A 112,043-nucleotide genomic window follows, 5' to 3' on the forward strand; every position below is an offset into this window, starting at 1 on the left:
GAATAGGTGTCTTCATGCAGGCCCAGGCGTTTGCTCAGTTCCAGGTTCACCGGAATATTCGCCGCCGAGCTGCGTGTGAAAAACGCCGTAATACCACTCTCGCGCAGGCAGGTGAATACCAGCGGGTAGGGGTTGCGACGCAGTTTCCAGAACACGATGAGCGGGTTGACCACCAACGCCACGAACAGCATGCAGCCGATCAGTACGGTGAGCAGGTGCAGGTAGCCGAGCAGGGCGCCGAAACCCGAGGTTGCCAGGGTCGAGGCCACCAGGCCGAAGATCCCCAGCGGGGCGAAGCGGATCACCAGGCGCACGATCACGGTGACGCCGTTGGACAGGTCTTCGAGCACGGTACGGGTGGTCTGGCCAGCATGACGAATGGCGACGCCCATGCCGATGGCCCAGGCCAGGATGCCGATGAAGTTACCGTCCATCAGCGCCCGGACCGGGTTATCCACCACGCTCAGCAGCAGGCTTTGCAGAACCTCGCTGATGCCACCGGGCGCCGTGACTGCGACGTCTTGGGTCGACAGCACGAGGCTGGAGGGAAACAGCGTACTGGCAATCACCGCGACCACCGCGGCGGCAAAGGTGCCCAGCAGGTAGAGGAACAGAATCGGCCGGATATGGGTTTCCTGACCATGCTTGTGGTTGGCGATCGAGGCCATGACCAGCACGAACACCAGGATCGGCGCCACGGCCTTGAGCGCGGAGACGAAGACCTTGCCGATGAATGCGGTGGACTTGGCCACGTCGGGCGCCAGCCATGCCAGGACAATACCGGCGATCAGGCCGATGATGATTTGCGTCACCAGGCTGGTGCGTTTGAGGCGTTGCATAGGGGTAACGGACGAAGCTGTCATAACGGCATCTCTGATTTTATTGTGTGCAACGGTCGACGAGTCAGGGCAACAAGCGGGCAGGCCACATGAGCGGACCGTGAGAAAGTACGGCGTTTGCAGGCCGCGGACTTTATCACAGCCCGATGAAAAATCTGACGGACCTGTGACGATCCGTCACTCGGGTGTTCAAGCGTGTTTTGTCTGGTGGACGCATTCTGTTAGGCTTTGCCTTCATCACCTTTCTATATCCGCCAGCGAGCCCCTCGGGCTGACGCTGGTGTCGTCGTTTCGCTGGAGTTCTGCATGTTGTTACCCATTTTTCTGTTGTCGGCCGCCGGTTTTACCGTGCTGACCACGGAATTCGTCATCGTTGGCCTGTTGCCCTCCATCGCCCGCGACTTGCAGGTCAGCATCCCCCAGGCCGGGCTGCTGGTGACGTTGTTCGCGTTTACGGTGGCGGCGTTCGGGCCATTCCTGACGGCCTGGTTCGCCCGCTTTGAGCGGCGCAAGTTGTTTATCAGCGTGCTGGTGATGTTCGGTCTGGCCAACATGCTCGCCGCAGTCGCCCCCAACATCTGGGTGATGGCCGTTGCCCGGTTGATCCCGGCCCTGGGCCTGCCGGTGTTCTGGGCGCTGGCCAGTGAAACGGCGGTGGACATTGTCGGGCCACAGTTGGCCGGGCGGGCCATCGCCCGAATCGGCTTTGGCATCGTCTGTGCCACGGTGTTCGGCATTCCCGTGGGCACGTTGATTTCCGATGCGTTTGGCTGGCGCAGCGCGTTCGCGATCCTGGCGGTCATCGCCTTCGCCAAGGCCTTGCTGCTGTTTATCTACTTGCCGAAAACCAATCTGCACCAGCATCAGGTGAGCTTTCGTTCGCAATTCAAGATCCTGCGCAGCCCGTTGATGCAAGGGCATGTGCTGTTGTCGATCCTGGTGTTCAGCGGCATGTTCACCGCCTACACCTATCTGGCGGATATCCTCGAACGCCTCGCTGGGTTCGATGGCACCCTGGTGGGCTGGTGCCTGATGGGCTTCGGCGCCGTCGGGCTGCTGGGCAATTCCCTGGGCGGCCGGGCGGTGGACCGGCATCCGTTGATCGCATCAATGGTCTTCTGCCTGTTCCTGATTGGCGGCATGGTGGCGTTGGTACCGAGCATTCATTCGCCCCTCGCGCTGGCGGCGGCGATGGGCATCTGGGGCGTGACCCAGGCGGCCTTGTTCCTGGTCAGCCATGTGCGGCTGATGAAGGCGGCCCCGCAGGCCCCGGCCTTTGCCGCATCGTTGAACATCGCCGGGGCCAACCTGGGGATTGGCTTGGGGGCGATGGTTGGTGGCCGGGTCATCGATACCCTGGGCCTGGGCAGTGTCGGGTTTGCGGCGGCAGGGTTCATCTTCGTATCGATCCTGCTGGCGTTGCTCCTGATGACTTTCAAACCTCGCGTCACCTGCTAAGCGCTGAACAACTCGCGACGCGCGCCTTCGGCAATCGCGACGATGCCGGGGTGGCTGACCTTGCGCTCCACGGAAATGGCGTAGAAGGATTCGCTCACCGCGTCGGTCTGGCCGATCACTTCTACGCCGTACTGGCGCTTGACCTCTTCGGCGATCACGCTCGGGCCGATGAAAATCCCGCTGCCTGATTGGCCGAAGGCCTGCATCAATGCGCTGTCGTCGAACTCGCCGACGATGCGCGGCTGGATCTGTTGCTCGGCGAACCAGCGTTGCAAGCGGCTGCGCACCACGGTTTCCGGCCCGGGAATCAGCAGCGGAGCGTCATGCAGGCCGTGGGGGAAATCCTGCCCGTAGCGTTCGGCCAGCGCGGCGGTGGCGAAAAAGCTGATCCCGCATTCCCCCAGTTTCTGGCTGTAGCCCTTGATGTCCAGGTGGGTTGGCATTGGGCTGTCGGAAATCACCAGGTCCAGACGCTGGATCGCCAGGTCTGCCAGCAGCCGCTCGAGCTTGTCCTCGCGACAGGTAATGCGCAGCGGCTCACTCAACTCCATGGTCGGCGCCAGCAGCCGGTAGACGATGGATTTGGGTACCACATCCGCCACCCCGACCCGAAACAGGGTTTGCTGCTCGTTGGGCTGGGCTCGCAGCATCAATTCCAGCTCACCGCCCAACTGGAACATGTGTTCGGCGTAGGGCAAGGTCTGGCGGCCGGCCTCGGTCAGTTCCAGCTGCCGTCCGACGCGGCGAAACAGCTTGATGTTATAGGTCTGTTCGAACAGGGAAATCTGCCCGCTGATGGTCTGTGGGGTCAGGTTCAACTGCTCGCAGGCGCGCACGATGCTGCCGGTTTTCGCCACCACCCAGAAGTAATGCAATTGTCGGTAATTGAGCATGGGTTCACACGGATTCGTAAAAACCGAAGTATAACCGCTGAAAATACGAATTTTCCTGAAGTGTTCGCGTCTCTAGAATGCCTGGCCATTGGCGGGCCATTTTCGTGCGTCTTCTATTCTCTCAAGAGGCATTTATTTCATGACATACAAACCCCTGGGACTTGCAGCCTTGTTGACGATGTCTGCAATGACATTGGCGGGCTGTGAGCAGGCTGAAAAAAGTGCCCAGCAACTGATGGGACAGGCAGCGCAAACCGCCAAGCAGGCCATTGATGACACCCACAAGGCCGCCGAACAGGCGATCAGCGAAGCCACCGGCGGGTTGATCAGCCCGAAGAAAAAACCGGCGGACGAAGTTGACGAAACACAAACCCCGACCAAAACCATCTAACACGTCACATCAGTCAGGACTGACCCATGGATTATCTTTTACAGCTCGCCGCCAGTCCCACCGCGTGGATCGCCCTGGCAACTCTGGTGGTCATGGAAATCGTGCTCGGCATTGATAACCTGATCTTCATTTCGATTCTGACCAACAAGCTGCCCGCCCAGCACCGTGCCAAGGCACGGCGGATCGGTATCGGCATGGCGCTGATCCTGCGCCTGGGCTTGTTGAGCACCATTGCCTTCATTGTGCAGTTGACCGAACCGGTCATCGAAATCCTGGGTCAGGCGTTCTCCTGGAAAGACATGATCCTGATCGCCGGTGGCCTGTTCCTGTTGTGGAAAGCGACCACTGAAATCCATCACAGCATGGACCCCGCACCGAATGACCCCAAGTCGGCCACGTCCGGCGTGACCCTGGGCTTTGCTGCTGCAATCGGTCAGATCCTGATGCTGGACCTGGTGTTCTCCATCGACAGCATCATCACGGCTGTGGGCATGACCGAGCATTTGCCGATCATGATCATCGCGGTCGTTGTGTCGGTGTTGGTGATGCTGCTGGCGGCCGAACCGCTCGCCAAGTTCATCAATGACAACCCGACGGTGGTGATGCTGGCCCTGGGCTTCCTGATCATGATCGGCATGACGCTGATCGCCGAAGGCTTCGGCGCCCATGTACCGAAGGGCTATATCTATGCGGCCATGGCGTTCTCGGCGGCGATCGAAGTGTTGAACATGTTGTCCCGTCGGGCCAGGGAAAGGGCGTTGGCCGACAACGCCTGATGCCAGGCAGACAGAAGCCACCCGGGTCCAGGCCCGGGTGGTTTTTTTTGGATTTGAGAAGTATGGGTTTGAACGTGAGCAGTCAGTGTGCGGCGGCGTGGTGCCGGGCCGGTTTGGCGGCTTTTCCCGATGGCGCAGGTGGCACGTGATGATGGCGCCGAGCAATTCGAAGCACCCCCCACAGCATGGCCGTGGCTACGCTCAGCCAGCCGAATATCAGCATCAGGATTGTCGTCGTCAGGCTCATTTGTGCCTCCTTCTATCCCCGGTCCGGGATATCGCACCCAGTACAATGGACAGTCTAGTCGCTCAAGTGTTGCAGCTAATCGATCTATGGCGCTGGGGTTCGGATCGGTTCGTTCTATCACCCTCGTAAAACGAAGGTTATGGCTATACCCAGGGCTGTGCGCGCCTTATGATCGTCGACCCAAGCCTGGCCCGGATGCCGGGTGTCTGAACAAGAGAGTCATCATGTCACCGGTTATTTCATCTTTTCGATCACTGGTCCTGACGCTGTCCTGCCTCGTTGCCCTGGTGGGGTGTGCGGGCAGTGTGTCGCCGCAGATCCAGCGCCTGCCCGAGCGGGTGGAACTTAACAGCGTGCCGTTCTTTCGCGGCGAAATGTACCAGGGCGCTCCGCAGTCCCTGGCCGCCTTGCTGACGTTGCAAGGCACTGTCATCACGCCGGGGCTGCTGGAAAAACCGTTGCACCTGCCCGGTGGCGAAGCTGGTTTGCAGGAGAATATACCCACCCTGGCGCGGGAGTACGGGTTGCTGGTGTATCCCCTCCGCCCCAGGCTGCCGGTATTGTTGGAGCAGGTCGCGGCGGGTTATCCGGTGCTGGTGCGCTATATCGACGGTTCGGCGTTCTGGGCCGAGCCTCGGTATGGGATTCTCGCCGGCTACAACCGTCAGAAGCAGACGGTATTGCTGCGCTCAGGCATGAACCGGCGGCAGTTGATGAGCTTCAGTGCCTTCGAATCGGACTTCCAGAGCGCGGGCGGCTGGGCGGTGCTGGTCCAGCGACCTACGCAGCTTCCGGCCAATGTCGACTCGCAGCGGTGGCTCAAAGCGGCGGCCGAATTGGCCGGGGCAGGGCAGGAGCAAGCGGCGGCGCGGGCCACCAAGACCTTGGAAACGGCGCATTGATCGCTCCCCCCGTTCGTCACTTGCCGGGCACAACCTGGCAGGCCTGAGGCTCTTATTGTCAGGGTTGGGCATTTTCCGACCGTGATTGGAGGAGGCGCGCATGGCACAGTCGAAAACACCTACGGGGCCACATTCGTCAGAGCATTCCAGTGGTGATGACCTGGGGTTTGATCCGGATTCGCCGGACCTTGAGGATCCTCAGGTTGATCCGGTAGGGCCGGCCAAGGCGCCTCTGGACAAGAAGGATGAGGGCAAGCCCAAGCCTTATGATCCGCTGGGTGATCTGAAGGTCTAGAGATTGCCGTGGGTTGGTGTGTATATCCGTTTCTGCGGTAACGGCGGCTTATGGTTCCGCTCTTACAGCGGGTCACTTTTGGAAGAGCGCCAAAAGTAACCAAAAGCGCTTTGCCCCACCACTCGGTGCCTCGCTTAGGCTCGGCATGCCCTCACTCCGGCATTGCTCCGTGTGCCGCCGCGAAGGGCCATCCATGGCCCAGCGCGGCTATCCCGGCATCCATGCCGGGATGCCCACTGCGCAATGCCTGCGTTCGGCCAGCGTGGTTTAACGGGGCGTCCAGATCAAGATCCAAAGCAACAGCAACAGCAACAGCAACAGCAACAGCAACAGCAACAGCAACAGCAAGAGCGGGGCTCATGCCGGCATCTATGTGGCTGAGCCACTGCTATCGCGAGCAAGCTCGCTCCCACATTGGATCTTCCGTAGACACAATATTTGTGTACATCCAGAGCCCCCTGTGGGAGCGAGCCTGCTCGCGAAGAGGCCGGCACATCCAACATCTTCATTGACTGGGACACCGTCATCGCGAGCAAGCTTTGCTCCCACAGATCTGATGGGTGTACGACCGCAAGAACCAGGTCGGCTGTTAGGCCGCCTCGCGGTGGACGTTGATCTGGGGCGCCCCATTAACCACGCTGGCTGAACGAAGGTATTGCGCAGTGGGCACCTCGGCATGGATGCCGAGGTAGCCGCGCTGGGCCATGGATGGCCCTTCGCGGCGGCCCACGGAGCAATGCCTTCGTTCGGGCACACCGAGCCTAGGCGAGGTGCCGAGTGGTGGGGCAAAGCGTTTTTGGTTACTTTTGGCGCTCTTCCAAAAGTGACCCGCCGTAAGGGCGGAACCGCCAGTGGCCGTTACCGCAGCAACGGATATACACACCAAAACAAGTACCGCAAAAAACAAAAAAACGGCGCTTCCCATTTCTGAAAGAAGCGCCGCTTTTTCTAAGTGAACAGCATTACGACGAGTCAGGGCTTTTAGGGGTCGCGGATTACTTGGAAGCTTCCACCACACCACTCTGGCGGCTCTTGAGATTCTTGGCAGCCTTGTATTGCAGGGCCACTGACGGCACGTCGGCGCTTTTTCCGGTCTCGACCCAGCTACGAATCCGGCTGGCATCGGCGAAGTGCGTGTACTTGCCGAATGCGTCGAGGATCACCAGTGCCATCGGGCGATTGCCCATCTTCGTCACCAGCACCAGGCAGTGGCCGGCCTCGTTGGTGAAGCCGGTCTTGGTCAACTGGATATCCCAGTTGGCCTTGTGGACCAAGTGGTCAGTGTTGCGAAAGCCCAGGCTGTACACAGGCTTGCGGAAGGTAACGGTCTTTTCCTTGGTGGTGCTCAGTTCGCTCAGCAGTGGATACTTGCGCGCGGCGATCAGCAGCTTGGTCAGGTCCCTGGCAGTCGAGACGTTGTGGATCGACAGGCCCGTCGGTTCGACGTAATGGGTGCTGGTCATGCCCAGCGCCTTCGCCTTGGCGTTCATGGCGGCAATGAACGCCGCGTAGCCACCCGGATAGTGGTGGGCGAGGCTGGCGGCGGCGCGGTTTTCCGAAGACATCAGGGCGATCAGCAGCACGTCCCGGCGCGACAGCTCGCTGTTGAGCTTGACCCGGGAAAACACGCCCTTCATCTCAGGGGTGTTGGCGATGGTGATGGAGATGTACTCATCCAGGTTCTGTTTGGCATCCAGCACGATCAGGCCGGTCATCAACTTGGTCACCGACGCGATGGGCACCACCACGTCCGGGTTGCTCGAATAAACGACTTTATCCGTCTGCAGGTCCAGCAACATCGCGCTGCCCGAGGCGACTTGCAGCTTGGCCGTATCCCGTGGGGCTGCGATGGTTTCCTGTGCAGCGACATTCTGCGTGATAAAGCTGCCTGTGAAAGCGATGAACAGGCTGATGATCGAAAGACGGATTTTCACGCGAGTAGGCTCGATAGAGTTGAAGGTGCCGTTGAGCAACGACTTTTAAAAAAAACGTCGCATTTTAGGAGTATGGGCGACAGCAGCGCTATATGCCTGTATCGCCAAGGCTTGTGAATAAATAAAGTTTCATGGAGGGGGATTTTGGCGAAACGAATCTGAAAAATTTGTAATCTGGCGACTAAAGTCCGGTCGCCAGAAACATCTGTGGGAGCGAGCGTGCTCGCGATAGCGGTGTGTCAGTCAACTGGATGTTGGCTGGTCCATCGCTATCGCGAGCAAGCTCGCTCCCACAGGTTTTTTGTTGACGCGTATCAGCTGTGCAGCGTTTCAGCCGCGTACAACGTGTTTTCCAGCAGGCAGGCGCGGGTCATCGGGCCTACGCCGCCGGGTACCGGCGTGATCCAGCCGGCGCGGGGCAGGGCGGTCTCGTAGACCACGTCGCCCACCAGCTTGCCATCTTCCTGGCGATTGATGCCCACGTCGATGACGATGGCGCCTTCCTTGATCCACTCGCCCCGTACCAGGCCGGGTTTGCCCGCGGCCACCACCACCAGGTCCGCGCGGCCGACATGGCCAGCCAGATCCTTGGTGAAACGATGGGTCACGGTCACGGTGCAGCCGGCCAGCAGCAGCTCCATGGCCATTGGACGACCAACGATGTTGGACGCACCCACCACTACGGCGTCGAGGCCATACAGGTCCACGCCAGTGCTTTCCAGCAGCGTCATGATGCCTTTAGGGGTGCAGGGACGAAGCAACGGGATGCGCTGGGCCAGGCGACCGACGTTATAAGGATGGAAGCCATCGACGTCTTTGTCCGGGCGGATACGCTCCAACAGTTTGGAGGCGTCGAGGTGTTCAGGCAGCGGCAGCTGGAGCAGAACGCCATCGATGTTCGGGTCATCGTTCAGGCGATCGATCAGATCGGCCAACGCTTGCTGGGTGGTTTCGGAAGGCAGGTCGTAGGCCTGGGAAAGGAAGCCGACCTCTTCACAGTCTTTACGCTTGTGCGAGACATAAACCTGAGAGGCAGGATCGCTGCCGACCAGGATCACCGCAAGGCCGGGCGTGCGCAGGCCTTGCTCGCGGCGCTCGGTGACTCGTTGGGCGATCTGCTGGCGCAGGCTGGCGGCGATCGATTTGCCGTCGATAAGTTGTGCAGTCATTGCGCGTGGTTAACCATCGAGAGGGGAAAAAAAGAGAACGCATTCTCGCATGCCGGGGCGTGAGGGCAAAGGCGCTTGGTCTGCAAATTCCCCTAACCCCTTTAATTAAATGAATTTTTTTTAAAAAAGAGTTGACGACCTATCAGGCCGTCTATAACATTCGTCGCACTTGTCGGGCACAGCCTAGCACTGGTTAAGAAGGTGGAGCAGAGTTGGTTGTTTCAACTCGGCAAAACTGAAAGCACTTAGTTTGTAATCGTCCAAGAATACAGATTAAAAAGGCGCCCGTAGCTCAGCTGGATAGAGCATCCGCCTTCTAAGCGGATGGTCGCAGGTTCGAGTCCTGCCGGGTGCGCCAATTAGGCAGCTTTGGCACAAGTAAGGCAACAAGGCAATATGGTGGGCGTAGCTCAGTTGGTAGAGCACGGGATTGTGACTCCCGTTGTCGTGGGTTCGATCCCCATCGTCCACCCCATATTCTAGAAAGGCGCCAGATCTAACAATCTGGCGCCTTTGCTTTAAAAGCTTGATACGCGGATGTGGTGGAATTGGTAGACACACTGGATTTAGGTTCCAGCGCCGCAAGGTGTGAGAGTTCGAGTCTCTCCGTCCGCACCATACAAGTCGCTATTTAAATAGCAGAAAACGGCGCAGTACCTGAAAAGGGCTGCGCCGTTTTTGTTTTCCATGGTTCTGTGTTTGGCGTCGGTACGGTTTTTTGGCGCTGCGCGTAGCGGTCAGTTCTTCGCGAATGTGTTTCGTGATGATGCGTGACATGTCCGTCGGTCCCTTTGTAGGGGCGGGCGTCGCGCGATCGGGCAAGCTGCTTCTATATATAGAAGCGTTGGCGCAGAGCCCTGGGCTGAATCGACTGTATTTGCAATCCGGGTGGGGCATGACCGTTTGCCCCGTCCTAAATCCGGCGCCTGTTTCCAGCGCGTTTTCAGTAGGGTGACTTCTTGAGTTTGACCTACTAGAATGCATGCCCTTGATTCTGGGGTCGGAAACGCCCGGCCAACGTCTGTGCAACGAGGAATATCCATGCAAGTTTCTGTTGAAAATACTTCTGCTCTTGAGCGCCGCATGAGCATCACCGTGCCGGCTGAGCGCATCGAGACTCAGGTCAACAAGCGTCTGCAGCAGACTGCCCAAAAGGCCAAAATCCCAGGTTTCCGCCCAGGCAAAGTGCCAATGAGCGTGATCCGTCAGCGTTACGAAGCTGATGCGCGTCAGGAAGCCGTGGGCGACGTGATCCAGTCTTCGTTCTACGAAGCGGTCGTCGAGCAGAAGCTGAACCCGGCCGGCGCTCCGTCCGTCGAGCCTAAAGTGCTGGAAAAAGGCAAGGACCTGGAATTCGTCGCCACGTTCGAAGTGTTCCCTGAGTTCACGGTTGCCGGTTTCGAATCCATCGCCGTCGAGCGCCTGAGCGCTGACGTGTCGGATGCCGACCTGGACAAGATGCTGGACATCCTGCGCAAGCAGAACACCCGTTTCGAAGTGACTGAGCGTGCTGCCCAGAACGAAGATCAACTGAACATCGATTTCGTCGGCAAGGTCGACGGTGAAGTGTTCGCGGGCGGTTCCGCCAAGGCTACCCAGCTGGTGCTGGGCTCCGGTCGCATGATCCCTGGCTTCGAAGACGGCCTGGTTGGCGCCAAGGCCGGTGAAGAGCGCGTTCTGAACGTGACCTTCCCTGAGGATTACCAGAACCTGGACCTGGCTGGCAAAGCCGCCGAGTTCACCGTGACCGTCAACACTGTTTCCGAGCCGAAACTGCCTGAGCTGAACGAAGAGTTCTTCGCCCAGTTCGGCATCAAGGAAACCGGTCTGGAAGGTTTCCGCACCGAAGTTCGCAAGAACATGGAGCGTGAGCTGCGCCAGGCCATCAAGTCCAAGGTCAAGAACCAGGTCATGGACGGTCTGCTGGCCTCCAACCCGATCGAAGTGCCAAAGGCTTTGCTGGACAACGAAGTGAACCGTCTGCGCGTGCAGGCTGTTCAGCAGTTCGGTGGCAACATCAAGCCGGACCAGCTGCCTGCCGAATTGTTCGAAGAACAAGCCAAGCGCCGCGTCGTACTGGGCCTGATCGTCGCCGAAGTGGTCAAGCAGTTCGAGCTCAAGCCTGACGAAGCCCGCGTTCGCGAGCTGATCCAGGAAATGGCCTCGGCCTATCAAGAGCCTGAGCAAGTCGTGTCCTGGTACTACAAGAACGACCAGCAACTGAACGAAGTCCGTTCGGTTGTGCTGGAAGAACAAGTTGTGGATACTGTTCTGCAGAAAGCTAGCGTGACCGATAAAGCGGTCTCTTACGAAGAAGCGGTCAAGCCGGTGGAAGCTCCACAAGCCGATTGATGGTTCTGCGGTAAGAACAAACACCCATAAGCCAGCCTTCGCGCTGGCTTATGCGTATTCAAGACATAACTATTTGGGAGTGACTGCGAGACATGTCCCGCAATTCTTTTTATCAGCAGAGCTCTGACATCCAGGCCGCAGGCGGCCTGGTCCCGATGGTTATCGAGCAGTCCGCCCGCGGCGAACGTGCCTATGACATCTACTCGCGTCTGCTCAAGGAACGCGTCATCTTTCTGGTGGGCCCGGTAGAGGACTACATGGCCAACCTGATCTGTGCGCAACTTTTGTTCCTTGAAGCCGAAAACCCGGACAAGGATATCCATCTCTATATCAACTCCCCTGGCGGTTCGGTGACGGCGGGCATGTCGATCTACGACACCATGCAGTTCATCAAGCCTAACGTTTCGACGACCTGTATCGGTCAGGCGTGCAGCATGGGTGCGTTTTTGCTGACTGCTGGTGCCCATGGCAAGCGTTACTGCCTGCCGAACTCGCGCGTGATGATTCACCAGCCACTGGGCGGTTTCCAGGGCCAGGCATCGGATATCGAAATCCATGCCAAGGAAATCCTCTTCATTCGCGAGCGCCTCAATACCTTGATGGCCAAGCACAGCGGGCGCACGCTGGAAGAAATCGAGCGCGATACCAACCGCGACAATTTCATGAGCGCTGAAGCTGCACGTGAATATGGCCTGATCGATGAAGTGATCAACCAGCGCCCCGCTTAAAATAAGCCGCTCAAAATGAGGTTGATCGGCAGGTCCGATCACCTGCGGGCTTGAAAAAGCCCGCAATTGCCTTCATCTTGTGTTGCAAGCCTATCGGATTTGGATCGATCGAATGACTGACACCCGCAACGGCGAGGACAACGGCAAACTGCTTTATTGCTCCTTCTGTGGCAAAAGCCAGCATGAAGTGCGCAAATTGATTGCCGGCCCCTCGGTCTTCATTTGCGACGAGTGCGTCGACCTGTGCAATGACATCATCCGCGAGGAGGTGCAGGAAGCCCAGGCCGAGAGCAGCGCGCATAAATTGCCTTCGCCTAAAGAAATCAGCGGCATCCTTGATCAGTATGTGATTGGTCAGGAACGTGCGAAAAAGGTACTGGCCGTAGCGGTGTACAACCACTACAAGCGCCTGAACCAGCGTGACAAGAAGAATGACGACGTCGAACTCGGCAAGAGCAACATCCTGCTGATCGGCCCGACAGGCTCGGGTAAGACCCTGCTTGCCGAAACCCTGGCCCGCTTGCTGAACGTTCCGTTCACCATCGCCGACGCAACCACCCTCACCGAGGCGGGTTATGTAGGTGAAGACGTCGAGAACATCATTCAGAAGTTGTTGCAGAAGTGCGACTACGATGTGGAAAAGGCCCAGATGGGCATTGTCTACATCGACGAAATCGACAAGATTTCCCGCAAGTCCGACAACCCGTCCATCACCCGGGATGTTTCCGGTGAGGGCGTGCAGCAGGCCTTGCTCAAGTTGATCGAAGGTACGGTCGCTTCCGTTCCACCCCAAGGTGGTCGCAAGCATCCGCAGCAGGAATTCCTGCAAGTCGACACCCGTAACATCCTGTTCATCTGCGGTGGTGCGTTCTCCGGCCTGGAAAAGGTTATTCAAAACCGTTCCACCCGTGGTGGCATTGGTTTCAACGCCGAAGTGCGCAGCAAGGAAGAAGGCAAGAAAGTCGGTGAATCCCTGCGTGAAGTCGAGCCTGACGATTTGGTCAAGTTCGGTCTGATCCCGGAATTCGTCGGTCGCCTGCCGGTCCTGGCGACGCTGGACGAGTTGGATGAAGCAGCGTTGATGCAGATCCTGACCGAGCCGAAAAACGCCCTGACCAAGCAGTATGCCAAGCTGTTCGAAATGGAAGGTGTAGACCTGGAGTTCCGTTCCGACGCGCTGAAATCGGTCGCAAAACGTGCCCTGGAACGTAAGACCGGTGCCCGTGGATTGCGCTCGATCCTCGAAGGTGTATTGCTCGACACGATGTACGAGATCCCCTCGCAGTCCGAGGTGAGTAAAGTCGTGATCGATGAAAGCGTCATAGAAGGCAAGTCCAAGCCATTGTATATCTATGAAAACAATGAGCCGGCTGCCAAGGCCGCACCGGACGCTTAAGCGTCCCGCTGCCGGAACAAAGAAGGGGCCTTCGGGCCCCTTTGCTTTTTGCGCGTTTTAGACGTGTCTTAGCGCTTGTTTTTTTTCGAGGCTGCCCCCATCTTGGTTTCAAGCTTACTTCCATCTGTTTCCGGCCCTAGGGCCGCCGTAGAGGCGAAATCATGAAGACAACCATCGAATTGCCTCTCCTGCCATTGCGCGATGTCGTGGTGTATCCGCACATGGTTATCCCGCTGTTCGTGGGGCGCGAAAAGTCCATCGAAGCCCTTGAGGCTGCGATGACGGGTGACAAGCAGATTCTTCTGCTGGCTCAGAGAAACCCAGCCGACGATGATCCCGGCGAAGACGCACTGTATCGCGTAGGTACGATTGCAACGGTTCTGCAATTGCTCAAGCTGCCCGACGGCACCGTCAAGGTCCTGGTCGAAGGCGAGCAGCGTGGTGCTATCGAACGTTTCAGCGAAGTGGACGGCCATTGCCGGGCCGAGGTGTCGCTGATCGAAGAGGTCGATGCGCCCGAGCGTGAGTCAGAGGTATTTGTCCGCAGCCTGCTGTCGCAGTTCGAACAATACGTGCAACTGGGCAAGAAGGTGCCTGCAGAGGTCCTGTCGTCGCTTAACAGCATCGATGAGCCTGGGCGGCTGGTCGATACGATGGCGGCCCACATGGCCCTCAAGATCGAGCAGAAGCAGGAAATTCTCGAAATCATTGATTTGTCGGCCCGTGTCGAACACGTGCTGGCACTGCTCGACGGCGAAATCGATCTGTTGCAGGTCGAGAAACGCATTCGCGGTCGCGTCAAGAAGCAGATGGAGCGCAGCCAGCGCGAGTACTACCTGAATGAGCAGATGAAGGCCATTCAGAAAGAGCTGGGCGATGGTGACGAAGGTCACAACGAAATCGAAGAGCTGAAAAAACGCATCGATGCCGCCGGCTTGCCCAAGGATGCACTGACCAAGGCCCAGGCTGAGCTGAACAAGCTCAAGCAAATGTCGCCTATGTCTGCCGAGGCCACCGTGGTGCGCTCCTACATCGACTGGTTGGTCCAGGTGCCTTGGAAAGCCCAGAGCAAGGTGCGTCTGGATCTGGCGCGTGCCGAAGACATCCTCGACGCCGACCATTACGGCCTGGAAGAGGTCAAGGAACGCATCCTTGAATACCTCGCCGTGCAGAAGCGCGTGAAGAAGATTCGTGGTCCGGTCCTGTGCCTGGTTGGTCCTCCAGGGGTCGGTAAAACCTCCCTTGCGGAGTCGATTGCCCACGCCACCAACCGCAAATTCGTACGCATGGCCCTTGGCGGCGTGCGCGATGAGGCGGAAATTCGGGGGCATCGCCGTACCTACATCGGTTCGATGCCAGGAAGATTGATTCAAAAGATGACAAAGGTCGGCGTGCGCAATCCGCTGTTCCTTTTGGACGAAATCGACAAGATGGGTAGCGACATGCGCGGCGATCCAGCCTCTGCGTTGCTCGAAGTCCTCGATCCTGAGCAGAATCATAACTTCAACGATCACTACCTGGAGGTCGATTACGACCTGTCGGACGTGATGTTCCTTTGCACCTCCAACTCCATGAATATTCCGCCAGCGTTGCTGGACCGGATGGAGGTGATTCGTCTGCCGGGTTACACCGAGGACGAGAAGATCAACATCGCCGTGAAATACCTTTCGCCCAAGCAGATCCAGGCCAACGGCCTGAAAAAAGGCGAGCTGGAGTTCGACGAGGAAGCGATTCGCGACATCATCCGCTACTACACCCGCGAAGCCGGTGTGCGTGGCCTGGAACGGCAGATTGCCAAGGTCTGCCGCAAGGCGGTCAAGGAACATGCGCTGGAAAAACGCTTCGCGGTCAAGGTCACTGCAGACCTGCTGGAGCACTTCCTGGGCGTACGCAAGTTCCGCTACGGCCTCGCCGAGCAACAGGACCAGATCGGCCAGGTGACTGGCCTGGCCTGGACCCAGGTCGGTGGTGAGTTGTTGACCATCGAAGCGGCCGTGGTGCCGGGCAAGGGTCAACTGATCAAGACCGGTTCCCTGGGCGACGTGATGGTCGAATCGATCACCGCTGCGCTGACGGTGGTTCGCAGTCGCGCCCGGAGCCTGGGCATTCCCCTGGACTTTCATGAGAAGCGCGACACGCATATCCACATGCCTGAAGGGGCTACGCCCAAGGACGGCCCAAGCGCTGGTGTAGGCATGTGCACGGCCCTGGTTTCGGCATTGACCGGTATTCCGGTGCGCGCCGACGTCGCCATGACGGGTGAAATCACGCTGCGTGGCCAGGTCCTGGCGATTGGCGGCCTGAAGGAAAAACTGCTGGCGGCACACCGTGGCGGGATCAAGATCGTGATCATTCCCGAAGAGAATGTCCGCGACCTGAAGGAAATTCCTGACAACATCAAGCAAGATCTTCAGATCAAACCCGTTAAATGGATTGACGAGGTCCTGCAAATTGCGCTGCAATACGCGCCGGAGCCCTTGCCGGATGTGGCTCCGGAGATTGTCGCGAAGGAAGAAAAGCGAGAGTCTGACTCTAAGGAAAGAATTAGCACGCATTAATACGCATTTGCCTGGGGGGCTTCCTTGACAGTTTTTTAGAGCCCTTGTTATAAAGCGGCTCTTAAGTGTCTGCAGGCCATTCAGCACTCGTTTTTGCTTTCACCAAAAAAACTTAGAATCATCTCAAATAGATATAAGGGGACTTAGAGTGAACAAGTCGGAACTGATTGATGCTATCGCTGCATCCGCTGATATCCCGAAAGCTGCTGCTGGCCGTGCGCTGGACGCTGTAATCGAATCCGTCACTGGCGCTCTGAAGGCTGGCGACTCCGTTGTTCTGGTTGGTTTCGGTACCTTCTCCGTGACCGATCGTCCTGCTCGTATCGGTCGCAACCCGCAGACCGGTAAGACGCTGGAAATCGCTGCTGCCAAAAAGCCAGGCTTCAAAGCTGGTAAAGCACTGAAAGAAGCCGTTAACTAAGGTTTCGTTGAGTTTATCCGGGTCGGGGTCATGCCTGGCTTGGCAGCGGAGCGGTAATACGGCCGGTTGCAACCGGTCTGGCACACCAGGGCTTGCAGGTTAGAGCCCGGTCCGCTCCGCCAGTTACGAGAAGGCGCATCCTCGGATGCGCCTTTCTTCTATCCGGATTCTACCCACGCTCCACGGTTGCCTAAATTTGAAGTTCAACCGTTTCTGGGGGACGCATGCTGCAGAATATCAGGGACAATTCACAAGGCTGGATTGCCAAGACCATCATCGGAGTCATCGTCGCATTGATGGCGTTGACCGGTTTCGATGCCATTTTCAAAGCCACTACCAACAGCAACGAAGCGGCCAAGGTCAACGGCGAAAACATCAGCCAGAACGAGCTGAGCCAGGCGGTCGACATGCAACGCCGTCAGCTCATGCAACAGCTGGGCAAGGATTTCGACGCCTCCTTGCTGGACGAAAAAATGCTGCGTGATTCGGCGCTCAAGGGCCTGATCGACCGCAAGTTGTTGCTGCAAGGCGCACACGATGCGAAATTCGCTTTCTCCGAAGCTGCGCTTGATCAAGTGATCCTGCAGACGCCTGAGTTCCAGGTCGATGGCAAATTCAGCCCAGAGCGTTTCGATCAGGTGATCCGCCAGCTGGGTTATGGCCGTATGCAGTTCCGCCAGATGCTGGCTCAGGAAATGCTGATCGGTCAGTTGCGCGCTGGCCTGGCAGGCAGCGGTTTCGTCACCGATGCCCAAGTGCTGGCATTTGCACGCCTGGAAAAACAGACGCGTGATTTCGCCACCTTGAACATCAAGGCTGACCCTGCCTCCGTCAAGCTGACCGATGATGAGGTCAAGGCTTACTACGACCAGCACGCCAAGGAATTCATGACGCCTGACCAGGTGGTCATCGATTACCTCGAACTGAAGAAGGCCTCTTTCTTCGATCAGGTCAGCGTCAAGGACGAAGACTTGCAGGCGGCCTATCAAAAAGAAATCGCCAACCTGTCCGAACAACGTCGGGCTGCGCACATCCTGATCGAAGTGAACGACAAGGTGACCGAAGCCCAGGCCAGGACGAAGATCGAAGAGATCCAGGCTCGCTTGGCCAAAGGCGAGTCGTTTGAAGCGTTGGCGAAGGAGTTTTCCCAGGACCCGGGTTCGGCTAACAACGGCGGCGATCTGGGTTACGCAGGCCCTGGCGTCTACGATCCGGAATTCGAAAAGGCCTTGTACGCCCTGAACAAGGACCAGGTCTCGGCACCGGTACGCACCGATTTCGGTCTGCACCTGATCAAGCTGCTGGGTGTCGAAGCGCCTGAAGTGCCTACATTTGCCAGCCTCAAGGACAAACTGACCCGCGAGCTGAAGACTCAGCAGGTGGAGCAGCGTTTCGTTGAGGCGACCAAGCAACTGGAAGATGCCTCGTTCGAGGCGTCCGACCTGGCGCAACCCGCCCAGGACCTGAAGCTGACCGTCCACACATCGGCCCCTTTCGGTCGTGAAGGCGGCGAAGGGATTGCGGCCAATCGTGCGGTCGTTACTGCTGCGTTCAGTCCGGAAGTGCTGGATGAGGGTGCCAACAGCACCGCCATCGAGCTGGACCCGGAAACCGTCGTGGTGCTGCGTGCCAAGGAGCACCGCAAGCCTGAGCAACTGCCGCTGGAAAGCGTGGCAGGGCCGATTCGTGCTCAATTGACCAAGGAACATGCCAGCGCGGCAGCCAAGACCCGGGCCGACGAGCTGATTGCCGGCCTGCGCGATGGCAAGGCTGCACTGGACAAGCCGGTCGGTGGCCAAGGCTGGAAAGCCACCCAGGCGGCAACCCGCAACCAGGAAGGCATCGATCCGGCGGTGCTGCAAGCACTGTTCCGCATGCCTAAGCCTGAGTCCAAGGACAAGCCGACGTTCACCAGCGTGACCTTGCCTGATGGCAGCCTGATGGTCGTGCGTTTGAATGGCGTGAACGAAGCAGCGGCACCGACTGACGAAGAGAAGGCGGAGTATCGCCGCTACCTCGCGTCCCGTGTTGGTCAGCAGGACTTTGCGGCGTATCGCAAGCAGTTGGAGAGCCAGGCGGAGATCAAGCGTTTCTAATTGCTTGATGCTTTTTCAAACCTGGTTGTGATGCTGTTCAGTTAGAAAAAACGGCGCTTCTTTCAGAAATGGAGAAGCGTCGTTTTTTTTGGCTTGGGTTTTGGGTTTTGGGTGTATATCCGTTTCTTCGGTGATGGTCACTGGCGGTTCCGTTCTTACAGCGGCTCACTTTTGAGAAGCCCGGGAGCCGGCCCAGTCAAAAGTAAGCAAAACGCTCATGCCCCACCACTCGGTGCCTCGCCTAGGCTCGGCATCCATGCCGGGTTGCCCACTGCGCAACACCTTCGTTCAGCCAGCGTGGTTAACGGGGCGCCCGAGATCAACCTCCACCGCGAGGCGGCCTAACAGCCGACCTGGCTCTCCCGGTCGTACACCCATTAGATCTGTGGGAGCAAAGCTTGCTCGCGAATGCGGTGTTCCAGTCAACGATGATGTTGGATTTTCCGACGTCATCGCGAGCAAGCTCGCTCCCACAGGTTTTTGTGTTGTGTGCAGATGTTGTGAACACCGCAAGCTCACTGTGGGGAGCTTGCTCGCGATAGCGGTGGTTTAGTTGCAATGATGTTGGATGTGCCGACGTCATCGCGAGCAGGCTCGCCCCCACAGGGGAAACGCGGTCCCACCAAGAACCAGGTCGGCTGTCAGGCCGCCTCGCTTCGGCTTTTGATCTGGGGCACACCGAGCCTAAGCGAGGTGCCGAGTGGTGGGGCAAAGCGTTTTTGGTTACTTTTGGCTGGTCCGGCTCCCGGCTTTTCCAAAAGTGACCCGCTGTAAGAGCGGAACCATAAGCCGCCGTTACCGCAGCAATGGATATACCCCCCTAACCACGCCTCCAGAAACGGAATAAAAAAATCTTCATTAACCGCTCAAGTGAACCGCATTAGGCCAAAACACCGGGGTTTTTGTATCTGCTTGTTGCCTGGAAAGCGGGTGTTCGTCGATCTATCCGGTTGGCGTCTTTTTCCTGCAAACAACCCCCAGTAAACTTGTAACCCCCTTGAAACAAGATTAGCCACGCTGCCAGGTCGCGTTCTGTTGCACAATACGCCCCGGACCGTTTTTCTCAGGATGTTCAATGTTCAAATCATTTCCCATGCGCACCGTCGGGCTTGCACTGGTGCTGGCCGCCGCAGCCGGTTGCTCGTCGAAGAAAGCCGCCATTTACGAGCACGAGAACTTCGACGACTCCGGCACGTTTTCGCGCACTTATCCAGTGAGCGACGCGGCGACCTGCGAGGCCGGGCGTCGGGCGTTGCTCAGCCAGGGCTACATCATCACCAGCAGCGATCCGAAGCTGGTCAGCGGTCACAAGAGTTTCCAGCAGACCGGCGACACCCACATGGAGATCAGCTTCAACCTGGTCTGTGCCGAAGACGGCGGTACTGGCCACCGTGCGACGATGTTCGCCAACGCCTTGCAGGACCGTTATGCCCTTAAGAAGACCAACAACTCCGCCAGCCTGGGCGTGGGCGTGTTGGGTTCGGTATCGATGCCGATCGGCTCCTCGGATGACTCGATGGTCAAGGTCGCCAGCGAAACCGTGTCGGCGGCCAAGTTCTATGAGCGCTTCTTTGCCCTGGTGGAGCTGTTCCTGCCTCCCGAGGCGAAGAAAGCGGCCGACAACGCCGAGAAACCGAAAACTGAACTGGGCATTCCGGAATCCAAGGTCGAACCGGCCACCCTGATGCCTGCTCCAGCGCCTGCGCCGGAGCCCGTTGCCCCTGCGCCAGCCACCCCGGTGGAAGAGGTCGCGCCGGCCCCCGTCGAAACCACTCCCACGGTCTCGGAGCCCGTCGCACCGCCGAGCGAACCCGCGCCGATTGCGCCCGAGTCGTTCGAGTCTGCGCCGACGACGGAAACCGTTACACCACCACCGTCCAGCTCGTTACCGGCCCCGACCGAGCCGATCCAGCCGCTTCCGGCATCCTGAGGTCCAGTGGCAGGGAGTAACGCCCTGTCACACTTCACACGGTAATTTCCCGGCCCTGTGCTACGTTTAATTCATGAAGCCTTTGCTTCATGTTTTGTTCATAAAGCAGCTTTATGCTGATGCCAGCGCCATAAGGCATTGGTCTCAATGACAGGGGAAGGACACGTAATGGATGATTATCAGGAAGAGCTGCTGGAATACCAGGCGTATGAACTGGACCCGTTGGAACCCGCCGAAGATGCGACGGAGTTGTGAGGATCGCGACACGCTGCAAGTGGTAAGCGCCAAGCCAGGTTCTTGAAGCTCAAACCCCTCGGTGACTACGACGAAACTCTCCGGGCGTCTGGTTGTTCCAGCGCTTGAAGGCTCGTTGAAATGCCTCGGCTGAGGCGAATCCCAATAGATAAGCGATTTCGCCGAACGCCAGTTCGGTATCGCGTATGTAGGTCATGGCCAGGTCGCGGCGGGTGTCGTTGAGGATGGCGCGAAACTGCGTGCCTTCCTCGGCCAGCTTGCGACGCAGGGTCCAGGTCGGCAGCTTCAGGCGAGCCGCCACTTCTTCCAGGTCGGGTTCCCGGCCGCCGTTGAGCAACGGTCCCAGCAATTGGATGATGCGCTCGCGCAGGCTGCGGGTGCGGGTCAGTTGTTCCAGTTCCCATTCACACAACTGAAGCAGATGGTGCCAGGTGCTGGGGCAATGCTGTGGGTTGCGCTGGGCGAGGCTGTCCAGGCCCAGGCGCAGTTGATTCTGTTCGGCGCCAAATTGGATCGGGCAGTCACCGAGCGTGCGGTAGGCCTCCAGGTAGGCCGGCGCCTCGAATTCGATTTCGATGCGTTCTGGCCGCAGCGCGATGCCGCTGACGCTGGACAGTTGCGCAAGCCAGCCGGCAATGATCGAGTCCACGACAAAGCGGTTGTAGGCGTTATACGGGCTGATGGAATAGAACCGTAGCCAAGCGCCTCGGGCATCTTCATGGAAACTCGATTGGCCGCGATAGTTGGAGCCATACAGCGGCTCGAAGCGGATCATGCAGCGGGCGGCCTCGCGCACGGTTGGCGCCTGGGCCGCGGTAACGCCCGCCAACCCGGCCTGGCTCAAGCGGCCGAGTTGGCCCATGCGCAGGCCCAAGGCCGGGTCCTGGGTTTGTTGAATCGCGGCGTGGCCCAGACGCATGTAGCGCGGGATCGACAATCGTGCCCCGGGCTCGGCCAGGCGCGCGGCATCGAGACCGTACTGTTCAAGCAGAGGTTGAGGGTCTTGCCCATGGCTGGCGACGGCGTCAGCCAGGCTATGGACGAAGCCCACAGACAGGTCGCCCAGGCGCATCGGCTGCGGTTTCATGTTCACAGCCAGAGGTTCAGCAGGCGGGCGCCACGGGCGTTGCCATCGGGGAAGTGTTGGCCGTTGTGGCTGATGAAACTCTGGCCGGCGCTGCCGCTGTCCCAGAACTGGCCCCGCAGGAACACGCTGACGCCGCCCCGGGCCTGGCTGATGGGCAATTGGCCGGTCAGTGTCAGGCGATGCCAGGCTTGGCCCTCGCTCACTTCACCCGGCTTGAGGCTCACCTCGCTCGGCGTGGACAGGCCTTTATAACCGCTCCAGGGTTTGTCCCACGTATCGCGACCGATGATGAAGGCGGGCACCGCAATCAGTTGCGCGCCCTGGTCGTTGAGTTGCCGGTAATGGAGCGGGTACCAACTGTCGCTGCCGATCAGCACGCCCAGGCGCCCGGCGGGGGTGTTGATGACTTGGACAGCGGTCGGGCGGTCGGCCCCAAGCACGTCGCGCTGTTCAAACACCGGATGTCGTTGGCGTTGTGGCTGGCCGATCGGCCGGCCATCGCTGCCGAACACCAGGCTGCTGTTGTACAACGCACCGCGACCGATCTTCAGTTCACCGTCACTGACACTGGGCTCGGGAAGCACAATGGAGCCGGCCACCAGGGTGATACCGAACTCCTTGGCCAACCCACCGAACAGCGCTTGATAGTCATGGGCCATGCGCTCGGCTTTCATGCGCAGGTAGGCATCCTCCAGTCGGCTATCGCCTTGAGCGCTGACCAATGCCTGGATAAACGCCAGCGGATTACTGACCGCCAGCCAGTTCATGGCTTCCTTCAGGCTGGTGGCCTGGTACAACTCGTCTTTTTCGCCACCGACCATCAACCAGGTGCCGATGCTTTCGGGCAGGACCACCACGGTCTTGGCATTGAGAAAGCCCTGGTCGCGAGCCGTCTGCAGATAGGCCGCCAGTTTGCGATGCAGGCGCTCGGGGCTCTGGTAGTCGGTGGGGAACAGTTCGGGTTGGATGCCCAGCAAGTTGCCGCGGTCGGCGGGTTTGCCCTGGTCGACCGCCAGGCTGATGCGCAGGTCTGACAGGTAATGACCCGCCGGACGATCCGTCGTCCACAGTGCGTAGGTGATCAGGGCGGCAATCAAGGCCAAGGAAAACAGCAGGTACAAAAATTTGCGCATGGGAGAACAGTCAGCGGCCGTGTGCAGGTTCATGATTTTTCATCAAGAGCTACGGGGCAGGGTACGGTAAAACAAGGGATTAGCGAAGGGCGGGCGCTGATTTGTACGCACGGTAAGCACACACAGAGGGTGTCCAGGAAGCTTGGGACACCCTCTGTGCTGGCAAGGCGCGCTAGTGACTTTTGGCTTTCCGGATCCGGATCAGAATCAGCAGCATGATCAACAGCACCGGCGGCGTCATGCCCAGCAGCGCTTCGCGGGCCGAGAGGTTCGCGCCCAAGGTGTGCAGCCCGCTATAGACCAGTTTGAACAGGTTGATCAGGTAGTAGGTGATGGCAATGATCGACAGGCCTTCCACCGCGCGCTGGATCTTGATCTGTGCATCGGCACGCGCATTGAGGCTGCGCAGGATCTCGGCGTTCTGGTCCTCCATTTCGACCTGTACGCGGGCTTGCAGCAGGTCACCCAGGTTGGCGACGCTCATGGCCAGTTGCTCGAGGCGTTGTTCGGTGGCTGCGCAATAACGCACCGTGGGTTTGAAACGCCGTTCGATGAACACGCCCAGCCGCTGGCAATCGCCCAGGTGGCTTTCACGCAGCTCCCCCAGGCGCTCGAACACCAGTTGGGCGTAGGCGCGGGTGGCGCTGAAACGGTGGCGATTCTTGACGGTGCTGCTGACGACCTGGCGAGACAACAGGGCGATGTCCTCCAGCAGGGCCTTGGCATGCACGCCGCTGGCATTGGCGTTGCGTTCGGACAGGCTCACTAGGGTGCGATCGAATTCGTTCAGTTGCGGGTCCAGTGCCTTGGCGGTATTGAGCGACAAGGAGGCCATCATGCGATAGGTCTCGATTTCCAGCAGGCGTCGGATCATGCGGCCTTGACGATAAGCGTTGAGCCGTCGATTGATGAACAGCAGGCGGTTGGTGCCGTCCTCGGTCAGGCGAAAATCGCTCCAGACCACCGCATCGCCACCGCCCACGCAAGAGCCGCATGGGTCCTTGAAACCGTAGCTGGGCAGGTCGAGACCGGCTTCGGCGCGCACCACCACCTGAACGGCATTGATCAGGTGCTGGGCATGGCCTTCGATACCCTGGGCAAGGCATTCGGGCAGCGTTGTCCAGTGCAGTTCGTTGGTGTTGGCGGGAACGACCAGGGTCAGGGTGAAGAACTCGGCGTGGCGCTCCCACTTGAGCGGGTGTCCTTCGAGGCGGGTGATGCCTTGTGCGGCTTCTGCTGCGACGGTTTCAGGGCACAGGCGCTCGAGCAGCGCGTTGCACTGGGCGTTGTCGCCCAGAAACGCCAGGTGGAAGACGTGGGCCGGTTCGTCAAAATATAACGACGGGCGGGCGTGTAACTCGTTGTGCAGCATTTTTCGTTGGGGATGCATGCAATGACGACCGTGTTATTAGGGTTGTTTTTTGGTTCGAGCACCTGGTCCAGCGTTGATAGGACTGGTTCATCCCGCTGAGAGTCACGCACAGCTGATCGGCGCCCTGCACATTTGGATCATTAAGTTGTCAGTTACGGTCATTGAGCGCCCGCATCCGGACTCTTACGCTGGGGGCCATGACAGACGCAAGCCGCAGAGCTTGCGCTTTTTCCGTGATTGCCCGTTGTGGAGTTACCGATGACCGCCTCTCATTACCCGCATCTGCTGGCCCCGCTGGACCTGGGTTTCACCACCTTGCGCAACCGTACCCTGATGGGCTCGATGCACACCGGCCTGGAAGAGAAACCCGGCGGCTTCGAACGCATGGCGGCGTATTTTGCCGAGCGCGCCCGGGGCGGCGTGGGCCTGATGGTCACCGGTGGGATCGGGCCGAACGACGAGGGCGGTGTCTACTCCGGGGCGGCCAAGCTGACCACCGAAGAAGAAGCGCTCAAGCACCAGATCGTTACCCGCGCCGTACACGAGGCCGGTGGCAAGATCTGCATGCAGATTCTCCATGCCGGGCGCTACGCCTACAGCCCCAAGCAGGTGGCACCGAGCGCGATCCAGGCGCCGATCAACCCGTTCAAGCCCAAGGAACTGGACGAGGAGGGTATCGAGAAACAGATCAGCGATTTCGTCACCTGTTCGGTACTGGCCCAGAAGGCCGAATACGACGGCGTCGAAATCATGGGGTCGGAAGGTTATTTCATTAACCAGTTCCTGGCGGCCCATACCAACCACCGTACCGACCGTTGGGGCGGCAGCTATGAAAACCGCATGCGCCTGCCGGTGGAAATCGTCCGTCGGGTGCGTGAGGCGGTAGGCCCGAATTTCATCATCATCTTTCGCCTGTCGATGCTCGATCTGGTGGAAGGCGGCAGTGCCTGGGACGAAATCGTCCAGTTGGCCAAGGCCATCGAGCAGGCCGGCGCGACGATTATCAACACCGGTATCGGTTGGCACGAAGCGCGGATTCCTACCATCGCCACCAAGGTTCCGCGCGCCGCGTTCAGCAAGGTCACGGCCAAGCTGCGTGGCTCGGTGAACATCCCGCTGATCACCACCAACCGCATCAACACCCCGGAAGTGGCCGAGCAGATCCTCGCTGAAGGCGATGCCGACATGGTCTCCATGGCCCGGCCATTCCTGGCCGATCCGGAGTTCGTCAACAAGGCCGCTGCCGGTCGCGGCGATGAAATCAACACCTGCATCGGCTGCAACCAGGCGTGCCTGGACCACACCTTTGGCGGCAAGCTCACCAGTTGCCTGGTCAACCCGCGGGCCTGCCACGAAACCGAGCTGAACTACCTGCCGGTGACCCAGGTGAAGAAGATAGCCGTGGTCGGTGCCGGCCCGGCCGGCTTGTCCGCTGCCACGGTGGCGGCCGAGCGTGGACACCAGGTGACGCTGTTCGATTCGGCCAGCGAAATCGGTGGCCAGTTCAACGTCGCCAAGCGCGTGCCAGGCAAGGAGGAGTTCTTCGAAACCCTGCGCTACTTCAAGCGCAAATTGCAGACCAGCCATGTCGAGCTGTGCCTCGACACCCGGGTGGATGTGGCGCAATTGGTGGCCGGCGGTTACGACGAGATCATCCTCGCCACGGGCATCGCGCCGCGCGTGCCGGCGATTCCCGGGGTGGAGCATGCCAAGGTGTTGAGCTACCTGGACGTGATCCTCGAGCGCAAGCCGGTGGGCCGCAGTGTCGCGGTGATTGGTGCCGGCGGTATCGGCTTCGACGTGTCGGAGTTCCTGGTGCATCAGGGCGTTGCCACCAGCCAGGACCGCGAGGCGTTCTGGAAGGAGTGGGGTATCGACACCCACCTCGAGGCTCGCGGCGGTGTGGCCGGGATCAAGGCTGAACCTCATGCGCCGGCGCGCCAGGTGTTCCTGCTGCAACGCAAGGCGTCCAAGGTCGGTGACGGCCTGGGCAAGACCACTGGCTGGATTCACCGCACGGGCCTGAAGAACAAGCAGGTGCAGATGCTCAACAGCGTCGAGTACCTGAAGATCGACGACGATGGCCTGCACATTCGCATCGGCGAAACCGGTGAGCCGCAAGTGCTGGCCGTGGACAACATCGTGATCTGCGCCGGCCAGGATCCGCTGCGTGAATTGCAGGAAGGCCTGGAGGCGGCGGGGCAGAAGGTTCATCTGATCGGCGGTGCCGACGTGGCGGCGGAACTGGACGCCAAGCGGGCGATCAACCAGGGTTCGCGGTTGGCGGCGCAGCTTTAAGGCAGCGCCTCAGGAAACCCCTTGTGGGAGCGAGCTTGCTCGCGATAGCGGCAGGTCAGTCAACATTCATGCTGCTGACTAACCGCTATCGCGAGCAAGCTCGCTCCCACAGGGGGAAGTGGTGAACCTGAAGTCACCCGCTGCCAAGCTGTTAAGATGCCGGCCTATTTCCCCCTGGCCTGCTGCCATGCTGCTTCCCGCCCTCGACTGGCATCCCCAACCCCGACTCGAACCCCTTCATCTGGACTGGCTCGCCCGAGCCGGTGTTGAAGTGGCGGTGTTGCGCCTGGACCGGATCGATCCACTGATCAGCGGCAACAAGTGGTTCAAGTTGGTCCATCATTTGCGCGCCGCCCATGAGGCCGGTGCCGAGGGGGTCATGAGCCTGGGCGGGGCTTATTCCAACCATTTGCATGCGTTGGCGGCGGCGGGCAAGCGCTTCGGGTTTCCCACGGCGGGGCTGTTGCGTGGTCATCCCCAGGACACGCCGACGGTGCGCGACCTGAAAACGTTTGGCATGGACCTGCACTGGTTGGGTTATGGCGGATACCGAGAGCGGCACGCGCCGGGTTTCTGGGCGCCGTGGCAGATCCGCTACCCACATTTGCATCCGGTGCCCGAGGGTGGTTCAGGATTGCCCGGCGCACAAGGCTGCCAGGTGTGGGCGGCGAGTGTCCGTGAACAACTGGCGACGTTGGGATGGGCGGATTTTCACGGTTGGTGGTTGGCTTGCGGCACCGGTACGTCGCTGGCCGGGCTGGTGCTGGCCGAAGCGGGACAGCGCCCGGTCTATGGCGTGCTGGCGGTGCCCCAGGACCATGGCGTGGTGCAGCAAGTCGAACGCATCGTGGGGGAGGCGGGCCTGTGCAGTCCGCTTTATGAATTGTTCGACGGCAGCCGTGGCGGTTTCGCCCGGGTCGATGCCGAGCTCACCGAGTTCATCGAAACCACGGCGGCCATCGAACTGGAGCCGTTGTACACCGGCAAAGCCTTGCTGTTGCTTAAAGCGCGGGTCGAGGCCGGACGGTTTGCCCCCGGCACCCGTTTGATTTTCGTCCACACCGGCGGTTTGCAAGGCCGCCGAGGGTTCGAGTAACGGCGATCAGCCGCGTTTGGGCATCATCCGCAGCAGTGTGTTGTCCCGTACTACATAGTGGTGGTACAGCCCCGCCAAGGCATGCAGGCCAATCAACCAGTAGCCGATGGTACCGCCCAGCACGTGCCAGCCTTCCAGTTGCTTGGCAAACTCCTTGTCTTGATTGATGAGCAAGGGCAGATCGAAACCGTAGAACATTACCTGATGCCCTTCGGCGCTGGTGATCAGCCAGCCCAGCAGCGGCATGGCGATCATGAACAGGTACAGCGCCCAGTGCATCAGGCGAGCGAGAACGGTTTGCCATGCAGGCGACGCCGGGAAAATCGCCGGAGCCTTACCCATGCTGCGGGCGAACAGGCGTAGCCAGACCAGCAGGAACACCGTCAGGCCGAGCATGAAGTGCGCTTCCTTGATCAGGGTCCGGCCGCCACTGCCCTTGGGGAAAATCCCACGGAACTCGATGCAGGCATAAACCACGGCCAGCAGGACCAGCATCAGCCAATGCAAGGTTACCGTGACGGTACTGTAGCGGCTTTCTGAGTTTTTCCAGGGCATTGCAGGTATCTCCAACAATCAGGGTAGAGCGCCGTCTAGAGCGGCGTTATCCGCTTACTGTAAGCCCGTTTCGCTGGGTTTGCATGAGCCAGATCAGTTTTGCCGGCAGGAAGCCACAGGGTTGAGTCAGGGCGTCAAGTCCGGCGGATTCAGCAGCCAGTCCAATAGCAGCCCCGCATCATGGTTGCCACGGGGCGATTTCGGGGGCGTGGCGGTATGGCCTGCGCCGGTATCGACAGCCCCTGGGCACAGCACCGGTCGATCAGGGTCGCCGTCGAGAAAACTCACCAGCACTTCGCTGCCGGCCATCAGGCTGGGGCTGCCATCCAGCGTCAGCCGCGACACGGGCAGGGTGATGCCGTCCTGGTCCGGCGCCCATAGGCTGACACTCACCTGGCCACGTTCATCGCGGCTGGCCGGCTGGCCGGTGCGGCCGAGTACATGGGCCAGGTGGTTCCCGGGGATGCAGGGCTTGGGATGCTTGAGGGCTGGCCTGAACGTGGTGGACCAGGGAATGGCGGTGAACCGGTTGCGGTAGTCACGGGCCGACGGTGCGGCGGGCAGGTCCGGCTCCAGGATCGAAAACTGCCGTCCGCGATGCTGGACCTCGGTGATCAACCATTGATCGTTGAAGGTGGAAACCGGGTGTTCGCAGACCTGCACGATGTCGCCGACGTGCAGGGCCGGTTGGGTGCTGTGGCCATGGATTTCCCGTTGCCGGCAGCGCAACCGTTCAAGGTGGCGGCGACCGGCCTGGTAACGGTGAGCCAAGGCCGGGTTGCCGCGCATGGCTTCGTGATCGATCTGCTCTAGGGGTTGATTCGCCGCCGAGGCCTCGGCTTCGGGCGGGGCCCGGTCACTGAACCCGACGGGCAGGCCAGGCATCATCGGATGGTGACGCAAATACAAGCGTTTGATGGCCGGCAGCAGGCTGTCGTTCGGGCGCAGGGGTAGCTCGATGGGGCGCGCGGGAAAGCTCTTCGGGTCTTCGGCGAACACCAGCACATGGCCCTGGGGAGCGTGTTCGAAGTGGTAATGAATGCCTTCTTCCTCGCACAGGCGTTGCAGGAGGGTCAGGTCGCTTTCGTCGTACTGGATGCAGAATGGGCGACACGGATACTGCCCATGGGGCAGTTCGAAACGGTAACTGTCGACGGGTAGCGCGTGTTCTTCCAGCAGGCGTTGCAGCACCTGCACCACGCTGAGCCGATGGAAAACCCGGCGCTGCGGGCCTTGCTCCAGTTGCTGGAGGTAGGGAACCAACGTCAAACGATAGCCGATGCGCCGCGGCGCCAGGGCACTCAGGCTAACGCTGTGGACAATCCCATGGACGCCCGATTCGCCGTCCAGGCGCAGGAAGGCCGGATGCCCCAAGAGCAGCTCGGGATCTATCGGCGGGGCGAGGCCGATCAGTTCGAGGTCAAAGCGGTATGGCTGGTTGAGGGCTTCGCGGCCATTGAACCGCAAGACTTGCAGTTGCAAGTCGCTTTGCGTGAGCGTCAGGCTGAAGGGACTTTCCGTGTCGTTGCGCATCGCAGCTCCTACTGGCGGGGAGAGAGGCGCAGAGGGTACGAAACCGCGGGGGGAAACGGTGCTTGTGAGTCGCTATTTCAGAAACGCCCTACAACACGCTGTGAAAATGTCGATCCGGCAGGGTGAATTTTTTGGTCGATCAGCCGGTTTAGGCCGTATAAACTTGCGCCACAGCGCCGGCCGGCAGATGTCTCGGCGCGTCAGACAAGAGAGTGAGTAATGGGCGCACAGTGGAAGGTTAAACACAAAGAAGCGGCTGCCAACGCCAAGGGCAAGATCTTCGGCAAACTGGTGAAGGAAATCACCATTGCCGCGCGCAACGGCGCTGATACCGCTACCAACGCGCACTTGCGACTGGTGGTCGAACAGGCGAAGAAGGCCTCGATGCCCCGCGAGACCCTGGAACGTGCGATCAAGAAAGGTTCTGGCCAGCTCGGTGAAACCGTGCAATACCACCGCGTCACCTACGAAGGGTTCGCGCCGCACCAGGTGCCGCTGATCGTTGAATGCGTGACCGATAACATCAACCGTACCGTTGCCGAAATTCGCGTCGCGTTCCGCAAGGGCCAACTCGGCGCCTCGGGTTCGGTGGCGTGGGACTTCAACCATGTCGGCATGATCGAAGCCGCGCCGGACAGCCCGGACGCCGATCCGGAAATGGCCGCCATCGAGGCCGGTGCCCAGGATTTCGAGCCGGGCGAAGAAGGCGCGACGTTGTTCCTCACTGATCCTGCCGACCTCGATGCCGTACAGAAGGCCTTGCCGGAGCAGGGTTTCACCGTGTTGTCGGCCAAGCTGGGCTATCAGCCGAAAAACCCGGTCAGTGGCCTGACCGACGAGCAGATGGCTGAAGTCGAAGCCTTCCTCGAAGGCCTCGACAACCATGATGACGTGCAGGACATGTTTGTCGGGTTGGCGGGTTAACAATCCCCCCTGTGGCGAGGGAGCTTGCTCCCGCTCGGCGGCGCGTAGAAGCTGTGTAGGAGCTGTCGAGTGCAACGAGGCTGCGATCTTTCCCCTGACACTTGAATCCCAAGTGAAAGATCAAAAGATCGCAGGCTTCGCCAGCTCCTACAGAGCCCAGCGGGAGCAAGCTCCCTCGCCACGGTTGCGCAATAAGCCTTCAATTTCATCAAACCCCGGCCGCGCCAATACATCAGGCTGACAGCAGCGCACTTGCAGATCCAGCAACGCTTCCAGTTCCTCAACACCGAGCGCCGGTTCGATCCGCGCCAGCAATTCCCCCAGCAGAATCCCGAAGGCCCGCACTTCGATGCGTTGCAGGGCGCGGGTTTGCAGGTTGTCCGTGGTGGCGTGGAACGACGCCGCGCCAAAATCCCCCAGCAGGCAATCGCCCTGGTCATCGCACAGAATATTGTGCCCGTAGAGATCCCCGTGGGTGATGCCCTGGCGGTGCAGGTGCGCCGCCACCGAGGCAATGCCATGGGCGATGCGCAGGGCCGCCGGAGCGCTCAGGCGCAGTTCATCGGCATAGACGTCGCGGCTGCACGACGCCAGGCTCGGCAGCCCGGCGAGGTTACGGTAGCTGGGCTCGATCAGCGCCATCACCAGCCCGGCCTGTTGCTCGGGGTGCCCGGCAACCTGGCCCAGCACCTCAATCAGGTTAGGGTGTCGACCGGCAGTGATGCAGGCATGCATCTCATGCAGCGGCGAGCCGTCGCTGGTCATCTGGCCTTTGTACAGCTTCACCGCGACCTTTCGTGCCACCTGGCCGGGCGCCTGCCAGAGCGCCTGATGAATCACCCCCGACGCACCTTCGCCCAGTTGTTGCTGCAGTTCCAGGTGCGACCAGTCAATAGGCGTCGTGGTATTCAGGGCCGCCGCTTCTGCCTGGGTTTCCAGTGGGTTGCCGGCGTAGGCCAGCCAACTGAGGCTCGGCAAGGTGAGCAGCCATTGCGGCAGTTCGCTCAGTTGGTTGGCGGCGATGCGTAGCAGTTCGAGGCGATGACACTGGCCCAGGCTCGCCGGTAATTGCCGCAAGCGGTTGCCGGCCAGCATCAGTTTTTGCAGAGAGGGGCGTTGACCCAGTTCATCCGGCAATTGGCTGACGCAGTTGTCGGTCAGGATCAGCCAGCGCAGCCGTGGCGGCAGTGCGGCGCCCGCGACGTGCGTAATACGGTTGGCCTTGAAACCGACCATGGTCAAGGCGCTGCAACGGCCCAGGCATTCGGGCAGTTCTGTGAAGCGGTTGTCCGAACAGAACAGCACACGCAGGCGAGTCAGCCGATGCAGGTCGTCGGGCAGCGTGTCCAACTGATTGCCACTGAGGTTGAGAATCTCGAGGGAATCGGCCAGGTCGAAGATTTCCCGGGGAAACTCCGTCAAGCCGCAGGCCAGGTCCAGCCGGGTAATGCCTGAGAGTTGGCCTGCGCGTAGTTGGGCGAGGGTGTGCATGGAGGGGTTCGCTGTTGATCAAGAAGAAAGAGCGCAGAAAAAACTGTGGCGAGGGAGCTTGCTCCCGCTGGGCTGCATTGTAGGAGCTGTGTAGGAGCTATGTAGGAGCTGTCGAGTGAAACGAGGCTGCGATCTTTCCCCAACCACTTGAGCCTCAAGCGAAAGATCAAAAGATCGCAGGCTTCGCCAGCTCCTACAGAGCCCAGCGGGAGCAAGCTCCCTCGCCACAGGTTAATGGCCGCATGATAACCGCAAAATTCGCGCTAGCGCTCGATGCTGCGGTTCCAGCGGGCGTTCCAGGCTGGGCGTTGTTCGTTGACCTGGTCCCAATCCACGGCAATCGCCGTTTCCAGGTATTGCTTCATCGCCTCCACCTGGCCGCGGGTCTTGTCGGTGGTCGGGGTGTTGGGGTTGGACGGGATCTGGTCGCCTTCTTCCAGGGCGATGGCCTGGGCTTGCGGGGTCAGCAGGAACGCCGCGAGCTTTTGCGCCAGTTCCGGTTGGGTGTTCTGGGCGATGGCACATTCGGCGACGTTGAGGACCACGGCGCCTTCCTTCGGCTGGGCATATTCGACCGGCATGCCCTTGAGTTTCAACGCGGTCACCTGGGTCGGCGTCAGAGGGAACAGCGCGGCTTCGTCGGTCTGCAGCATTTCGGATATCTTCGCCGAGCTCGGGATGTACTCCAGCACGTTGCGCCCCACCGTGTTCGGCCAGGCCTTGAAGCCCGGTTCAACGTCGGTTTCGCTGCCGCCCTGGATCCGGTTGAACATCAAAAAGCCGTGCAGGCCGAACGTGGACGAGGCCATCGACTGGAACACCACTTTGTCCTTGAAGCGTGGATCGGCCAGGTCCATCCATGAGGTGGGCGTATTCCAGCCCTTTTCCTTGAACAGCCGGGTGTTGTAGGCCAACCCGGTCACGCCGAGGCTGACGGCCACGGCCTGATCCTTGATGCGCCCCTTGGCCGGGATCTGCGCCAGGGGCGGGCTGTCTTCGAGCTTGTCGCACAAGCCCATGGCGATGGCGCGGTACATGATGCCGTCATCGAGGAACATCACGTGCATCTGCGGGTTGCCTTTGCTGGCCTGGACTTTGGCCAGGATGTCGGCGGAGGTGCCGGGCACGATGACCACTTTGACGTTGTTGGCTTTCTCGAAAGCCGGCAAGACCTTGTCGGCATAGAGCCGCTCCATGGTTCCGCCGTTCATGCCCAGGTAAAGCGTCGGCTCGGCCAACGCCTGGGTGACCGGGAGCAGGGCGCCCAGGCAAGCGGAACCCAGCGAGCAGAAACCGAACAGTGCACTGCGTTTGACGTTATTCATTGGCGCGACCTTCCTCTATCAAGCAACGGAGATGGAGTGAAACCGGGTGATGGAAAACGCATCCAGCGGCGTGGTCGAAGCCCCGCTGCAGATGATCTCGGTGAGCGCCTGGCCCACCGCCGGGCCGATCTGGAAGCCCGCGCCGGCAAAGCCGAATGCGTGCAACAGACCGGGCTGGGTGCTGCTGTGGCCGATCACCGGCTGGCGATCGGGCAGATAACCTTCGGTGCCGCTCCAGGTACGAATCGCCTGGGCGCCTTCCAGGAATGGATAGAGCTCGACGGCCTGGCGCAGGATTTCCAGCACGGCGTTCTGGCCGGGGCGGGCGCGTGCAGTGTCCAAGGCAAAACCCTGGCCGCCGCCTAGCACGCAATTGCCGCGTGAGACTTGGCGGGCATAGATACCGCCGCCCTCGACGCCAGTGCTGGCGTCCATGACCAAGGGCAAGGGTTCGGTGACCAGCATCGCCGGGTGCCCGGCGTACATCGGCACCGCTTCGCCGAACTGCGCGGCGAACTGGCTCGCCCAGGCACCGGCGCAGTTCAGCAGCCAGGGCGCGTGGAAACTCAGGCCTGTTGCGGTGTGTACGGCAAAGCGCTGGCCGTCATGCACAACGTTGCTGACGGCGCATTGTTCGTGGACTTGCGCGCCATGTCGGCGAGCGGCCTGGGCAAAGGCTGGCGAGACCAGGCGCGGATTGGCGTGGCCGTCGTCCGGGCACAGCGACGCCCCGACCGCAACAGTGCCGACCCACGGAAAACGGGTGCGCAGGGCCTCGCGATCGAGCAGTTGCAGATCCAGGCCAAAGCCCTGGCTGGCGGCAGCGTAGTCGTGCAGCGCTTGCAGATCTTCAGCGCTGCGGGCCAGCTTTAAATGACCGCTGCGCTGGTACTCGCCGTCGATGCCAATCAACTGTGGCAACTGGCTCCAGATTTCATGGGCCCGTTGCGACAAGGGCAATTGCGACAGCGGCCGGCCCTGGCGGCGCACACCGCCGTAGTTCACGCCGCTGGAGTGCGAACCGCAGAAGTCGCGCTCCAGCAACGCCACCCGGCGTCCGGCCTGGCTCAGGAACAGCGCGGCGGAGGCGCCGACGATGCCGCTGCCAATGATCACTGCATCCACTTCGATCATGGCTCGACCTCCAGGCCGAACGGCACGGGCTTGATCGGCGCCTGGGCCCGCAAGCGGCCGATGCTGGACACGGTGCGGCCACTTTCGCGGGCAATGATTTCCGCCGCGGCGGCACCGCACATTCGTCCCTGGCAACGGCCCATGCCGACCCGGCAATGCGCCTTGACCCGATTGATCTCCCAATGGCCTTCGCCCACCACCTGGCGGATATCGCCAGCGCTGACTTCTTCGCAGCGGCAAATCATCAGGTCATCGGCAGCATCGGCGGCCCACGCTTCAGGAAAGGCAAACGCACGTTCCAGGCCCTGTCGGAAATGGCCGATGCGTTCGAGGGATTGTTCCAGCTGAGTGCAACGCTGCGGGTCGATCAGATAACCAATGTCTTCGAGCAAGGCCAGGGCCGCCCGTTCACCGGCCATTTCAGCGGCGTCGGCGCCCATGATGCCGGCACCGTCACCGGCCAGGTAGATCCCCGGCACGCTGCTGCGTCCGGCGCCGTCGCGTCGTGGCAACCAGGCGCGGTTGAGGGCGTTCCAGGTGAAGTCGCAGCCCAGCAGGTCGGCCAGTTGGGTTTCACTGCGCAAGCCGTGGGCGAAGGCCACCGCGTCACAGTCGAGGGTGTGTTCGCCGTTGGCGTTGCGCCATTTCAACGACTGCACCCGCCGTTCGCCATCGAGACCCGACAGGCTCGCGTCTTGATGCACGGCGATGCCGTGGGCGGTCAGCCAGGCGCGATAATAGAGGCCCTTGGCGAGGGTGGCCGGTTGTGCCAGCAGGCCGGGCAGGGCGCGGACCTGGGCGCCAAAGGGCGAACTGTCGAGCACCGCGACCACGTTGGCGCCGGCCCGGGCGTATTGATAGGCCACCAGATACAGCAAGGGGCCGCTGCCGGCGAACACCACCCGCTCACCGATGGCACACCCCTGGAATTTCAGGGCGATCTGCGCCGCGCCCAGGCTGTAGACCCCTGGCAGGGTCCACCCGGGTACAGGCAGGATCCGGTCGGTGGCGCCGGTTGCGACGATCACGCTGGCGTACTCGAGGCGGTCGGCGCGGCCTCCATGCAGGGTATCGAGCAGGCCGGCTTCGGCGTTCCACACCAGGGTGTCGGGGCGGTAGTCGAGCTGTCCGCGCAATGCGTCGAGCGTCTGGTGGATGGCGTTGGCCTTGTGCGCTTCGAAGCCATAGAGCTTGCCTGGCGAGCGCTTGAAATTAGCCGGTTGGCGCCGATAGATCTGCCCGCCACCGCGGGCGGCTTCGTCCAGCAAGACCGGGTACAGGCCGTGGGCGACCAATGTCTGCGCGGCACGGATACCGGCGGGGCCGGCGCCGATGATGGCTATTGGTTTCATCGCCACCTCATTGGCTGGACCGGGGGATTTGTGCTGCGCTCGAAGCCGTCATCGCGAGCAAGCTCGCTCCCACATTGGATCTGTTGTGGATGCTGGTTTAGCGCTCGCCGCAGTTCCCCTGTGGGAGCGAGCCTGCTCGCGATGACGGCGGCACATGCGACAACAGCGGCAGCAGACAGACCGCTTTCGCGAGCGGGCTCGCTCCCACATTGGATCTGTTGTGGATGTTGGTTGCGCACACGCCGCAACTCCCCTGTGGGAGCGAGCTTGCTCGCGATGAGGCCAGGCCAGTCGACGGTGTTCATACCTGGCGCCCCGGTTCGCGGCTGATGTGCTGGCCGGCTTCGAGCAGGGTCGAGCAGGCGCGGACGCGGCGGCCGTCGCCCAGGCGCACCCAGCAGTCCTGGCAGGCGCCCATCAGGCAGAAACCGGCCCGGGGCTCGGCGCTGAAGTCGCTGCCGCGCAGCTGTTCGCTGCAGGTCAGCACGGCGGTCAGCAGCGTGTCCCCCAGCAGGCCGGTGGCAGGCTGGCCGTCGAGGATAAAGTCCAGGGCCGGGCGGTCGCCTTCGGCCAGTCGTTTCAGCAGCGCCATGGTGCCCTCATTGTTTGCCTACCAGGACCCGATCCAGGCCATAGACCCGGTCGAGCAGAATCATGGTCAGCGCGGTGAGCGCGATGACCAGTGCCGACACCGCCGCCATCATCGGGTCGATGGATTCGGTGGCGTACACGTACATGCGCACCGGCAAGGTTTGCGTGGCCGGCGAAGTGACGAAGATCGACAGCGTGACTTCATCGAAACTGTTGATGAACGCCAGCAGCCAGCCCCCGGCCACCCCCGGCAGGATCATCGGCAAGGTGATTTGCCGGAACAGCGTGAAGCGTCCGGCCCCCAGCGATTGCGCGGCCTGTTCGGCGCTGCGGTCCAGGCCGATGGCCGAGGCCAGCACCAGACGCAACACGTAGGGCGTGATCACCAGCACGTGGGCGAAGATCAGCCAGGCAAAGCTGCCGTTCACGCCCATCAGCGCAAACAGGCGCAGCAATGCCACCCCCAGCACCAGGTGCGGAATGATGATTGGCGACAGGAACAGGCCGTTGAAGAAGTCCCGGCCGGGGAACTCGAGCCGGGTGATCGCCAGGGCCGCCGGCACCGCGATCAACGTCGCCAGCGAGGCCGCGCTGAACGCCAGGACCAGGCTGTTGTAGAACGCGTCGACAAAATCCGCGCGCTCGAACACCGCACGAAACCAGCGCAGGGAAAACTCGGTGGTCGGCAGGCTCAGGGTGTTTTCCGGGGTGAAGGCGACGAGGCAGACCACCACCAGCGGCGCGAGCATGAAGACCACCACCAGGGCGTGAAACAGCAGCGCTAAAGGACCGTTTCTAGACATGACCCATTACCCCAATGACTTCTTGTAGCGGCCTTCGATCATCCGGTTCCACGACAGCATGATCAGCAGGTTGAGCAGCAGCAGCGCGACGGCAATGGCCGCGCCCATCGGCCAGTTCAGTTCCGACAGGTACTGGTCGTAGATCAGCGTGGCGACCATCTTCAAACGCCGTCCGCCGAGCAGGCCGGGAATCGCGAAGGAGCTGGCGGCGAGGCCGAACACAATCAGCGTGCCGGACAGCACGCCGGGCATGATCTGCGGCAGCACCACTTTGCGGATCACCGTGAATTGGCTGGCCCCCAGGGACAGCGCGGCCTGTTCGGCGGCCGGGTCGAGTTTCTGCAGCGAGGTCCAGACCGGAATGATCATGAACGGCAACATCACGTGGACCAGGGCGATGACCACGGCGAACGGCGTATAAAGCAGCTTCACCGGCGCGCCGCCGAAGGCTTGAAGGGCCTGGTTGACCAAGCCGTCGGCGCCGAGCAGGAGGCTCCAGCCAAAGGCCCGCACCACCACTGAAATCAGCAGCGGGGTGAGAATCAGGATCAGGAAAATCGAACGCCACGGCGCGCCCATGCGGCTGAGGATGTACGCCTCGGGCACGCCGATCAGCACGCACAGCAAAGTGGTCAGGGCGCTGATCCAGAACGTGCGCAAAAAGATCTCGTAGAAGTACGGATCGCCCAGCAGGCTGGTGTAGTGCTCGAAGGTATAGGCGTCGCCGTTGATGCCCGAACTGTAGTCGAAGACGTTGAACGACAGGACCAAGGTCAAGCCCAAGGGAATGACCAGCAGGCCCAGGTACAAGGCCAGGGCCGGCGCGGACATCAGGTAGCCTTGGCGACCGCGGCGCATCGCATCGATCAGCTTCATGCCGGCACCTCGTCCGCGCTCAGTACCCGCAGCAGCGCCGGGTCCCAATCCAGGCCCACCGCCGTGCCTTCTACCAGGGGCGCGGAGCCGTCGTTGCGGCGCACCACGCAGAGTTCACCCAGGCTGGTCGAGAAGCCGTACAGCCATTGGCTGCCAAGGAAGAAGCGGCTGACGAGGATGCCTTGCAGTCGGCCTGAACCGGCCTCGCACAGGTCGATTTTTTCCGGGCGCAGGCTCAGGGTCAGGTCGCCATTGCCCTGGCTGCAGGCTTGAACGACACCCGCACTGTCCCGCATGCCGGGCAGCAGGTTGGCTTTGCCGACGAAGCCGGAAATGAATTCGGTACGCGGGTGCTCGTAAAGGGTGTACGGCGCGTCGATCTGGGTGATGCGCCCGGCCTGCATCACCACGATCCGGTCACTGATCGACAGGGCTTCGGACTGGTCGTGGGTCACCATCAGCGTGGTGATCCCGACTTCGCGCTGGATGCGGCGGATTTCGTATTGCATCTCTTCGCGCAAATTGGCGTCGAGGTTGGACAGTGGCTCGTCGAGCAACAGCACTGGCGGCTCGATCACCAGCGCTCGGGCCAGTGCCACGCGTTGGCGCTGGCCGCCCGAGAGTTCTCGCGGGTAGCGGTCGGCGTGGCGGTCCAGGCGTACCAGTTTCAACACTCGGTCCACCCGTTGTTGCAGTTCGGCAGTGGCCACTTTGCGCATGCGCAGGCCGAAGGCGACGTTGTCCTGGACGGTCATGTGGGGAAATAGCGCGTAGCTCTGGAACACCACACCCAGGCCACGGCTGGCGGGCTTGGCGTGGGTAATGTCGCGACCGTCCAGCAGGATGCGCCCACTGCTGACTTCGACGAAGCCGGCGATCATCTGCAGGGTTGTGGTCTTGCCGCAGCCGGAAGGTCCCAGTAGCGAGACGAACTCGCCTTTTTCCACCGACAGGTTGGTGGCGACCACGGCGTCGATATCGCCGTAACGTTTGCCAAGTCCTTCAAGTTGCACAAAAGCCATAGCTGCGCTCCACCTGGGATTGTTATGCGTCGCCTGCGGGCGCGCTTTTTTATGGGCAGATACGAAAGGGTGTTGCTGGGGTGCGTTGGTGCTCGACCTTGAGTCGGCTGCCGCTGTTGTTCGAATCGCCCCTGTCTGGACGAAGAGTAGGACGAAGAATAGGATGGGCTCAATGGACTATTTCACTGAAGCGAAGACTATTTTCGGTTTCATTCAGTGAGTAAATTTAATAATGAGAAATGGCATGTCTGATTCCACTGATCGGAATAATGAGAAAGGCGAAGTCGGTGTCGGTGCGGTCTCCCGACTGTTTGCCGTGTTGCGCAGCCTGGGTGACACCGCCGAGGCTGGGGAGCGGGTGACGCAATTGGCCCAGCGCATCGGCCTGTCCCAGCCCACCACGCATCGCTTGTTGCGCAGCCTGATGGACGAAGGCATGGTCGAGCAGGACGCACGTAGCAAACGCTACCGCTTGAGCCTGGAGTTCTTCGCCCTGGCCGCCCGCGCCGGCAACACCGGCAACCTGCGCGAACTGGTGCGCCCAGCCATGCTGCGGTTGTCGGCCTCCCTTGGGGACTCGTTGTTTTTGCTGGCGCGCAGTGGTTTCGATGCGGTCTGCCTGGACCGCAGCGAGGGGCCGTTTCCGATCCGCACGTTCACGGGCGACATCGGTGGTCGTGTGGCGTTGGGCGTGGGGCAGGGCAGCTTGGCGATCCTGGCGTTTCTGCCGGAGGAAGAGCGCGACACGGTGATTCAATACAACCTGCCGCGGCTCAAGGATTTCCATTTGTACGACGAAGTCTTCCTGCGTTCGGAAGTGGAGAACGTGCGCACGCTGGGCTACGCCGGGCGCAATACTGGCGTATTGCAAGGCATGGCCGGAGTGGCCGTGCCGATCCTGGACCGTGACGGCCGGGCCGTGGCTGCCTTGAGCGTGGCAACGGTGAGCGACCGCCTGGGGCCCGATCGCCTGCCGACGGTGGTGGACATGCTCAAGCGCGAGGCAGCCCTGATCGGACCGCGGATCAACCCGTTCGACCCATTGCTGCGCAGGCCTTCGCAGGTGTTTGGGCAGGGCTGAACAGACTCTCAAGAGCAGCCTGTATCCCCTGTGGGTAGGGGGTTCAGAACTTCAGGGTCTGCTTGAGCCGCTGCACCGTCGGCGTATCACTGGGGATGACCATCGCATAGTTGTAGCCCGGCCCGGACCAGTACTCGGCTTGCAATTCGCCCTCGCGACGACTGCCCCGCGGCAGGAGGAAATTTTTCGGGCCGGGTGGGCGCACGTAGAAGCTGATTTTCTGACCGCTCGGGTCCTGATAGACCACCATCGCCGCCGCGCCTTGTTCGGTGCTGAGCAAGCGCCCGCTGACGGGCTTGAAGCCCGTACCCGATAGGTCTGGCAGCCGGTCGGCCTGGGTGAAGTAGCGGTCGAGCCAGCCTTGCATGCTCTGCTCGTCGCCGGTCTGGTAATCGGCCGGAAGGATGCCCTGCTGGGCAATCAACCGGTACGCCTGTAGAGCGTCAGCCATGGGGGCTGCGGCGCTGAGCAGGGTCATTTGTCGCGCCTGCCAGCCGCTGACCCCGCCTACGCTGACGGCCAGCAGCAACACCGCGGCGCTGGCCAGGTGGCGGCGGGAGCGATGTTTCAGGTGCTGGCGAATCATGGCCGGGTCGAGATCCGGATTGGGCGGCTGTTGCAAGGCGCCGCTCAGGGCCGTGCGCAGGTGCTGCGCGTCCTGTTGCCAGGCGCGGACCCGGGCGGCGACTTCCGGCTGGTTGGCCAGGTAGGCCTGCACCAGGCGCTGGTCGGCCTCGCTCAGTTGGCGATCGACGTAGGCGTGCAGGTCGCTGTCGCTGGGGGGCATGCTGATCATTTGAGTATCCGCAGGGTAGGGCGGGTGATTTCGCCGTCGCTGAGTTGGCGCAGGGCCTGGCGAGCGCGGGACAGGCGGGACATGACCGTGCCGGTCGGCACGCCGAGGATGTCGGCGACTTGCTGGTAGCTCAAGCCTTCCACCGACACCCACAACAACAGTGCACGTTGTTCCGTCGTGAGTTGATCGAAGGCTTGCAGGGACGATTGCGCGATCACGCTGCGCTCGGCCGAAGGGTGGGCATCGTCGCGGCCGGTGAAAAACTCCAGCATGCGCGCATACCGTCGGGAGCGGCGATGGCCGTCGAGAAACTGCCGGTACAGAATCGAAAACAGCCAGGCCCGCAGATCGCCGTCCGGACGCTTGTCGTTCCACTTGGACAATGCCCGTTCCAGGCACATCTGCACCAGGTCGTCGGCGTTGCTCGGGTTGCGCGTCAGCGACACGGCAAAACGCCGTAGCCTGGGGATGAGCTCGCGCAACTGTTCGTCGAATGCGTTCATAGGGGTGTGGCTTCTGTGGGCAGTCACTGCACCGGGACTGGAAAGACGACCCGCAAACGAGATTATTCCAGTGCAGGAAAAATAAATACGAGGCGTGGGAATAAACCTGCCGGGCTTTCGTCTGACGGGTCCTTTCCAACAAATGGCCTTGAGCCCCTGGAGCTTTCTCATGGTTGATCCTTCACCCTCGTCGAGCCGGCCACCCTTGAGTGCCGCCGGCCTGACATTGCGCCTGAGCGGCATCGCGGTGATTGTTGCCGCGCTGGCCGGGGCGTTTGCCTACGTCAATGGCAGCCTCGACCCACAGCGCCTGACACCGCAGGCGTTGGTCACTGTGCTGGAAAAAAACAACGGCGTTCACCCGGGCTTTCGACGCAACCACTCAAAAGGTGTCTGCGTCGCGGGCTATTTCCAAAGCACGGGCGAGGCCAGCGGCTATTCCAGCGCCCAAGTGTTCTCGCAGCCGCAAACGCCAGTGGTTGGGCGTTTCGCCTTGCCCAGCGGCAATCCCTATGCACCGGACGGCAGTGTGCCGATTCGCAGCCTGGCACTGCGCTTTACCCAGGCCAACGGCCAGCAATGGCGCACCGGCATGAACAGCATGCCGGTGTTTCCGGTGGGCACGCCCGAAGCCTTCTACCAACTCCAACAAGCCCAGTCGCCGGACCCTGCCACAGGGAAACCGAACCCTGCGGCCGTACCGGCGTTCTTTGCCGCGCACCCCGAAGCGGTGCCGTTTCTGCAATGGATCAAGACCGCCAAGCCGTCGGCCAGTTATGCCACCGAAACCTACAACGGCATCAACGCGTTTTATCTGGTCAACCCCACCGGGCAGCGCCAGGCGGTGCGCTGGGGCGTGGTGCCGATGACCCAGGATGCTGCGGATGCGATGCCACCTCAGGGGGCCGACTTCCTCGAGCAAGACTTGGCCAAGCGTCTCGCCGCCGGGCCGTTGCGCTGGCAGTTGAACATCACCCTGGCCAACCCCGGGGACCCGGTGAACGATGCCAGCAAGGCCTGGCCCGCCGACCGCAAGGTACTCAATGCCGGCACATTGGTGCTGGAGCGCACCCAGGCGCAGGACAACGGCGAATGCCGCGACATCAACTATGACCCGCTGATCCTGCCCCAAGGGATCGAAGGTTCCGAAGACCCGCTATTGGTCGCGCGCTCCGCCGCCTATGCCAGTTCCTATCTGCGCCGTACCAGCGAAGTGAGCCAGTTGGCCGCCAAACAGGAGTCCCGCCCATGAGCGCCCCTCGTCACTTTGCACCGCTGGCCCGGCTGCTGCACTGGCTGATGGCAGTGATGATCATCGCCATGCTGTTCATCGGCGCGGGCATGGTCGCCTCGGTGTCCGAACGCCATGAATGGCTGCTGCAGTTGCACAAACCATTGGGCATCGCGATTTTGCTGTTGGTGATCGTGCGCCTGGCGGTGCGTTTTACCACCCGCCAACCGCCGCTGCCGGCGGATCTGCCGGCCTGGCAAGTGCTGGCGGCAAACGCCTCGCATGTGCTGTTGTACGCCCTGATGCTGGTCCTGCCGTTGTTGGGCTGGGGCATGATTTCGGCGGCGGGGGATCCGGTGATGCTCGGCGACTCGTTGCAACTGCCTTCGATTCTTCCAGCCCACGCCCAGACGTTCGCACTGCTGCGCAAGGCCCACGGGTACCTGGCTTACCTGTTGTTCGTGACGGTGCTGGTGCATCTGGCGGCCGCGTTGTTTCACGCTTGGGTGCGCCGGGATGAGGTGTTGGACAGTATGTTGCGCGGCAAAGGCTGATGAAGCCTGTGGCGAGGGAGCTTGCTCCCGCTGGGTGGTGTCTGTAGGAGCTGCCGAGCGAAGCGAGGCTGCGATCTTTCCACTGGCGCTTGAATTTCAAGTGAAAGATCAAAAGATCGCAGGCTTCGCCAGCTCCTACAACGCCGAGCGGGAGCAAGCTCCCTCGCCACAGGTGTTCACCTTAGACGAGGGACATGATCAGGTCATTGGATCAGCGCAATTCGTCGACCATGGCCTCGATGGTGCTCAACACATCCTTGCCCAGTTGTATCGAGCGTTTGCCAGACCAGCCGGTGATCGGGTTCGGGTGATCGTTGTGGTCCTTGAACGGCATTTCCAGGGTCAGGGACAGGCAGTCATATTTCTGGCCGACCGCGTTACAGGCCAGGGTCATGTTGGCCTGGCCCGGTTCGTCGCGGGTGTAGCCGTAAGCAGTCTGGAAGTCTTTGGTCTGATGCTTGAGATGGCTGCGAAAGCGCTCTTCAAGTTCGGCAATGCGTGGCGTGTAGCCCGGGTTGCCTTCGCAACCGGCGGTGAAGACGTGGGGGATTTCCTCATCGCCGTGAGCATCGAGGAACAGATCGACGCCGTACTTTTCCATTTGCTGCTGGACGAAAAAGACCTCGGGGCTGATTTCCGGACTGGCGTTCTGCCAGGCACGGTTGAGGTCCTGACCCATGGCGTTGGTCCGCAGATGCCCGTGGAATGCGCCGTCCGGGTTCATGTTCGGCACCAGGTACAGATCGGCTTTGGCGAGTAACTGGTTCAGTTGCGCATCGTCATGCTGCTGGAGGCGTTCGATCACGCCCTCCATGAACCACTCGGCCATGTGCTCGCCGGGATGCTGCTGGGCGATGATCCAGACTTTGCGCCGGCCTTGCGCACCGCTGCCTTTGCGCAGCAGCTGAATGTCACGGCCTTCCACGCTTTTACCAACGGCCAATAGTTCGGTGCCGGCCTTGTGCTGCGCTTGCTCGATCAGCCAATCATGTCGGCCGCGACTGTAGGGTTCGAAGTAGGCGAACCAGGCGTTGGTCTGTTCGGTCTCCAGATAAAAGCGCAGGGCGTCGCCTTCAAATTGGGTCGGAATGCGGAACCAGTTGACGTGATCGTAGGAGGCAACGGCCTGGTAGCCCGTCCAGGCCTTGTTGTAAGACGATTGACTGGCGTTGAGCAGCCGAAAGGAATACTCCTGGCCGACGTGCAGGCCGCTGGCCTTGAAGTGGAACCACTGGAAATGGGCGCTGCGGGTGTCGGGCCTGATCTTGAGCAACGACTGCAACGGGTTGCTGATGTCGACGACCTCGATGTTGCCGCTGTCGAAATTGGCGCTGATATCAAAGGAAGATTTAGCCACGGTCACGATTCCTGGAGAGGATTTTCATGGCCATTACTGTACACGCAAGATGGGGGGAACCGAGACGATTTACGTCACGTAAACGAGGGGGCGTCCTCCCTGGACGCCGAGCCAGCTTAGAGAGTCTGCAATTGATTCTCAAGCGCTGGTTGTCGATAGTTTTCGCCTGTGTGGCGGGGCGTCTCTTGCAAACGGATATTCATTTGCTATCATCGCCGCCACCGAATTGGCAGCACCCAAAAGACTTCATTAGCCTGAAGCCATAAGCCGAAAAATCGGCAAAAAAAAGACCCGGCAAAAAGCCGGGTCAAAAACCGTGATTAGCCTGATGAGGAGATATTCCAGAAGTCCGACCTAAGGTCTTCTGATCTATCGACTGATCTCGCGACCAGCTGATGCAATAATAATCATTATCATTTGCAAGTCAAATGGTTTTATCGCATCGATTGGAAAATTTTTCTCGTCGTCCGCGTTCGCGGCGACATTCCCAAGCGTTACCCCTAGCGAGTCGGGTAGCCATCCAGGGATCGGTCAAGCATCACTTTGACCAGATCAATCATGTGCACCACCGAAAATGCCAGGTCACGGCTCGAGCCGTTCAACTGGTTGGCAGACTCGTGGGCGGTCGCCGCTGCACAGCGCAGCAGGTCGCAGGCGTGAACAAGGGCTTCTTCTGCGCTGACGCTGTGGTTGACGTCGAAGAAGCGATGTTCTGACTGTGCCTGGGAAACACTTGGTTTCAAGTAGTAGTCGAGGGCGCGTTTGGCCGCCGGGCAATCCTGAAAGGAAGGGAACGTGCTGTCGAAAGGGCTGCCGGGTTGGTCTTTGTTGGGTGTATCCATGGTGATGAAAATCTCCGTATGTGGGGCTGAACTCCTGAATCCAGAGTAGTACTTATCGTAATTGTGACGATAATTTAAATACTACAATTTGTGTTTTGAATGGTCGGAGTCATCCACGTATCGTGCCGCACATGGATAAATGGATAGAGTTGGTCAAGGCCAAGATGAAGGAGCTGCGCATCACGCAAGTGGTGCTCGCAGAACGGTTGGGAATGTCCCAGGGCGGCGTCGGCCATTGGCTGACCAGGCGCCGGCAACCCAGTGTCGATGACATGAACCGGGTCCTGCGGGAATTGGGGCTGGAGTTTCTGGAAGTGGCGATGGTGATTCGCGAGCCGGACACCTCCACGGACGAAGGCATGACCCTGGCGCAGAAGTACAACCCGTACTTCCGCTACCCGGTCAGTGAATGGCACGAGGTTGGCGAGGTTCGCGAAGGCGATCCTGGCGCCTACAGCCCGGCGCGCTACGAACTGACGGACTACCACGCCCTGGGGGCCGCGTTCTGGCTGGTGGTGGTGGGCGACGCGATGACCGCACCCAGCGGCTTGAGCATTCCCGAGGGCATGTCGATCCTGGTGGATCCGGCCATCGAGGCGGTGCCCGGCAAACTGGTGGTCGCCTGCTTGCCCGGCAGCAGTGACGCGACCTTTCGCAAATTGATCGAGGAGAGCGGGCAGCGTTACCTGGTTCCGCTCAATCCGACTTACCCGAAAAACCTGTACACCGAGCAATGTCGCCTCATCGGTGTGGTGGTGCAGGCCACCATCAGGTTCTGACTGGATCGGCCCTGGGAACGGGCCGATGCCTATTCTTCGAACGCCACCAGGGCGCTGCCTTCGCTGACCATTTCGCCTTCCTGGCAATACAGCGCCTTGATCACCCCGGCCTTGGGCGCACGAATGCTGTGCTCCATTTTCATGGCCTCCAGCACCACCAGTTGAGCCCCGGCCTCCACCGACTGGCCGACACTCACCAGTACCCGGACGATACTGCCGTTCATGGGCGCGGCCAGGCCGCCTTGATGGCTGTGGCTGGCCTCGGCGGCGGCCGACGGGTCGTACAGGTCGATCCGGTGCAGGTCACCCGCCCATTGCAGGTACAGGCTGTCGCCCTGGCGAATGGCCCGATGACTGCGGCGCAGGCCGTGGTGCTCGATCACCAGTTGCTCGCCCTCGAGTTCCGCGCAATGGGCGGTAACGTCCAGCGTCAGCGCGCGATCCTGGCCTTCGCAGCTCAGGTGCAAGGTGGTCTCCCTTGGCAGCCCCAGACGCAGCCCGGTGGTGCTGGCCCAGGGCGAGTCGGCATCATCGCCGCGCACGCGCGGTGTCAGGCTCAAGGCGAAGCCCTGGGCGGCTGCGAACCAGAATGCGTCATCCAATTCGCCCGGCTCTGGCAGCAATTGCGCCTGGTAACGTGGGATAAATCCGGTGTCCAGTTCTGCTGCCGCGAAGGCGGGGTGGGCCACGATTCGGCGCAGGAACCCGATGTTGGTTTTCAGCCCGCCAATGGCAAATTCGTCGAGCATGCTCAACAGCCGCAAGCGCGCCTGTTCCCGGTCTTCACCCCAAGCAATCAGCTTGCCGAGCATCGGGTCGTAGAACGGCGAGATTTCATCGCCTTCTTCAACCCCGCTGTCGACCCGCCGGCCCGGGCCCTCGGCCGATTCTCGATACAACGCCAGGCGCCCGGTGGCCGGCAGGAAATCGTTGACCGGGTCTTCGGCATACAGCCGCACTTCGATGGCGTGACCGAGCAGCGGCACTTGCGCTTGCGTGATCGGCAAGGGTTCGCCTTGGGCGACGCGGATCTGCCAGGCTACCAGGTCCAGTCCGGTGATCGCTTCGGTGACCGGATGCTCGACCTGCAACCGGGTGTTCATTTCCATGAAGAAAAACTCGCCCCGCGCATCCAGCAGGAACTCCACCGTGCCGGCCCCGACGTAACCAATCGCCTGGGCTGCGCGCACGGCGGCGTCACCCATGGCCTGGCGTAGTTGCGGGGTCAGGCCGGGGGCGGGGGCTTCTTCCACGACTTTCTGATGGCGGCGCTGGATCGAGCAATCGCGTTCGTTGAGGTACAGGCAGTTGCCGTGTTGGTCGGCAAATACCTGGATTTCCACATGGCGTGGCTTGAGCAGGTACTTTTCCACCAGCATCCGTGAGTCGCCGAACGAGGACTGCGCTTCACGCTGGGCCGAGGCCAGGGCTTCGGCCAGTTGGCTGACGTCCTCGACGACTTTCATGCCTTTGCCGCCACCGCCGGCCGTGGCCTTGAGCAATACCGGGTAGCCGATGCGCTCGGCGGCGTCGCGAAAGGTCTCCAGGTCCTGGGCTTCGCCGTGATAACCGGGCACTAGGGGCACCCCGGCGGTTTCCATCAAGGTCTTGGCCGCCGATTTGCTGCCCATGGCATCGATGGCCGAGGCCGGTGGGCCGAGGAAGATCAGCCCGGCGTTTTCAATCGCCCGGGCGAACCCGGCGTTCTCGGACAGAAAGCCATAACCGGGGTGGATGGCCTGGGCGCCGCTGGCTTTCGCTGCGGCGATCAGCTTGTCGATTTGCAGGTAGCTGTCGGCGGCCTTGCTGCCGCCCAGGTCGACGCGGATGTCGGCTTCACGGCTGTGGCGGGCATCGCGGTCGGTGGCGCTGTGGACAGCAACGGTGGTCAGGCCCATGGCCTTGGCGGTGCGCATTACGCGGCAGGCGATTTCGCCACGGTTGGCCACCAGCAACGTGGTGAGGGCAGGGGCGCTCATCGACGCGGCTCCTTGTTATTCGATTCGGCTTGCCAGTTCGGCGCACGCTTTTGCAGGAAAGCCCGCAGGCCTTCCTGGCCCTCCGGGCTGACGCGGATGCGGGCGATGGCATTTTCGGTGTAGCGCCGCAGCGCCGGGGTAAGGGCGCCGTTGCCGACTTCACGCAGCAGTTCCTTGCTGGCGCGCATGGCCGCCGGGCTGTTGAGCAACAGGTTGTCGATCCATTGTTCGACTTGATAATCCAGGGCCTCGGCCGGGTAACTTTCCGACAGCAAACCGATTTCTTTCGCACGTTGCCCGTCGAAGCGTTCCGCCGTCAGGGCATAACGACGCGCGGCACGCTCGCCGATGGCCTGCACCACGAACGGGCTGATCACCGCCGGCGCCAGGCCAATGCGCACTTCCGACAGGCAGAACTGTGCTTCATCGGCGCCAATGGCCATGTCACACGCGCTGATCAGCCCCAGCGCGCCACCGAACGCGGCGCCCTGGACGACGGCCAGCGTAGGAATCTTCAGCTTGGCGAGGTTGTACATCAGCTCCGCCAGTTCCCGGGCGTCATCGAGGTTGGTGTGGTAGTCGAGCTCGGCCGATTGCTGCATCCAGGCGAGGTCGGCGCCGGCGCTGAAATGCTTGCCGCGACCGCGGATCAGCAGGAAGCGCAAGCTTGGATCGCTGCTGACGTGGTCCAGGGCCAGGATCAGCTCGCGGATCATTTCGGCGTTGAACGCGTTGTTTTTCGACTCGCGGCTGAGCCACAGGGTGGCAACGCCCCGTGGGTCGGTGTGCAGTTCGAGGGTGTTGAAGTTATCCATGGACATTCCCCGTTTACATCCGGAACACGCCGAAGCGGCTCGGTTCGATAGGCGCGTTCAGTGACGCAGACAAGGCCAGGCCCAGCACGTCGCGGGTCTGGGCCGGGTCGATGACGCCGTCGTCCCACAGCCTGGCACTGGAATAGTAGGGGTGACCCTGTTCTTCGTACTGATCGAGGATCGGTTGCTTGATCTCGGCTTCCTGTTCGGCGCTGAAGGGTTGGCCGCTGCGTTCGGCTTGTTCACGCTTGACCTGCACCAGCACGCCGGCCGCCTGTTCGGCGCCCATCACGCCAATCCGCGCGTTCGGCCACATCCACAGGAACCGCGGGTCGTAGGCGCGGCCGCACATGCCGTAGTTACCCGCGCCGAAACTGCCGCCGATGATCACGGTGAATTTCGGCACTTTCGCGCAGGCCACGGCCGTCACCAGTTTGGCCCCGTGCTTGGCGATGCCGCCGGCTTCGTATTTCTGCCCAACCATGAAGCCGGTGATGTTCTGCAGGAACAGCAGCGGGATCCCGCGCTGGCAGGCCAGTTCGATGAAGTGCGCGCCTTTCTGCGCGGCTTCGGCGAAGAGAATGCCGTTGTTGGCCAGGATCGCGATCGGGTAGCCGTGCAAGTGGGCGAAGCCGCACACCAGCGTCGTTCCGAACAGCGCCTTGAATTCGTCGAACACCGAGCCGTCCACCAGGCGCGCGATCACTTCCCGCACATCGAACGGTTGCTTGGCGTCGGCCGAAACCACGCCGTACAGCTCCTCGCCCGAGTAGAGCGGGGTAATCGGCAGACGATGCTGCAACTCGCCCTGTTTGCGCCAATTGAGGTTGGCCACGCTGCGGCGGGCCAGGGCCAGGGCATGTTCGTCGCTGTCGGCGTAATGGTCGGCCACGCCGGAGATCTTGCAGTGCACATCGGCGCCGCCCAGGTCTTCGGCACTGACCACCTCACCGGTGGCGGCTTTCACCAACGGCGGGCCAGCGAGGAAAATCGTCGCCTGCTGGCGGACCATGATCGCCTCGTCCGCCATGGCCGGCACATAAGCGCCACCGGCGGTGCAGGAACCCATGACCACCGCAATCTGCGGAATGCCCATGGCACTCATGTTGGCCTGGTTGAAGAAGATCCGCCCGAAGTGCTCGCGGTCCGGGAACACCTCGTCCTGGCGCGGCAGGTTGGCGCCGCCGGAGTCCACCAGGTAAATGCAGGGCAGGCGATTCTGCTGGGCGATGGTCTGGGCGCGCAGGTGTTTTTTCACCGTCAGCGGGTAGTAGGAGCCACCTTTGACCGTCGCATCGTTGGCGACAATCATGCATTCGACGCCTTCCACGCGGCCGATGCCGGCAATCACGCCGGCCGCCGGCACGTCTTCGCCATAGACTTCGTGGGCTGCCAACGGGCTGATTTCCAAAAACGGCGAGCCCGGGTCCAGCAGCCGGTTGATGCGTTCACGGGGCAGCAACTTGCCCCGCGAGGTGTGCCGTTCCTGGGCCTTGGGACCGCCGCCTTGGCGAACTTGCGCGAGCAGGGTGCGCAGGGCCTCGACGTGTCCGAGCATCGCATCGCGGTTGGCGATGAACTCCGGCGAGCGCGGGTTGAGCTGAGTGTGCAGCGTGGCCATGGTCAGCTCCGTTAGCGGGTTTCGTTGAACAGTTCGCGGCCGATCAACATCCGACGAATCTCACTGGTACCAGCACCGATTTCGTACAGCTTGGCGTCACGCAGCAGACGACCGGCCGGGAATTCGTTGATGTAGCCATTGCCGCCGAGGATCTGGATCGCGTCGAGGGCCATTTGCGTGGCGCGTTCGGCGCTGTAGAGGATCACCCCGGCGGCGTCCTTGCGGGTGGTTTCGCCGCGCTCGCAGGCCTGGGCCACGGCATACAGGTAGGCGCGGCTGGCGTTGAGCTGGGTGTACATGTCGGCGACCTTGCCCTGGATCAGCTGGAATTCGCCAATGCTCTGGCCGAACTGCTTGCGGTCGTGGATGTAGGGCACGATCAGGTCCATGCAGGCCTGCATGATCCCGGTCGGGCCGCCAGAGAGCACGACGCGCTCGTAGTCGAGGCCGCTCATCAGCACTTTCACGCCACCGTTGAGTGTGCCGAGGATGTTTTCTTCCGGCACTTCGACGTCATCGAAGAACAGCTCGCAGGTGTTGGAGCCGCGCATGCCGAGCTTGTCGAATTTGTTGCTGCGGCTGAAGCCTTTCCAGTCGCGCTCGACGATGAAAGCGGTGATGCCGTGGGGGCCCTTTTCCAGGTCGGTCTTGGCGTAGATCACGTAGGTGTTGGCATCGGGACCGTTGGTGATCCAGGTCTTGCTGCCATTGAGCACGTACTTGTCGCCACGCTTGTCGGCCCGCAGTTTCATCGAGACCACGTCGGAGCCGGCGTTCGGCTCGCTCATCGCCAGGGCACCGATGTGTTCGCCGCTGATCAGCTTGGGCAGGTATTTGGTTTTCTGTTCGTGATTGCCGTTGCGGTTGATCTGGTTCACGCAGAGGTTGGAGTGGGCACCGTAGGAGAGGGCGACCGAGGCCGAACCACGGCTGATTTCTTCCATCGCCACCACGTGGGCCAGGTAGCCCAGGCCAGCGCCGCCGTATTCTTCCGGTACGGTAATGCCCAGCAGGCCCATGTCGCCGAACTTGCGCCACATGTCGGCGGGAAACAGGTTGTCGATATCGATCTGCGCTGCTCGCGGCGCCAGTTCGGCCTTGACGAAGGCCTGCACCTGGTCGCGCAACATGTCGATGGTTTCGCCGAGGGCAAAGTTCAGGGATGGGTAGCTCATGGGACACCTTTGGCTTTTTTATCGGGTGCGGAGAGTGGCGAAATCGCTCTCACCTTTACGTTAACGTAAGCCTGCGGCGAGAGGCTGTCAATCGCCCTTTACGTTAACGTCAACTTGGGCCAGAGTAAGTGCGCTCGAACAGCTCTTACCCAACGCATCTGAGCATGAGATTCACCGCTACACCCACTAATAAAGACAAGAGGGGGCGTCATGGATCAACCCGGTTCGCATTCGCAGCACAGCTACACCCGTGGCTCCCAGGCCAAGGCTTTGCTGGCCCAGACCATCGGCGAGGTTTTCGACCAGACCGTGGCCCGCTATCCGGAGGGCGAGGCGTTGGTGGTTCGCCATCAATCGCTGCGTTACACCTGGCGACAGCTGGCCGAGACCGTCGATCTGCATGCCCGAGCCTTGCTGGCGCTAGGCTTGAAAACCGGCGATCGCCTTGGCGTATGGGCGCCCAATTGCGCCCAGTGGTGCATCAGCCAGTTCGCCAGTGCGAAGATCGGCGTCATTCTGGTCAACATCAATCCGGCCTATCGCGTCTCTGAGCTCGAATACGTGCTGAAACAATCCGGATGCCAATGGTTGGTGTGTGCCGGGGCGTTCAAGACCTCGGATTATCACGCCATGTTGCAAACGCTGGCACCCGAGCTGGCGGAGCAATCGATGGGCCACCTGCAGAGCGAACGCTTGCCGGATTTGCGCGGTGTGATCAGCCTCGATTCCCAGCCGCCGGCAGGTTTTCTGCCCTGGTCGCAACTGGCCGCCCTGGGTGCGGCGGTGACGCCTGCACAACTGGCCGAACGCCAATCCTGCCTGCGGTCCGATCAACCGGTGAATATCCAGTACACCTCCGGTACCACCGGCTTCCCCAAGGGCGCTACCCTCAGTCATCACAACATTCTCAATAACGGTTACATGGTCGGCGAAAGCCTGGGCCTGACGGCCGACGATCGGCTGGTGATCCCGGTGCCGCTCTACCATTGCTTCGGCATGGTCATGGGGAACCTGGGCTGCATGACCCATGGCTGCACCATGATCTACCCCAACGATGCCTTCGACCCGTTGCTGACGCTAAAGGCCGTGGCCGAGGAAAAAGCCACGGCACTGTATGGCGTACCCACCATGTTCATTGCCCTGCTGGACCAGCCACAGCGGGGCGACTTCGACGTGTCCAGCCTGCGCACTGGCATCATGGCCGGGGCCACATGCCCCATCGAAGTGATGCGACGGGTCATCAATGAAATGCACATGGCCGAAGTGCAGATTGCCTACGGCATGACGGAAACCAGCCCGGTGTCATTGCAGACCGGTCCTACCGACGAACTGGAACTGCGCGTAACCACCGTCGGCCGTACCCAGCCGCAGCTGGAAAGCAAAATTATCGATGAGGCCGGCAATATCGTCCCACGTGGTGCTGTCGGTGAGTTGTGTACCCGCGGCTACAGCGTGATGCTCGGTTACTGGAACAACCCCAAGGGCACCACCGATGCCATCGACCCGGATGGCTGGATGCACACCGGCGACCTGGCGACCATGGACGAGCAGGGCTACGTGCGCATCGTCGGGCGCAACAAGGACATGATCATCCGCGGCGGGGAGAATATTTACCCGCGTGAGCTGGAGGAATTTTTCTTCACTCACCCGGCGGTGGCGGACGTGCAGGTGATCGGCATCCCGTGTTCGCGCTATGGCGAGGAAATCGTTGCCTGGATCAAGTTTCATCCCGGCCACAGTGCCTCCGAACAAGAACTGCAAGCCTGGTGCAAGGAGCGCATCGCCCACTTCAAGACGCCGCGTCATTTCAAATTCGTCGAAGAGTTTCCCATGACGGTCACCGGCAAGATCCAGAAATTCCGCATGCGCGAAATCAGCATCGAAGAACTGCGCGATAGAGAAGGCTGAGCAAGATCCCCTGTGGGAGCGGGCTTGCTCGCGAAGGCGGTGTGCCAGGCGACATAAGTGTTGGCTGTGCCGCCGTTTTCGAGCTCAAGCTGCAAGGGTAATAGCCCGACAGGGCCAACAGCCGTAGGGGGATATCCGTTGCTGCGGTAACGGCTGCTTAGGGTTTCGCCCTTACGGCGACTCACTTTCGAAGAGCGCGAAAGTAAGCAAAGCGCTTTTGCCCCACCACTTGGCACCTCGCTTAGGCTCGGTGTGCCCTCACTCCGGCATTGCTCCGTGGGCCCGCCGCGAAGGGCCATCCATGGCCCAGCGCGGCTATCCCGGCATCCATGCCGGGATGCCCACTCCACAATGCCTGCGTTCGGCCAGCGTGGTTAACGGGGCGCCGAGATCAACGTCCACCGCGAGGCGGCCTGATAGCCGACCTGGTTCTGGGTGACCGCATTCATCCTGTGGGAGGCTCGCTCCCACAGGTTTTGCGGTGCACATGGGCTTTGGGTCTGCTGAAGATCCAGTGTGGGAGCGAGCTTGCTCGCGATAGCGGTGGCTCAGTCACATAGATGCGGGCATGTGCACTGCTCTTGCTCTTGCTCTTGCTCTTGCTCTTGCTCTTGCTCTTGCCCTTGCTCTTGCCCTTGCTCTTGCCCTTGCTCTTGCTTTGGATCTTGATCTGAACGCCCCGTTAAACCACGCTGGCCGAACGCAGGCATTGCGCAGTGGGCACCTCGGCATGGATGCCGAGGTAGCCGCGCAGGGCCATGGATGGCCCTTCGCGGCGGCCCACGGAGCAATGCCGGAGTGAGGGCACACCGAGCCTAGGCGAGGTGCCAAGTGGTGGGGCAAAGCGCTTTTGGTTACTTTTGGCGCTCTTCCAAAAGTGACCCGCTGTAAGAGCGGAACCATAAGTCGCCGTTACCGCAGCAACGGATATGTACTCGATCAACAAAATCCAGGCCACCTGTCAGGCCACCTTCGCAAGCAAGCCCCCACAAGAAAAACCCAAACCCCAGACAGCACAAAGGGGAGCCGAAGCTCCCCTTTAATTTTGTCGTCGCGTGCTCTTTTTTTATTATTGAGGGGCGGCCTGTTGTTGTTTTTGGTAGCCGTTGCCCTTTACCGCTGTTTTTGGCGATCCCCATCCGGGATCAAGAGCAAACGTATTTTTTTGAGCGCTGATCTGCTTTTTCGCCTTGCGATCCAACCGATTCGGGAGCTACCTGAAGGTAGTTTTATTGTTCTCTGCCCGGTTGCGGGTTGCTCCTGAAAGCACCCTGAAAAGCACATCCTCTCCAAAAAAATCTGTTAGCTGCGTCTCTGCCGTGTTGTTTTTGTTATGTCAGAGTCGTTTCGTCTTGTTTTTATTGGGTTTGCTGCGTTTTTTTATTCTTGTTATGCAAGAGATATAGCAGGTGGCGTGCCAACTTTTAAAAGTCTATATAAATCAATGATTTGTATTTTTTAGCTGAAAAACCTGGCGCGCCAAACCTGACAAATTGTTTCCGTGTTACTCGTTTCGCCGCTGTTACAAAGCCAGCGGTAACACCTCACTGTGCGCTGCGGGCCTTGGCGACACGCGAACCGCTAGGGCGGCCGAGGACGTCGCAGATCTGCCGACCCGCGGCGATCAGGGCGTCCAGGTCGACACCGGTTTCGATACCCAAGCCATTGAGCAGGTACAGCACGTCTTCGGTGGCAACGTTACCGCTGGCGCCCTTGGCATAAGGGCAGCCGCCCAGGCCGGCGATGGAGCTGTCGAACACCGCGATGCCTTCCAGCAGGCTGGCGTATACGTTGGCCATGGCTTGGCCGTAGGTATCGTGGAAGTGTCCGGCGAGCTTGTCCCGAGGCACCTCGGCGCCCACCACCTCGAACATCCTGCGGGTGGCCCCGGCGGTGCCCGTGCCGATGGTGTCGCCCAGGGAGACCTCGTAGCAGCCCATGGCATACAGCTCCCGAGCGACCCAAGCCACCTGCTCAGGCTTGACCGCACCTTCATACGGGCAGCCCAACACGCAGGACACGTAACCGCGCACACTGACGCCGTGTTGTTTTGCGGCCTCCATGATCGGCGCGAAACGCTCCAGGCTGTCCTTGATGGAGCAGTTGATATTGCGCTGGGAGAACGCTTCGGACGCGGCGGCGAACACCGCCACCTCTTTCACGCCCGCTGCCAGTGCATCTTCAAAACCCCGCAGGTTCGGCGCCAGGGCGCCATAGGTCACCCCGGGCTTGCGCTGGATCTGCGCGAACACCTCGGCGGAACCGGCCATTTGCGGCACCCACTTGGGCGAGACGAAACTGCCGACTTCGATGTAACCCAGGCCGGCGGCGCTCAAGGCATCCACCAGGCGCACCTTGTCGGCGACGCTGATGGGTTGTGCTTCATTCTGCAGCCCGTCACGGGGGCCGACTTCGATCAGGCGTACAAAGGAGGGGAGGGACATGGGGATTGACCTGTAGTGAGTTGCCAAAGTATCGAGAACGATGCTGCCCCCTGTGGGAGCGAGCTTGCTCGCGATAGCGGCGCAACTGACATCATCCATGTTGACTGACATACCGCTATCGCGAGCAAGCTCGCTCCCACAGGGGGGAAGTGTTACTGGACGATTTCCTCGCCCTTGATCGTCTGCTCCAACGCCTGGATGCAGCGTTCTTCGGCGGTGTCGAGTTCCAGCTTCATCTGTTCGATGTCCAGCAATTGCTGTTCGAGCTGTTCCCGGCGCTCGGCGATTTTCGCCAGCATGCTGTGCAGCTGTTTCTGATTGCCGCTGGAGGGGTCGTAGAGTTCGATCAGCTCGCGGCACTCGGCCAGGGAAAAACCAATGCGCTTGCCGCGCAGGATCAGCTTCAGGCTGACCTTGTCCCGCGGCGAATAAATGCGCTCCTGGCCTCGTCGCTCCGGGCTCAACAGGCCTTGTTCTTCATAGAAACGGATGGCCCGGGTGGTGATATCCAGCTCACGGGCGAGGTCGGAGATGCTGTAGGTCTGGCTGCTCATGGACGCGCTCGAAACGAAAGGGGCTGGCGCTAAGCTAAAGGCAGGTTTACGTTCGCGTCAAGCAATGAGGTTTTGCACACAAAACCTGTGGGAGCGAGCTTGCTCGCGATGACGGCGGCACATTCAACATGAATGCAAGCTGATCCACCGCTATCGCGAGCAAGCTCGCTCCCACAATTTTGATTGCCTAGACCTTGTCGAGCTTCTTCTCATGGGCCGTCACCTGCTGGCACAGCTCGATCATCTGCTCGCGCATCCAGCGGTTGGCCGGGTCCTGGTCGGTGCTTTCATGCCAGTAGAGGTGGGTTTCCACCGGCGGCACATCGTTGACGGGTAACAGGAAGGCGTGCAGATCGTGACGACGGGCAAAGCGCTCGGGGACGGTCATGACCATGTCCGTTTGTTGCAGCACCTGGGAGGCCATCAGGTAATGCTGGGAGCGCAGGGCGATCTTGCGCTGGATACCCATCTTGCCGAGGGCCAGGTCGACATAACCCAGCCCGTTGCGGCGGCTGGAAATATGCACGTGGGTCTGGGCCAGGTAATCATCGAGACTGATTTTTTCCTTGCCCGCTAACGGATGGCCCTTGCGCATGGCGCACACGTAGCGATCTTCCATCAACTTGACGTGGCGTACCTGCGGGTCGGTGTTGAGCGGTGCGTCCACGGCGAAGTCGAGGCGGCCGGCGGCCAGCTCCTTGGTGGTTTCACGGCGCTTGGAGAGGAAGCTCTCGATCGCCACGGTGGGTGCCAGGCGACGCAGGCGCTGGAACAGCAGCGGCAGGATCACGCCTTCGGTGAGGTCGGTCATGCTGATGCGGTAGGTCTTGACGGCCTGCAACGGGTTGAAGATCCGGCTTTCCTGCACCGATACCCGCAGCAGCGACAGGGCGTTGCGCACCGGACCGATGATGTTCTGGGCCATGGGCGTCGGCACCATCCCTTGGGCGGTGCGCACGAAGAGCGGGTCGTTGAAGGTCTCGCGCAGACGCGCCAGGGCATTGGACACGGCCGGCTGAGTGATGCCGACGATCTGCCCGGCGCGGGTCAGGTTGGCTTCGGTGTAGATCGCATCGAAGACAATGAAAAGGTTGAGGTCGACCTTGCTCAGATTCATGGCGCTGCACTCTTGTTCTTGGGCTTGTTGTGAGGTGCCGGGTGGCGATGAGAATCAGTGAAACATATATCGGTGATGAATGTTAATACACGCCGAGAATAGGTTAGGTAAATTTTCGTAGCTGAACTAGCATCGATTTCATGACCTAAAACAACCTCTGCCAAGAAGGTGCTGCTCATGGATTTTGCGTATTCCCCCAAGGTTCAGGAACTGCGTGAGCGCGTCACGGCGTTCATGGATGCCTACGTCTACCCGGCCGAAGCAGTGTTCGAACGGCAAGTGGCCGAAGGCGACCGCTGGCAACCCACGGCCATCATGGAAGAGCTCAAGGCCAAGGCCAAGGCAGAAGGCCTGTGGAACCTGTTTCTGCCTGAATCCGAACTGGGTGCCGGCCTGACCAACCTGGAATACGCGCCGCTGGCAGAGATCATGGGGCGCTCGTTGCTGGGGCCGGAGCCGTTCAATTGCTCGGCGCCGGACACCGGCAACATGGAAGTGCTGGTGCGCTATGCCAATGAAGAACAAAAGCAACGCTGGCTCGAGCCCCTGCTGCGCGGCGAGATCCGTTCGGCCTTTGCCATGACCGAGCCGGACGTTGCCTCCTCGGACGCCACCAACATGGCCGCCCGTGCCGAGCGCGACGGCGATGAGTGGGTCATCAATGGCAAGAAGTGGTGGACCTCAGGGGCCTGCGACCCGCGCTGCAAGATCCTGATCTTCATGGGCCTGAGCAACCCTGATGCGCCGCGCCATGCCCAGCACTCGATGATCCTGGTGCCGGTGGACACCCCGGGGGTCAAGATCGTCCGGCCACTGCCGGTGTTCGGCTACGACGATGCGCCTCATGGGCATGCCGAAGTGCTGTTCGAGAACGTGCGGGTGCCGTACGAAAACGTCCTGTTGGGTGAAGGACGCGGCTTTGAAATTGCCCAGGGGCGCCTTGGCCCGGGCCGGATTCATCACTGCATGCGTTCCATCGGCATGGCCGAGCGCGCACTGGAGTTGATGTGCAAGCGTGCCGTCAGCCGCACGGCCTTCGGCCAGCCATTGGCACGCCTGGGCGGTAACATCGACAAGATTGCCGACTCGCGGATGGAAATCGACATGGCGCGCCTGCTGACGTTGAAGGCGGCATACATGATGGACACGGTCGGCAATAAAGTGGCGAAGAGCGAAATCGCCCAGATCAAGGTCGTCGCGCCGAACGTGGCCTTGAAGGTCATTGATCGGGCAATCCAGATCCACGGTGGTGCCGGGGTCTCCAACGATTTCCCGCTGGCCTATATGTACGCCATGCAACGCACCCTGCGCCTGGCCGACGGCCCGGACGAAGTCCACCGCGCGGCCATCGGCAAGTTCGAGATCGGCAAGTACGTGCCGAAAGAAATGCTGCGTAGCAAGGGCTAGGATCTGGCCCACCACGGGCCTCTGTGGGAGCAAAGCTTGCTCGCGATAGCGGTGGGTCAGCTTGCATCAATGTGGGAGGTGCCACCGCCATCGCGAGCAAGCTTTGCTCCCACAGGCTAATCCTGTGGGGGCGAGTCCGCTTACTCCTTGACGCTCATGTACTCCTCGGCCCAGCGGATGTAGTCCTCGGGCTGGGTGTAGGTGTGGGTCAGTTCGGTGGCGCTCAGGTCCGAAGCCTGGGTGAAGATCTGCCGTTGTTCGCGAAGGCTGTCGTAGGTCGCCTTGATCGCGGCGAAATAGGCGCCGTGGCCGTCGATGGTCACGCGTACGCCCAATTCGGCCAGGCGCTTGTCGTCGCGCAGCAACGGGTTGCCATAAGTGACAAGCATCAGCGGCACCGTCAGGTTTTCGCTGATCTTCTCCAGGTGATCGAAGTCTTGCACGCCCACCATGCAAATCCCGTCCGCCCCGGCACGCTCATATTGCCGGGTGCGGCTGATGATTTCCTGGACCGGCAGAATCGCAGCGTTGGTCCGGGCGATGATCGCCATTTCCGGATCGACTCGCGCCTCCAGCGCCGCACGAATCTTGCCGACGCCTTCGGCTACGCCGATCAGGTCGGTGGATTTACGCCCGAACTGGGCCGGCAGCAAGGTGTCCTCGATGGTCAGCGCCGCGATGCCGGCCCGTTCCAGTTCGACGATGGTGCGCATCACGTTCAGGGCATTGCCGTAGCCGTGGTCGGCGTCGGCAATCACCGGCAGTTGGGCCACGCGGCCGATGCGGGTGGCCTGTTCGGCAAATTCGCTGAGGGTGATCAGGGCGAAGTCCGGCGCGCCCAATACTTGCAAAGACGCCACCGAACCTCCCAGGATACCTACTTCGAAACCCAGGTCGGCGGCAATGCGCGCCGACATTGGGTCAAACACCGAGGCGGTGTGGTAGCAGGTGTTGGAAGCCAGCAATTGGCGAAAGTTACGACGCAAATCTTGATGGGAAAGCCTGGACATATGAGTTCCACCAATGGAATGGAAGGGCTTGAGCAAAAGTGTCAACGCCGAAAGATCCAAAGGCTATCACGTGGCAAGCGCAAAGATGATGACGAATGTGTATGGGTGATGCCGTTATGGCATCAAGCGAAACAACGGGCCCGCAAGGTGGGCCGCCGATGCCCTGGCGGTCAGTCGGGATACGAGGGGCTACGCCGCCACAGCCTGCCGGGCCTGCTTGAGCAATGCCACGGCCCGCACCGTATCACCCGGTTGCACTTGCAGGCGTTTGGCGGTGAGGCGATCGACGAGCAGCTTGTGGCCATGCTGGTGCGCGCGAGCGCTGGTGACGCGGCAGTTTTCCTGGCGCCGATTGTGAATCAGCCAGACCGGTGCCTGTTCGTCCGGGGTGCCAATGACCAGGGTCAGCATCTGGCTGTCGCGGACGGTGCGGATCTTCGACACCGGCGCCTCGATCACCGGGCCGCCGTCAAAGATGTCGATGTAGCCCTTATGGCTGAAACCTTCGGCGCTGAGGATCTTCAGGGCTGGCTCGGTGTTCGGGTGAGCCTTGCCGATCACCGCCCGGGCCTGTTCGGTGAGCAGGCAGGTGTACAGCGGCTGGCGTGGCATCAGTTCGGCGATGAACGACTTGTTGCCCATGCCGGACAACTGATCGGCGTAGCTGAAGTCTTTCTTGAAAAAATGCCGTCCCAGGCTATCCCAAAACGGCGAACAGCCTTGTTCGTCGGCATGGCCCCGCAGTTCGGCGATCAGTTTTTCGCCGAACAGCTGGGGAAACTCGGCCACGAACAGCAGGCGCGCGAGGGACAGCAGGCGGCCGTTGTGGCCATGGCGCTGCTCGGGGTGCAGGAACAACGAGCAGATCTCCGATTGCCCGGACATCTCGTTGTTGAGGAACAGGGTCGGGATCTGCCGCTGGATCCCCAGCTCCGGCGCCGAGCTGACCGTCAGCCCGACCCGATAGTTGTACCAAGGCTCGCGCAGCCCGACCGCGCCGGTCAGGGCGCTGATGCCCACTACCTGCCGATCATCGTCTTCGAGCACGAACAGGTAATCGGCGTCGGCACGTTCGACTTGTCCGGCAAAGGTCCGTTGGGCCCAGCGAATACGATGGGCCAGGCGCTCTTCGTTGGCCGGCAGGCTGGTGAAACCGGGGCCTGCGCAACGGGCCAGGTCCAGCAATGCGGGCAGATCGGTAATGGCGACCGGACGGACAATCATGCTGCAGCTCCTTCATTGTGTCGGTCCAAGCGCTGATGCGTGCCACGGGATCGAGTGAGGTTCATAGGGCAACCACCCGGATCCGCTCGCCATCCATGACGCCCAGGGCGGCCAGCATGTCGGGCGACAGGGTCACGGGGCTCTCGGCGTTGACGTCCAGCTCGGCGACGATGGCCCGGTAGTTTCCAAGACGGTCGTTACTCACCAGGTAACGGCCCCTGGCATCGATCTGCAGGCTTTGCCGGGCCATGGCGTTCCGACTTTGCGTGATGGTACGGACGTTGGCGATACGGGCATGCAAGGTCGGCCCACCGTCGAAGATATCGACGTAGCTGTTGGTCTCGAAACCCTCGCGCGCCAGGATGTCGAAGGCTTCCTGGCCGTCGGGATGCACCCGGCCGATGCAGGCCTGGGCCGCTGGCGGCAGCATGGGTACGTAGATCGGGTATTGCGGCATCAGCTCGGCGAGAAAGGTCCGGCTTTGCAAGCCACACAGCCGTTCGGCTTCGACGTAGGGCAGGTCGAAGAAGTGCTGGCCGATGGCATCCCAGAAAGGCGACTGACCGTCCTCGCTGCTGAAACCGACGATTTCGGTGATGACCGATTCGGCAAAGCGCTGGGGATGGGCGGCGATGAACATCAGCCGGGCCCGGGACAGCAGCTCCGATTCCGGCGTGCGCACCCGCTTGGCGTCGATGTGGAAGCCACGCAGCAGCGTCTGTCCGTTGAGGTCCTGGCACAGTGACAGCGCGGGCACGCCATGCTGGATATTCAGCTCCCGGGACTCGCTGGAAAATGGCCGGTTGCGCAGGCTGTAGAACGGTTCGTTGTAACCGGTGCTGGAGAGAATTTCCGAACAACCGACCAGGCGCCCGGATTCCAGGTCCTCCAGGACAAAGAAATAATTCTCCGCGCCAGGGCCCTGCACATCGGCCTCGAACGAGGCGCACGAGTCGAGGATCTTTTCCTCCAGGCGCGCGGTATCGTCCGGCAGCGACGTGACACCCACCAGGCTGTCACGGGCCAGTTGTTGCAGTTGCGGCAGATCGGTTAATTGAACTGGACGTAAGGCCAGCATGGATTGCACTCCTGTTCCAGAGAGCCCGGTGACCAGCACCGGGCTTGACGATCACTGTCGATGTCCACGCGTTGTAACCACGGTTGGCCGAATCATTCGACCGCCGGCCCTCACTGACCGGCCGGATCGGGCACGGCGCTAGGGTTGCCGAATTTGTTGAGCACACACAGGTAGATCACGCCCGCGGCGATCCAGATCAGGCCGAGCTTCTGCGCAGCCACGCCCATGTTGTACATGATGGCCGCGACGATCACGAAGCCGACCAGTGGGCAAATCAAGTGGCGAATCAGTTGGCCGGACTGCTGGCGGCGCCAGTAGTGGTTGATGACGGTGATGTGCAGCAACATGAAGCCGCTCAGGGCGCCGAAATTGACCAGCGAGGTGAGGGTGTCCACGGCGTCGATGAACAGGTAGCAGATCAACAGCGACAGCACCGCCACCAGGTAGATGCTCAAGTACGGGGTGTTGTGTTTCGGATGGACCTTGGCGAGCATCTTGGGCAACTGGCCGTCCCGTGCCATGCCGAACAGCAGACGCGACACCGCCGCCTGCGAAGTGATCGCCACGGCCACGCCCCAGGCCAGGGCCGTGGCAACCGCGGTCAAGGTGGCCAGCCAACCGCCAGCTGCCAATTCGGCGATTTCATAGAATGCGGTGTCGGCGGACTTGAAACCCATGCCGGCGGCCAGGTCGGTGGCGATCCAGGTCTGCACCACGAAGATCGCCCCCATCACCAGCAAGGTCACCAGGGCTGCCTTGCCGACGCTGCGGCCCGGGTCGCCCTTGATCTCTTCGGCCAGGGTGGAAATGGCGTCGAAGCCCAGGAACGACAATACCGCGATGGACACGGCTTGCATCAGCAGGGCGAAGTTGAAGTGTTCCGGGCTGTACAGCGGCGCCAGGGTCAGCTGGCCGTTACCGGCCCCGCCGTGCAGGGCGTTCCAGGCGTAGAACAGGAAAATCCCCAGCACCACCAGCTGCGCCAGCAGGAAAATGATGTTCATCCGCGCGGTGAAGGTGATGCCCCGCAGGTTGACGAAGGTCGCGCTTACCAGGAAGGCCATGATGAAACCGACCTTGGGGATGTCCGGGTACAAATGGTTCAGCGCCATGGCGGCGTAGACATAGAGCAGCGGCGGGATCAGCAGGTAGTCCAGCAGCATCAGCCAGCCGGCAATGAAGCCGACGTGTGGGTTAAGGCCCCGTTGCGCGTAGGAATAGACCGAACCTGCCACCGGAAAGGCCCGGGCCATGCTGCCGTAGCTCAAGGCAGTAAACAGCATCGCCACCATGCCGATGATGTACGCCAGCGGCACCATCCCCGGTGCCTCGGCGTTGACATAGCCATACACGCCGAACGGGGCGATGGGGATCATGAAAATCATCCCGTATACCACCAGGTCTGTCAGCGACAGGCCGCGTTTCAATTCCTGTTTGTAGCCAAATGCCTCAATGCTCATGAGCCGTTTTCCTTTTCAGCTGTGTGGGTTGCTCTTGCTTGCTGTCTGTCGCTGGAAACTTGCCGCTGCCGCGCTACAGCAGGGGCGCCAGGTAGGCGCTCCAGGTCCGCACCGCTTCGGGGCTGCGCAGTTGGTCGTTGCGCACTTCGATCAACACCGAATCCAGGCCGCGGCCATCGCCGTGCACTGGAACCGTCACGTCGGTCAGGGGGTTGATCTTGTAGGGCTGGTTGCCCGCTGCCCGCAGCGAATGCCGGCCCAGCCCGTCGACGATGTGCTGGGCGTATTCCTTGGCTTCGCCGAACAGCACGCCCGCTTCGAGGGCGCGCGGCTGGCCATAGAACACCGGGGTGAAACTGTGGATGCCCACCACGCGCACCAGTCGGTTGGCGGCCAGGCGCTGGTCGATCAACGCCCGCAACCGATCATGGAAGGGATGGAACAGGCGCTGCTGGCGATATTCGCGAGTAGCTTCGTCCAGGGCATGGTTACCCGGAACCTGGTAGATCTCACTCTGGGCCGGAATGCTGTCGGGCACGTGCAGCGGGCGGTTGAGGTCGATCAACAGCCGTGAGTAATTGGCCGACAGCAACGTTGCGCCGAGGGTTTCGGACAGGCGTTCGGCCAAGGCCAGGGCACCGATGTCCCAGGCTATGTGCTCCTGGGAGGCCGTTTCATCCAGGCCCAGGTCGTTCAGCGCATCGGGAATGAAGCGGCTGGCGTGTTCGCACACCAGCAGCACCGGGTGTTCGGATTCCTCCCGGGCCAGTCGGTAGGGTGGCCTGGTGTAGAGGCCCGATTCAGCACACTCAATAGATTCGTGCATAGTGCTCACAACGCTCGGCAGGTGACAGCGCCTCGGTCAAGGCCAGCTCCTGGGCCTTCAAGGCGAAGTAGGTTTCGACCAGCGGGCTGGGCAGGGTCTCGAGCAGCGCCCCGCTGTGGCGCAGGCAGTCCAGTGCCTGGGCCAGGGTTGTCGGCAGGGCGATAATGCCACGGGCACGACGTTGTGCTTCATCCAGCTCATCGGGTATTTCATCGGTGACAGCGTTCAATGCCAGCCGTTGCTGGATGCCCAGTCGCCCGGCAATCAGCAGTGCCGCCATCGCCAGGTGCGGCGAGGCGGTGGCGTCCATGGCGCGGAACTCCAGGTTGTACTGGTTCGCCAGCGGTTTGCCGCTCAGGCTCACGGTCGGGCAGATGCGCAGCGCCGCTTCGCGGTTGCGCTGTCCCAGGCACGCATAGGATGCGCTCCAGTGATGAGGTTGCAGGCGCTCGTAAGACACCGGCGTCGGCGCAGTCAGCGCACACAGTGCAGGCAGATAGTGCAGCACACCAGCGGCCCAATGCTGGCCGAGGCTGGACAAGCCATTACTGCTGGCGGCGTCATGCAGCACCGGGTCCGCGCTCAGGTCTTGCAGGCTCAGGTGTAAATGCACGCCGTTGCACACGGCGTTTTCCGCGGTCTTGGGGGCGAAGCTCAGGTCCAGGCCCATTTGCCGGGCGATTTCGCGGGTGATTTCCCGGACGTTCACGGCCCGGTCGGCGGCGGCAACGCCCAAAGTCGGGCGGCAGGTGATTTCGTATTGATGCTGGCCATATTCCGGCAGGAACATTTCCGGCTCGACACCGCCGGCCCGCAGGGCACTGAGCAACCACCCGGCAAATTCGGCCTGCCGGCGCTGGGCCTGGAGGCTGAAGGCCGGGCGATCAGGCTGCGCAGGCGTGGCAAGCAGGTTGAATTCATGCTCGAACGCAGCGAAAACCTGCAAGCCCAGTTCGGCGCGATAACGCTCCACTTCGTCCTGCAGCAGCGTGCGCGGGCAAGCACTCCAGGGCCGGCCGTCGGTCTCCCGAATGTCGCAATGGATGAAGTCGAGGACGGGCGCCTGGGCGTCAGGGCCGTTGTTGACGGTCACCCGACTGGACAGGTCCGGCACCAGCCGCAGGTCGCCATAGGCGCCCCAAGGGTTGGTCGAAGCGATGATGTCCTGAGGCGTCAGTGCGCTGTTGGCCGGCACCCAGCCACAGCCAGCGGTGACGTAGTGGGGCAATTCATCAGTGGGAAACGAGCGCCCACGGGTCACGCCGATCAGGTCGGTGGTCACCAGGGTCGTCACGGGCAACGGGGCGAGGACGGCGGCAGGATCGAGGCGACTCATGGCTGCATCTCCTGCAAACGCGCGAGCACGGTGTCGGTATCGGTGATCCAGCAATAGCCCTTGATCGCGTTCAGGCACGCCAGGTGCCGTTGTTCGGTGTAGGTGGCGCAGGCATCTTCCACCAGCGTGACCAGGTAGCCGCGATCGGCGGCGTCGCGCACGGCCATGTCGACGCACTGGTCGGTGACGATGCCGGCGACGATCAAGTGGCGGGTCTGCAGGTTGCGCAGCACGTAGTCGATGTTGGTGGAGTTGAACACCCCGGAGGAGGTCTTGGGCAGCACGATTTCGTTTTCCAGCGGCGCCAGTTCGGCAATGATCTGCGCCTCGGGGCTGCCCTTGGGCAGGTGCATGTCCGACAGCTTGTGATCCAGGGAACGGTCGCGGCCATCGGCGGTGAGGCTTTCGATGTGGGTGTGCAACACGTTGTGCTGCCCTTCGCGCATCGCGTTGAGCAAGCGCTGCTGGCTGGGAATGACCTGCTGGCGGGCCCGCTGGATGAAATACTCGGCCTCGCGGGTGTGCAGGTGGGCATCGAATTGCGGTTCCAGCCAGGCGCGTTGCATGTCCACCAGCAGCAAGGCGGTGTGCTGGCAGGTGAACGGCAAATCCCGGGGCGAGCGGTGGGGGAGCGAGAACATCCTTATTTTTCCTCCAACAGGTGCGTGTTGAATTCCGTGCGCAAGGCATCGATGCCTTCCAGGCGTTCGGCCAGCTCGGGGCATTGCAGGGTCAGGCAGGCAATCAGCGCCTCGACCTGGGCCAGCGCCGGCACCAGGCTGTCGAAGGCCGAGATCGATTCCACCGGGGCGCTGATGATCAGGTCGGACAGCTCGCGCAATGGCGAAGCGTAGACGTCGCTGAACAGCACGACCCGGGCGTGCCGTTCCTTGGCCGCGCTGGCCACGCGCAGGGCTTGGGCCTGGTAGCGGCGGTAATCGAAGATCAGCACCACATCCTGGCGCTGCACGTCGAACAGCCGGTCAGGCAGTTGGGCGTTGTCTTCCAGGGCAAAACAGCCGGCGCGCAACAGCCGCAAATGGTTGAGCAGGTAGTGGGCCAGGAAGCTGCTGAAGCGCCCGCCGAAGCAATGCACCTGATGGCGGCTGTCGAGCAACCACTGCACGAGAATGCGCACGTCTTCGGGTTGGGTCAGGGCCTGGGTGTCGTTGAGGTGGCGTTGACTGGCGGCCAGGTACTGGCTCCAGGTATCGCCTTGCTGCAATTTGGCCCGCGGTTTCAACAGGGTGCGGGGGGAGCGCAGGCGATGGTCCATGTCACTGAGCAGTGCATCCTGGAATTCGGCGTAACCGCCAAACCCGAGTTTTTTCACCAGCCGCACGATAGTCGGGTCGCTGACGCCGGCATGGTCCGCCAGGCGTGACATCGGGCCGAGGCCGTTGCGTGGGTAGTGATCGAGCAGGGCACGTACGACCTTGCGTTCCGACGGCGTCAAAACCAGGCCGGGATCGGTGATCAGGTCTCTGAGAGGTGGCATCCGTGCTCCTTGCCAGGATGGGTGTTGAATTTCTTTCATAACTCCTGAAAACAGTATTTATGTAGCTGGTGCTACATGTCCAGTGGTTTTTACGTTCCGTTTAAAATGCTCCATTATTGTGCGAAACCCTTGTAGGAGTTGGTCCCGGCTGGGTAGACCGGGTATGTCAGTCGATGCTTCTGACGATGTCGGACATAACGCCTTTTTGTCTCACTTATTTGATTTCGTATAAGGTGCTGTACAACTAAGTGCGTGAATATCCCGCCCGTGCGACCCTTCCGATTGCCTGAGAATCCAGTGTGCAAACCACTCGTCTGACCTTGATCTGCCACGCCCGCACCGCCGCCCAGAAGCAGGCGCGCTTTGGCCTGGACGAACCGCTGGACGCCGACTGGCTGGCACGCCGCGCGCAGATCGACCACCACTACCGAAATGTCCGGCAACTGCTGTGCGGGCCGGAACTGCGCACGCGCCAGACCGCCGCCTTGTTCGGCGACGAGCCCGAGCAGGACCTGGCCCTGGCCGATTGCGATCTGGGACGCTGGCGCGGGTTGTCCATCGATGAGTTGCTCCAGGCTGAACCGCAAGCCCTGCAGAGTTGGCTCGACGATGCCGAGGCGGCTCCCCATGGTGGTGAATCTGTCGCCCAGTTGTGCCGCCGTGTCGGGAGTTGGCTGGCCAGTCTGGAAAACCGGCCCGGACATCTGCTGGCCGTCACCCACCCCTTCGTGATCCGCGCAGCCCTGGTGAATGTATTGGGCTGCCCGGCCGCCACATTCAACCGGATCGACATTGAACCGTTGTCCACCCTCGAGTTGCGTTTCAACGGTGTATGGCGATTACGCACCCAGGGACCTGACCAGGAGTCGCCGCGATGAAGACGTTGTCAGTCATCGGCATTGGGGCCGGCGATCCGGATCAGCTGACGATGCAGGCAGTGAAAGCCTTGAACCGCTTGGACGTGGTCTTTCTCATGGACAAGGGCCCGGCCAAGGACAAACTGTTGGACCTGCGGCGCGAAGTCTGTCGGCGCTACATCGTTGATCGCACCTACCGTTTCGTCGAAGCCTACAGCCCGGAGCGCCAACGCGGCGGCCTGGACTACAAGGACAGCGTCGAAACATTGAACCGGGCTAAACAGGCCACCTTCGAACGCTTGATCAATGAAGAACTGTCCGACGGTCAACGGGGTGGTTTTCTGGTATGGGGCGATCCGGCGTTGTACGACAGTACCGTGCGCATCCTGCAGGCGATCCTCGATGCGGGCCGCTGCGCCTTCGAATTCGAGGTGATCCCCGGCATCACCAGCGTCCAGGCCCTGGCCGCCCGGCATAAAGTACCGTTGAACAGCATTGGCGGTTCGCTGGAAATCACCACCGGACGCCGGTTGGCGGCGGGGCAGGTGGGCGACGCGGCGAGTGTGGTGGTGATGCTCGACGCCGAGGACGCCTATCGCCAGGTGAGCGATCCCGAGACGCAGATCTACTGGGGTGCCTATGTGGGGACGCCGGATGAAATCCTTATCGCCGGCCGCCTGGGGGATGTGGCCGATGACATCGAGCGCACCCGCAAGGCCGCGCGCAAGGCCAATGGCTGGATCATGGATACTTATTTGTTGCGCAAGCCTCAATGATGCTTGCGCATCACCTTGTGGGGAGGGAGCTTGCTCCCGCTGGGCTCTGTAGGAGCTGGCGAAGCCTGCGATCTTTTGATCTTTCGCTTGAGATTCAAGTGTCTGGGGAAAGATCGCAGCCTCGTTGCACTCGACAGCTCCTACACAGCGCCTACGGCCCAGCGGGAGCAAGCTCCCTCGCCACGGGGGTTCATAACCCCGGCATCTTTACCCCCGCCCAAACCGCTCCCGATACACCGACGGCGCCAACCCCACGACGCTGCGAAACGCCACGCGAAAGCTTTCCACCGAGCGGTAGCCGCACAGTTGCGCGATGTTGTCGGTGTTGTCCCCGGTGCTTTCCAGCAACTCGCGGGCCCGGGCCAGGCGTTCATGTTGCAGCCAGGCCTTGGGCGACACGCCGCAGGCCTGGGTGAAATGGCGCAGGAAGGTGCGTTCGCTCATGGCCGCCTGGCTGGCCAGTTCGCGCACGCCGAGAGGTTCGTGCAGGCGTTCGCGGGCCCATTGCATGACACTCGACAGGTCGCTGCGTGGCGTGCGGCTGACCGGTGAGGGAATGAACTGCGCCTGGCCGCCCGTACGTTGCGGCGACATCACCAACCGGCGTGCCACGCAGTTGGCGACCTGGATGCCATAGTCCCGTGCCACCAGGTGCAGGCAGGCATCGATACCGGCGGCGCTGCCCGCCGAGGTGATGACCTGTCCTGAGTCGACGTACAGCACATCCGGGTCTACTCGCACGGCCGGAAAGCTTGCGGCCAGTTCGTCGGTGTAGCGCCAATGAGTCGTGGCGCCCAGGCCATCGAGCAGCCCGGCGGCGGCGAGTACGAAGGCACCGGAGCAGATCGACAGCAGGCGCGCACCACGGGCGTGGGCCCTGCGCAGTGCCTCGAGCAACGCCTGGGACGGTGGCTCGCTGCGGTTGCGCCAGCCTGGCACGACAATGGTCCGGGCGGTTTCGAGCAGTTCCATGCCGCCATCGGCCAAAACCTGGAAGCCGCCCATGGCGCGCATCGGGCCGTCATCGACCGCGACGATCCGATGCGTGTACCAGGGGAAATCGAATTCCGGTCGCTCCAATCCGAAGATCTCGACGGCGACACCGAATTCGAAAGTACACAGGCCGTCGTAGGCGAGGATCGCGACCAGACCAGGGTTAGGCTGCATTTGGCGGAAAATTCCCACAGAGTGTCTTGTGCGCCACTTTAGCGGTAAGCATCGGGGGGATAAAGTCTCTTCACGCCTTATCTATCCTGGAGTACACACCCATGACCAGCCTGGTTCGCGAAGTGCCTGCTGCCCCCTCCGATATCGCCCTGCAGCATTTCAGCCGTCGCCTGACATTCGAAACCGATTGTTCCGACGTTCATGCCAGCCAACAGGCCGGCAACATCGATTTTGTGCTGGTGGATGTACGCGGACCACTGGCCTACGAACGCGGCCACGTTCCCGGGGCGATCAACCTGCCAACCCGCACACTCACCGCCCAGGCACTGGCCGCCTATGCCAAGACCACCCTGTTCGTGGTGTATTGCGCCGGCCCGCATTGCAATGGGGCGAACAAGGCGGCAGTGCGCCTGGCAACGTTGGGATACCCGGTCAAGGAAATGATCGGCGGCGTCATGGGCTGGCTCGATGAAGGCTTTCGCCTGAGCGGCACAGTGGAGCGCATGGCGGACGAGGCGATCAGCTGCGACTGCTGATTTTGCGCCATAAGCAGATTGAAAACAGGCTTTTGTGGCCAGAGATTGCTCCCGCAGCGGCCCCAATAAGGGTGACGATGCCGTTTGTATCTGACGGACATCAAGGGCTGCTGCGCAGCCCAGCGGGAGCAAGCTCCCTCGCCACAGGAGTGAATCTGCCACAGGTGTTTACCTGTCAGGTTTTTCGCAAATTCAGTGACCACCGGACGCCCCTGGCTATTTTTATAACTATTTGTCGCCTCAACATAATTCCCCTCCTGAGTGCCCCTCTAGACTCCCGGCCACTTCGGTTTTTGCTGACCGAACGCTGCCTATGAATCTGCCTATAACGATCAATAAAATACCTGCGCACTCAGGAGCGAAAATGAACAAGCTAGCCATGTTCGGTGCCCTGGCACTGTCTGTATTGTCCCTGTCGGCCGTGGCCGAAGACGCCAAGCCTATCCGCCTCGGGATCGAGGCCGGTTATCCGCCGTTTTCGATGAAAACCGCCGACGGCAAGCTGACCGGCTTCGATGTCGATATCGGCGACGCCCTCTGCGAGCAGATGAAGGTCAAGTGCACCTGGGTCGAGCAGGAGTTCGATGGCCTGATCCCCGCGCTGAAAGTGAAGAAGATCGATGCGATCCTGTCGTCCATGACCATCACCGACGACCGCAAGAAAAACGTCGATTTCACCATCAAGTACTACCACACCCCGGCGCGTTTCGTGATGAAGGAAGGCTCCGAGGTCAAGGACCCGCTGACCGAGCTCAAGGGCAAGAAAGTCGGTGTGCTACGTGCCAGTACCCACGACCGTTTCGCCACCGAAGTGCTGGTGCCTGCCGGGATCAACCTGGTGCGCTACGGCTCCCAGCAGGAAGCCAACCTGGACATGGTCGCCGGTCGCCTCGACGCCATGCTGGCCGACTCGGTCAACCTCGACGACGGTTTCCTGAAAACCGATGCCGGCAAAGGCTTTGCCTTCGTGGGCCCGACCTATGAAGACGCGAAGTACTTCGGCGGTGGCGCCGGCATTGCGGTGCGCAAGGGCGATAAGGCCCTGGCCGATAAATTCAACGCCGCCATCAGCGAAATCCGCGCCAATGGCACGTACAAGAAGGTGCAGGACAAATACTTCGCCTTTGATGTCTACGGGCATTAATCGGTAGGAGCTGCTGTAGGAGCTGTCGAGCGAAGCGAGGCTGCGATCTTTCCACTGCCAGTTGAGTCCAGAGCGAAAGATCAAAAGATCGCAGCCTAGTCATTCGGAGATTTCATGCAACGCATCGACCATACCCTGCCATGGAGCCACCTGGGCACCGAGCGCCGGCTCAGTGTGTTTCGTTACGGCCATGGCCCGCGCAAGGTTTATATCCAGGCCAGTCTGCACGCCGACGAACTGCCGGGCATGCGTACTGCCTGGGAGCTGAAGCAGCGGCTCAACGACCTCGAGGCGCAAGGCCTGCTCAAAGGGGTGATCGAGCTGGTGCCGGTGGCCAATCCCATCGGCCTGGATCAACATCTGCAAAGCGCCCACATGGGGCGTTTCGAACTGGGCAGTGGCAAGAATTTCAACCGCTCTTTCGTGGAGCTCAGTGCACCGGTGGCGCAACGCATCGGTGATCGCCTGGGTGACGACCCGGCTGCCAATATCACCTTGATCCGCCAGACCATGGCCCAGGTTCTCGACGACCTGCCGGCGCCGCCTTCGCAACTTGAAGCGCTGCATCGCCTGCTGCTGCGCCATGCTTGCGACGCCGACATCACCCTGGACCTGCATTGCGATTTCGAGGCAGCGATCCACTTGTATGCCTTGCCGCAACAGTGGCCGCAATGGCGCTCCCTGGCCGCGCGCCTGAAGGCCGGGGTGGCGTTGCTGAGTGAAGATTCCGGTGGCAGTTCGTTCGACGAGTCCTGCTCCTCGCCCTGGTTGCGCCTGGCCAAAGCCTTTCCCGCGGCGGCGATCCCAGCGGCGAACCTGGCGACGACGCTGGAGCTGGGCAGCATGGGCGACACCCGCGTGGAACAGGCCCAGGCCAATTGTGAAGCCATTCTCGGGTTTTTGGCCGAGCAGGGTTTTATCGGCGGGGACTGGCCATCCGCACCCGCCGAGTGCTGCGAAGGCTTTCCGTTCGAAGGCACTCAATACCTGTTCGCGCCGCACCATGGCGTGGTGAGCTTTCTGCGTGAGGCTGGCGAATGGGTGGAGCGCGGCGATCCGCTGTTCGAAGTGGTTGATCCGTTGAATGATCGGGTCACCACCGTGCGGGCCGGCACCAGTGGCGTGCTGTTCGCCCTGGACCGCGGGCGCTACACCCAGCCGGGCATCTGGCAGGCAAAAGTCGCCGGGCGTGAGCCGATTCGTACGGGGAAATTGAGCAACGACTGATAAGTGCTGTCTACCTCACCGCACGCTTCTTGTCGTGCGGCTATCGAACGATGGAGGAAGATTGATGTTTAAAGCGCTCGCCCTGTTTCTATTGCTGGTCTCGTCCGGGTTGCAGGCCCAACCCTCGCTGCACACGGACTTGCCGCTCAACTACCTGGCCCAAGCCGATGAGCAAGCCGGCAACCGCCCGCTGGTGATCTTCCTGCACGGCTCCGGCAGCAACGAACAGGACCTGTTCGAACTCAAGGGCGAGTTGCCCCGGGATTACAACTACCTCTCGGTGCGGGCACCGAAGAGCATGGAACAGGACCGTTATCAGTGGTTCGCGAAAAAGGGCGACGGTGCCTACGACGGTGATACTTCGGACTTGAAGGCCAGCGGCCAGATGCTGCTGGACTTCATCGACAAGGCTCGGGCCAAGTACTCGACCGACGCGAGCAAGGTCTACCTGGTAGGGTTCAGCCAGGGCGCGATGATGAGCTACGAAGTGGCCCTGCGACACCCCGAAGCCGTCGGCGGTATTGCAGCGATGGGCGGGCGGGTCCTGTCGGCGCTGCGGGCGGAACTGACCCCCAACGAGTCGCGCCGGACACTGGCGGTGTTCATCGGCCATGGCACGGCAGACCCTATCATTCCCTACCACGATGGCACCGAGGCCAACAGCTTCCTGAAGACCCTGGCGCTGGAACCGGAATTCCATGCCTACCCGGGCGTCGGCCACAGCATCAGCGCCCTGGAAGTGCAGGACCTGCGGGCCTGGCTGGAGCGGCTCAATCCCTGACCACCGTAAGCCCCTGCGGGCGAAACCCTGTGGGGGCTGAGCTTGCTCGCGATAGCGGCGGGTCAGCTTGCATCAATGCCAAGATGTGCCGACGCCATCGTCGGATCGCCGCCCGGAGCAAGCTCGCTTGTATGGTAGGACTTGAAGGGAGGAAGAGGGACAAAGCTCGATTCTGACTGTTCGCGCAGTACAGACCGTGGGAGATTTCACCCCTCCTCCTTTCACCCAAGCGCCGATAAAGAATGCATCTGGCCTAGACCGACGATAGGAACAAGCCTGCGCCTCTGGGTGAACCCTTCAAGTGTTCAAACCTTAGCCCGGAGGATTTTCAATGGCAATGCCGGTTTCTGTCGCAAAGCCGATCGTGGGTGTTGATGTCGCCAAAGATGAGTTGGTGATTTATCACGCAGAAACAGATCGACTGGAAGCGATCCCCAACACCAAAGCTGCGATCAAGAAGTGGCTCAAGGAGCTGCCCGCGCCAGTGGATGTCGCCATCGAAGCCACCAATATCTATCACCAGGAATTCGCCGACCTGGCTTATGCGCAAGGTTGTGTGATCTACATGATTGGCGGCTACGAGCTCAGCCATTACCGCAAAGGTGTGAAAGTTCGCGCTAAAACCGATGCGCTGGATGCTCGGTTGTTGGCTCGCTACTTGAACAACGAAGGCCACCAGTTGCACCCGTGGACCCCGCCATCGCCCCTGTATTGCCGGCTTATAAGCCTTTTCCGGCGCCGGGCAGCCTTGGTTCAGGCGCGTGTCAGCCTCAAGCAAAGCTGGTCAAACGAACCGTTGCTCAAAAGTGCCTTTGAGAACCAGATAAAGGCCATGCAACGACTGGAGGTCTTGCTTGAAAAAACAATCCAGACGCAGTTGGAAGCAGCGGGCTTGGGTGCTCAACTCAAGCGTTGCATGAAAGTCGAAGGCATTGGCCTGTTGAACGGTGCTCGTTTGCTCACGTCGTTTCAGCGTGGGGATTTCAGAAACGCCGATGCCTTCATCGCTTTTCTGGGCCTAGACCTGCGTATATCGGATTCAGGGAAAAAGAAGGGCCGCCGCTGCCTGTCTAAGCGAGGTGACCCAGAGGCACGTCGACTGATGCACAACGCCGCAATGTCGGCGAGGCGCACAGCGGCATGGAAGGGTTTTTATGAGGCACTGAGGGCCCGGGGACTCAGCACAACCGAAGCATTAGTGGCACTGGCCCGCAAGCTTGCTCGAGTGGTATTCGCCCTGCTGAAGAACCAGAGCGAATACTTACCGAAAGGCATTTAAGGGGTAGCCCCGCACCATAGAATCTCCCACATTCCCACATTCCCACATTCCCACATTCCCACATTCCCACAGGGTCCGGGGTGCTTGTTACTGACCGCTGGCGATCTGTTTCACCAACGCTTCATGACCGGCCTTGTCACTGGCCCGGGAGATGATCTGCACCACGGCCATGCGCGTGCCGGAGGCGCCCAGCAACGTGGTGTCGAGGGTTGGCCCGCCGCCCTGGGTCGCGCTGGTGTCGAGCTGACGCAGGCCCAGGCCGGTGCCTTTTTGGGTCAGGCTTTTTTCGCTGAGGATCTTGGCGTCCGGCAGGGCTTTGATGCGTTGGGCGGCGAAGTCGGCCATGGTGGTGTCGAGGAACGCACCGTCGTCGTCCTTCACATTCGTACCGTTGACGATGGTGTTCTCAGCGGCAATCACCACGGTTCTGCTGGTGGCATTGCTGTACATCGTCCCTGTCGCCCCAGCGGTGCCCTGGGTCACTTCACCGGCGGGTAGCGGCGTCGCCGTGAAGCCCTTGGGCAAGGTGAAAGTGAACTTGCCGCCGAGCATCGACACTTTCTGCGCCGGTGCATCGCCGGCAGGTTTGGCCGGGGCCGCTTGGGCGGATACCACGACCAGGCTGGCGATGGCCCCCAGCAACAGGGCGGCGGCTTGTTTACTCAGCAATGACATTGAAACGCTCCACAGATGGTCGTGCCTGGAGGACGATCATCCCATGGGCGTCGCACCTGACTCCAGCGCCAGTGCAGAAGAGACCGTCATTTTGGCGAAAGGTGTGCGGTGTCGCAGGGCGGTGGCCGCACCAGCAGGCGTCGGGTCACCAGCAACATGGCCATCGACACCGCGACGCCCAAGGCGAAGGCGGGCATGCCCAGCACCGGCAGGGCGAGGGCCAGGGTCAGGCAGAAGGCTGCGAAGCAATACATGCCGGTGGCCGTCGCCCGCAGCAGCGCGGCGGTGAAAGCCGGTCCCCGGGTTTGTTGGGAGAATACCGCCATGACACTGCCCAGCACCGGGAATACCGCCAGCAGCCCGCTCCAGCGTTCGCCCACGGTGCTGGCCAGCAGCGTCACCGCCAGGGTCAACAGCGCGCCTGCGATCATGCGCAGCAGCAGCTTGTCGGATTTGGCCGTCGGCCCGTTCATCACCGGTCGGACCGTCGGGAACAGATACGGCGCCGCCAGCAACGCGACCAGGGCGATCAGGCTCGACAACGGCAGCGAAGCCGGTAGCCAGGACAGGATCAACGCCACCAAGGCCCAGACCCCTAGCGCGACGCCCAGCGCCCAGGGCCAGTTGCGATGCTGGGCGACCTGGGCGTACACCACGCAGAAGGCAATCATCGCGAACATCGCCGCGAGTGCCGCGGTCGCCGACTGCGCGGCAAACGGCTCGCCTTGTTCCAGGGCCAGGAACAACAGAATCGGCCCCACTACGACGGGCAACCCCGAGAGCCAGCCGGCCACGCTCGGCCCCCAACGCCTGCCCGCCCGGGAAATCAGCAGCAGGAACGTGGGAATCACCAGCAATTTGAGCAGCAGCACGCGGTCATCCTTGTCAGTCGTCGAGGCGCCACGTTAGCACCGCCCGCATCGCAAACCCACTGTGGGGGCGAGCTTGTTCGTCACGAGGTTGGGGGAGGTTGGGCTTACGTCATCGCGAGCAAGCTCGCTCCCACAGTAGTGTGGGGGGGCTCAAGCCCTCTGTGGGAGCGAGCTTGCTCGCGATGGCGGCCGCACTGGCACGAAAGTCCCTAAGGCTCAACCCTGCGCAGCACTGAAACGCCGCGCCAATCCCTCACGCTCGAAGTGTTCGGTGATGAAGTCGATAAAGGCGCGAGTCTTGGCCGGCATCAGCGTGCGGCTGGGGTAATAGAGGGAAATCACGCCAAGGTCCATGTACCAGTCCGGCAGCAGCCGTACCAGTTCGCCGCGTTCCAGCCAGGGCAGCACGTCCGACACGGTCAGCAGCGAAATGCCCAGGCCCAGCAAGGTGGCTTCGCGCATGGCGACCGGGTCGTTGAGAATGATGGATTCAGGCAGCCGCAACGTCGACTCGAAACCGGCGGCGTTACGCATCGTGGCCTGGCGTACCCGCCCGGTGAGGCTGGAGCGCAGCACGATGTTATCGAAGTGGGCCAGGTCTTCCGGGTGCTCGGGGCAGGAGCGTGCGGCCAGGTAGGCTGGGCTGGCTACCGCGACCAGATGTGCCGGCGCCAAGGTTCGCGAGATCACCCCAGGCGCCAGTTCGAAGCCGCCGCCAATCGCCGCGTCGAAACCTTCGGCGATCAGGTCTACCCGTCGGTTCTCGAAATGCCATTGCGGGCGGATCAATGGGTGGAGGGCCAGGAATTGCGGCATCAACGGCAGCACATGGCCGATGCCGAAGCTTGGCGACAGGCTGACTCGCAGTACCCCGGCCGGCTCGCCACGGTCAGTGGTCACGGCGCCGATGGCGGCCTGCAAGGCTTCGAGATGCGTGCCGATGCTGGCCAGGAAGTGTTCGCCGTTCTCGGTCAAGGACAGCTTGCGGGTCGAGCGCTGGAACAGCCGCACCCCCAGGTTACGCTCCAGCATCGCCACATTGCGACTCACGGCGGCGGGCGTCAGGGCCAGCAACCTGGCGGCCGCCGAGAAACTGCCGGTTTCGGCGCTGCGGGCAAAGCATTCGAGATTGGCGAGGCTTTCCATCAAGGTGACCTGATAGTAATGCTTGAAAATGATTCAACGTATTACTGGCTAATCATCACGTAATAGCAAGGGCAATATGCACCTCAACGGCGGACATCACCGCCCAGGTTTATCCAACTTTGAGGACATACGTCATGAGCAACATCGACACCATCGGCATCATCGGCGCTGGCGCTATTGGTAGTGCATTTGCCCGGGCGCTGGCCCGCCAGAACATCAACGTCGTGATTGCCAACAGCCGCGGCCCCGAAAGCCTCGCCGAGTTGGTCGCCGAGCTCGGCCCCACCGTCCGCGCCGGCACCGTGCAGCAAGCTGCCGCGCAACCAATGGTGCTGGTGGCCGTCAACTGGCCGAAGTTGCCCCAGGCGCTGAATGGCTTGCCGGACTTTGCCGGACGAATCGTGATCGATGCCAACAACGCAATCAAAGTCCCGGAGTTCGAGGCGATTGATCTGCAAGGCCGGGCTTCTACCGAGGTGTTCAGCGAATGGGTGCCGGGGGCACGGGTGGTCAAGGCGTTCAACCACATGTTGGCGCGCCTGCTGGAGGCTGATCCAGCGTCCGAAGGCGGCAAGCGCGTACTATTCCTGACTGGCGACGATGAGCAGGCCCGTGGGGAAGTCGCGCAGTTGATCGATCGGCTGGGATTCTTCGGCGTGGACCTGGGCCCATTGAGCGTTGGCGCACGCTTGACTCAATTCCCGGGCGGACCATTGCCGGTGCTGAACCTGGTCAAGTTTGACTGAGCACTTCGCGACATACGTAAGGAAGCGCTCGATCAGCGTGGGAACCCGGCCTGAAGCACTCAGTCGGGTTCCACGTCCAATTGCAGGCTGTCGTCGGCCAGGCGCTCGGTTCGCCGGACAATACCGCTGATGCGCCGGCCTTCGGCGTTGAACACCACTATCTGGGCTTTATCCAGATCCGCCGGCAGGGGTGGTCGCACGTGCAGCGCGAACCAGGGTGGTTCGCCGTCATCGAGGCGTTTGACGTCGAACTCGCAGTCGACACTTTTGGTGTCACGACCAAACAGCGTGTCGAGGCCGTAATCAAGATGAGTGCTGTCGGCAGCAGGGTCGAGGGACATCGGCGGTCTCCTGGATGGGTACGCACGGCTGATGTTCAAGTGATTCTTCCTTGAATGGAAAATTCCATTGGGTGATCCGTAGAGATTAGCCCCAACCTGTGGGAGCAAGGCTTGCCCGCGATGCAGGCGCCTCGGTTCACAAAGGACCGCGTCGACTGCATCGCGGGCAAGCCTTGCTCCCACAGATCGCCTCCTTCTCCCCAAGAGCCGGCGCGGCTGGTGATCAAGCGCCAGGCACGCCGTCTTTCCACGCCGACCAGTTCTTCACAATGTCCTGCACCAGCGGGTTGCCGGTGCGGAACAGGTTCTCCAGCGCCGGGACGAACGCGCCCTGGTCGGCGTATTTGAGCAGGTTGTCCACTTCGTTGCCGCCGGGCTCGGGGCGGTCGAAATCGGACCCGGCCCGCAGCACGGCCAGCCGGTTGATGTCCACCCGACCTTCGCGGCTGGCCCGGAGCAAGGCCTCGTAGGTTGAGTTGTCTTCCTGTTGGGTGGTGCAGTAGACGCCCTTGTTGTCGGTGAGCAGGCGAGTCCAGACTTCGGCGCGCTCGCTCAGGCGCGTACCGGAGAACCAGGTGTTGCCGGCCAGGGTGTCGCAGCGGGTCACGACCGGCGGCTGGTTGGCCGGGGCGTACGGATACTTCAAGCGCCAGGCCGCCGATTCCTTGCTTTGCGACAAGGTCACCTTCTGGCTGAGGGCAAAGGCCTTGGCTTGCAGGGCCGGGTTGAGTTCGAAGACTTCCGTCTTGTAGTCCAGCGGCGGCTTTTCGTTCGGCCCCTTGGTGTTGATGCCCAGGTAGCCGGTGGGCCAGTCCTTGGGCACATCCCGCGAATCCAGCTCCCATTGGGTACCGAACTCCACCAGGTAATGGGCCCAGGCCGTCGTGCCAAGCGTGCCGTGGTGCGGGTTGATGCCGGCGATCCCGGCCACCAGGAAATAGCTTTTGCGCAGGTCGACGGTGGGGGAGAGCGCCAGGGCCAGTGTCGAGGCGGCGGCGTTGGTCTGGCCCATGCCGGTGATCAGCAGGCAGACCCGCTCGGCGTTGCAGCGGATCGTCGGGTATTCGGCGGACAGTCCCGGCACGCGGATTTCAGTCTTGAGTTCGAGGCGATCGATCCAGTTCTGCGCCTCGGGGGCGAACATCGTGATCAGCATCACTTTGGGTTGAAGCGGCGGTGCGGCCCCGGCGGTCGAGCAGAACAGGGCCGTGCAGGCCAGGCCGATTGAAATAGACAGGCGATTGATCATGTATTCGTGACCTCCATGGATTCGAAGTGGTGCTTCTACGGTGTGCTCAGAATTGATAGCCAACCCCGGCGTAGTATCCCCAGCCATCGGAGCGGGCGCGGAAGTTGCCGTCGCCAAAGTTAAGCTCACTGCCGTCCTGCCAGTTGCCGCCGTTGTGAAAGTAGCGGCCCACCAGCGTAAAGCGCAGGTGCGTGAACGAATACAGCAGGACGTTGGTGGCAACCGTGGCATTGGCGGTGCGGGCGGGGTTGTCCTTGTGCAGGTCCGAACCGAAATCGAAGTTGGTGAAGCCGATGTACGTCAGCGAGGCGCCGTTGCTGAACTGGCTGATCGGCACGATGTATTTGAGCTGGGCGCGGTAGCCGTCCCAGGAGTATTCATTGCTGGCGCCATAGTTTTCCCACTGATAACGGCCATAGAAGTTGGCCGACAGGTTGACCCTTGAGTGGGTGTCGATGTCAGTGCCCAGGCCGCTGTACAAGGTGTTCGCGCGATTGGCGCTGTTGCTGCCGTGATCGTAGATCCAGTCGAACGCCACATACCATTCCTTGAACGGCCCGATGGCCAGGCTGCGGCCGGCCAGGTAGTCGATGGAAATACGCGGTTCGTGCTCCATGAACACCGGGGAACCGTGGTCCCACACCCCTTTGTCATGACTGTTGCCAATATTGAAGATCTTTGGAATATCGACGTAGCCATAGAGCTCGAAGGGCCCCTTGCGTCCGAAGTATTCATATTCCAGATAGACATCGTCGACCGGTTGCGGACCGAAGCTGATGTCCTTGCTGCCGATGAGCGTCAGGTCCTGGTTGTACCAGTCCGACAGGTAGGCGCCTTTTTTCGAGGGGGTGGCCTCGGGGCTGAGGGCTTCGCCCTGGGCGGACGCCTCGGCGGTTTGGGCTTGGGTCGTGGTGCTGAGTAGTCCGGTAACGGCGATCAGTAGCAGGGCGGCTGCCAATACGCCAGGTGTAGCGCGACACTGGGAAGTGCAGTGCATGGAAAGTCCTTGTTCGTGCGGGCCGACGCCCGGGGTCCGTGGTTGAAAAAAAGCCATCGATCCGCTGGGTACGATCGATTGCGCAAACGTTTGCACATGTCGTACCAATTTTTCGCAGTGGCTTTAAATGCATGGGGTCCAGGCTTTATTCCTGTCTTGTTGGTCAGGCTCGGTGCACCGAATTCGGCACCATCGCGTGAAGCGGCACCAACGTGTCGCAGGAGCCTGTGCTCGACGCGGCACTGAGTCGCTGGCGTTGCTGATAGAATCGGCCATCTTGACTGACCAGAGGTATGCCCATGAGCGAGCCGATTCGCCTGACCCAGTACAGCCACGGTGCCGGTTGCGGCTGCAAGATTTCGCCCCAGGTACTGGAAGTGATCCTGGCCGGCAGCGGTGCGCAGAACCTTGATCCCAATTTGTGGGTCGGCAATGCGTCCCGGGACGATGCTGCGGTGTACGCCATCGACGAGGAGCGCGGGGTGGTCTCGACCACTGACTTCTTCATGCCGATTGTCGATGATCCTTTCGATTTCGGTCGCATCGCTGCCACCAACGCCATCAGCGATATCTATGCCATGGGCGGTGACCCGCTGATGGCCATTGCTATTCTCGGCTGGCCAGTCAACGTATTGGCCCCGGAAATTGCCCGGGAAGTGATTCGCGGCGGTCGTTCCGTGTGCGATGAGGCCGGTATTCCCCTGGCCGGTGGGCATTCGATCGACGCGCCTGAGCCGATTTTCGGCCTGGCGGTCACAGGCCTGGTGCAAAAGCGCCATATGAAACGCAACGACACGGCCACCGCCGGTTGCCGCCTGTACCTGACCAAACCCTTGGGCATCGGCATCCTCACCACGGCGGAAAAGAAAGGCAAGCTGCGCGCCGCCGACGTCGGCCTGGCCCGTGACTGGATGTGCACCCTCAACAAACCTGGCAGCCGCTTCGGCAAGCTCGACGGGGTGACGGCAATGACCGACGTCACCGGTTTCGGCCTGCTCGGGCATCTGGTGGAAATGGCCGACGGCAGCCAACTGACCGCGCGCATCCGCTATGACGCGGTGCCGCGCCTGCCGGGCGTCGAGTACTACCTCGACCAGGGGTGTGTGCCGGGCGGTACGCTGCGCAACTACGACAGCTACGCGAGCAAGGTCGGTCGAGTCCAGGAACTGCACAAGCGCGTGCTGTGCGACCCGCAGACCAGCGGCGGCCTGCTGATTGCCGTCACCCCTGAAGGCGAGGGCGAGTTCCTGCGGGTTGCCGTTGAACTCGGGCTGGTGCTGGAACCTATCGGCGAACTGGTCGAGCGACAGAGTTACGCGGTCGAGGTGTCTTGATGAGCCATGACATCACCGATTACCGCGACATCTTCCTCAATGACCGGCCGATGATGGACACACGCGCCCCGATCGAATTCATCAAGGGGGCCTTCCCCGGCGTGGTCAATTTGCCGCTGATGACCGACAGCGAGCGGCAACGCGTCGGTACCTGCTACAAGCAGCAGGGGCAGCAGGCCGCCATTGTTCTGGGGCATCAACTGGTGTCCGGTGAAATCAAGGCACAACGCATCCAGGCCTGGGCCGAGTTCGCCAAGACCCATCCCGACGGTGTGCTGTATTGCTTTCGCGGCGGCTTGCGTTCGCAGATCGTCCAGCAATGGCTCAAGGACGAAGCGGGCATTGATTATCCCAGGGTCGGCGGTGGCTACAAGGCCATGCGCACCTTCTTGCTGGACACGATCGAGCAGGCGGTTGCCCAGTGCGACCTGGTGCTGCTGGGCGGCATGACCGGCACCGGCAAGACCGAAGCGCTGGGCCAACTGAGCAACAGCCTGGATCTGGAAGGTTATGCCAACCATCGCGGTTCCAGCTTCGGCAAACGCGCCACCGGCCAGCCTTCCAACATCGATTTTGAAAATCGCCTGGCCGTGGATGTGCTGAAAAAACGCGCCAGCGGCATCGAACAATTCGTGCTTGAAGATGAGAGCCGTGCGGTCGGCAGTTGTGCCTTGCCGCTGCCTTTGTACCAGCGCATGCAGCAGGTTCCGATGGTCTGGCTGGAAGACAGCCTGGAGCATCGGGTCGAGCGGATCCTGCAGGATTACGTCATCGACCTGTGTGCGGAATTTGTCGCCGTACATGGCGACGAAGGTTTCTCGCTGTTTTCCGAGCGATTGCTGGCAAGCCTGGACAACATCCACAAGCGCCTGGGCGGCGACCGTCACCGGCGCTTGATGAACATCCTGGAAACCGCCCTGGCCGAGCAGGCCAACAGCGGCGCCGTCGATTTGCATCGCGGTTGGATCGAAGGCTTGCTGCGCGAGTATTACGACCCTATGTACGTGTTCCAGCGGGAAAAGAAGGGCTTGCGGATCGAGTTTTCGGGGGAGCAGGCGGCGGTGCTGGAATATCTGCGTGAGCGGGCGGCCCGGGGCGGGTTACCACAGGTTTGATATCCACTGTCAATCCCTGTGGGAGCGAGCTTGCTCGCGATAGCGGTGTTTGAGTCACATCAATATCAATGGGTCTGACGCTATCGCGAGCAAGCTCGCTCCCACAAAGGGAAATAGCGACTGATATCAGGTCGGACAGGCTTCCTTGCCATTGTCCAAGCCCTGCTTGTAGCTCCGGCTGGTGAGGCTGGCCTTGCCGTTGTGCCAGGTCAGGGTCAGCACGTACAGCGAATCAAAATCGCCTGACGCCCAGTCATCGGTAATGGTCTGCTTCTTGCCCACGGCCTCGCCGGCGACCTTGTTGATCAGCTCCGGCAGGTAGCCATGGGACCAGGCGGTATAGATGGTGGCGTTGTGGTACTTGTCGTGCAGCAGTTCGTCAGCCAGGTCGCTGGTGTCGTTGGCCGAATAATTGATGTTCACCGGCAACCCGAGCTTGATGGCGCTGGGGCTGATGGTCATCAGCGGGCGAATATAGCTATAGGAATTGTCCAGCTCACCCTCTTCGACATTGCGGGTCGGGTTGGCCGCGAACACGTAGTCGGCCTTGCCGAATTTTTCCGGCAGCAGGGTGGCCAGGTCGATGGCGCGGTTGAGACCCTGGCAGTTGAGCTGGCCCAGGCCACCGGCGGGTTTCTCGGCATGACGCAGGAACACCAGGGTCTGCACGCCGTCGGCTGGTTGGGCGCGGCTGATGCTCGATTCCAGCGCCAACCCCAGGCCACAGACCACAAGCAGCGTCGGCAGCAGCAGCCACGAACGGTGTTTGAAGCGTCTGGCGAAATTCAGTGGGTTCATCATCGAATAGTTTTTCTTCAGCACTCTTGAGTCAGGCTGACACACCTTGGCACCGCGAAGCGGTTGGCCTCGGGTGGTTTCCCTGTCGTTACGCCGCGTTGAATCCTCGGGGGCATTGCTCAGAGTCTTTTCAAGCCCTTTGGTTCGATCCTGGCTGGTCCCGGTGCACTGTAAGGCCTCCTGTGGGGAGGTAGGGCGAATGTTAGCGACAGGATGTTGCGGATTTAAGAAGGGCCGATGTGAATTCCGTGACGGGCAGTGATGCCGTCCCGTACATCTTGGATTATCCTCGGGCTTTCCTTCATTTCCGAGCCGACCCCATGCCCGACTTGACCCCATTCCCCATCACCGAGAAATGGCCCGCCCAATACCCTGAGTGGATCCAGCTCTACTCCCTGCCCACCCCCAACGGCGTGAAGGTCTCGATCATGCTGGAAGAGATCGGCCTGCCGTACGAGCCCCACAAAGTGGACTTTGGCAGCAACGACCAGCTGTCGCCCGAGTTCCTTTCCCTGAACCCCAACAACAAGATCCCGGCGATTCTCGACCCCCATGGGCCGGGTGACCAGCCGTTGGCGTTGTTCGAGTCGGGGGCGATCCTGATTTATCTGGCGGACAAGAGTGGGCAACTGTTGGCCCAAGAGTCGGCGGCGCGCTACGAGACGATCCAGTGGCTGATGTTCCAGATGGGCGGCATCGGGCCGATGTTCGGGCAGTTGGGATTCTTCAACAAGTTCGCCGGCAAGGACTACGAGGACAAGCGGCCGCGCGATCGCTACGTCGAGGAAAGCAAGCGCCTGCTCAAGGTGCTCGATGGTCGTCTGCAAGGGCGGGACTGGATCATGGGCGAGCGCTACACCATCGCTGATATCGCCACATTCCCCTGGGTGCGCAACTTGATCGGCTTTTACGAGGCCGGTGATTTGGTCGGTATCCAGAATTTCCCCAATGTGACCCGGGTACTGGAACGCTTCCTGGCTCGACCGGCTGTGGCGCGCGGGTTGAAGATTCCGGAATGAGTCACCCGACGACTCGCCGATTCGATTACAAGCCACCGGCTGACGTGCATCAATGGCTCGCTGACCTTGTGAGTAGATTATTGCCTGGCCGGTAACGCTCTGTTTTCCAGCCGACGTTTGTGCCCTGGCCGGCCAGGGCATAAGCTTTTGTTCTATGTGATCGAGCACCCATTTCAGCCCAGGAGTCCCATGTCCAGCCAGTTCCCCGAAGCACGTCCACGCCGTCTGCGCCGCAATGCAAGCCTGCGCAGCCTGTTCCAGGAAACCGAGTTCACCTTGAACGACCTGGTGCTGCCGATTTTTGTCGAAGAAGAAATCGATGATTTTGTGCCGATCAAGAGCATGCCCGGCGTGGTACGCATTCCTGAATCGAAGCTGGCCGGCGAGATCGAGCGCTATGCCCGTGCCGGCATCAAGTCGGTGATGACCTTTGGTGTGTCCCATCACCTGGACAACGACGGCAGCGATACCTGGAGCGAGCGCGGCCTGGTGTCGCGCATGGCCGGGATCTGCAAGGACGCGGTGCCGGAGATGATCGTGATGTCCGACACCTGCTTCTGTGAGTACACCGATCATGGTCATTGCGGCGTCCTCCACGGCGATGAAGTGGACAACGATCGGACCCTGGTCAACCTGGGCAAGCAAGCCGTGGCGGCGGCCCGCGCCGGTGCCGATGTAATCGCGCCATCGGCGGCCATGGACGGGCAGGTCCAGGCGATTCGCCGGGCCCTGGATGAAGCCGGCTTCAGCCAGACGGCAATCATGGCCTACTCCACCAAGTTCGCCTCGGCACTCTATGGCCCGTTCCGCGAGGCCGGCGGCAGCGCGTTGAAAGGCGACCGCAAGAGCTACCAGATGAACCCGATGAACCGCCGCGAAGCTCTGCGCGAATCCTTGCTCGACGAGCAGGAAGGTGCCGATGCGCTGATGGTCAAACCGGCCGGCGCCTACCTCGATATCATCCGCGACATTCGCCAGGCTTCGAACCTGCCGCTGTCGGCTTATCAGGTCAGTGGGGAATACGCGATGATCAAGTTCGCCGCCCAGGCTGGTGCCATCGACGAAGCCCGCGTGGTACGCGAGAGTCTTGGCGCAATCAAGCGGGCGGGGGCAGACCTGATCTTTACCTACTTTGCCATGGACCTGGCGCTGAGCGGAATCTGATCCCGCTGGGGTGGCTGGGAAATCCAGGCACGCCACCATTCTCCTGTGGGAGCGAGCTTGCTCGCGATAGCGGTGGATCGGCTTGCATCAGCGTTGCCCCTGCCGCCGTCATCGCGAGCAAGCTCGCTCCCACATTGGTTTTTGGGGTGGCTGGGAAATCCAGGCACGCCACCATTCTCCTGTGGGAGCGAGCTTGCTCGCGATAGCGGTGGATCAGCTTGCATCAGCGTTGCCCGTGCCGCCGCCATCGCGAGCAAGCTCGCTCCCACATTGGGCATAGCCCGCATCCACTTTTGATCGTATGGTTGCTCCGGAATAACGAACTCGATGGAGCACCATGCAATTCAACCGATTGATGATCAGCCTTGCTGCGCTGCTGGCCTTGGCCGGTTGCGGCAGCCGTCAGGCGCAGGAGCCTGAGCGTCAGCCTGCTGAGGTCAAGAAGCAGATCGTGCAGTTGTTGCCGGCCAAGACTGTGGATCGCGAAGGCTGGGCGACTGACATCTACGTGGCCTTTGCGGCCCAGCAGATTGCCTCTACGACGCAGAACATCTGTGCTGTCCTGGCGGTGACCGAACAGGAGTCGACGTTCCAATCCGATCCGCCAGTGCCGGGGCTGGGCAAGATCGCTCGTCAGGAGATCAACCGCCGTGCGGCGAAGGTGCACATTCCGGAGTTGTTGGTCAGTGGTGCCCTCCAGGTGCGTTCGCCCAACGGCAAAAGCTACAGCGATCGGCTCAATGCGGCGCGTAGCGAGAAAGAGCTGAGCGGGATTTTCGATGATTTCATCGGCATGGTGCCGCTGGGCAAGACCCTGTTCGGCGGTTTCAATCCGGTGCACACGGGTGGGCCTATGCAGGTCAGCATCGCGTTTGCCCAGGCCAATGCGCGCAATTATCCCTATACGGTGGAGGGCTCGATTCGTCGCGAAGTGTTCAGCCGTCGTGGCGGGATGTATTTCGGCATCGCGCATTTACTGGGTTATCCGGTGAGCTACACCGAGCCGTTGTATCGTTTTGCCGATTTCAATGCCGGGTGGTACGCCAGCCGCAACGCAGCTTTCCAGCATGCGGTGAGTGTAGCGTCGGGCATTTCCCTGGCGCTGGACGGCGATCTGATTGCCCATGATTCCATCATGCCAGGCAGCACGGAACTGGCGGTGCGCACGCTGGGCAAGTCGTTGGGAATGCGCAACCCGACCATCCGCGATCAACTGGAGCAGGGTGACAGTCTGGCGTTCGAGGACAGCAAGCTCTACAAGCGTGTGTTCGAACTGGCTGACAAGGCCGAGGGCAAGGCGTTGCCACGGGCGGTATTGCCGGGGATCGTGCTCAAGAGCCCGAAGATCACGCGCAAGCTGACCACGGCATGGTTTGCCAAGCGGGTGGATGAGCGTTATCAGCGATGCATGGCGCGGGCGTCGGGGCGTTAGCCAGGCGTTGGCGCGTGAAAAAGCCCGGTGGATGAGGCCGGGCTTTTAGGGGGATGGGTTTGGTGCTGGATCAGTCTCAAGCGGTGTGTCGGGTGGACTGCGCAGCGGCTTGATGATTGTTGCGGCCGCTGCGCGCCCGAGCGGGAGCAAGCTCCCTCGCCACGAGGTGTGTTGCCGATCATTTGTTGCATTCAAGCAACTCATGCGTGGTTTTCGATCAGGCGATCAGAGCCACCCTCAGCGACACGACGTTCCAGCAAGCGATCGGCACCGCCTTCAGCGACGCGGTTTTCGATCAGGCGGTCGGAGCCACCCTCAGCGACACGACGTTCCAGCAGGCGATCGGCACCGCCTTCAGCGACGCGGTTTTCGATCAGGCGGTCGGAGCCACCTTCAGCGACACGACGTTCCAGCAAGCGATCGGCACCGCCTTCAGCGACGCGGTTTTCGATCAGGCGGTCGGAGCCACCCTCAGCGACACGACGTTCCAGCAAGCGATCGGCACCGCCTTCAGCGACGCGGTTTTCGATCAGGCGATCAGAACCGCCTTCGGCGACGACGGGTTGGGAGGAGGCGGCAAATACGTTGGCGGCCAGTACGGAGAAAGCGAGGCTGAGGATGACTTGGCGTTTCATGATGGTGTGCTCCGGGGGTGCAGTGGTTTGTGTGGGGCCATTGTTGTCCCGGGCGATCATCAAGAGAACTTCATTGACATGATGGTGAACATCGACGGCAGTGATAGCTCGTTGGCCCGCTACCGGTCAGCTTGATGGAACACTGAGGGGCTGGCGGGCTCTACCGGCATAACGCTTATGCAGGAGGTACGTTCATGTATCAGTTATTCGGTTGCAGGCAATCCGGTTCTTCGGCGGTGGAGGTTGCCCTGTGTCTTTGTGAGGTGGCTTATCGGCGGGTCGATGCCTATTCGACGCAAGACAACGATGCGGCAAAAGAGCTCGAGGCACTCAACCCTCTGAAGCAGGTGCCGACCCTGCAGTTGCCGGATGGCTCGGTGCTGACAGAAGCGGCGGCGATCCTGATTCACCTCGGGTTGACCTTCCCCGCATCGAAGCTGCTCCCGCAAGACCCGGCCCAGCGTGCGCAAGCCATACGGGGCCTGGTCTACATCGCGGCAAATTGCTACACGCCCATCGGCATTATCGATTTTCCGGAACGCTGGCTGGATGAGGCGGACGAAGCGACTCGGCAGCGATTGATATCCGGCACGCAGCAACGGCTGTATCGCAACTGGGCGTTGTTTGCCGACCAGTTCCCGGCCCGACCTTTTCTAGGCGGTGAGGAACCGGGGGCGCTGGATATCCTGGCGGCCGTGATCACGAAGTGGAGAAACACGCGGGAGGCAATGCTGAGCGCCCGTCCGGCGTTCTACGAATTGTTGGAACGCATCGACCGCCATCCACGCGTGGCGCCGGTGCTGTCGCTGCATTGGCCATTGTAGGAGCTGTCGAGCGAAGCGAGGCTGCGATCTTTCCCCTGACGCTTGAGTCTCAAGCGAAAGATCAAAAGATCGCAGCCTTCGGCAGCTCCTACAGGGTCAAGGACAGGCTTTGCGTGCAGCCGCCTGCTCAACGAGGTCGACAAATTGCCGGACATTCTCCTGATGCGCCGTCACCAGCTCGTCGATACTGGCGCCTGCCGGTGTCTGCAGGCTGCTGCGGCACGTGAGGGGGCGGGCGTCGTTGCCCAGGTTGCGCAGGCGCCATTGCACATCCATGCGGGCATAGCGGCCAGGGATCGAGTCGAAGCGTTGCACGTCTACCCGCAGCAATGATTTCGGTGCGCCAGGGTTGCTCAGTTGTTCGTCCAGGCTACTGTGCAGTTCATCGGCCAGACTGGCGCCCCACCATTCGGTTTCCAGGATCGCCAACCCGCTGTTGCCCTGGCGAATGACCATCTGGGTGCGATCCACCTGGGGTGGGACGCTGACCTGTTCGATCTGGATGTCCACGCTGGAGCGCGATTGGCCTGCCGGTTGAGCCGGGCTCAGAGTGTGGTAGTGGATCGGATCGCTGCGGCAGGCGCCGAGCAGCAATGCCACGGCAACCAGGGTGAGTTTCAGCGTGAGTGGCATGGGGCGCGCTCCTGTGATCATTCTTTCACCGGCAATGTGAGGTTCTGCGCCGGTGCGTCCTTGGGACGGCCGCGAAGCAGCGATTCGGGATGGCGGCTCAGGTAGTCCGACAGTTCGCGCAGCGAGCGCGACATGCGCCCCAGGTCGTCCAGGGTCTGGGTCAGTTGTTCGCGCTGCGGTGAATCTTCGGCCAGGGTCGAGTTGGCCGATTGCAGGGTCTTGCTGACGTCATGCAAGGTACTTTGTACGCCCGGCAGGGTCTTGCTGTTGAACTGGGTCAGGCCTTTGCGCAGCTCCACCAGGTTGCCATCCAGGTTGCCGGCAATGCTCTCCAGTGGCAGTTTGTTGATCCGCTCGATCATCGCCTGCAGTTGTTCCTGCAGTTGCTGGAGGCTGCCCGGGATGGTCGGAATACGCACGGGCCGGGCGCTTGGGTCGAAGGCGACTTTTTCCGCCTTGGGGTAGAAATCCAGCGAGATGTACAACTGCCCGGTCAGCAGGTTGCCGCTGCGGGCCTGGGCGCGCAGGCCTCGCTCGACGAAGCTGCCGATCAGGCGGGCGCCAGCGGCTTCGTCGTCTGGATTGTGATTGAGCGACTTGAGCAGTTTTTCATGGGCCTTGCCCAGGCGTTGCGGGTAGATCACCACGCCGACATTGACCGGAAAGCTGCGCTGTTTCTCATCGAAATCCAGATGGATGGCGACCACCCTGCCGACTTCCACCCCGAGGAACTCCACCGGCGCACCGACGCGCAAGCCGCGCAGTGCCTGATCGAAGCGCAGGGCCAGGTATTGCGCCTTGCCATCGGGCGGGGCGAGGGCGCTCTGCTGGTCGGCAAACAGCTCGTAGGTCTTGTCCTCGCTGGCGGGAACGTCGTTGGGGCTGTACTCCGGCGCCCGAAACGCAATGCCGCCCAGCAGCAGGGCCGAGAGCGATTCGGTCTTGACCGCGAAACCATTGGCGCCGACGTTCACGTCCACGCCGCTGACGTTCCAGAACCGGGTGTTTTCGGTGACGTACACATCGTTGGGCGCGTTGACGAACACGTCGATGTTGACGCCTTTGCCCTCGGCGTCCAGGGCGTAGGACACCACTTGGCCCACCGGGATCTTGCGCAGGTACACCGGCGAGCCGATGTCCAGCGAGCCGAGGTCCTGGGAGTGCAGGGTGAAGCGCTTGCCCGGTTCGCCGTAGGTGATGGGGGGCGGGTTCTCCAGGCCCGTGAAGGACTTGGCACGCACTTTCGACTGGCCGGCGTCGGCGCCGATGAAATCCCCCGACAGCAAGGTGTCGATCCCCGAGATACCGCCGGCCCCGATGCGTGGCCGTACGACCCAGAACACCGAGTCTTCGTGAGTGAAGGTGTCGGCTGTCTTGGCGAGCTTGACCGTGGCGGTGACGTTCTTCTGGTCCTCGCTCAGTTGCACGTCGGTGACCTGGCCGATGACCACGTTGCGATATTTCACCTGGGTCTTGTTGGCGGTAAGGCCCTGGCCGGTCTTGAAGGTGATGGTGATGGTCGGGCCTTCCTGCAGCCAGTTGTGGACCACCAGGGAAATGCCCACCAGCACCGCGATGATCGGCACGATCCACACCAGCGATACCGTCCAGCGGCGGGTGGTGACGTGGGCGCGGCCGGGTGCGGGTTGCTGCCCGTCAGTGGCTTGCGACTTCATCCATGACCTCCTCGGATGGTTGGGTATCCCAGATCAGCCGGGGATCGAAACTCATGGCCGACAGCATGGTGAACAGCACCACGAGGCCGAAGAACAGGATGCCCGGTCGTGGTTCGATGTCGCTCAATGCCTGGAACTTGACCAGGGCCGCCACCAGGGCCACCACCAGCACATCGAGCATCGACCAGTAGCCGATGACTTCCACCAACCGGTACAGCTTCGCCCGCTGGACCTGGGCCCAGGTGCTGCGCCGCTGTGCGGTCACCAGCAACAGGGTCAGCACCACGAACTTGATGCCGGGCACCGCGATGCTGGCGATGAAGATAATCAGGGCGATGTCCCAGGCGCCACTTTGCCAGAACTCGATGACGCCGCTGATGATGGTGCTGTCGGCACCCTCGCCGAGCATCTGGGTATTCATGACCGGCAGCAGGTTGGCCGGGATGTAGAACACCAGCGCGGCCAGCATGTAGGCCCAGGTGCGGGTGATGGCGTCGGGTTTGCGTCGATGCAGGGCGGCGTCGCAGCGGGGGCAGGTCTGGGGCTCGTCGGTCATGTCGCAGGCCAGGCCGCAGCTGTGGCACAGGCACAGGTCCAGGTCGCGGGCCTCTGGCGGGGTGTCCAGCGGCTGGCCGTTCACAGGCTGTCCCACAGGTCGCGGACATCGCGCCCGGCAATGCGGATCATCAGCAGGCTCAAGGCCGCCAGGGCGAACAGGCCGATGCCCGGGAGCACGTCCAGCAGGCCGGCGAGCTTGATCACCGCCACCAGCGCGCCCAGCAGGCACACTTCCAGCATGCTCCAGGGCCGCAGGGTTTCCAGGCTGCGCATGCACAGGTTGAACCCCGGTGCCCGCCGCTGGAGGTAGGCATGGCCCAGTACCCAGAGCAGAAGCGCCAATTGAAAGGCCGGTGCAATGATGATCGCCACCGCTGTCACCAGGGCGATGAAGGTGATCGGCCCCTGGCTCAGCGCCACGATGGAATCCCATAACGTCGCGCTGTTGCTCAGGCCCTGGAGGCGGATGCTCATGATCGGGTAGATGTTGGCGAAGGCCCACAGCACCGCGGCCGTCACGCTCAAGGCCAGGCGCTGCTCGATGGTCAGGCCGTTGTAGCGCTGGATCACCGCGTGGCAGCGCACGCACGAAGATTTCTGATGCGGGAGGAGCACCACCGGCTCGTACACCGCATCGCAATGTTCACAAATGATCAGTCGGTCGGTGTCGGCCATCGGGATGCTCGCAGGAACAACCCCTTCAATATAGAAGTGCCTTGAGAATGAGCAACCCGGCCGAACGGATCATTCCCCGCGAATGTATTGCTCCAGTTGTTTGATCAGATCGGCCTGTTCGGCGATGGCTTCCTTGACCAGGTCGCCGATGGACAGCAGGCCGACCAGTTTGCCGTCCTCTACCACTGGCAAATGCCGCAGGTGTTTTTCGGTCATGATGCTCAGGCAGGTCTCGACGTTCTGGTGAGGGTCGATGGTGATCACGGGGGAGACCATGATGTCACTGACCTTCGTGCCCACCGATGAGCGCCCGCGCAAGACCATTTTGCGGGCATAGTCGCGCTCGCTGATGATCCCCAGCACTTCATCGTTCTTCACCACCAGCAAGGCACCGACGTTCTTCTCGGCCATGCGCATCAGGGCCTGCAATACCATGTCGTCCGGTGAGATGGTGTGCACTTGCTGGTTCTTCTCGTCTTTTATCCGGAGCAACTGCGCGACGGTTTTCATGGGGGGCCTCGGGTGTTGTTTTTGCTGGTTGTTAAAGCATCGTAGACCCAACGGCGCAGAGCAAGCGGTAAAGCGGCGGCCAGTCGTCCAAAAGCGTCATTGCCCGGAAATTCTCCTTCGATGTGATGTCATCCACCTTTGTGGCGAGGGGCGTCTCTCTGTGGGAGCAATCCTGTGGGAGCAAAGCTTGCTCGCGATGAACGATGACGCGGTCTAGCAGTTGAACCGCATCGCGGGCAAGCCTTGCTCCCACAAAAGCCTTGCCCCCACAAGGGAATAAATCCCCTCGCCACAGGGTAGAATCGTCGCCTACGTAGAATTCGAGGTTGCAGCGGTGGATTTACAGCAGGGCTTCGTCCTGACCCGGCATTGGCGCGATACCCCGGCCGGCACCGAAGTCGAGTTCTGGCTGGCGACCGACGCCGGTCCCCGGCGCGTGCGCCTGCCCGTGCAAACGTCGGTGGCCTTTGTGCCGCAGATCCAGCGCGGCCAGCTCGAAGCCTTGTTGCAAGGGGAGAAGGAGGTAGAACTACGCCCCCTGGACCTGCTGGATTTCGAGCATCGTCCGGTGCTGGGGCTGTATTGCCAGCAACACGCCCAACTGATGCGCCTGGACAGCACCTTGCGCCGCGCCGGTGTGGAGGTGTTCGAGGCGGACATCCGGCCGCCGGAGCGCTACCTGATGGAGCGCTTCATCACCGCCCCGGTCTGGTTTGGCGGTACGCCGGCCGCCGATGGCCTGCTGGTCGATGCCCAGATGAAACCGGCGCCCGAATACCGTCCACCATTGCGCCTGGTGTCCCTGGACATCGAAACCACCGCCCAGGGCGAATTGTATTCCATCGCCCTGGAGGGTTGCGGCGAGCGCCAGGTCTACATGCTCGGGCCGCCCAATGGCGACGATAGTGGCGTGGATTTCCAGCTGGAATACTGCGAATCACGCACGGTGTTGCTGAAAAAACTCAACGACTGGCTCGCCCGTTTCGACCCTGACGCTATCATCGGCTGGAACCTGGTGCAGTTCGACCTGCGGGTGTTGCATGAACACGCCCGGCGCCTGGCGGTGCCGTTGCGCCTGGGGCGTGGTGGCGAAGAGATGCAATGGCGCGAGCACGGCGCGCGCAAGAATCACTTCTTCGCCTCGGCCGCTGGCCGGTTGATCATCGACGGTATCGAGTCCCTGCGTTCGGCGACCTGGAGTTTCCCCTCGTTCAGCCTGGAAAACGTCGCCCAGACGCTGCTGGGGGAGGGCAAGTCCATCGATAACCCGTACCAGCGCATGGACGAGATCAATCGCATGTTCGCCGAGGACAAGCCGGCCCTGGCCCGCTACAACCTCAAGGACTGTGAACTGGTGACGCGGATCTTCGCCAAGACCGAGCTGCTCAAGTTCCTCTTGGAGCGGGCCAGCGTCACCGGTCTGCCGGCAGACCGCAGCGGGGGCTCGGTGGCGGCCTTCACGCACCTGTACATGCCGCTGATGCATCGCCAAGGGTTTGTTGCACCCAACCTGGGCCAGCGCCCGCCCGAGGCCAGCCCGGGTGGGTTTGTCATGGACTCCCAACCGGGCCTCTACGAGTCGGTGCTGGTGCTGGACTACAAGAGCCTGTACCCATCGATCATCCGCACCTTCCTGATTGACCCGGTGGGCTTGATCGAAGGGCTGCGCCACCCGGATGACCAGGAATCGGTGCCAGGCTTTCGCGGGGCGCGCTTCTCCCGTACTCGACATTGCCTGCCGGCCATCGTGGCGCGGATCTCCGAAGGCCGGGAAACCGCCAAGCGCGAGCACAATGCGCCGCTGTCCCAAGCGTTGAAAATCATCATGAACGCCTTTTATGGCGTGCTCGGTTCCAGTGGCTGCCGTTTCTTCGACACGCGCCTGGCCTCGTCCATCACCCTGCGTGGTCACCAGATCATGCAGCACACCCGCCAGTTGATCGAAGCCCAGGGGCATGTGGTGATCTATGGCGATACCGATTCCACGTTCGTCTGGTTGCGCCGTGCCCATGGCCAGGAGGAAGCGGCCAGGATCGGTCGCGAGTTGGTGGCCCACGTCAACCAATGGTGGCGTGAGCAGGTGCGTGATGAGTTCGGGCTGGAGAGTGCGCTGGAGCTGCAGTTCGAAACGCATTTCAAGCGCTTTCTGATGCCGACTATCCGCGGCGCCGAGGAGGGCAGCAAAAAACGCTACGCCGGATTGGTAACCCGTGCCGATGGCAGCGACGAAATTGTCTACAAGGGCCTGGAAACCGTGCGCACCGACTGGTCGCCGCTGGCCCGGCAATTCCAGCAGGAGCTGTACGGGCGGATCTTCCACCGAAAGCCCTATCAGGATTATGTGCGCGATTATGTGCAGCAGACCCTGTCCGGTGCGTTCGATGAACGGTTGGTCTACCGCAAGCGCCTGCGTCGGCCGCTGGAAGACTATGAGCGCAACGTCCCACCCCATGTGCGGGCCGCGCGGTTGGCTGATGAGTTCAACCAGCGTCAGGGCCGGCCGCGGCAATACCAGAATGGCGGCTGGATCAGCTACGTCATCACCGTTGCCGGCCCCGAGCCGCTGGAAATCCGCAGCGCGTCAATCGATTACGACCACTACGTGACCAAACAGCTACAGCCGGTGGCGGATGCGATCCTGCCGTTTGTGGACGATGATTTCTCGACGTTGGTGGGCGGGCAGATGGGGTTGTTCTGAAATTCCCTGGGTTTATCCCCTGTGGGAGCAAGGCTTGCCCGCGATACGGACGCCTCGTTCCCCCAGGACACCGCGTCGTCTTCATCGCGGGCAAGCCTTGCTCCCACAGATAAACTCCCTTGCCACAAGTCAGTGTGAATCCCTGAGGTTGAGTGGGTCTTTAGACCATCGCCAACCGCTGCTTGCCCTGGGGCTGGGGAAATATCAGGTCGAGGGCTGCCAGGTCCTGCGGTTCCAGCTTGAGGTTGGCCGCTTCGGCATTCAAACGCACATGCTCAGGCTTCACGGCCTTGGGAATGGCAATCACATTGTTCTGGCGCAACAGCCAGGCCAGTGCTATCTGCGCCGGTGTGGCGCGGTGGCGTTCGGCGATCTGTCCCAGGGTGTGATCCTTGAGCAGGTGCCCGCCCTGGCCGACCGGGCAGTAGGCCATGACGGGCATGGACTGGCGCTGGCACCAGGGCAGCAGGTCGAATTCGATGCCGCGTTCCTGCAGGTTATACAGCACCTGGTTGGTCGCGCAGGCCGGCGCGGCCAGCTCTTCGAGGTCAGCCACATCGAAGTTCGAGACGCCCCAACGGCCGATCTTGCCTTCTTCGCGCAGCCGCTCGAAGGCTTCGACGGTTTCGGCCAGCGGGTATTGGCCGCGCCAGTGCAACAGATAAAGGTCGATGTAATCGGTGTCGAGCCGCCGCAGACTGCGTTCACAGGCCAGGGGAATGCCTTTGCGACTGGCGTTGTGAGGGTAGACTTTGCTCACCAGGAAAACCTGGTCCCGCAGACCGGTGATCGCTTCGCCAACGACGGTCTCGGCACCGCCTTCGGCATACATCTCCGCCGTGTCGATCAGGGTCATGCCCAATTCGACTCCCAATCGCAGGGCAGCCACTTCTTTCTTGTGGTGAGACGGTTCCTCACCCATGCGCCAGGTGCCCTGGCCAATGACCGGTACGGACACACCCGCCAATTCCAGCGTCCTCATGCCTTTCTCCTGTTGTGCTGATCGATAATCCAATGGACAGCAGGATAGTCGTAGGAGCTGGCGAAGGCTCGGGCCGCGTTCGGATGATCTTTTGATCTTTCGATCTTTCGCCCCAGACTCAATTGCCTGGGGAAAGATCGCAGCCTCGCTTCGCTCGTCAGCTCCTACGGGTGTTGCGCAGCTTTTCTATTTTGCGGAGAACTTCAACACCATGGTCTGGGTGTAGGTCTGGCCCGGATCAAGCCGCGTCGAGGGGAAGTTCGGCTGGTTGGGCGAGTCAGGGTAATGCTGGGTTTCCAGGGTGAACGCGCCCCAATGCGGATAGACCTTGCCTTGCTTGCCCTTGACGGTGCCGTCGAGGAAGTTGCTGGTGTAGAACTGCACGCCAGGCTCGGTGGTGTAGAGCTGCAGGCGGCGTCCGGAGTCTGTGTCATACACTTCGGCGGCCAGTTTGTTCACGTCGCCCTTGGCGTCCAGTGCCCAGTTGAAATCGAAGCCGCCTTGTTTCGGTTCGGCGAATTTGAGTTGTGGGTGATCGGCCTTGATATGGGTGCCGATGGCGGTGGGTTGAGTGAAGTCCATCGGTGTGCCGGCCACGGGGGCCAGTTCGCCGGTGGGAATGAGCTTGCCGGTGACCGGTGTGTAATGGGCCGCGTGCAGGGTCGCGAGCTGCTCGAGTATGTCGCCGTTGCCCGCCCCGGCCAGGTTGAAATAGCTGTGGTTGGTCAGGTTCAGCACTGTGGGCTTGTCGGTGGTGGCCTTGTACTCGATGCGCAACTCGTTCTGTTCGTTGAGGCTGTAAGTGACGTCGGTCTTCAGTGCACCGGGGAAACCCATCTCGCCATCGGGTGACAAGTAGGTCAGGGTGACGCCCACCGAGTCCTTGGCATTGTGCGGCTGGGCCTTCCAGACGCGCTTGTCGAACCCTTGCGGCCCGCCGTGCAAGGAATTGCCATGGTCGTTCTGCGGCACCTGGTAACGCTTGCCGTCCAGCTCGAAGGCGCCGTCGGCCAGGCGATTGCCGAAGCGGCCGATGGTCGCGCCGAAATACACGCTGCCGTTCTTCTGGTAACCCTGCACGTCGTCGAAGCCGAGCACGATGTCGGCGGCCTTGCCGTTTTTGTCCGGCACGCTCAATGACTGGAGGATGCCGCCGTAGGTGATGACCGTGGCCTCCATGCCGTGACTGTTGCGCAGCACGAATTTTTCCACGGCCGTGCCGTCGTCGGTCTTGCCGAACGCACCGTGTTCGTTAGTCAGGCCGGCAGCGTGGGAAGCCGAGGTGGCGATCATCAGAGACACTCCGAGGGCCGTGAGCAGTTGTCTGGATTCAAGCATGGTATGACCTTCCTTCCTGTTGTTTTGTTGTTGTTTTGAACGCGGGGCGAGTCCGCTACTGGTCGGACAGCGCTGAAGGTTTTTCTGGTTAGTAGTCTTTCTATTTGATGGATGAGAAGGGATTTATAGCCATAAATAGAGATTTATCAATTAAAAAGTAAGACTAATTGCATGATTTAGTCGTTGCTGAGGGCCGAGGGTTTTCTCCAGGCACTGCACTTTTGTGACTTTTGCCGCTCTATCCATGGCCTGGAAGCGACGACCCCCCATCGCTTCCCCATGCCCAGACCGAGATTCGATGGCCGGTGTTTTTTATTCTGTGACGAGATTGCGCCGCTGCTGCCTGGCATTGTTGGTCGGTGTGTCGATGCTGTTCAGCGGCGGCTGTAGCCATCAGCAGGGGCAGGACATGGTCACGCAGTTCAGCAACGCCAGGCCCCAGGAGTTCTTGCAGACCAGCGTCGATCGCATGGCCACGTTGTCGATGCACGACAACCTGCAAAGCCTCTATCTGCTGATGAACAAGCTGTACCTGCGCAACCCCGAGGAACTGCGCAAGTCCGGTTTTCTCGATGCCCGCACTGCGGAAAAACAGGTGCGCATGGCCATCGAGCAGCAACAGCCCTTGCCGACCCTGGGTGGCAAGAAGGACCTGGCGGCCCTGAGCTACGCCATGAGCCCGGAGTTTCTCGGCGATCGGGTCGGGGCGTTCATCTATGCCATCGGCAGCATGCTGGTCACCGCGCACGGCAATCGCCTCGAGTTCTACATGACCGACACCATCGACCCGCGTTTTGTCAGCAACGCGGCGCGCAATATCGAAAAAGCCACCTGGCTGCTGAGCCAGCGGCAGAACAAGGATGGCAAGCTGTTGCTGTTTTCCAATGAGATTTCGGAGGAGGGCAGCAACCTGAGTTTCGCCGTGGAGTTCGGAAAAATCGTCGCCCGATTGGACCTGCTGACCCAGATGCTCGACGAGCGTTACCGACGGATCGGCTTGAATTACGCCCAGAGCCTGCTGTTCCTCAACTTCCTGCCGGTTCAGTGAAGTGACGGAAAAGGAATAAAGATAGATCACATCGATATAGGGGGTTATAAGAAAAATCGCTATGCTCGCGGCCAGATTTTTCATGCGGTCGTGCTGAGACGGGTTTAATGGATTTCGGTAATGTCGGTTTAGTCGTTGCAGGATTGGTGGTCGGCTTCATTGTTGGGATGACCGGCGTCGGCGGTGGTTCGCTGATGACCCCGATCCTGTTGTGGTTTGGTATCAACCCTGCGACGGCGGTGGGTACGGACTTGCTGTACGCAGCCATTACCAAGTCTGGCGGTGTCCTGGTTCATGCAAAAAATCGCAACATCGATTGGGCGATCACCGGCTGGCTGACGTTGGGCAGCGTGCCGGCGGTCGGCTTGACGCTATGGTTCCTCAGTAGCCTGCACAGCTCCCCCGACGCCATGAACGCGGTGATCAAGCAAGCCTTGGGCTTTGTGTTGTTCGCCACCGCCCTGGCGATCCTGTTCAAGAAGCGCCTGCTGCAATTTGCCCACGACCGCGCTGGCGGCCACTACAACCCCTCCGGTTCGCGCCTCAATGTGTTGACGGTCATCACTGGCCTCGTGCTGGGTACGATGGTCGCCTTGACCTCCATCGGCGCTGGCGCGCTGGGCACTGTCGCGCTGTTCATCCTCTACCCGTTCCTGGTCACCAAGCGCCTGGTGGGCACCGAGATCGCCCACGCCGTGCCGCTGACCCTGGTGGCTGGCCTGGGCCATGCGAGCATGGGCAACATGGACTGGCACATCCTGGGTTTCCTGTTGATCGGTTCGTTGCCGGGGATCTACCTGGGCAGTCACTTGTCGGGACGCATCTCCGACGAACTGCTGCGCCCGTGCCTGGCGGTGATGCTGGCGATGATCGGGTTCAAGCTGGCGTTCTAGAACGGGTCACCTCAAGTCCAATAGTGTGGGAGCGAGCTTGCTCGCGATAACGGTGTGTCAGTCGACTCGATGTTGGCCGTCATGACGCTATCGCGAGCAAGCTCGCTCCCACAATAGTCTCTCCCGACTTCGGCACTCTCCTTGCGGTTGCGCAATGACCCCCCTGGCCTAAGCTTCAAGTCAGGCAGGCGCAGTATTGAGCGACTCTCGCGGAACAATCGCCGCCCTGTGCAATCAGTACAGCGTAAATATCAAAAGGAGAGGCGCATGCTCATTCGGTCGTTGACCTTCGCTACCTTGCTGGCCATCGCCGGCCCCCTGTTCGCTGCCGATGGCGACTCGCCGCTGTTGGCGGACGCAGGCAAGTCACGTCCTCTTGTGGTCATCGCGCCCAGTACGGTCGACCCTTCCTGGGTGAGCCTGAAAAAGGCCTTGGATGAGCCGGCAGGCAAGCAGGGCTTTTCCGAGCGCAACATGGTGCTCTATACCGTGCTCAATACCATTGGGCAGCGCGATGGCAAGGATCTGGATCCGCAAAGCACCATGGCGTTGATTCGCTCGCTGAAGCTGGGAGCCGGAGCGCAGACCAAGATCATCCTGGTGGGCAAGGACGGGGAAAAGAAGCTTGAGCATTCCGGGGCGATCGAACTGAAAGACCTCTTCGATGCCGTCGATAAACTGCCTGCGGCAGAAAAAGAAGCGACACCTCCAGCCCCGCCACCCGCGCCGGAGCCTGCACCGACCAAGGATGCGAAAGGCGCCAAGGCTGGCAAGGCAGTCAAGCCGGCGGGGCCGGCGAAGCCGCTGGATGATTGACTCCCGCTAGCGCCGAGGCCCTTGTGGTGAGGGAGCTTGCTCCCGCTGGGCTGCGCCGTAGGAGCTGTCGAGTGCAACGAGGCTGCGATCTTGTCCCAGACAATTGAGTCGAGAGCGAAAGATCAAGATCAAAAGATCGTCCGAACGCGGCCCGAGCCTTCGGCAGCTCCTACAGGCCCAGCGGGAGCAAGCTCCCTCGCCACAGGGAAACTCATCACCCCGAGGCGACATGAGTTATTGGCCGTCCAACGCCATCAGGATCCGATGCGCCGCTTTCACCCGTTCTTCATTCGGGTAGTTTTTGTTGGCTAGCATGACGATCCCCATGTCCTTTCCGGGCACGAACGCCGCGTACGCGCCGAAACCGTTGGTAGATCCTGTCTTGTTGATCCAGGCGCCGTCCGGTGCTGGATGGGGCGGGTTGAGCGGTTCGACTTTTTGTGGGGGCAGGGCCATTTGCGGTGTATTACCAGCGAGCAGCTCATCCAAGGTGAACGGAGCGGGGTAGAACTCCCAGCCCAGCCCCTGATTCATCCCGCCAACCTTGTAGAAACCTGTATGCGTCGTGGCAATCGCTTGCTTCAAATCCGCGTCCAGTTTTTCAGGTCGCAGGTTGGCCTCGAGGAAACGCATCAGGTCCGATGAGCTGGTTTTCACCCCGTAGGCCTCGGAGTCCAAGGCACCCGGCCCGACCCGGACGGGCTTGCCGTCTTTTGCATAGCCTTGGGCGTATCGGCCCGACTGATCCTGCGGCACCCGCACATAGCTGTGCTTGAGGCCCAGCCCTGGCATCAGCGTGCGCTCCATCACCTCGTCAAATGGCCGCGCCAGGCTGCGGGCTGCCAGATAGCCGTACAGGCCGATGCTCGGGTTTGAATAGAGCCGCTGGGTGCCGGCCGGGTAGCGCGGCTTCCAGGTCGTGTAATAACTGAACATCCGGTCCGGATGGTCCGCCTCGGTGGGGAACTGCAACGGCAGGCCACCGGCGGTATAGGTGGCGAGGTTGAGCAGGCTGATGCCGTCGAAGGCGCTGCCACGCAGCTCGGGGGCGAAGCGACTGGCCGGGTCGGCCAGGGACAGCTTGCCCTGGGCTTGGGCATAGGCGCCAAGGGTGGCGGTGAAGGTCTTGCTGATCGAGCCGATTTCGAAGAGGGTCTCGTCGGTGACCGGCTTTTTCGTGTCCTTGGAGGCCACACCGTAGTTGAAGTAATGGCGTTGACCGTTGTAGGTGATCGCCACGGCCATGCCGGCGATGTCCTGTTGCTTCATCAAGGGCTGGATGACGGCATTGACCGTATCTTCAATGCGCTCCTGGGCAAAGCCTACGGGCGTCCCGCAGACCAGGAAAAAAGTCCCGGCGAGTATCGATCTGGCAATTTGCATGGTGCAGCGTTCTCGTTGGCCTTCCTGGAGGGGGTCAATCTAGGGCGTTTCTGGCTGTCCGGCAATCTGAGCTTATCGGGCCGAGACATGTTTCTGAGCAGTCTGACAGGGCTGCGGGAGTCTTCCCACAAAACGGCCCGGTTGCCCGACGCGATCGGACCTCAAGCCAAACCACACAAAGCGGCAGCCGCCGGGTAAACTCGGGACTCTTTCTAAAGGAGTTCACATGAGTTACTACCAGCCCGGCATTCTCGCCACCCCTGTTCCGCCTCAGGCCCGTCATTTGTTTTTTGCCCTGGAATCGGTCGAGGCATTGCCGGCTGCGATAGACAAACTCCTGTTGCTGGTCGATGGGCGGGCCGTGGTCGGCTTTGGTGAATCGCTGGTCCAGGCGCTGGGCGCCCAGGTCGAAGGCCTGCGGGCCTTTCCTGCCTTGGCCGGCGTGGGCGTGGACAACCCCTCGACCCAACACGCGTTGTGGTGCTGGCTGCACGGCGAAGACCGTGGCGAGCTGATGCACCGCAGTCGCGCCATCGAGGCGGCGCTGGCGCCGGCGCTGCGCCTGGTGCAGATGAACGAAACCTTCCGCCATATGAGCGGCCATGACCTGACCGGCTACGAAGACGGCACCGAAAACCCTCACGACGAGGCTGCCATCGCCGCCGCCCTGGCCCAGGGCGCCGATGGGGTGCGCGGTGGCAGTTTCGCCGCGATCCAGCAATGGCAGCACGATCTGGACGGTTTCGCGGCGATGCAACCCCATGAGCGCGACAACATCATGGGCCGTCGCCTGAGCGACAACGAAGAACTCGACGACGCGCCGGAGTCGGCCCACGTCAAGCGCACTGCCCAGGAAAGCTTCGCCCCGGAGGCGTTCGTGGTCCGTCGCTCCATGCCGTGGATTGAAGGCGACCGTGCGGGGCTGATGTTCCTGGCGTTCGGTTTCTCCCTCGATGCCTTCGAGGCACAACTGCGCCGCATGAGTGGCCTGGAGGACGGTATCACCGATGGCCTGTATCGCATGAGCCGGCCAATCACCGGCGGCTATTACTGGTGCCCGCCGCTGTTGGACGGACGCCTGGATCTGCGCGCCCTGGCCCGGTAAGCGCAGCGGTTTGTGCAAAGCGTGACGTGAACGCTATTCTTGGCAGCGCACGTCTATCCGTGGAATGGGGGAAGCAAACGTGGATAAAGTCATCGTCATTACCGGTGGCGGCCGCGGAATCGGGGCGGCCACCGCGCTGTTGGCTGCCGAGCTGGGTTATCGGATCTGCATCAATTACCAGTCCGACGAAAATGCCGCGCAGGATGTGCTCGAACAGGTCCGGGCCAAGGGCGCGCAGGCGATTGCCGTGCGGGCCGACGTGAGCATCGAAGACGAAGTGATCGGCCTGTTCGACCGGGTGGACGCCGAGCTTGGCCGTGTCACCGCCCTGGTGAACAACGCCGGCACGGTCGCGCAGAAATCCCGGCTCGATGAAATGTCCGAATTCCGCATTCTCAAGATCATGAAGACTAACGTGCTAGGGCCGATTCTTTGCGCCAAGCACGCGGTGCTGCGCATGTCGCCCAGGCACGGCGGGCAGGGTGGCAGCATCGTCAACGTCTCGTCGGTGGCCGCGCGCTTGGGCGCACCGGGGGAGTACGTCGATTACGCGGCCTCCAAGGGCGCGCTGGACACCTTCACCATCGGCCTGTCCAAGGAAGTGGCCGGCGAAGGCATTCGCGTCAACGCGGTGCGGCCCGGCTACATCTATACCGATTTCCATGCCCTGAGTGGCGACCCGGACCGGGTCAGCAAGCTGGAATCAGCGATCCCCATGGCTCGGGGCGGGCGTCCGGATGAGGTGGCCGAAGCGATTATCTGGCTGCTGTCGGACAAGGCTTCGTATGCGACCGGGACGTTTGTGGATCTGGGGGGTGGGCGCTGAGTCCTGGGGTGTCTTTTCTGGCGCCATCGCGAGCAAGCTCGCTCCCACAGGAGATCTGCTGAGTAGCTGAGCTATTTATCTCACCGCAAATCCACTGTGGGAGCGAGCTTGCTCGCGATGGCGGTCTGACAGACAACCCAAATTCAAAACGACCGAATAATCCGCCCCAACGTCTCCATGGCCTTTTCCGAGGCCTCGGTCCACGGGCTGCCATAGTTCAAGCGGATGCAATTCCTGAACCGCCGGGTCGGTGAAAAGATCGGGCCCGGCGCGATGCTGATGCCCTGGGCCAGGGCCATCTGGAACAGTTTCAGCGAATCCATCTGCTCCGGCAGCTCCAGCCACAGGAAGTAGCCCCCCGCCGGCTGGCTGACCCGGGTCTGGGCGGGGAAGTAGCGGGCGATGGCGGCGAGCATCGCGCTTTGCTGTTCCTCCAGGGCATAGCGCAGTTTGCGCAGGTGACGGTCGTAGCCGCCGTGTTGCAGGTAGTCGGCGATGGCGGCCTGGGCCGGCATCGAGGCGCACAACGAGGTCATGAGCTTGAGCCGTTCGATCTTCTGCGCGTAGCGCCCGGCGGCGACCCAGCCGATGCGATAACCCGGTGCCAGGCTCTTGGCGAACGAACCGCAATGCATCACCAGCCCTTCGGTGTCGAACGCCTTGGCGGGCTTGGGTGCCTGTTGGCCGTAATAGAGTTCGGCGTACACGTCGTCCTCGATCAGCGGCACCTGATGGCGACGCAGCAGCTCTACCAGCGCCTGTTTGCGCTCCTCGGGCATGGTCGCGCCCATGGGGTTCTGGAAGCTGGTCATGCACCAGCAGGCCTTGATCGGATGGCGCTCCAGTGTCTGCGCCAGCACGTCCAGGTCGATGCCATCGCGGGGGTGGACGGGAATTTCCACGGCCTTGAGCTTCAGGCGCTCCAACACTTGCAGGCTGGCGTAGAACGCTGGCGCTTCGATCGCCACCAGGTCGCCGGGCTCGGTCACGGCTTGCAGGCACAGGTTCAAGGCTTCCAGGGCGCCGTTGGTGACCAGCAGTTCCTCCATGGGCAGCATCAACCCGCCGACCATGTAGCGCAGGGCGATCTGTCGGCGCAAGTGTGGATTGCCCGGCGACATGTCCGTGACCACCATTCGCGGGTCCATGTCCCGTGTTGCGCTGGACAGCGAACGGGACAGCCGTTGCAGTGGGAACAGCATCGGGCTGGGGAATGCCGAGCCGAACGGTACGGTGGCCGGGTCCTTGATCGAGTCGAGGACCGAAAATACCAGTTCACTGACGTCGACTTCGGTGGACTCGTGCACCTGGCTGCTGATCGCAGGCTCCGAAAACGGGCTCGGCGCATGGGTGTTGACGAAGTAGCCGGAGCGCGGCCGGGCCCGGATCATGCCGCGTCGTTCCAGCAGGTAATAGGCCTGGAACACGGTGGATGGGCTGACACCGTAGGTCTGGCTGGCGTAGCGCACCGACGGCACGCGCTGACCTGGCCCCAGCATGCCCGAGCGGATCAGTTCAGCGATGTCGTCGGCAAATTTTTCGTAGCGTTTCATGGTGGGGCCCAGTGAATTTGTGAACTGACTGTGGGAGCGAGTTTGTGGGAGCAAAGCTTGCTCGCGAAGAACGATGACGCGACCTCACTGTTGATTTGTGTCGCCTGTATCGCGAGCAAGCTTTGCTCCCACAGGCTTGCCCTCACAGGTGCCCGGCATCTTACGGGTTCAACGATTCATCGGTGCGACAAAACGGCTCTTGGCCACGCTGTAGATGCCCGGCTCGTCACTGTCGGCAACCTTGAACATCATTTCCTGGGAGCCTTTGCCAGGCCGTTCGCTGAGCATCGCCACCGACACCGGCACATCGACGATTTCACCCGGGGCCAGGCTCAGTTGGGTCTTGCCTTGCAGGATGAAGCCGTCGCCGTCCACCAGGGACAGCTGATAATCCTGGCGCTGTTGGGTCTTGTTGATGATTTTCAAGCTGTAGATGTTCTCGATCTGGCCTGCGCTGTTTTCGCGGAACAGGCCACGGTCCTTGCTGACGTCCAGCGACACCATGGGCCGTTGCATCAGCGCCACGACCAGCGCGCCGATCATCACCAGCAGCACGGCGGTATAGCCGATCAGCCGAGGCCTGAGCAGGTGAGTCTTGCCGCCCTGCAACTGATGTTCGGAGGTGTATTTGATCAGGCCGCGGGCGTAGCCCATCTTGTCCATGATCGAATCGCAGGCATCGATGCAGGCCGCGCAGCCGATGCATTCCATCTGCAGGCCGTCGCGGATGTCGATGCCGGTGGGGCAGACCTGCACGCACATCTGGCAGTCGATGCAGTCGCCCAGGCCAATATTGGCCGGGTTTGCCTCGCGTTTGCGTGGGCCGCGGATTTCACCACGGGCCGCATCGTAGGAAATAGTCAGCGTGTCCTTGTCGAACATCACGCTCTGAAAGCGTGCATAGGGGCACATATGCATGCACACCGCTTCACGCAGCCAGCCGGCGTTGAGGTAGGTGGCTGCGGTAAAGAAAAGCACCCAGAACAGGCTCACGCCGGCCATTTGCAGGGTCAGCAGTTCTTCGGCCAGGGGGCGGATCGGCGTGAAGTACCCCACGAACGTCAGGCCGGTGAGCAGGCTGATGGCCAGCCACAGCGTGTGCTTGGCTGAGCGGCGCAAGAGTTTGTTCAGGCCCCAGGGCGCGGCCTGCAGCTTGATCCGCTGGTTGCGTTCGCCTTCGGTGATTTTCTCGCACCACATGAAGATCCAGGTCCAGGAACTCTGCGGGCAGGTGTAGCCGCACCACACGCGACCGGCAAACACGGTGATCGCAAACAGGCCGAAGGCGGCAATGATCAGCAAGGCCGACAGCAGGATGAAATCCTGGGGCCAGAAGGTCGCGCCAAAGATGTGGAATTTGCTTTCGGAAAGGTCCCAGAGCACCGCCTGGCGGCCGCCCCAGTTCAACCATACCGTGCCGAAGAACAGCAGGAACAGAACCCCCGCACCGCTGATGCGCAGGGTACGAAACAAACCGGTGAAACTGCGGGTGTGGATCAGGTTGTCGGTGCTCCTGGCCTTTATCTTCGTTGGCGCAGGTTCGAACGTCTGTATCAACTGGACGGGGATTCTATCGCTCATGGTCGGTCGCTCATCAGCCTCTATCTGGCCGGCGCACTATGACCATGGAACTGTTTGCATAACAGACTCAGGTGTTTCGATAAAAACCGGATCAGATGCCGCGAAACCCAGGCGCTGCGACACTTTGATGCACCCACGGACGAACGAACAATCCCTGTGGCAAAGGGATCTGTGGGAGCAAAGCTTGCTCGCGATACAGGCACCTCGGTTCAGGAGGTACCGTGTTGTTTGCATCGCGAGCAAGCTTTGCTCCCACGGATTGAACTTGTCGCAAAGGTCCAGGGGGTTCAGATCGCCGAGCCGCTGTCCGTGGCCTTGAGGTGCTTGCGCCCGTCGACTGCGCCGGCCACGGTCAAGGCATCCACTTCGGCTTCAGTGAGGTAGACCAGGTCGCCATTGATCTCCACGGCCGACATGGCTTTGTCCGGGTCGGTGATAACGACCAGTTCGCTGGCGGGGCGTAATTTCTCTCCAGCGGCGGTTTCGAAATGGCAGGTCTTGTCGTTGTCGATTTCTTTAAGCATGGCGTCGCTCCTTTCTGAGTGTCCTGAGCATTAGGTCTCGCGGCCAAGCCAGGGTTCGTGGCGGCTGATCAGCGGTCGGGCGCACCTCTGGCGCCGCCTGCGGTCCATCGTTTATCGAATGAAAAAGAGGACGGTCCATGGACGCCTGGTGGCATGAAGTCTGGGTAACCCTGCAGGCGGAATTCGCCGACATCACCGATGCCCAGCAGATGACCCGGGTCGCGGTGCGCCTGCTCATGGCCGCGCTGCTGGGCGGCATCCTGGGTTTCGAGCGCGAACACAAGGGCAAGGCTGCCGGCGTGCGAACCCACATGCTTGTGGCCCTGGGGGCGGCGCTGTTCGTCTTGGTGCCACAGATGTCCGGGTCCCAGGCCGACGCGATGAGCCGGGTGATACAAGGCGTGGTCGCCGGCATCGGTTTTCTCGGCGCTGGCACCATCCTGAAAAACACCGACGGCGACGAAGGTCACGTCAAGGGCCTGACCACCGCTGCGGGCCTCTGGATGACCGCCGCCATTGGCGTCGCCGCCGGGTTGGGGCGAGAGGCGACGGCGGTGCTCAGTACAGTGCTGGCGCTGGCGATCTTCAGTGTGATGCCGGTGATCGTCCGGGCGCTGGAGAAGGGCGGCAAGCCATAGCCTGGGTATAAGACTTGAACATTAGACTTGTGGGAGCGAGCTTGCTCGCGATAGCGGAGGATCAGCCAGCCACTATGCTGATTGACAGTCCGCTATCGCGAGCAAGCTCGCTCCCACAGGGATTAGCTCCAAATCGTTGACTCAAACCCGCTCCGGCGGCGCCTCGCTCGGCGGGTCACCCAGCGGCGGTTGTGGGTCCAGCGGCGGGTCTTTCTCTGGAATAGGCTCGGGATCAGGGCCGGGCGGGGGCAAGGTGGGGTCGTCGATGTTCGGATCGGGTGTTTCGGCCGGGATGGGAATATTCATCAGGACGGGTCTCCGTGACGCACATGGCTTGAGTCGTGCTTATTGTTGTTGACCACCTTGCACCGGCTTTGATCCCCGGATGCATCGGGGTAAATACCTCTGAACTTTTAGCCGTTGATTCGGTTCGGAGTTTAAGTGAGTTTTTTCAGGGACCCGTTGGGCCTTTACCGCCACAAGCGCGTCCATGGGGCGTAAAAGGAGCGATGCTCGATGACTGCCGAACACCCGACTGAACTGGCCTACAACCCGCATTTGCCACTGTCTCAAGCCTTGCTGTTGCCGCGTATTGCTATTGAAAACACCATGCCGGTGATCGACGGCGGGCAATTCGCCGCCAAGGCCGTAGCTGGGCAGGACGTGACGGTGACCAGCAAAGTCTTCGCCGATGGTCATGACAAGCTGGCCGTGCGCATTCGCTGGCGTGCGCTGCAGGATGAAGTGTGGAACAGCGAGGTCATGAGTGACCTGGGCAACAACGGCTGGCACGGCCAGTTCAACGTGCCGGAACAAGGCCGCTATGTGTTTTGTATCGAGGCCTGGATCGACCAGTTCGCCAGTTTTCGCTACGAGCTGGAAAAGAAATTCGCTGCAGGGGTGCCGATCAGCCTGGAGTTGCAAGAAGGGCGCAACCAAGTGCAAATGGCCGTCGAGCGCAGCACCGGTGACCTGAGCGAGCAACTGGCGGCCTTGCACCATGAGCTCTCCGGTCTGTTGCCGACCGAGCAGGTGGCGCTGTTCCTGGCGCCGCGCAGTGCCGATCTGATGTCCCGGGCCGATCATCGCCCATACTTGAGCATCAGCCCCGAGTATCCGCTGGATGTGGAGCGCCAGCTGTCGGAGTTTGCCAGCTGGTACGAGCTGTTTCCCCGCTCGATCACCGACGACCCCCAGCGCCACGGCACTTTCAACGACGTGCATTCGCGCCTGGCGATGATCCAGGACATGGGCTTCGACGTGCTGTACTTCCCGCCGATCCATCCCATCGGTCGCAGTTTCCGCAAAGGCCCGAACAACTCCCTCACCGCCGGTCCCGACGATCCGGGCAGCCCGTATGCCATTGGCAGCGAGGAGGGTGGGCACGAGGCCATTCACCCGCAATTGGGTAGCCGCGAGGACTTCCGGCGCCTGGTGGCGGCGGCCGCTGACCACGGCCTGGAGATCGCCCTGGACTTCGCGATCCAGTGTTCCCAGGACCACCCCTGGCTCAAGCAGCACCCGGGCTGGTTCAGCTGGCGGCCGGACGGCACGATCAAATATGCGGAAAACCCGCCGAAGAAATACCAGGACATCGTCAACGTTGATTTCTACGCGGCCGATGCGATTCCCAGCCTGTGGGTGGAGCTGCGGGACATCGTGGTGGGCTGGGTCAAGGAAGGCGTGAAGATATTCCGCGTCGACAACCCTCACACCAAGCCGCTGCCGTTCTGGCAATGGCTGATCGCCGATGTGCGGGCCCAGTACCCTGAAGTGATCTTCCTGGCTGAAGCGTTCACCACGCCGGCCATGATGGCGCGGCTGGGCAAGGTCGGTTACTCCCAGAGCTACACCTATTTCACCTGGCGCAACACCAAGGCTGAGCTGGCGACCTACTTCAGTGAGCTCAATGAATCGCCGTGGCGTGAATGTTACCGGCCGAATTTTTTCGTCAACACGCCAGACATCAACCCGGCCTTTCTCCATGAGTCGGGGCGCGCCGGTTTTTTGATCCGCGCGGCCCTGGCAACCATGGGCTCGGGCCTGTGGGGCATGTATTCGGGCTTCGAGCTGTGTGAGTCGGCACCGGTGCCGGGCAAGGAGGAATACCTCGATTCGGAGAAATACGAGATCCGCCCCCGGGACTTCACCGCGCCGGGCAACATCATTGCCGAGATCGCCCAGCTCAACCGCATCCGCCGGCAGAACCCGGCGCTGCAAACCCACCTGGGCCTGAAAATCTACAACGCCTGGAACGACAACATTCTCTATTTCGGCAAGCGCACCGCCGACGGCAGCAATTTCATCCTGGTGGCGGTGAGCCTTGATCCGCGCAACCCGCAGGAAGCCAGTTTTGAGTTGCCGCTCTGGGAGATGGGCCTGCCCGACGACGCCCAGACCCAGGGCGAGGATCTGATGAACGGACATCGCTGGACCTGGTACGGCAAGCACCAGTTCATGCGGATTGACCCGGCGTACCAGCCGTTCGGGATTTGGCGGATCAGCGTGGTGTGATGCGCACTCCCACAGGCGCTGCTTAGGAGCTGTGTAGGAGCTGTGTAGGAGCTGTCGAGTGCAGCGAGGCTGCGATCTTTCCCCAGCCACTTGAATCTCAAGCGAAAGATCAAAAGCTCAAAAGATCGCAGGCTTCGCCAGCTCCTACAGG

General features: G+C 61.3%; 105 protein-coding genes and 3 tRNA genes (1 of these 108 only partly in view). 47 read left to right on the forward strand and 61 right to left on the reverse strand.

Annotation, left to right across the window (positions count from 1 at the left end):
• Positions 1-863, reverse strand: the 5' portion of a protein-coding gene (gene sstT, locus LOY50_RS09965) for a serine/threonine transporter SstT (protein ID WP_253473052.1). Its footprint begins 370 nt before the window's first position; 863 of the gene's 1,233 nt are visible here — the first part of the coding sequence; the start codon lies at positions 861-863; its stop codon lies off the left edge, out of view.
• Positions 864-1,145: 282 nt separating this feature from the next.
• Here sstT and LOY50_RS09970 point away from each other — a divergent pair, with 282 nt between their 5' ends.
• On the forward strand, positions 1,146-2,297 hold the full coding sequence (locus LOY50_RS09970; protein ID WP_063322136.1) for an MFS transporter: 1,152 nt from the start codon (positions 1,146-1,148) through the stop codon (positions 2,295-2,297).
• Here the strand turns inward: LOY50_RS09970 and nhaR are convergent.
• Entirely contained in the window at positions 2,294-3,190 is an 897-nt protein-coding gene (nhaR, locus tag LOY50_RS09975) for a transcriptional activator NhaR (protein WP_063322135.1), read from the reverse strand. The two genes, LOY50_RS09970 and nhaR, sit on opposite strands and share 4 nt — an antisense overlap.
• A 139-nt stretch (positions 3,191-3,329) precedes the next feature.
• On the opposite strand from nhaR, the gene LOY50_RS09980 reads away from it, so the two are divergent.
• Entirely contained in the window at positions 3,330-3,581 is a 252-nt protein-coding gene (locus LOY50_RS09980; RefSeq protein WP_258690760.1) for a hypothetical protein, read from the forward strand.
• A 26-nt stretch (positions 3,582-3,607) separates the two neighbouring features.
• The gene (locus LOY50_RS09985) at positions 3,608-4,357 is read left to right on the forward strand and encodes a TerC family protein (RefSeq protein ID WP_063322133.1); all 750 of its coding nucleotides are present in this window, start codon (positions 3,608-3,610) and stop codon (positions 4,355-4,357) included.
• Positions 4,358-4,439: 82 nt separating this feature from the next.
• On the opposite strand, the gene LOY50_RS09990 is transcribed toward LOY50_RS09985, so the two are convergent.
• Positions 4,440-4,604 carry a hypothetical protein gene (locus tag LOY50_RS09990; protein WP_258690761.1) on the reverse strand — a complete coding sequence of 55 codons (165 nt, stop codon included), beginning with the start codon at positions 4,602-4,604 and terminating at the stop codon, positions 4,440-4,442.
• A gap of 224 nt (positions 4,605-4,828) precedes the next feature.
• Between LOY50_RS09990 and LOY50_RS09995 the strand changes: the two genes are divergently transcribed.
• From LOY50_RS09995 to LOY50_RS10005, 3 genes are all read left to right on the forward strand, one after another.
• The gene (locus tag LOY50_RS09995) at positions 4,829-5,506 is read left to right on the forward strand and encodes a peptidase C39 family protein (RefSeq protein ID WP_258690762.1); all 678 of its coding nucleotides are present in this window, start codon (positions 4,829-4,831) and stop codon (positions 5,504-5,506) included.
• A 100-nt stretch (positions 5,507-5,606) separates the two neighbouring features.
• On the forward strand, positions 5,607-5,801 hold the full coding sequence (locus LOY50_RS10000) for a DUF6021 family protein (protein WP_214508976.1): 195 nt from the start codon (positions 5,607-5,609) through the stop codon (positions 5,799-5,801).
• A gap of 145 nt (positions 5,802-5,946) precedes the next feature.
• A complete protein-coding gene (locus LOY50_RS10005) occupies positions 5,947-6,072 on the forward strand; it encodes a hypothetical protein (RefSeq protein WP_258691297.1) in 126 nt (41 codons plus the stop codon).
• Positions 6,073-6,390: 318 nt separating this feature from the next.
• Here the strand turns inward: LOY50_RS10005 and LOY50_RS10010 are convergent, their stop codons facing one another.
• The 3 genes from LOY50_RS10010 to folD form a co-directional block, all read right to left on the reverse strand.
• On the reverse strand, positions 6,391-6,531 hold the full coding sequence (locus LOY50_RS10010; protein WP_258691298.1) for a hypothetical protein: 141 nt from the start codon (positions 6,529-6,531) through the stop codon (positions 6,391-6,393).
• 265 nt (positions 6,532-6,796) lie between these two features.
• Positions 6,797-7,735 carry a D-alanyl-D-alanine endopeptidase gene (gene pbpG, locus LOY50_RS10015; protein WP_214508977.1) on the reverse strand — a complete coding sequence of 313 codons (939 nt, stop codon included), beginning with the start codon at positions 7,733-7,735 and terminating at the stop codon, positions 6,797-6,799.
• Between the two features lie 314 nt (positions 7,736-8,049).
• The gene (folD, locus tag LOY50_RS10020) at positions 8,050-8,904 is read right to left on the reverse strand and encodes a bifunctional methylenetetrahydrofolate dehydrogenase/methenyltetrahydrofolate cyclohydrolase FolD (RefSeq protein WP_014339305.1); all 855 of its coding nucleotides are present in this window, start codon (positions 8,902-8,904) and stop codon (positions 8,050-8,052) included.
• A gap of 281 nt (positions 8,905-9,185) precedes the next feature.
• On the opposite strand from folD, the gene LOY50_RS10025 reads away from it, so the two are divergent.
• The 3 genes from LOY50_RS10025 (at position 9,186) to LOY50_RS10035 (ending at position 9,522) form a co-directional block, all read left to right on the forward strand.
• Positions 9,186-9,262, forward strand: a tRNA-Arg gene (locus LOY50_RS10025).
• 41 nt (positions 9,263-9,303) lie between these two features.
• Positions 9,304-9,379, forward strand: a tRNA-His gene (locus LOY50_RS10030).
• A 58-nt stretch (positions 9,380-9,437) separates the two neighbouring features.
• Positions 9,438-9,522, forward strand: a tRNA-Leu gene (locus LOY50_RS10035).
• Between the two features lie 9 nt (positions 9,523-9,531).
• Here LOY50_RS10035 and LOY50_RS10040 read toward each other — a convergent pair.
• Positions 9,532-9,681: a hypothetical protein gene (locus LOY50_RS10040; RefSeq protein WP_253473064.1), complete on the reverse strand. Its 150-nt coding sequence runs from the start codon at positions 9,679-9,681 to the stop codon at positions 9,532-9,534.
• 264 nt (positions 9,682-9,945) lie between these two features.
• Here LOY50_RS10040 and tig point away from each other — a divergent pair, with 264 nt between their 5' ends.
• The 6 genes from tig (at position 9,946) to LOY50_RS10070 (ending at position 18,455) form a co-directional block, all read left to right on the forward strand.
• Positions 9,946-11,256 carry a trigger factor gene (gene tig / locus LOY50_RS10045; protein WP_003199860.1) on the forward strand — a complete coding sequence of 437 codons (1,311 nt, stop codon included), beginning with the start codon at positions 9,946-9,948 and terminating at the stop codon, positions 11,254-11,256.
• 92 nt (positions 11,257-11,348) lie between these two features.
• The gene (gene clpP, locus LOY50_RS10050) at positions 11,349-11,984 is read left to right on the forward strand and encodes an ATP-dependent Clp endopeptidase proteolytic subunit ClpP (RefSeq protein ID WP_003199862.1); all 636 of its coding nucleotides are present in this window, start codon (positions 11,349-11,351) and stop codon (positions 11,982-11,984) included.
• A gap of 112 nt (positions 11,985-12,096) precedes the next feature.
• Positions 12,097-13,380 carry an ATP-dependent Clp protease ATP-binding subunit ClpX gene (gene clpX / locus LOY50_RS10055; RefSeq protein WP_013692650.1) on the forward strand — a complete coding sequence of 428 codons (1,284 nt, stop codon included), beginning with the start codon at positions 12,097-12,099 and terminating at the stop codon, positions 13,378-13,380.
• Positions 13,381-13,541: 161 nt separating this feature from the next.
• Positions 13,542-15,938: an endopeptidase La gene (lon, locus tag LOY50_RS10060; protein ID WP_214508979.1), complete on the forward strand. Its 2,397-nt coding sequence runs from the start codon at positions 13,542-13,544 to the stop codon at positions 15,936-15,938.
• Positions 15,939-16,086: 148 nt separating this feature from the next.
• Entirely contained in the window at positions 16,087-16,359 is a 273-nt protein-coding gene (locus LOY50_RS10065; RefSeq protein ID WP_002552737.1) for an HU family DNA-binding protein, read from the forward strand.
• A gap of 224 nt (positions 16,360-16,583) precedes the next feature.
• Positions 16,584-18,455, forward strand: a complete 1,872-nt coding sequence (locus LOY50_RS10070; protein ID WP_258690763.1) for a SurA N-terminal domain-containing protein — start codon at positions 16,584-16,586, stop codon at positions 18,453-18,455.
• A gap of 15 nt (positions 18,456-18,470) precedes the next feature.
• Here LOY50_RS10070 and LOY50_RS10075 read toward each other — a convergent pair whose 3' ends face one another.
• Positions 18,471-18,596, reverse strand: a complete 126-nt coding sequence (locus LOY50_RS10075) for a hypothetical protein (RefSeq protein ID WP_258691299.1) — start codon at positions 18,594-18,596, stop codon at positions 18,471-18,473.
• 934 nt (positions 18,597-19,530) lie between these two features.
• Between LOY50_RS10075 and LOY50_RS10080 the strand changes: the two genes are divergently transcribed.
• Positions 19,531-20,385, forward strand: coding sequence for a DUF2242 domain-containing protein (locus LOY50_RS10080; RefSeq protein WP_258690764.1), 855 nt, complete (start codon positions 19,531-19,533; stop codon positions 20,383-20,385).
• A 304-nt stretch (positions 20,386-20,689) separates the two neighbouring features.
• Here the strand turns inward: LOY50_RS10080 and LOY50_RS10085 are convergent, their stop codons facing one another.
• The 3 genes from LOY50_RS10085 to LOY50_RS10095 all read right to left on the reverse strand — a co-directional run bounded on the left by LOY50_RS10085 (position 20,690) and on the right by LOY50_RS10095 (position 24,250).
• Positions 20,690-21,727, reverse strand: a complete 1,038-nt coding sequence (locus LOY50_RS10085) for an AraC family transcriptional regulator (RefSeq protein WP_253473076.1) — start codon at positions 21,725-21,727, stop codon at positions 20,690-20,692.
• 2 nt (positions 21,728-21,729) lie between these two features.
• Entirely contained in the window at positions 21,730-22,860 is a 1,131-nt protein-coding gene (locus LOY50_RS10090; RefSeq protein WP_258690765.1) for a carbon-nitrogen hydrolase family protein, read from the reverse strand.
• 172 nt (positions 22,861-23,032) lie between these two features.
• The gene (locus tag LOY50_RS10095) at positions 23,033-24,250 is read right to left on the reverse strand and encodes a DUF3422 domain-containing protein (protein ID WP_253473082.1); all 1,218 of its coding nucleotides are present in this window, start codon (positions 24,248-24,250) and stop codon (positions 23,033-23,035) included.
• A gap of 240 nt (positions 24,251-24,490) precedes the next feature.
• On the opposite strand from LOY50_RS10095, the gene LOY50_RS10100 reads away from it, so the two are divergent.
• Both LOY50_RS10100 and LOY50_RS10105 read left to right on the forward strand, forming a co-directional pair.
• Positions 24,491-26,530 (forward strand): FAD-dependent oxidoreductase, encoded by a 2,040-nt coding sequence (locus LOY50_RS10100; RefSeq protein WP_258690766.1) that lies wholly within the window; start codon positions 24,491-24,493, stop codon positions 26,528-26,530.
• 187 nt (positions 26,531-26,717) lie between these two features.
• Positions 26,718-27,626, forward strand: coding sequence for a 1-aminocyclopropane-1-carboxylate deaminase/D-cysteine desulfhydrase (locus LOY50_RS10105; protein ID WP_258690767.1), 909 nt, complete (start codon positions 26,718-26,720; stop codon positions 27,624-27,626).
• A 6-nt stretch (positions 27,627-27,632) separates the two neighbouring features.
• On the opposite strand, the gene LOY50_RS10110 is transcribed toward LOY50_RS10105, so the two are convergent.
• Complete coding sequence (locus tag LOY50_RS10110) at positions 27,633-28,181, reverse strand: cytochrome b (protein WP_214508987.1); 549 nt, start codon at positions 28,179-28,181, stop codon at positions 27,633-27,635.
• A 126-nt stretch (positions 28,182-28,307) separates the two neighbouring features.
• Complete coding sequence (locus LOY50_RS10115) at positions 28,308-29,714, reverse strand: type VI secretion system Vgr family protein (RefSeq protein ID WP_258690768.1); 1,407 nt, start codon at positions 29,712-29,714, stop codon at positions 28,308-28,310.
• Between the two features lie 219 nt (positions 29,715-29,933).
• Between LOY50_RS10115 and LOY50_RS10120 the strand changes: the two genes are divergently transcribed.
• The gene (locus LOY50_RS10120) at positions 29,934-30,638 is read left to right on the forward strand and encodes a YebC/PmpR family DNA-binding transcriptional regulator (protein ID WP_003199952.1); all 705 of its coding nucleotides are present in this window, start codon (positions 29,934-29,936) and stop codon (positions 30,636-30,638) included.
• Between the two features lie 147 nt (positions 30,639-30,785).
• On the opposite strand, the gene LOY50_RS10125 is transcribed toward LOY50_RS10120, so the two are convergent.
• The 8 genes from LOY50_RS10125 to LOY50_RS10160 all read right to left on the reverse strand — a co-directional run bounded on the left by LOY50_RS10125 (position 30,786) and on the right by LOY50_RS10160 (position 39,232).
• Positions 30,786-32,129: a leucine-rich repeat-containing protein kinase family protein gene (locus LOY50_RS10125; protein WP_253473094.1), complete on the reverse strand. Its 1,344-nt coding sequence runs from the start codon at positions 32,127-32,129 to the stop codon at positions 30,786-30,788.
• Positions 32,130-32,392: 263 nt separating this feature from the next.
• Positions 32,393-33,454, reverse strand: coding sequence for an ABC transporter substrate-binding protein (locus LOY50_RS10130; protein ID WP_057447748.1), 1,062 nt, complete (start codon positions 33,452-33,454; stop codon positions 32,393-32,395).
• Between the two features lie 18 nt (positions 33,455-33,472).
• A complete protein-coding gene (locus tag LOY50_RS10135; protein ID WP_258690769.1) occupies positions 33,473-34,588 on the reverse strand; it encodes an FAD-binding oxidoreductase in 1,116 nt (371 codons plus the stop codon).
• Positions 34,585-35,940 carry an NAD(P)/FAD-dependent oxidoreductase gene (locus LOY50_RS10140; RefSeq protein WP_258690770.1) on the reverse strand — a complete coding sequence of 452 codons (1,356 nt, stop codon included), beginning with the start codon at positions 35,938-35,940 and terminating at the stop codon, positions 34,585-34,587. Before LOY50_RS10140 ends, LOY50_RS10135 begins: the two co-directional genes overlap by 4 nt.
• 301 nt (positions 35,941-36,241) lie before the next feature.
• Complete coding sequence (locus LOY50_RS10145) at positions 36,242-36,532, reverse strand: (2Fe-2S)-binding protein (protein ID WP_258690771.1); 291 nt, start codon at positions 36,530-36,532, stop codon at positions 36,242-36,244.
• 7 nt (positions 36,533-36,539) lie between these two features.
• The gene (locus LOY50_RS10150; RefSeq protein WP_258690772.1) at positions 36,540-37,334 is read right to left on the reverse strand and encodes an ABC transporter permease; all 795 of its coding nucleotides are present in this window, start codon (positions 37,332-37,334) and stop codon (positions 36,540-36,542) included.
• 6 nt (positions 37,335-37,340) lie between these two features.
• A complete protein-coding gene (locus tag LOY50_RS10155) occupies positions 37,341-38,210 on the reverse strand; it encodes an ABC transporter permease (protein ID WP_186710009.1) in 870 nt (289 codons plus the stop codon).
• On the reverse strand, positions 38,207-39,232 hold the full coding sequence (locus LOY50_RS10160) for an ABC transporter ATP-binding protein (RefSeq protein WP_258690773.1): 1,026 nt from the start codon (positions 39,230-39,232) through the stop codon (positions 38,207-38,209). Before LOY50_RS10160 ends, LOY50_RS10155 begins: the two co-directional genes overlap by 4 nt.
• Before the next feature lie 244 nt (positions 39,233-39,476).
• On the opposite strand from LOY50_RS10160, the gene LOY50_RS10165 reads away from it, so the two are divergent.
• On the forward strand, positions 39,477-40,313 hold the full coding sequence (locus LOY50_RS10165) for an IclR family transcriptional regulator (protein WP_258690774.1): 837 nt from the start codon (positions 39,477-39,479) through the stop codon (positions 40,311-40,313).
• 43 nt (positions 40,314-40,356) lie between these two features.
• Here the strand turns inward: LOY50_RS10165 and LOY50_RS10170 are convergent, their stop codons facing one another.
• Positions 40,357-41,109, reverse strand: coding sequence for an anti-sigma factor (locus LOY50_RS10170; protein WP_214508995.1), 753 nt, complete (start codon positions 41,107-41,109; stop codon positions 40,357-40,359).
• Complete coding sequence (locus LOY50_RS10175; protein WP_018602303.1) at positions 41,106-41,612, reverse strand: sigma-70 family RNA polymerase sigma factor; 507 nt, start codon at positions 41,610-41,612, stop codon at positions 41,106-41,108. The genes LOY50_RS10170 and LOY50_RS10175 overlap by 4 nt, the downstream gene beginning before the upstream one ends.
• A gap of 169 nt (positions 41,613-41,781) precedes the next feature.
• On the opposite strand from LOY50_RS10175, the gene LOY50_RS10180 reads away from it, so the two are divergent.
• The gene (locus LOY50_RS10180; protein WP_253473116.1) at positions 41,782-42,864 is read left to right on the forward strand and encodes a catalase family peroxidase; all 1,083 of its coding nucleotides are present in this window, start codon (positions 41,782-41,784) and stop codon (positions 42,862-42,864) included.
• Positions 42,861-43,397, forward strand: a complete 537-nt coding sequence (locus tag LOY50_RS10185) for a cytochrome b (protein ID WP_053178694.1) — start codon at positions 42,861-42,863, stop codon at positions 43,395-43,397. Before LOY50_RS10180 ends, LOY50_RS10185 begins: the two co-directional genes overlap by 4 nt.
• Positions 43,398-43,608: 211 nt before the next feature.
• Here the strand turns inward: LOY50_RS10185 and LOY50_RS10190 are convergent, their stop codons facing one another.
• Complete coding sequence (locus tag LOY50_RS10190) at positions 43,609-44,760, reverse strand: M14-type cytosolic carboxypeptidase (protein WP_258690775.1); 1,152 nt, start codon at positions 44,758-44,760, stop codon at positions 43,609-43,611.
• Positions 44,761-45,254: 494 nt separating this feature from the next.
• Positions 45,255-45,596 (reverse strand): DUF6124 family protein, encoded by a 342-nt coding sequence (locus LOY50_RS10195; RefSeq protein ID WP_258690776.1) that lies wholly within the window; start codon positions 45,594-45,596, stop codon positions 45,255-45,257.
• Between the two features lie 131 nt (positions 45,597-45,727).
• Here LOY50_RS10195 and LOY50_RS10200 point away from each other — a divergent pair, with 131 nt between their 5' ends.
• Positions 45,728-46,375, forward strand: a complete 648-nt coding sequence (locus tag LOY50_RS10200; RefSeq protein WP_258690777.1) for a LexA family transcriptional regulator — start codon at positions 45,728-45,730, stop codon at positions 46,373-46,375.
• Positions 46,376-46,404: 29 nt separating this feature from the next.
• Here LOY50_RS10200 and LOY50_RS10205 read toward each other — a convergent pair whose 3' ends face one another.
• From LOY50_RS10205 to LOY50_RS10220, 4 genes are read right to left on the reverse strand one after another with little or no spacing between them, the layout of a single operon-like run.
• Positions 46,405-48,354 (reverse strand): acetyl/propionyl/methylcrotonyl-CoA carboxylase subunit alpha, encoded by a 1,950-nt coding sequence (locus LOY50_RS10205; RefSeq protein WP_258690778.1) that lies wholly within the window; start codon positions 48,352-48,354, stop codon positions 46,405-46,407.
• The gene (locus tag LOY50_RS10210) at positions 48,351-49,169 is read right to left on the reverse strand and encodes a gamma-carboxygeranoyl-CoA hydratase (RefSeq protein ID WP_018602285.1); all 819 of its coding nucleotides are present in this window, start codon (positions 49,167-49,169) and stop codon (positions 48,351-48,353) included. Before LOY50_RS10210 ends, LOY50_RS10205 begins: the two co-directional genes overlap by 4 nt.
• A 13-nt stretch (positions 49,170-49,182) precedes the next feature.
• Positions 49,183-50,790 (reverse strand): carboxyl transferase domain-containing protein, encoded by a 1,608-nt coding sequence (locus LOY50_RS10215; RefSeq protein WP_258690779.1) that lies wholly within the window; start codon positions 50,788-50,790, stop codon positions 49,183-49,185.
• Between the two features lie 11 nt (positions 50,791-50,801).
• Positions 50,802-51,965: an isovaleryl-CoA dehydrogenase gene (locus LOY50_RS10220; protein WP_014339274.1), complete on the reverse strand. Its 1,164-nt coding sequence runs from the start codon at positions 51,963-51,965 to the stop codon at positions 50,802-50,804.
• A gap of 210 nt (positions 51,966-52,175) precedes the next feature.
• Here LOY50_RS10220 and LOY50_RS10225 point away from each other — a divergent pair, with 210 nt between their 5' ends.
• On the forward strand, positions 52,176-53,873 hold the full coding sequence (locus tag LOY50_RS10225; RefSeq protein WP_258690780.1) for an AMP-binding protein: 1,698 nt from the start codon (positions 52,176-52,178) through the stop codon (positions 53,871-53,873).
• A gap of 1,544 nt (positions 53,874-55,417) precedes the next feature.
• On the opposite strand, the gene LOY50_RS10230 is transcribed toward LOY50_RS10225, so the two are convergent.
• From LOY50_RS10230 to LOY50_RS10240, 3 genes are all read right to left on the reverse strand, one after another.
• Complete coding sequence (locus LOY50_RS10230) at positions 55,418-56,317, reverse strand: hydroxymethylglutaryl-CoA lyase (protein WP_003199998.1); 900 nt, start codon at positions 56,315-56,317, stop codon at positions 55,418-55,420.
• A gap of 152 nt (positions 56,318-56,469) precedes the next feature.
• Positions 56,470-56,871, reverse strand: a complete 402-nt coding sequence (locus tag LOY50_RS10235; RefSeq protein ID WP_057447765.1) for a MerR family DNA-binding transcriptional regulator — start codon at positions 56,869-56,871, stop codon at positions 56,470-56,472.
• 187 nt (positions 56,872-57,058) lie between these two features.
• Positions 57,059-57,988: a LysR family transcriptional regulator gene (locus tag LOY50_RS10240; RefSeq protein WP_003200002.1), complete on the reverse strand. Its 930-nt coding sequence runs from the start codon at positions 57,986-57,988 to the stop codon at positions 57,059-57,061.
• A gap of 177 nt (positions 57,989-58,165) precedes the next feature.
• On the opposite strand from LOY50_RS10240, the gene LOY50_RS10245 reads away from it, so the two are divergent.
• The gene (locus LOY50_RS10245) at positions 58,166-59,395 is read left to right on the forward strand and encodes an acyl-CoA dehydrogenase (protein ID WP_018611522.1); all 1,230 of its coding nucleotides are present in this window, start codon (positions 58,166-58,168) and stop codon (positions 59,393-59,395) included.
• A 140-nt stretch (positions 59,396-59,535) separates the two neighbouring features.
• Here LOY50_RS10245 and LOY50_RS10250 read toward each other — a convergent pair whose 3' ends face one another.
• The 8 genes from LOY50_RS10250 to LOY50_RS10285 form a co-directional block, all read right to left on the reverse strand.
• Positions 59,536-60,405 (reverse strand): oxaloacetate decarboxylase, encoded by an 870-nt coding sequence (locus tag LOY50_RS10250; RefSeq protein ID WP_018611520.1) that lies wholly within the window; start codon positions 60,403-60,405, stop codon positions 59,536-59,538.
• Positions 60,406-60,594: 189 nt separating this feature from the next.
• Complete coding sequence (astA, locus tag LOY50_RS10255; RefSeq protein WP_253473145.1) at positions 60,595-61,629, reverse strand: arginine N-succinyltransferase; 1,035 nt, start codon at positions 61,627-61,629, stop codon at positions 60,595-60,597.
• A 61-nt stretch (positions 61,630-61,690) separates the two neighbouring features.
• Positions 61,691-62,707, reverse strand: coding sequence for an arginine N-succinyltransferase (locus LOY50_RS10260; protein WP_258690781.1), 1,017 nt, complete (start codon positions 62,705-62,707; stop codon positions 61,691-61,693).
• 110 nt (positions 62,708-62,817) lie between these two features.
• The gene (locus LOY50_RS10265; RefSeq protein ID WP_258690782.1) at positions 62,818-64,167 is read right to left on the reverse strand and encodes an APC family permease; all 1,350 of its coding nucleotides are present in this window, start codon (positions 64,165-64,167) and stop codon (positions 62,818-62,820) included.
• A gap of 73 nt (positions 64,168-64,240) precedes the next feature.
• Entirely contained in the window at positions 64,241-64,993 is a 753-nt protein-coding gene (locus LOY50_RS10270; RefSeq protein ID WP_253473154.1) for an N-formylglutamate amidohydrolase, read from the reverse strand.
• Positions 64,977-66,329 carry a glutamine synthetase family protein gene (locus LOY50_RS10275; RefSeq protein ID WP_258690783.1) on the reverse strand — a complete coding sequence of 451 codons (1,353 nt, stop codon included), beginning with the start codon at positions 66,327-66,329 and terminating at the stop codon, positions 64,977-64,979. Before LOY50_RS10275 ends, LOY50_RS10270 begins: the two co-directional genes overlap by 17 nt.
• A complete protein-coding gene (locus LOY50_RS10280) occupies positions 66,326-66,970 on the reverse strand; it encodes an isochorismatase family cysteine hydrolase (protein WP_258690784.1) in 645 nt (214 codons plus the stop codon). Before LOY50_RS10280 ends, LOY50_RS10275 begins: the two co-directional genes overlap by 4 nt.
• A gap of 2 nt (positions 66,971-66,972) precedes the next feature.
• The gene (locus LOY50_RS10285; RefSeq protein WP_253473162.1) at positions 66,973-67,827 is read right to left on the reverse strand and encodes a MurR/RpiR family transcriptional regulator; all 855 of its coding nucleotides are present in this window, start codon (positions 67,825-67,827) and stop codon (positions 66,973-66,975) included.
• A 299-nt stretch (positions 67,828-68,126) separates the two neighbouring features.
• Here LOY50_RS10285 and LOY50_RS10290 point away from each other — a divergent pair, with 299 nt between their 5' ends.
• Positions 68,127-68,705: a histidine phosphatase family protein gene (locus tag LOY50_RS10290; RefSeq protein ID WP_258690785.1), complete on the forward strand. Its 579-nt coding sequence runs from the start codon at positions 68,127-68,129 to the stop codon at positions 68,703-68,705.
• Positions 68,702-69,460, forward strand: a complete 759-nt coding sequence (gene cobF / locus LOY50_RS10295; protein WP_253473168.1) for a precorrin-6A synthase (deacetylating) — start codon at positions 68,702-68,704, stop codon at positions 69,458-69,460. Before LOY50_RS10290 ends, cobF begins: the two co-directional genes overlap by 4 nt.
• A gap of 207 nt (positions 69,461-69,667) precedes the next feature.
• Here the strand turns inward: cobF and ftrA are convergent, their stop codons facing one another.
• A complete protein-coding gene (gene ftrA / locus LOY50_RS10300; protein WP_057447776.1) occupies positions 69,668-70,627 on the reverse strand; it encodes a transcriptional regulator FtrA in 960 nt (319 codons plus the stop codon).
• A 101-nt stretch (positions 70,628-70,728) separates the two neighbouring features.
• Here ftrA and LOY50_RS10305 point away from each other — a divergent pair, with 101 nt between their 5' ends.
• The 5 genes from LOY50_RS10305 to LOY50_RS10325 all read left to right on the forward strand — a co-directional run bounded on the left by LOY50_RS10305 (position 70,729) and on the right by LOY50_RS10325 (position 75,594).
• Complete coding sequence (locus LOY50_RS10305) at positions 70,729-71,163, forward strand: rhodanese-like domain-containing protein (RefSeq protein WP_018611488.1); 435 nt, start codon at positions 70,729-70,731, stop codon at positions 71,161-71,163.
• A 364-nt stretch (positions 71,164-71,527) separates the two neighbouring features.
• Positions 71,528-72,307, forward strand: a complete 780-nt coding sequence (locus tag LOY50_RS10310) for an ABC transporter substrate-binding protein (protein WP_053187024.1) — start codon at positions 71,528-71,530, stop codon at positions 72,305-72,307.
• 114 nt (positions 72,308-72,421) lie between these two features.
• Positions 72,422-73,534: a M14 family metallopeptidase gene (locus LOY50_RS10315; RefSeq protein WP_253473177.1), complete on the forward strand. Its 1,113-nt coding sequence runs from the start codon at positions 72,422-72,424 to the stop codon at positions 73,532-73,534.
• Positions 73,535-73,598: 64 nt separating this feature from the next.
• On the forward strand, positions 73,599-74,315 hold the full coding sequence (locus tag LOY50_RS10320) for an alpha/beta hydrolase (protein ID WP_253473180.1): 717 nt from the start codon (positions 73,599-73,601) through the stop codon (positions 74,313-74,315).
• 331 nt (positions 74,316-74,646) lie between these two features.
• A complete protein-coding gene (locus LOY50_RS10325; protein WP_258688304.1) occupies positions 74,647-75,594 on the forward strand; it encodes an IS110 family transposase in 948 nt (315 codons plus the stop codon).
• 87 nt (positions 75,595-75,681) lie between these two features.
• Here the strand turns inward: LOY50_RS10325 and LOY50_RS10330 are convergent, their stop codons facing one another.
• From LOY50_RS10330 to LOY50_RS10340, 3 genes are all read right to left on the reverse strand, one after another.
• The gene (locus LOY50_RS10330) at positions 75,682-76,269 is read right to left on the reverse strand and encodes a hypothetical protein (protein WP_258690786.1); all 588 of its coding nucleotides are present in this window, start codon (positions 76,267-76,269) and stop codon (positions 75,682-75,684) included.
• 86 nt (positions 76,270-76,355) lie between these two features.
• Positions 76,356-77,141, reverse strand: a complete 786-nt coding sequence (locus LOY50_RS10335; RefSeq protein WP_258690787.1) for a hypothetical protein — start codon at positions 77,139-77,141, stop codon at positions 76,356-76,358.
• Positions 77,142-77,357: 216 nt separating this feature from the next.
• Positions 77,358-78,287: a LysR family transcriptional regulator gene (locus LOY50_RS10340; protein ID WP_258690788.1), complete on the reverse strand. Its 930-nt coding sequence runs from the start codon at positions 78,285-78,287 to the stop codon at positions 77,358-77,360.
• 143 nt (positions 78,288-78,430) lie between these two features.
• Between LOY50_RS10340 and LOY50_RS10345 the strand changes: the two genes are divergently transcribed.
• Positions 78,431-79,033 (forward strand): NADPH-dependent F420 reductase, encoded by a 603-nt coding sequence (locus LOY50_RS10345; RefSeq protein WP_033062826.1) that lies wholly within the window; start codon positions 78,431-78,433, stop codon positions 79,031-79,033.
• A gap of 59 nt (positions 79,034-79,092) precedes the next feature.
• Here LOY50_RS10345 and LOY50_RS10350 read toward each other — a convergent pair whose 3' ends face one another.
• The 3 genes from LOY50_RS10350 to LOY50_RS10360 form a co-directional block, all read right to left on the reverse strand.
• Positions 79,093-79,374 carry a hypothetical protein gene (locus LOY50_RS10350; RefSeq protein ID WP_018611472.1) on the reverse strand — a complete coding sequence of 94 codons (282 nt, stop codon included), beginning with the start codon at positions 79,372-79,374 and terminating at the stop codon, positions 79,093-79,095.
• 223 nt (positions 79,375-79,597) lie between these two features.
• Positions 79,598-80,623: a purine nucleoside permease gene (locus LOY50_RS10355; protein ID WP_253473192.1), complete on the reverse strand. Its 1,026-nt coding sequence runs from the start codon at positions 80,621-80,623 to the stop codon at positions 79,598-79,600.
• 46 nt (positions 80,624-80,669) lie between these two features.
• Complete coding sequence (locus LOY50_RS10360; protein ID WP_253473195.1) at positions 80,670-81,620, reverse strand: nucleoside-specific channel-forming protein Tsx; 951 nt, start codon at positions 81,618-81,620, stop codon at positions 80,670-80,672.
• Positions 81,621-81,919: 299 nt separating this feature from the next.
• Between LOY50_RS10360 and selD the strand changes: the two genes are divergently transcribed.
• Together selD and mnmH are read left to right on the forward strand one after the other, a co-directional pair.
• Positions 81,920-82,954, forward strand: coding sequence for a selenide, water dikinase SelD (selD, locus tag LOY50_RS10365; protein WP_253473199.1), 1,035 nt, complete (start codon positions 81,920-81,922; stop codon positions 82,952-82,954).
• A complete protein-coding gene (gene mnmH / locus LOY50_RS10370; protein WP_258690789.1) occupies positions 82,954-84,069 on the forward strand; it encodes a tRNA 2-selenouridine(34) synthase MnmH in 1,116 nt (371 codons plus the stop codon). The genes selD and mnmH overlap by 1 nt, the downstream gene beginning before the upstream one ends.
• Positions 84,070-84,195: 126 nt before the next feature.
• On the opposite strand, the gene LOY50_RS10375 is transcribed toward mnmH, so the two are convergent.
• Entirely contained in the window at positions 84,196-84,867 is a 672-nt protein-coding gene (locus tag LOY50_RS10375) for a histidine phosphatase family protein (RefSeq protein WP_408980861.1), read from the reverse strand.
• Positions 84,868-85,187: 320 nt separating this feature from the next.
• On the opposite strand from LOY50_RS10375, the gene LOY50_RS10380 reads away from it, so the two are divergent.
• From LOY50_RS10380 to LOY50_RS10390, 3 genes are all read left to right on the forward strand, one after another.
• Positions 85,188-85,886 (forward strand): glutathione binding-like protein, encoded by a 699-nt coding sequence (locus tag LOY50_RS10380; protein WP_014339247.1) that lies wholly within the window; start codon positions 85,188-85,190, stop codon positions 85,884-85,886.
• A 189-nt stretch (positions 85,887-86,075) separates the two neighbouring features.
• Positions 86,076-87,050, forward strand: coding sequence for a porphobilinogen synthase (hemB, locus tag LOY50_RS10385; protein WP_003200059.1), 975 nt, complete (start codon positions 86,076-86,078; stop codon positions 87,048-87,050).
• Positions 87,051-87,387: 337 nt separating this feature from the next.
• Positions 87,388-88,482: a DUF1615 domain-containing protein gene (locus LOY50_RS10390; protein ID WP_253473205.1), complete on the forward strand. Its 1,095-nt coding sequence runs from the start codon at positions 87,388-87,390 to the stop codon at positions 88,480-88,482.
• A gap of 200 nt (positions 88,483-88,682) precedes the next feature.
• Here the strand turns inward: LOY50_RS10390 and LOY50_RS10395 are convergent, their stop codons facing one another.
• A complete protein-coding gene (locus tag LOY50_RS10395) occupies positions 88,683-89,117 on the reverse strand; it encodes a phage infection protein (protein WP_214509029.1) in 435 nt (144 codons plus the stop codon).
• 194 nt (positions 89,118-89,311) lie between these two features.
• Between LOY50_RS10395 and LOY50_RS10400 the strand changes: the two genes are divergently transcribed.
• A complete protein-coding gene (locus LOY50_RS10400; protein WP_258690790.1) occupies positions 89,312-89,941 on the forward strand; it encodes a glutathione S-transferase family protein in 630 nt (209 codons plus the stop codon).
• A gap of 96 nt (positions 89,942-90,037) precedes the next feature.
• On the opposite strand, the gene LOY50_RS10405 is transcribed toward LOY50_RS10400, so the two are convergent.
• The 5 genes from LOY50_RS10405 to LOY50_RS10425 form a co-directional block, all read right to left on the reverse strand.
• The gene (locus tag LOY50_RS10405) at positions 90,038-90,574 is read right to left on the reverse strand and encodes a membrane integrity-associated transporter subunit PqiC (RefSeq protein WP_258690791.1); all 537 of its coding nucleotides are present in this window, start codon (positions 90,572-90,574) and stop codon (positions 90,038-90,040) included.
• A gap of 17 nt (positions 90,575-90,591) precedes the next feature.
• Positions 90,592-92,250 (reverse strand): intermembrane transport protein PqiB, encoded by a 1,659-nt coding sequence (locus tag LOY50_RS10410; RefSeq protein ID WP_214509032.1) that lies wholly within the window; start codon positions 92,248-92,250, stop codon positions 90,592-90,594.
• A complete protein-coding gene (locus LOY50_RS10415) occupies positions 92,231-92,875 on the reverse strand; it encodes a paraquat-inducible protein A (protein ID WP_027912575.1) in 645 nt (214 codons plus the stop codon). Before LOY50_RS10415 ends, LOY50_RS10410 begins: the two co-directional genes overlap by 20 nt.
• Before the next feature lie 11 nt (positions 92,876-92,886).
• Positions 92,887-93,483 carry a paraquat-inducible protein A gene (locus LOY50_RS10420; protein ID WP_214509033.1) on the reverse strand — a complete coding sequence of 199 codons (597 nt, stop codon included), beginning with the start codon at positions 93,481-93,483 and terminating at the stop codon, positions 92,887-92,889.
• A 69-nt stretch (positions 93,484-93,552) separates the two neighbouring features.
• Positions 93,553-93,993 carry a CBS domain-containing protein gene (locus LOY50_RS10425; RefSeq protein ID WP_003200075.1) on the reverse strand — a complete coding sequence of 147 codons (441 nt, stop codon included), beginning with the start codon at positions 93,991-93,993 and terminating at the stop codon, positions 93,553-93,555.
• Between the two features lie 334 nt (positions 93,994-94,327).
• Here LOY50_RS10425 and LOY50_RS10430 point away from each other — a divergent pair, with 334 nt between their 5' ends.
• Positions 94,328-96,691 carry a DNA polymerase II gene (locus LOY50_RS10430; RefSeq protein WP_253473219.1) on the forward strand — a complete coding sequence of 788 codons (2,364 nt, stop codon included), beginning with the start codon at positions 94,328-94,330 and terminating at the stop codon, positions 96,689-96,691.
• Positions 96,692-96,851: 160 nt separating this feature from the next.
• Here LOY50_RS10430 and LOY50_RS10435 read toward each other — a convergent pair whose 3' ends face one another.
• Together LOY50_RS10435 and LOY50_RS10440 are read right to left on the reverse strand one after the other, a co-directional pair.
• Positions 96,852-97,673: an aldo/keto reductase gene (locus tag LOY50_RS10435; RefSeq protein WP_258690792.1), complete on the reverse strand. Its 822-nt coding sequence runs from the start codon at positions 97,671-97,673 to the stop codon at positions 96,852-96,854.
• 186 nt (positions 97,674-97,859) lie between these two features.
• Entirely contained in the window at positions 97,860-99,011 is a 1,152-nt protein-coding gene (locus LOY50_RS10440) for an aldose epimerase family protein (RefSeq protein ID WP_258690793.1), read from the reverse strand.
• A gap of 298 nt (positions 99,012-99,309) precedes the next feature.
• On the opposite strand from LOY50_RS10440, the gene LOY50_RS10445 reads away from it, so the two are divergent.
• From LOY50_RS10445 to LOY50_RS10455, 3 genes are all read left to right on the forward strand, one after another.
• Positions 99,310-100,059, forward strand: coding sequence for a hypothetical protein (locus LOY50_RS10445; RefSeq protein ID WP_003200082.1), 750 nt, complete (start codon positions 99,310-99,312; stop codon positions 100,057-100,059).
• A gap of 107 nt (positions 100,060-100,166) precedes the next feature.
• Positions 100,167-100,952 carry a sulfite exporter TauE/SafE family protein gene (locus LOY50_RS10450; protein ID WP_057447799.1) on the forward strand — a complete coding sequence of 262 codons (786 nt, stop codon included), beginning with the start codon at positions 100,167-100,169 and terminating at the stop codon, positions 100,950-100,952.
• A 267-nt stretch (positions 100,953-101,219) separates the two neighbouring features.
• Positions 101,220-101,768 (forward strand): DUF4174 domain-containing protein, encoded by a 549-nt coding sequence (locus LOY50_RS10455; RefSeq protein ID WP_214509349.1) that lies wholly within the window; start codon positions 101,220-101,222, stop codon positions 101,766-101,768.
• Between the two features lie 234 nt (positions 101,769-102,002).
• Here the strand turns inward: LOY50_RS10455 and ampC are convergent, their stop codons facing one another.
• Positions 102,003-103,151, reverse strand: a complete 1,149-nt coding sequence (gene ampC / locus LOY50_RS10460) for a class C beta-lactamase (protein WP_258690794.1) — start codon at positions 103,149-103,151, stop codon at positions 102,003-102,005.
• A 226-nt stretch (positions 103,152-103,377) separates the two neighbouring features.
• On the opposite strand from ampC, the gene LOY50_RS10465 reads away from it, so the two are divergent.
• Both LOY50_RS10465 and LOY50_RS10470 read left to right on the forward strand, forming a co-directional pair.
• Positions 103,378-104,256 (forward strand): Dyp-type peroxidase, encoded by an 879-nt coding sequence (locus LOY50_RS10465; protein ID WP_253473231.1) that lies wholly within the window; start codon positions 103,378-103,380, stop codon positions 104,254-104,256.
• A 79-nt stretch (positions 104,257-104,335) separates the two neighbouring features.
• Positions 104,336-105,082 carry an SDR family oxidoreductase gene (locus LOY50_RS10470; RefSeq protein ID WP_253473233.1) on the forward strand — a complete coding sequence of 249 codons (747 nt, stop codon included), beginning with the start codon at positions 104,336-104,338 and terminating at the stop codon, positions 105,080-105,082.
• Positions 105,083-105,225: 143 nt separating this feature from the next.
• Here LOY50_RS10470 and mapR read toward each other — a convergent pair whose 3' ends face one another.
• The 3 genes from mapR to LOY50_RS10485 form a co-directional block, all read right to left on the reverse strand.
• Entirely contained in the window at positions 105,226-106,635 is a 1,410-nt protein-coding gene (mapR, locus tag LOY50_RS10475) for a GntR family transcriptional regulator MpaR (protein ID WP_253473236.1), read from the reverse strand.
• Positions 106,636-106,803: 168 nt separating this feature from the next.
• Complete coding sequence (gene ccoG / locus LOY50_RS10480) at positions 106,804-108,216, reverse strand: cytochrome c oxidase accessory protein CcoG (RefSeq protein WP_253473239.1); 1,413 nt, start codon at positions 108,214-108,216, stop codon at positions 106,804-106,806.
• A gap of 287 nt (positions 108,217-108,503) precedes the next feature.
• A complete protein-coding gene (locus LOY50_RS10485; protein WP_214509041.1) occupies positions 108,504-108,740 on the reverse strand; it encodes a DUF3203 family protein in 237 nt (78 codons plus the stop codon).
• A gap of 137 nt (positions 108,741-108,877) precedes the next feature.
• On the opposite strand from LOY50_RS10485, the gene LOY50_RS10490 reads away from it, so the two are divergent.
• Positions 108,878-109,378: an MgtC/SapB family protein gene (locus LOY50_RS10490; protein WP_258690795.1), complete on the forward strand. Its 501-nt coding sequence runs from the start codon at positions 108,878-108,880 to the stop codon at positions 109,376-109,378.
• A 141-nt stretch (positions 109,379-109,519) separates the two neighbouring features.
• On the opposite strand, the gene LOY50_RS10495 is transcribed toward LOY50_RS10490, so the two are convergent.
• Positions 109,520-109,684, reverse strand: coding sequence for a hypothetical protein (locus tag LOY50_RS10495; RefSeq protein WP_013692690.1), 165 nt, complete (start codon positions 109,682-109,684; stop codon positions 109,520-109,522).
• Positions 109,685-109,894: 210 nt separating this feature from the next.
• On the opposite strand from LOY50_RS10495, the gene LOY50_RS10500 reads away from it, so the two are divergent.
• Positions 109,895-111,892: an alpha-1,4-glucan--maltose-1-phosphate maltosyltransferase gene (locus LOY50_RS10500; protein ID WP_258690796.1), complete on the forward strand. Its 1,998-nt coding sequence runs from the start codon at positions 109,895-109,897 to the stop codon at positions 111,890-111,892.
• The last annotated feature ends 151 nt before the right edge of the window (positions 111,893-112,043 follow it).

Source organism: Pseudomonas sp. B21-010, assembly GCF_024749325.1.
Classification (GTDB): domain Bacteria; phylum Pseudomonadota; class Gammaproteobacteria; order Pseudomonadales; family Pseudomonadaceae; genus Aquipseudomonas; species Aquipseudomonas kilonensis.

Bases quoted from the DNA above. Each gene is read 5' to 3' on its own strand.
- LOY50_RS09970 (WP_063322136.1), top strand. From the start codon at position 1,146: ATGTTGTTACCCATTTTTCTGTTGTCGGCCGCCGGTTTTACCGTGCTG.
- nhaR (WP_063322135.1), bottom strand. From the start codon at position 3,190: ATGCTCAATTACCGACAATTGCATTACTTCTGGGTGGTGGCGAAAACC.
- LOY50_RS09980 (WP_258690760.1), top strand. From the start codon at position 3,330: ATGACATACAAACCCCTGGGACTTGCAGCCTTGTTGACGATGTCTGCA.
- LOY50_RS09985 (WP_063322133.1), top strand. From the start codon at position 3,608: ATGGATTATCTTTTACAGCTCGCCGCCAGTCCCACCGCGTGGATCGCC.
- LOY50_RS09990 (WP_258690761.1), bottom strand. From the start codon at position 4,604: ATGAGCCTGACGACGACAATCCTGATGCTGATATTCGGCTGGCTGAGC.
- LOY50_RS09995 (WP_258690762.1), top strand. From the start codon at position 4,829: ATGTCACCGGTTATTTCATCTTTTCGATCACTGGTCCTGACGCTGTCC.
- LOY50_RS10000 (WP_214508976.1), top strand. From the start codon at position 5,607: ATGGCACAGTCGAAAACACCTACGGGGCCACATTCGTCAGAGCATTCC.
- LOY50_RS10005 (WP_258691297.1), top strand. From the start codon at position 5,947: ATGCCCTCACTCCGGCATTGCTCCGTGTGCCGCCGCGAAGGGCCATCC.
- folD (WP_014339305.1), bottom strand. From the start codon at position 8,904: ATGACTGCACAACTTATCGACGGCAAATCGATCGCCGCCAGCCTGCGC.
- LOY50_RS10040 (WP_253473064.1), bottom strand. From the start codon at position 9,681: ATGTCACGCATCATCACGAAACACATTCGCGAAGAACTGACCGCTACG.
- tig (WP_003199860.1), top strand. From the start codon at position 9,946: ATGCAAGTTTCTGTTGAAAATACTTCTGCTCTTGAGCGCCGCATGAGC.
- clpP (WP_003199862.1), top strand. From the start codon at position 11,349: ATGTCCCGCAATTCTTTTTATCAGCAGAGCTCTGACATCCAGGCCGCA.
- clpX (WP_013692650.1), top strand. From the start codon at position 12,097: ATGACTGACACCCGCAACGGCGAGGACAACGGCAAACTGCTTTATTGC.
- lon (WP_214508979.1), top strand. From the start codon at position 13,542: ATGAAGACAACCATCGAATTGCCTCTCCTGCCATTGCGCGATGTCGTG.
- LOY50_RS10070 (WP_258690763.1), top strand. From the start codon at position 16,584: ATGCTGCAGAATATCAGGGACAATTCACAAGGCTGGATTGCCAAGACC.
- LOY50_RS10080 (WP_258690764.1), top strand. From the start codon at position 19,531: ATGTTCAAATCATTTCCCATGCGCACCGTCGGGCTTGCACTGGTGCTG.
- LOY50_RS10085 (WP_253473076.1), bottom strand. From the start codon at position 21,727: ATGAAACCGCAGCCGATGCGCCTGGGCGACCTGTCTGTGGGCTTCGTC.
- LOY50_RS10090 (WP_258690765.1), bottom strand. From the start codon at position 22,860: ATGCGCAAATTTTTGTACCTGCTGTTTTCCTTGGCCTTGATTGCCGCC.
- LOY50_RS10095 (WP_253473082.1), bottom strand. From the start codon at position 24,250: ATGCATCCCCAACGAAAAATGCTGCACAACGAGTTACACGCCCGCCCG.
- LOY50_RS10100 (WP_258690766.1), top strand. From the start codon at position 24,491: ATGACCGCCTCTCATTACCCGCATCTGCTGGCCCCGCTGGACCTGGGT.
- LOY50_RS10105 (WP_258690767.1), top strand. From the start codon at position 26,718: ATGCTGCTTCCCGCCCTCGACTGGCATCCCCAACCCCGACTCGAACCC.
- LOY50_RS10110 (WP_214508987.1), bottom strand. From the start codon at position 28,181: ATGCCCTGGAAAAACTCAGAAAGCCGCTACAGTACCGTCACGGTAACC.
- LOY50_RS10115 (WP_258690768.1), bottom strand. From the start codon at position 29,714: ATGCGCAACGACACGGAAAGTCCCTTCAGCCTGACGCTCACGCAAAGC.
- LOY50_RS10120 (WP_003199952.1), top strand. From the start codon at position 29,934: ATGGGCGCACAGTGGAAGGTTAAACACAAAGAAGCGGCTGCCAACGCC.
- LOY50_RS10125 (WP_253473094.1), bottom strand. From the start codon at position 32,129: ATGCACACCCTCGCCCAACTACGCGCAGGCCAACTCTCAGGCATTACC.
- LOY50_RS10130 (WP_057447748.1), bottom strand. From the start codon at position 33,454: ATGAATAACGTCAAACGCAGTGCACTGTTCGGTTTCTGCTCGCTGGGT.
- LOY50_RS10135 (WP_258690769.1), bottom strand. From the start codon at position 34,588: ATGATCGAAGTGGATGCAGTGATCATTGGCAGCGGCATCGTCGGCGCC.
- LOY50_RS10140 (WP_258690770.1), bottom strand. From the start codon at position 35,940: ATGAAACCAATAGCCATCATCGGCGCCGGCCCCGCCGGTATCCGTGCC.
- LOY50_RS10145 (WP_258690771.1), bottom strand. From the start codon at position 36,532: ATGGCGCTGCTGAAACGACTGGCCGAAGGCGACCGCCCGGCCCTGGAC.
- LOY50_RS10150 (WP_258690772.1), bottom strand. From the start codon at position 37,334: ATGTCTAGAAACGGTCCTTTAGCGCTGCTGTTTCACGCCCTGGTGGTG.
- LOY50_RS10155 (WP_186710009.1), bottom strand. From the start codon at position 38,210: ATGAAGCTGATCGATGCGATGCGCCGCGGTCGCCAAGGCTACCTGATG.
- LOY50_RS10160 (WP_258690773.1), bottom strand. From the start codon at position 39,232: ATGGCTTTTGTGCAACTTGAAGGACTTGGCAAACGTTACGGCGATATC.
- LOY50_RS10165 (WP_258690774.1), top strand. From the start codon at position 39,477: ATGTCTGATTCCACTGATCGGAATAATGAGAAAGGCGAAGTCGGTGTC.
- LOY50_RS10170 (WP_214508995.1), bottom strand. From the start codon at position 41,109: ATGATCAGCATGCCCCCCAGCGACAGCGACCTGCACGCCTACGTCGAT.
- LOY50_RS10175 (WP_018602303.1), bottom strand. From the start codon at position 41,612: ATGAACGCATTCGACGAACAGTTGCGCGAGCTCATCCCCAGGCTACGG.
- LOY50_RS10180 (WP_253473116.1), top strand. From the start codon at position 41,782: ATGGTTGATCCTTCACCCTCGTCGAGCCGGCCACCCTTGAGTGCCGCC.
- LOY50_RS10185 (WP_053178694.1), top strand. From the start codon at position 42,861: ATGAGCGCCCCTCGTCACTTTGCACCGCTGGCCCGGCTGCTGCACTGG.
- LOY50_RS10195 (WP_258690776.1), bottom strand. From the start codon at position 45,596: ATGGATACACCCAACAAAGACCAACCCGGCAGCCCTTTCGACAGCACG.
- LOY50_RS10200 (WP_258690777.1), top strand. From the start codon at position 45,728: ATGGATAAATGGATAGAGTTGGTCAAGGCCAAGATGAAGGAGCTGCGC.
- LOY50_RS10205 (WP_258690778.1), bottom strand. From the start codon at position 48,354: ATGAGCGCCCCTGCCCTCACCACGTTGCTGGTGGCCAACCGTGGCGAA.
- LOY50_RS10210 (WP_018602285.1), bottom strand. From the start codon at position 49,169: ATGGATAACTTCAACACCCTCGAACTGCACACCGACCCACGGGGCGTT.
- LOY50_RS10215 (WP_258690779.1), bottom strand. From the start codon at position 50,790: ATGGCCACGCTGCACACTCAGCTCAACCCGCGCTCGCCGGAGTTCATC.
- LOY50_RS10220 (WP_014339274.1), bottom strand. From the start codon at position 51,965: ATGAGCTACCCATCCCTGAACTTTGCCCTCGGCGAAACCATCGACATG.
- LOY50_RS10225 (WP_258690780.1), top strand. From the start codon at position 52,176: ATGGATCAACCCGGTTCGCATTCGCAGCACAGCTACACCCGTGGCTCC.
- LOY50_RS10230 (WP_003199998.1), bottom strand. From the start codon at position 56,317: ATGTCCCTCCCCTCCTTTGTACGCCTGATCGAAGTCGGCCCCCGTGAC.
- LOY50_RS10235 (WP_057447765.1), bottom strand. From the start codon at position 56,871: ATGAGCAGCCAGACCTACAGCATCTCCGACCTCGCCCGTGAGCTGGAT.
- LOY50_RS10240 (WP_003200002.1), bottom strand. From the start codon at position 57,988: ATGAATCTGAGCAAGGTCGACCTCAACCTTTTCATTGTCTTCGATGCG.
- LOY50_RS10245 (WP_018611522.1), top strand. From the start codon at position 58,166: ATGGATTTTGCGTATTCCCCCAAGGTTCAGGAACTGCGTGAGCGCGTC.
- LOY50_RS10250 (WP_018611520.1), bottom strand. From the start codon at position 60,405: ATGTCCAGGCTTTCCCATCAAGATTTGCGTCGTAACTTTCGCCAATTG.
- astA (WP_253473145.1), bottom strand. From the start codon at position 61,629: ATGATTGTCCGTCCGGTCGCCATTACCGATCTGCCCGCATTGCTGGAC.
- LOY50_RS10260 (WP_258690781.1), bottom strand. From the start codon at position 62,707: ATGCTGGCCTTACGTCCAGTTCAATTAACCGATCTGCCGCAACTGCAA.
- LOY50_RS10265 (WP_258690782.1), bottom strand. From the start codon at position 64,167: ATGAGCATTGAGGCATTTGGCTACAAACAGGAATTGAAACGCGGCCTG.
- LOY50_RS10270 (WP_253473154.1), bottom strand. From the start codon at position 64,993: ATGCACGAATCTATTGAGTGTGCTGAATCGGGCCTCTACACCAGGCCA.
- LOY50_RS10275 (WP_258690783.1), bottom strand. From the start codon at position 66,329: ATGAGTCGCCTCGATCCTGCCGCCGTCCTCGCCCCGTTGCCCGTGACG.
- LOY50_RS10280 (WP_258690784.1), bottom strand. From the start codon at position 66,970: ATGTTCTCGCTCCCCCACCGCTCGCCCCGGGATTTGCCGTTCACCTGC.
- LOY50_RS10285 (WP_253473162.1), bottom strand. From the start codon at position 67,827: ATGCCACCTCTCAGAGACCTGATCACCGATCCCGGCCTGGTTTTGACG.
- cobF (WP_253473168.1), top strand. From the start codon at position 68,702: ATGAAGACGTTGTCAGTCATCGGCATTGGGGCCGGCGATCCGGATCAG.
- ftrA (WP_057447776.1), bottom strand. From the start codon at position 70,627: ATGCAGCCTAACCCTGGTCTGGTCGCGATCCTCGCCTACGACGGCCTG.
- LOY50_RS10305 (WP_018611488.1), top strand. From the start codon at position 70,729: ATGACCAGCCTGGTTCGCGAAGTGCCTGCTGCCCCCTCCGATATCGCC.
- LOY50_RS10310 (WP_053187024.1), top strand. From the start codon at position 71,528: ATGAACAAGCTAGCCATGTTCGGTGCCCTGGCACTGTCTGTATTGTCC.
- LOY50_RS10315 (WP_253473177.1), top strand. From the start codon at position 72,422: ATGCAACGCATCGACCATACCCTGCCATGGAGCCACCTGGGCACCGAG.
- LOY50_RS10320 (WP_253473180.1), top strand. From the start codon at position 73,599: ATGTTTAAAGCGCTCGCCCTGTTTCTATTGCTGGTCTCGTCCGGGTTG.
- LOY50_RS10325 (WP_258688304.1), top strand. From the start codon at position 74,647: ATGGCAATGCCGGTTTCTGTCGCAAAGCCGATCGTGGGTGTTGATGTC.
- LOY50_RS10330 (WP_258690786.1), bottom strand. From the start codon at position 76,269: ATGTCATTGCTGAGTAAACAAGCCGCCGCCCTGTTGCTGGGGGCCATC.
- LOY50_RS10340 (WP_258690788.1), bottom strand. From the start codon at position 78,287: ATGGAAAGCCTCGCCAATCTCGAATGCTTTGCCCGCAGCGCCGAAACC.
- LOY50_RS10350 (WP_018611472.1), bottom strand. From the start codon at position 79,374: ATGTCCCTCGACCCTGCTGCCGACAGCACTCATCTTGATTACGGCCTC.
- LOY50_RS10355 (WP_253473192.1), bottom strand. From the start codon at position 80,623: ATGATCAATCGCCTGTCTATTTCAATCGGCCTGGCCTGCACGGCCCTG.
- LOY50_RS10360 (WP_253473195.1), bottom strand. From the start codon at position 81,620: ATGCACTGCACTTCCCAGTGTCGCGCTACACCTGGCGTATTGGCAGCC.
- selD (WP_253473199.1), top strand. From the start codon at position 81,920: ATGAGCGAGCCGATTCGCCTGACCCAGTACAGCCACGGTGCCGGTTGC.
- mnmH (WP_258690789.1), top strand. From the start codon at position 82,954: ATGAGCCATGACATCACCGATTACCGCGACATCTTCCTCAATGACCGG.
- LOY50_RS10375 (WP_408980861.1), bottom strand. From the start codon at position 84,867: ATGAACCCACTGAATTTCGCCAGACGCTTCAAACACCGTTCGTGGCTG.
- LOY50_RS10380 (WP_014339247.1), top strand. From the start codon at position 85,188: ATGCCCGACTTGACCCCATTCCCCATCACCGAGAAATGGCCCGCCCAA.
- hemB (WP_003200059.1), top strand. From the start codon at position 86,076: ATGTCCAGCCAGTTCCCCGAAGCACGTCCACGCCGTCTGCGCCGCAAT.
- LOY50_RS10390 (WP_253473205.1), top strand. From the start codon at position 87,388: ATGCAATTCAACCGATTGATGATCAGCCTTGCTGCGCTGCTGGCCTTG.
- LOY50_RS10395 (WP_214509029.1), bottom strand. From the start codon at position 89,117: ATGAAACGCCAAGTCATCCTCAGCCTCGCTTTCTCCGTACTGGCCGCC.
- LOY50_RS10400 (WP_258690790.1), top strand. From the start codon at position 89,312: ATGTATCAGTTATTCGGTTGCAGGCAATCCGGTTCTTCGGCGGTGGAG.
- LOY50_RS10405 (WP_258690791.1), bottom strand. From the start codon at position 90,574: ATGCCACTCACGCTGAAACTCACCCTGGTTGCCGTGGCATTGCTGCTC.
- LOY50_RS10410 (WP_214509032.1), bottom strand. From the start codon at position 92,250: ATGAAGTCGCAAGCCACTGACGGGCAGCAACCCGCACCCGGCCGCGCC.
- LOY50_RS10420 (WP_214509033.1), bottom strand. From the start codon at position 93,483: ATGGCCGACACCGACCGACTGATCATTTGTGAACATTGCGATGCGGTG.
- LOY50_RS10425 (WP_003200075.1), bottom strand. From the start codon at position 93,993: ATGAAAACCGTCGCGCAGTTGCTCCGGATAAAAGACGAGAAGAACCAG.
- LOY50_RS10435 (WP_258690792.1), bottom strand. From the start codon at position 97,673: ATGAGGACGCTGGAATTGGCGGGTGTGTCCGTACCGGTCATTGGCCAG.
- LOY50_RS10440 (WP_258690793.1), bottom strand. From the start codon at position 99,011: ATGCTTGAATCCAGACAACTGCTCACGGCCCTCGGAGTGTCTCTGATG.
- LOY50_RS10445 (WP_003200082.1), top strand. From the start codon at position 99,310: ATGGCCGGTGTTTTTTATTCTGTGACGAGATTGCGCCGCTGCTGCCTG.
- LOY50_RS10450 (WP_057447799.1), top strand. From the start codon at position 100,167: ATGGATTTCGGTAATGTCGGTTTAGTCGTTGCAGGATTGGTGGTCGGC.
- LOY50_RS10455 (WP_214509349.1), top strand. From the start codon at position 101,220: ATGCTCATTCGGTCGTTGACCTTCGCTACCTTGCTGGCCATCGCCGGC.
- ampC (WP_258690794.1), bottom strand. From the start codon at position 103,151: ATGCAAATTGCCAGATCGATACTCGCCGGGACTTTTTTCCTGGTCTGC.
- LOY50_RS10465 (WP_253473231.1), top strand. From the start codon at position 103,378: ATGAGTTACTACCAGCCCGGCATTCTCGCCACCCCTGTTCCGCCTCAG.
- mapR (WP_253473236.1), bottom strand. From the start codon at position 106,635: ATGAAACGCTACGAAAAATTTGCCGACGACATCGCTGAACTGATCCGC.
- ccoG (WP_253473239.1), bottom strand. From the start codon at position 108,216: ATGAGCGATAGAATCCCCGTCCAGTTGATACAGACGTTCGAACCTGCG.
- LOY50_RS10485 (WP_214509041.1), bottom strand. From the start codon at position 108,740: ATGCTTAAAGAAATCGACAACGACAAGACCTGCCATTTCGAAACCGCC.
- LOY50_RS10490 (WP_258690795.1), top strand. From the start codon at position 108,878: ATGGACGCCTGGTGGCATGAAGTCTGGGTAACCCTGCAGGCGGAATTC.
- LOY50_RS10495 (WP_013692690.1), bottom strand. From the start codon at position 109,684: ATGAATATTCCCATCCCGGCCGAAACACCCGATCCGAACATCGACGAC.
- LOY50_RS10500 (WP_258690796.1), top strand. From the start codon at position 109,895: ATGACTGCCGAACACCCGACTGAACTGGCCTACAACCCGCATTTGCCA.